Raw genomic sequence first — 115,343 nt, 5'->3', positions numbered from 1 at the left:
GATCACCAGCTGTTGATCGACGGGGCTCAGCTCGCGGAAGTGCCGCACGGCGCCAAGGTTGCCGTCCTTGACGATATTTCCGAAGTACAGGTCGGACTCTGCGCGCCCGAATTCATCGGGGCTGACATGCACGCTCATGCACAGACCGTAGTGGTCAGAACAGCTGCGGCAGCGCCAATGCGGAATCCACGGCGAGTGCACAGAACACCACGGCCAGGTAGTTGTTGGACTGCAGGAACAGCCGCAGCGGTTTCACCGGCTCCCCACGCTTCACCCCCGCATACAGCTGATGCGCCATCACCAGGAACCAGACACCGGCCAGCAATGCGACCGCCGCATACAGCCAGCCGGTGGCCAGCGCGAGGCTCAACGTGGTGAGCACCGTCAGCCAGGTGTAGATCAGGATCTGGCGGGTGACCTGGCGTTCGGTGGCGACCACGGGCAGCATCGGCACCCCGGCGGCTTTGTAGTCTTCCTTGTACCGCATGGCCAGTGCCCAGGTGTGCGGCGGCGTCCAGAAGAAGATGATCAGGAACATCACCAGCGCCGGCCACTGGATCGTGCCGGTCACCGCCGACCAGCCGATCATCACCGGCATACACCCGGCTGCACCGCCCCACACCACGTTCTGCGAGGTCCGGCGCTTGAGCAGCAGGGTGTAGATGAACACATAGAAGGCGATCGTCGCCAGCGCCAGCACCCCGGAGAGCAGGTTGGTGCGCCACCACAGCCACGCGAAGGATCCCGCTGTCAGCACCAGCCCGAAGATCAGTGCATGCCGCGTCGGCACCGACGCCTTGGCCAGCGGCCGCAGCGCGGTGCGTTTCATCACCTTGTCGATATCGGCGTCGGCCACACAGTTCAGCGTGTTGGCACCAGCTGCGGCCATCATGCCGCCGATCAGGGTGTTCAGGATGAGCAGCGGGTCAACGGTGCCGCGATCGGCCAGCAACATGGCCGGGATCGTCGTCACCAGAAGCAGCTCGATCACGCGCGGCTTCGTCAACGCAAGGTACGAAAGGACCGTGGTTCGTATCCGATTCGGTGCGCCACTGACCGGCCGGCGCTCGCGAATGCTCACGCAAATAACTCCTCGGGCGACGGTCACGCGGGCTTCTACTACAGACGATGGTAGACCGCACCGCGGTCGGCCCCGCACCGCAGGGTGCGTTCTCCAGTTTGGTCTGCGTTAACAGACACCAAACCTGCCCCAACCGGTCTGCGGTGGATGACTCCGCCGCACTAGGGTGTTTGAGGTAGCGAAGTCCGCAGCGCAGAGAAAATTTAGGAGTGAAGGTAGTGACCACCGCCGAAGAGATAACTGCCCTCACGCAACCGAACCACCCCGACGACTGGTCCGACCTCGACACGGTCGCGGTGGACACCGTGCGCGTGCTGGCCGCCGACGCGGTCCAGAAGGTCGGCAACGGCCACCCCGGTACCGCGATGAGCCTTGCCCCGCTGGCCTACACGCTGTTCCAGCGTCAGCTGCGCCACGACCCCAGCGACGTGCACTGGTTGGGCCGCGACCGCTTCGTGCTGTCGTGTGGGCACTCCAGCCTCACCATCTACCTGCAGCTGTTCCTGGGTGGTTTCGGTCTGGAGATCGAAGACATCGAGGCACTGCGTACCTGGAAGTCCAAGACCCCGGGCCACCCCGAGTTCCGGCACACCAAGGGCGTCGAGATCACCACCGGCCCGCTGGGCCAGGGACTGGCCTCGGCCGTCGGTATGGCCATGGCCTCCCGCTACGAGCGCGGCCTGTTCGATCCCGAGGCCCCGGCCGGTGAGAGCCCGTTCGACCACTACATCTACGTCATCGCCTCCGACGGCGACATCGAAGAGGGCGTCACCAGCGAGGCCTCCTCGCTGGCCGGCACCCAGCAGCTGGGCAACCTGATCGTCTTCTACGACAAGAACCACATCTCCATCGAGCACGACACCGACATCGCGTTGAGCGAGAACGTCGCCGACCGCTACCGCGCCTACGGCTGGCACGTCCAGGAGATCGTCGGCGGCGAGAATGTGGTCGCCATCGAGGAGGCCATCGCCGAGGCCAAGAAGGTGACCGACAAGCCGTCGTTCATCTCGGTCCGCACCATTATCGGCTACCCCGCCCCGACCAAGATGAACACCGGTGGCGTGCACGGCTCGGCGCTCGGTGACGACGAGGTGGCCGCCACCAAGAAGATCCTCGGATTCGACCCGGACAAGAAATTCGAGGTCCGCCCCGAGGTGATCGAGCACACCCGCAAGCTCGTCGAGCGCGGCAAAGAGGCACATGAGAAGTGGCAGACCGGCTTCGACGCCTGGGCCGAGCGTGAGCCCGACCGCAAGAAGCTGCTGGACCGCCTGGTCGCCGAGGAACTGCCCGAGGGCTGGGACGCCGACATCACCTACTGGGAACCCGGCTCCAAGGCGGTCGCCACCCGTGCCGCATTCGGTCAGGTCCTCAACGACGTCGCCCCGAAGCTTCCCGAATTGTGGGGTGGCTCAGCCGATCTCGCGGGCAGCAATAACACAACCATCAAGGGCGTGAAGTCTTTCGGCCCGCCGAGCATCTCGACCGAGGACTTCAGCGCCGACTGGTACGGCCGGGTGCTGCACTTCGGTATCCGCGAGCACGCGATGGGCTCGATCCTGTCCGGCATCGTGCTGCATGGGCCGACGCGAGCCTTCGGCGGAACGTTCCTGCAGTTCTCCGATTACATGCGCCCCGCGGTGCGACTGGCCTCGCTGATGGTCATCGACACCATCTACATCTGGACCCATGACTCGATCGGCCTCGGCGAGGACGGCCCTACTCACCAGCCGATCGAGCACCTCTCCGCGTTGCGCGCCATCCCCAACCTGTCCGTCGTCCGTCCGGGTGACCCGAACGAGACGGCGTACGCTTGGAAGAGCATCATCGGCCGCGGCAACAAGGCCGGCCCGGTCGGTTTCATCCTGACCCGCCAGGGAATTCCGGTCCTGGAGGGCACCGATGCCGACGGTGTGGCCAAGGGCGGATATGTGCTCGGCGGTGACAACGCGGCCGATGCAGAGGTGATCATCATCGCCACCGGGTCCGAGCTCCAGCTCGCCGTCGAGGCCAAGAAGCTGCTGGCCGACAAGGACATCGTGGCCGCCGTGGTGTCCATGCCGTGTGTCGAATGGTTTGAGTCCCAGCCCAAGGAGTACCGCGATTCGGTGCTGCCGCCCGACGTGTCGGCCCGCGTGGCGGTCGAGGCCGGTATCGCGCAGTCCTGGCACAAGCTCGTCGGCGACACCGGCGAGATCATCTCGATCGAGCACTACGGCGAATCCGCCGACGACAAGACGTTGTTCCGTGAGTTCGGCTTCACCGCAGAAGCCGTCGTGGCAGCCGCAGAACGCACTCTCGACAACTAGTACAGACAGAAAAGGGCGAAATCATGTCTCAGAACCCGAATCTCGCAGCACTGTCGGCCGCAGGCGTCTCCGTCTGGCTCGACGACCTGTCCCGCGAGCGCCTGCAGACCGGCAACCTGGCCGAGCTGATCGCGACCAAGAGCGTCGTCGGCGTCACCACCAACCCGTCGATCTTCCAGGCTGCCCTGTCCAAGGGCGACGCCTACGACGAGCAGGTCAACGAACTGGCCGCGACCGGCTCGGATGTGGACGCCACGATTCTGGCCGTCACCACCGACGATGTCCGCAATGCCTGCGATCTGTTCACCAAGCAGTACGAGGACTCAGACGGTGTCGACGGCCGGGTGTCCATCGAGGTCGACCCGCGCCTGGCCCACGACACCGAAAAGACCGTCGAACAGGCCAAAGAGCTGTGGAAGATCGTCGATCGGCCCAACCTGCTCATCAAGATCCCCGCGACCCTGGCCGGCCTGCCCGCCATCACCGCGGTGATCGCCGAGGGCATCTCGGTGAACGTGACGCTGATTTTCTCGGTGGAGCGGCACCGTGCGGTCATCGACGCTTACCTGAGCGGGCTGGAGAAGGCCAAGGATGCCGGCCACGATCTGTCCAAGATCCATTCCGTCGCTTCGTTCTTCGTGTCCCGGGTGGACAGCGAGATCGACAGCCGGCTGGAGAAGATCGGCACCCAGGCGGCACTGGATCTGCGCGGTCAGGCCGGTGTGGCCAATGCCCGCCTCGCCTACGCCGCCTACGAAGAAGAGTTCGGCGGGGAGCGCTTCGGCGCGCTGAAGGGTGCGGGCGCCCGGGCCCAGCGCCCGCTGTGGGCGTCCACCGGCGTCAAGAACCCCGACTACTCGGACACCCTGTACGTCACCGAGCTGGTGGCGCCGAACACGGTGAACACCATGCCGGAAAAGACGCTCGACGCCGTCGCCGACCACGGTGTGGTCACCGGTGACACCGTCAGCGGGACCGCTGATGCCGCACAGGGCGTGTTCGATGGACTGGCCGAGGTCGGTGTCGATCTCGACGACGTGTTCAAGGTCCTCGAAGAGGAGGGCGTCGAGAAGTTCGAGAAGTCCTGGGGCGAGTTGCTCGAGGCCACCCAGGGACAGCTGGACGCCGCCAAGAAGTAGGCGCGAAACTAGAGCAGAGGCACACTCGATGAGCACGACCGACGCTCCTGTCTGGCGAAACCCGCTGCGGGACAAACGCGACAAACGCATGCCCCGGATCGCGGGACCGTGTGCGGTGGTGATCTTCGGGGTCACCGGCGACCTGGCCCGCAAGAAGTTGATGCCGGCGATCTACGACCTGGCCAACCGCGGCCTGCTGCCACCCAGTTTTGCGCTGGTCGGGTTCGCCCGGCGCGACTGGGCGGACGAGGACTTCTCCAAGGTCGTCTATGACGCCGTCAAGCAGCACGCGCGCACCCCGTTCCGGCAGGAGGTGTGGGACCGGCTTGCGGAGGGATTCCGGTTCGTCCAGGGCGCTTTCGACGATGACGAGGCCTTCGGCCGGCTCGCCGAGACCCTGCACACCCTGGACACCGAACGCGGCACCGGGGGCAATCACGCGTTCTACCTGTCGATCCCGCCGAAGGCGTTCCCGCAGGTGCTCGAGCAGCTGTCCAAGTCGGGCCTGGCCGAGAAACCGGGCGACACCTGGAGCCGCGTCGTCATCGAGAAACCGTTCGGGCATGACCTGTCCACCGCCGAAGAGCTCAACGCGCTGGTGAACAGCGTCTTCCCGGAGTCCTCGGTGTTCCGCATCGACCATTACCTCGGCAAGGAGACGGTGCAGAACATCCTGGCGCTGCGCTTCGCCAACGAGATGTTCGAACCGATCTGGAACGCGCACTACGTCGATCACGTCCAGATCACCATGGCCGAGGACATCGGCCTCGGCGGACGCGGTGGTTACTACGACGGTGTCGGCGCCGCGCGCGATGTCATCCAGAACCACCTGATCCAGCTGCTCGCGCTCACCGCGATGGAGGAGCCGGTCAACTTCTCCCCCGCCGAGCTGCAGGCCGAGAAGATCAAGGTGCTCGGCGCCAGCCGGCTCGCCGAACCACTCGACGAGACCACCTCCCGAGGTCAGTACGCCGCGGGCTGGCAGGGCGGTGAGAAGGTGGTCGGGCTGCTCGACGAGGAGGGATTCTCGAAGACCTCCATCACCGAGACGTTCGCGGCCATCACGGTGGATGTCGACACCCGCCGGTGGGCGGGGGTCCCGTTCTATCTGCGCACCGGAAAACGCTTGGGCCGCAGAGTCACCGAGATCGCACTGGTCTTCAAGCGGGCACCGCATCTGCCGTTCGACGCCACCATGACCGAGGAACTCGGCAAGAACGCGCTGGTGATCCGGGTGCAGCCCGATGAGGGCATCACCCTGCGGTTCGGGTCCAAGGTGCCCGGCAATGCCATGGAGGTCCGCGATGTCAGCATGGACTTCTCCTACGGCTCGGCGTTCGCCGAGGAGTCACCCGAGGCCTACGAGCGGCTGATCCTCGACGTGCTGCTGGGTGAGCCCTCGCTGTTCCCTGTCAACGCCGAAGTCGAACTGTCGTGGAAGATCCTGGATCCCGCGCTGGATTACTGGGCGTCACACGGCACCCCGGACACCTACGAGTCGGGTACCTGGGGGCCGGAATCGGCCTTCGAGATGCTGCGCCGGACCGGACGCGAATGGAGGCGACCGTGATGAGCGCTCGCGCGAAGAACCGAGGATCCCGATGATCATCGATCTGCCGGACACCAATACCGGTGCCATCAACAAGAAGATTGTCGCCCTGCGTGAAGAGGGCGGCGCGATCACCCTCGGCAGGGTGCTGACGCTGGTGATCGCCCCGGATACCGAAGCGGTCCTTGAGGACTCGATCGAGGCGGCCAACGCCGCCAGCCGCGAGCACCCCTGCCGGGTCATCGTGGTGATCCCCGGGGACCGGCTGAGTCTGGAGGCCCGACTCGACGCCCAGCTGCGGGTCGGCAGCGACGCCGGCGCCAACGAGGTCGTGGTGTTGCGGCTGTCCGGGCCGCTGGCCAACCACGCCAGCAGCGTCGTCACCCCGTTCCTGCTGCCCGACACCCCGGTGGTGACCTGGTGGCCGGATCTCGCACCCGAGGTGCCCGCACAGGATCCGCTGGGCCGCTTGGCGATCCGCCGCATCACCGATGCCACCAACGGTGAGAACCCGTTGGCGTGCATCAAGAGCAGGCTCGCCGGATACACCGCCGGTGACACCGACCTGGCCTGGAGCCGGATCACCTACTGGCGCGCACTGCTGACCGCCGCGGTGGATCAGGCGCCGCACGAACCGATCACCGAGGTGGTGGTGTCCGGGCTCAAGGAAGAACCTGCCCTCGACATCCTGGCCGGCTGGCTTGTCGGCCGGCTGGACTGCCCTGTCACCCGTGCGGTCGGCGAGCTGAAGATCGAGCTGACCCGGCCCAGCGAGACGATCGTGTTGAGCCGGCCCCAGGAGGGGGTGACCGCGACGCTCACCCGCACCGGCAAGCCGGATGCCCAGATTCCGTTGGCCCGCAGAGAAACCCGCGACTGCCTGGCGGAGGACATGCGGCGCCTGGATGCCGATGAGATCTATTTGGAAGCGTTGCGAGGAATCGACAAGGTGACTTATGTCTGAACAGGTGATCGAGACCTACGTCGACGCCGGTGAACTGGCCGCCGCCGCCGGCGCCCGCCTGGTCGGCGCCATCACGTCGGCGGTCGGCAACCGCGGGCAGGCGGTCATCGTGCTCACCGGTGGCACCGTCGGGATCGCCTTGCTGCGCCATGTCGCCGCCTACGCACCCGATGTCGACTGGTCCAAGGTGCAGCTGTTCTGGGGTGATGAACGCTTCGTGCCCGCCGAGGACGCGGACCGCAACTACCGGCAGGCGCGCGAAGCGCTGCTGGAGACCATCTCCATCCCGTCGGCGAACGTGCACGAAATGGCCGCCAGCGATGGTGAGTTCGGCGACGATATCGAGGCGGCGGCCCTGGCCTACGAGAAGCTGTTGCCCGAGGAGTTCGATGTGCATCTGCTCGGGATGGGCGGGGAGGGCCACATCAACTCGCTGTTCCCCGACACCGACGCCGTGCGCGAGGACTCGAGGCTGGTCATCGCGGTCACGGCATCACCCAAGCCGCCGCCGCGTCGCATCACGCTGACGCTGCCGGCGGTGCGGCGGGCCCGGGAGGTGTGGCTGGTGGTCGCGGGGGCCGAGAAGGCCGAGGCCGCAGCGGCCGCCATCAACGGTGCCGCAGCGGTCGATGTCCCCGCTGCGGGCGCGATCGGCCGGGAGGCCACCGTGTGGCTGCTGGACAAGGCCGCCGCGAGCAAGCTGCCGGGCTGACCCTAGACATTCCTGCCCCTGGCGACCAGCTCCCACCGGTCGACCACGTGGCCGTCGTCGACGACGACATATTCGTCGAACAGGTTGACGGCCGTGCAGATGTGATTCGGCAGCACGGAGACCATGTCTCCGACGGCGACGGCGGAGCTGTCCACGCCGTCGAGAATCCCGTGGTGCTCGGAGATCCGGGTGATCACCGCATTGCCCAGCTCAGCAACGGTTCCGAAGCCGTCCAGCCAGTGCGGCCGCTCACCGGTGAGTGCTTTGGATCCGGCATCGATGACCACCCGCCCGTCGCGAGAACTGACCACGGTGGCGGCGATCCACGCGGCGCAGTCCTCGTGCTGCTGGGATCCGAGCGCAAGCTGTTGACGGTCACCGAAGACATAGGTCCCCGGACGCTCTTCGGTGACGGCAGTCGGGCGGGGCGCCCGCCAGGTCGGTGTCGACCCGGCACTGACCACCGAGACAGTGAAACCGGCGTCCCGCAACGCGCTCGCCGCGAGCTCCAGCTGATCTCCTTCGTCGATCCCGGCTCGTCGAGGGGCACCGGGATCCGAGTACGCGTGGCCGCCGTGAGTGAACACGCCGTCGACGGTCAAACCCATGCGCCGGCACTCGGTCGCGAGCGCAGCCGCGTCCGATGCCTGCACCCCGGTTCGGTGCTGCCCGCTGTCGATCTCGATCACCACCGAGACCTCCCCGCCGTCGGATGCCGCCGCGACGGCCCGCGCGCCCGCTGAGCTCTCCACGCCGACGCGCAGCGCGACGCGGTCGACGAGGTCTCTGAATCGTCTCGCCTTGGCGCCGACCGGCAGGACCGGGTAGGCGATGAAGATATCGTCGATCCCCTGTGCGGCGAAGGCCTCGGCTTCCGAAACCGTCGCGACGGTGATGCCGACCGCGCCCGCCTCGACCTGGAGATCGGCGATCTGGATGCTCTTGTGTGTCTTGGCATGCGGGCGTAGATCGACCGCCTTGCTGCGTGCACTCACCGACATCGCCGTGATGTTCGACGTCAACCGCGCGAGATCAACGATCAAGGCCGGTGTTTCGACGTCAAACGGTCCGGTCGCCACCATCGCCATTCAAGCAGAGCCCTCACTCGTCGGACTGCAGTTCTGGGCGTTGGTCGGCCAGCGCCTCGCCGTAACCGGCAAGATAGTCGGCGACCGCCCGGGCCGAACCGGCGTCGGGACGTAGCCGCGGGCTTCCGTAACAGAAGTTCGCCATACAAGATCAGACGCACCTTGGCCCGTTTTGGTTCCCTGGGCCGCCATACTGACTTCCATGGCAGACAAAGGCGACGGCCGCACCCGTCCGGCGACGCGGCGTATCAAGACGCTGACGCAGGCGGCGCTGAACGCCGACGCCACCGTCGTCCAGGTCGAGACCCTGCTCACCGACCTCGATCGCACCGTGGTCACGCTGAACAACTCGATCGGTGACCTCGACGTCACCCTGGACCGGTTCAACAAGACCATCACCAGCATCGACGAACTGGCACCCCGCCTGATCCTCATGGTGGACCGCCTCGAGCAGATCGTGTCCCGTGTCGAGGCCATCGTCGAGATCGGCGAGGCGGTTGCGTCACCGCTGGCCACCGTGGAGAGCGCGATCCGCGGCGCCGTCGCGCAGGTGCGCCGGGTGGCCCGGCTCTAACCGGAGTTACGCAGCGCGCTGGCCAGCCCGCTCATGGTGAGCAGGATGCCCCGCTGCACCAGTTCGTCCTCGTCGCCGGACCGGAACCGGCGCAACAGTTCGACCTGCAGGTGGTTCAGCGGCTCCAGGTACGGGAACCGGTTGAACACCGACCGGGCCAGCGCGGGGTTGTCGGCGAGCAGATCGTCCTGCCCGGTGATCAGCCCGTGGATCCGCACGGTGCGCTCGTGTTCGGCGACGATCTTGTCGAAGACCCGGGCCCGCAGGTCCTCGTCGGCCACCAGCTCGGAGTACCGGGCGGCCAGGCCCAGATCGGATTTGGCCAGCACCTGAGCCATGTTCGACAGCACCGTCCGGAAGAACGGCCAGCGCTGGTAGAGATCGCGCAGGGTGTCGAGCCTGGCGTCGTCGCCGGCGATGTACTCCTCGAACGCGGTCCCGGTGCCGTACCAGCCGGGCAGCATCACCCGCGACTGGCTCCAGGCCAGTACCCAGGGGATCGCCCGCAGATCCGAGATGGCGGTGGTCGGTTTCCGCGAGGTCGGACGGCTGCCGATATTGAGCGCCCCGATCTCACTCACCGGCGTGGACTCCTTGAAGTACTCCACGAATCCCGGTGTCTCATGGACCAATTCGGAGTAGGCACGTTGCGCGCGGGCGGCCAGATCGTCGAGCACCGAGTAGGCGCTTTCGGCGAACTCCCCCAGCCCCTCGGTGTCGAGCAGGGTAGATTCCAGCGTCGCCGCCAACAGTGTCTCCAGGTTGCGGTGCGCGATCCTCGGCTCGGCGTACTTCGCGGCGATCACCTCGCCCTGCTCGGTGATCCGCAGCGACCCCTTCACCGCGCCGGGCGGTTGAGCCAGGATGGCGTCATAGCTGGGGCCGCCACCACGGCCGACTGTCCCCCCGCGACCGTGGAACAGCCGCAACCGGATTCCGGTCTTGCGCGCCGATTCGACGAGGTCCAGTTCGGCCCGGTACAGCGCCCAGTTCGCCGCCAGGTAGCCGCCGTCCTTGTTGGAATCGGAATAGCCCAGCATCACCTCCTGGTGACCGTTGCGCGCGGCGACCGCGGCCGCGTAGACCGGTACGTCCAGGGCGGATTCCAGGATCGAGGAGCCGCGCTGCAGATCGTCGATGGTCTCGAACAGCGGCACGATGCCCACGGGCGCATAGGCCTGGTCGCCGGAGACGTCCAGCAGGCCGGCCTCCTTGAGCAGCACCGCCGCCTCCAGCATGTCCGAGACCGACTGGCACATCGAGATGATGTAGTTCGGCACCGCCTCGGCTCCGAACACCTGCACCGCACGGGCCGCCGCGCCGACGATGCCGAGTTCCTTGGCGGCCAGCTCGGACAGGTCGGCGCCCGGTCCGATCAGCGGACGGCGGGTGCCGATCTCGGCAGCCAGCAACGTCACCCGCTCATCCTCGGACAGTGCGGCGTAGTCGGGGTGCACGCCGGCCCAGGCCAGCAGTTCAGCGACGACCTGCTCGTGCACCTCGGAGTTCTGCCGCATGTCGAGCCCGGAAAGATGAAAACCGAAGACCCGCACCGCTTCCCGCAGCCGGCCCAATCGATCATCGGCGAGCACCGCAGAACCGTTGGCGCGTAGCGATTCGTCGACGGCGTCGAGGTCGTCGAGCAGCTGGCCGGGCGAGTCGTAGGCGGGCAGCCCCAGATCGAGTCCGCGCTCGGGGCGACGGTCCAGGATCTGCCCCGCGGTGGCGGTGAGCCGGGCGTGGATGACCCGCAGCGCACGGCGGTAGGGCTCATCGCTGCGGGCGGGCTCGGCGCAGGCATCGGCCAGCGCTTCCAGAGCCGGGCTGACCTGCACCAGCCGCGCCGACATCGACAGTTCCTCCTCCAGCGTGGTGATCTCGCTGAAGTAGTGGGTGAACGCGGTGAACGCGGCCCGCCCGGTGGCCAGCCGCACCACGTCGGCGTCGACGTTCGGGTTGCCGTCCCGGTCACCACCGATCCAGGATCCGGGCCGCAGGATCGGCGTCGCCAGCAGCTCCGTTCCCGGGAACCGTTCCTGCAGGGCGGTGCGCACCTCGGCGTTGACCCGTGGGATGACGTCGAGGAAGGCGGCCGGGTAATACCGCAGCCCGGTCTCGATCTCGTCGGAGATCTTCAGCCGCGACAGCCGCACCAGCGCGGTCTGCCACAACGTGAGGATGTGCCTGCGCAATTCGGTTTCGATATCGCGGCCGGTGTCGGTGCGGGTGTGCCCGTGCAGGCGCAGCCGCATCAGTTCGGTGATGTGGTGCTGGGTGTCGAACACCGTGCGGCGACGGGTCTCGGTCGGGTGCGCGGTGATCACCGGTGACACCAGTGCACCGGTCAGTGCGTCGGCGACCGCGGCCGCGTCGAGCTGGGCGTCATCGAGTTTGAGGTAGGTGGCGGCCAGGCTGCTGTCCTGCGGTGGTTCGCCGGCGGCCTCGTGTACCGCCCGGCGCCGTTCCCGGTGAATGTCCTCGGCCACGTTGGCCAGCAAGGCGAAATGGGTGAACGCGCGGATCACCGGGATGGCCTGGTGGACGTCGATATCGCGGAACAGCCCGGCCAGCTCGGCGCGGTCGATCTCGGAGCGCCGCACCCGGAAGGATTCCACCCGGGCCCGTTCCACCAGATCGAAGACGGTGTCGCCGTTCTGGTCGCGGACGGTGTCGCCGAGAATCGCACCGAGAAGTCGAATGTCCTCGCGCATGGGCTCGGTCGCCTCGCGACCACCAGTGGTGCGTTGCACCGAGCCGATCGGTTCCAGTGCGGTGTCGGTGCGGTCTGCCATCACTCAAGTATCGACGTGCGGGAACGGTACTGCAGAACGAGACGGTTCTACGCGTTGTACTTGATGCGCAAGGCCATACCGACGATCGACACCAGCCAGATGCCGATGACGAAGAGCGTCAGGCGGTCCAGGTTCTTCTCCACGACGGTCGAACCGGACAGGCTCGACTGCACGCCACCACCGAAGAGCGTCGAGAGACCGCCGCCCTTGGCCCGGTGCAGCAGGACGAGCAGCACCACCAGGAGACTGGTGATGATCAGCACGATCTGCAGAGCGAGTTCCATGGCGGAGAGTTTACCGGGTGGGGTCAGCTGTTACGGGAGTGGCCCACCGGCGGCGATCGCGGACAGGGTGGCGAACTGCTCCCCGTCCAGCGAGGCGCCACCGACCAGCGCACCGTCCACGTCGGTCTGGCCCACGATCTCGCCCACGTTCTTGGCGTTGACCGATCCGCCGTAGAGCACCCGCACGCCGGCGGCGATCTCCTTGGACGACAGCGCGGCGAGTTCCGTGCGGATGGCCGCACACACTTCCTGCGCGTCCGCGGCGCTGGCCACCCGGCCGGTGCCGATCGCCCACACCGGCTCGTAGGCGATCACCACCTGGTTGATCTGCTCGGCGGACAGCCCGGCCAGCGAGCCACGCAACGAGTTGACGTTGAACTCCACGTGATCGCCGGCCTCGCGCACCTCGAGCTGCTCACCGATGCACACGATCGGGGTGAGACCGTGCTTGAGCGCGGCGAGCGCCTTGGCGGCCACCACCGCGTCATCCTCGTGGTGGTAGGTGCGCCGCTCGGAGTGCCCGACGACGGCGAAGGTGACACCCAGCTTGGCCAGGAACGAGCCACTGATCTCACCGGTGTAGGCGCCGGAATCGTGCTGGGACACATCCTGCGCGCCGTAGGTCAGTCGCAGCTTGTCCCCGTCCACCAGGGTCTGCACGCTGCGCAGATCGGTGAACGGCGGGATGACGGTGACGTCGACCTTGTCGAAGTACTTGTCCGGCAAGGCGAATGCGATCTTCTGCACCAGCGCGATGGCCTCGAAATGATTGAGGTTCATCTTCCAGTTGCCGGCGATGAGCGGCTTACGTGCCATATTTCTGCGACTCCAGTACGTCTATTTCAGGACATCGATGCCGGGCAGGGTTTTGCCCTCGAGGTATTCCAGCGACGCGCCGCCGCCGGTCGAGATGTGCGAGAAGCCGTCGTCGGGCAGCCCGAGCTGGCGCACCGCAGCCGCCGAGTCGCCGCCGCCGACCACGCTGAACGCGCCCTTGCCGGTGGCACCGATGATCGCCTCGGCGACGCCCTTGGTGCCGGCGGCGAAGTCCGGGAACTCGAACACGCCCATCGGGCCGTTCCAGAACACCGTCTTGGCGTTGGACAGCAGCGCGGCGAAACGCTTGACCGACTCCGGGCCGATGTCCAGGCCCATCCTGCCGTCCGGGATCTTGTCGGCAGCCACCGTCTCGTGCGGTGAATCGGCGGCGAATCCGTCGGCCACCTCGATGTCCACCGGCAGGTGGATCACGTCGCCGTAGGTCTCCAGCAGCTTCTTGCAGGTGTCGATCATCTCGACCTGGCACAGCGAATCGCCCACCGAAAGTCCTTGCGCGGCAAGGAAGGTGTAGCACATGCCGCCACCGATGACGATGCTGTCGGCCTTGGTCGCGAGGTTCTCGATGACCGCGAGCTTGTCGGACACCTTGGAGCCGCCGAGCACCACCGCGTAGGGCCGCTCGGTCGAGCTGGTCAGCTGCTCGAGCACCTTGACCTCGGTGGCCACCAGCGTGCCCGCGTAGTGCGGCAGCAGGGTGGCGACGTCGTACACCGAGGCCTGCTTGCGGTGCACCACGCCGAAACCGTCGGACACGAAGGCCCCCGGCGTTCCGTCGGCACCCTCGACGAGCCCGGCCAGCGCCTTGGCCAGCGCCAGGCGTTCGGCGTCGTCCTTGCTGGTCTCCCGGGCGTCGAACCGGATGTTCTCCAGCAGCAGCACGTCACCGTCGGTGAGGCCCTCGGCGCGCGCCAGTGCGTCGGTGCCCACCACGTCGCCGGCGAGCTGGACGTGGCGTCCCAGCTGCTCCCCCAGCGCCGCGGCCACCGGGGCCAGCGAGAACTTGGGGTCCGGCTCGCCCTTGGGGCGGCCGAGGTGCGCGGTCACGACGACCTTGGCGCCGGCCTCGGCGAGCGCCTTCAGCGTCGGCACCGAGGCGATGATGCGGCCGGGGTCGGTGATGGCGCCGTCGTCGTCGAGGGGGACGTTCAGGTCGGAGCGCACGAGGACGCCCCGACCCCTGACCCCGTCGGGACCCTCGTTCAATAGATCGTCGAGAGTGGCGACCATGACTACAGCGACTTACCGACCAGCGCAACCAGATCCACGAGGCGGTTGGAGTAGCCCCACTCGTTGTCGTACCAGGAGACGACCTTGGCCTGGTTGTCGATGACCTTGGTCAGACCCGAGTCGAACAGCGAGCTGTGCGGGTCGGTGACGATGTCGCTGGAGACGATCGGCGCGTCGTAGTACTTCAGGATGCCCTTGAGCTTGCCCTCGGCAGCGGCCTTCATGGCGGCGTTGATCTCGTCGGCGGTGGCCGACTTCCTCAGCTCGGCGGTGAGGTCGGTGACCGAACCGGTGGGGATCGGCACCCGCAGCGCGTAGCCGTCCAGCTTTCCCTTCAGCTCGGGCAGCACCAGGCCGATGGCCTTGGCCGCACCGGTGGAGGTGGGCACGATGTTGATGGCGGCGGCACGGGCGCGACGCAGGTCGCTGTGCGGGCCGTCCTGCAGGTTCTGATCCTGGGTGTAGGCGTGGATCGTGGTCATCAGGCCCTTGACGATGCCGAACTCGTCGTTGAGCACCTTGGCCAGCGGGCCGAGGCAGTTCGTGGTGCACGAGGCGTTGGAGATGATGTTCTGGCTGCCATCGTACTTGTCGTCGTTGACGCCGAGCACGATGGTGATGTCCTCATCGCTGGCGGGCGCGGAGATGATGACCTTCTTCGCGCCGGCGTCCAGGTGACCCTGCGCCTTGTCGCGCTTGGTGAAGATGCCGGTGGACTCCACGACGATGTCGACGCCCAGGTCGCCCCAGGGCAGCGCCGCCGGGCCTTCCTTGACCTCAAGAGCCTTGATCTTGGTGTCGCCGACGACGATGGTGTCCTCACCCTCAAGGGAGACGTCGTAGGGCAGCCGGCCCAGGATCGAGTCGAACTTCAGCAGATGCGCCAGGGTGGCGTTGGAGGTCAGGTCGTTGACCGCGATGATCTCGATGTCGGTGTTCTTGCCCGCGGTCTTCTGCGCGTCGAGGGCGCGGAAGAAGTTGCGTCCGATGCGGCCGAAGCCGTTGACGCCTACCCGAATGGTCACAGTGTCTCTCCTAGATCGTCGAGGGAAATCGCGGTGAACTGCTCGCAGGCCAGCCTAGTAGTGCCGGTTCCTGCGCGTGCACGCTGGTCAGACGTACCGGTCACAGCGCGTTCAGTCCTCCGCCTCGTGCAGGGCGAGTTGGTCGACATCACGTGGGTCGCGGCCGGTGAGATCGGCGATCAGCCCGGCATCGGAGAGGTCCATGGCCTCGGAGTGTTTCCAGTCATGATGGGCGACCTCGTTCAGCCGGGTGGTGATCTGGTGGTCGGTGACCTGGATGGCCAGCTCGCGGCGGTGGTCGAAGCTGCCCGGTGAGAAGTTGATCGAGCCGACGACGGCCCGCTCGTGATCGGCGAGAATCATCTTGGCGTGCAGCTTCATGTGCTTGAGGCGGTGGATCTTGATACCGACGTCGTCGAGGATGCGCATACCGCTGACACCTTCGACCAGCTTGCCGTCCTTGAGGTGGTGCGCCGCCCGGGCCATCACGTGCACCTTCACCCCGCGACGTTTCGCCCGGACCAGGCGTTCGATGATCACCGGGTCCTGGTAGCGCTCGTTCTGCAGGAACAGCGTGTGCTGGGCGCTGTCGATGAAATCGGCGATGCGATGCCTGCCGTTGGTCGGGCACCAGATCAGGTGCGCCCCGGCACCCGGGTCGAAATCCTCACGGGCCCAGTCCGCTTCGAAGCAGTCGATGATCTCGCTCACTTCGTAGGCGCTGGGTGTGACCACCGCGTAGTCGCGGGTGCGGGTGACATTGTCATCGGTCCAGTTCAGCGATTCGACGAAGGCATGCTCGTCGTCGATCACCATCGACTTCTCGTGGGTGATGTCGAAGGCCGGGTTGCTGGTGCGGACATCGATGCCGAAACCCTGCAACATCTCGCGGGCGGCGTCGTTGTCGGCCTCCCCGTCGCGGCGTTCGGGGTTCAGCATCACCTTCACATTCACGCCCCGCCGGTGCGCGGCGACCACCGCGTCCAGCAGGGCCCGGTGACTGAAGGCGAACATCTTGACGCGCACCGACCGGGTGGCGCCGTGGATCGCGTCGAGCACCGGCTTCGCCGAATCGTCGGGAAGAATGATCAGCGAACGTGTCACGGAGTGTCGTCCTCGTATTGGATGCGGTGCAGGTCGGCATACCTGCCACCCGCCGTCAGCAGCTGATTGTGCGTGCCCTCCTCGACCACACGCCCCTCCTCCAGCACGACGATCTTGTCGGAATCGCGAATCGTGCTGAGCCGGTGGGCAATCGTGATCACCGTACGGTCCCGCATCAATCGCTGCAGCGCGGACATGACCAGGTGCTCGGACTCCGCGTCCAGGGCCGCGGTCGGCTCGTCGAGAATCAGGATCGGACTGTCCCGGATGAGGGCACGGGCGATCCCGATGCGTTGACGCTGACCACCGGACAGGGTGAGACCGCGATCGCCGACCGCGCTGTCATAGCCCTGCGGCATCTCGGAGATGAACTCGTGTGCGTTGGCCAGCTTGGCCATCTCGACGATCTCGTCGTGATCGGCCTCGGGCCTGCCGAAGGCGATGTTGTCCCGGATGGTGCCGCGGAACAGCACCGTGTCCTGCAGCACGTAGGCGATCTGGCGGCGCAATTCATGGAGTTTGTAGTCGCGCACGTCGACCCCGTCGATGCGCACCGTGCCCACACTGGGGTCGTAGAACCGGGGAATCAGGCTGACCAGACTGGACTTTCCGCTGCCGGTGTGGCCCACCACGCCGACCAGCTGCCCCGGCTGCACCTCGAAACTGACGTCCCGCAACACCGGCGTCGCGCCGTCGTAGCTGAACGCCACCCGCTCGAAACCGATCGCGCCCCGGACATCGACGGGGTCCACCGCGTCGGGCTTCTCCTCGATGCCGGTCTCGGCGGTGAGCAGTGCGTTGACCCGGTCCACCCCGACCGAGGCCATCGCGATGGTGTTGGTGAGTTTGGCCAGATCCTGGACGGGTTTGAAGAACGAGGCCAGATAGGAGATGAAGACGGTGAGCGTGCCTGCGGTCATGGTGCCCGCGATGACGAGCGCCGATCCCCGCCACAACACCACCGCCGTGCACGCGGCGACGACCACGGCCACGATGGGCGATACGACCGATTTCACCCGCCGCGCGTTGAGAGCCGCGTCGACCGCCTGCTGTCCCGCGATCGCGAGTTGACGCTCCTGCAGATCTTCCCGGTCGAACGCCTTGACCACGCGGATGGACTGCAGGCCCTCCTCCGCGACCGCCACGATGTCGGATTCCCGTCTGCGTACTTCATGGGTGGCCGCCTTGACCGTCTTACGGATCCGCGACACGAACAGCAGCAGCAGTGGCGCCACCGCGAGGGCGATGAGGGTGAAGTCCCACTGCAGCCACAGCATCAGTGACATCATTCCCACGATGGTCAGCAGATCGGTGGCGATACCCAGCGTCGAGGCCGACGCGAAATCCTGGATGGTGTCGACATCGTCGGTGAGTGTGCTCAGGATGGGCCCGACGCGGTGGGTGTCGAAATAGTTCAACGACAGCTGCTGCAGATGGTGGTACGCCCGGGTGCGCAGGTCGTTGCCGATGCGCTGGCCGACGGTCTCGGTCAGATAGGTCGCCACGTAGGTCGCCACCGCGGCGATGACGGCGATGATGAGGACCATGATCGCCGCCAGACCGGCGATGTGCATCCGGCCCTCACCGCCCAGCAGCGGCAGCAGGCGATGCAACCACTCGGGCAACGGGTGGTGGCCGATGACGCTGTCCAGCACGATTTTGAGCGGCCAGGGCGCGGCAAGGCCCATCGCGATCTGGACCAGGAGCACCGCGAAGATGCCGGCGACCAGCCACCGGTAGGGGCGGATCAGTTCAAGGATCAGTCTCATCGTGACCGTCGCCTCGTCTCGATCGGCTCCTAGGCGTCTTCGAGCAGGTCCGGGGTGACCGCCGACTCGGTGTCGGGGATACCGTCCTGCTTGGCCTTGCGGTCGGCCATCGACAGCAGTCGCCGAATGCGTCCTGCCACGGCATCTTTGGTCATCGGCGGCTCGGCCAGCCGGCCCAGCTCCTCCAGTGAGGCCTGCCGGTGCTCGACCCGCAACCGGCCGGCCTGCGCCAGATGGTCGGGGACGGTGTCGCCGAGAATGTTGAGGGCGCGTTCCACCCGGGCCGCAGCGGCCACCGCGGCGCGCGCCGAGCGCCGCAGGTTGGCGTCGTCGAAGTTGGCCAGCCGGTTGGCGGTCGCCCGGACCTCGCGCCGCATCCGGCGTTCCTCCCAGGTGAGCCGGGTGTCCTGCGCACCCATCCGGGTCAGCAGTGCCCCGATCGCCTCGCCGTCGCGCACCACCACCCGGTCGCTGCCGCGCACCTCGCGGGCCTTGGCGCTGATCCCGAGCCGGCGGGCGGCACCGACCAGGGCCAGCGCGGCCTCCGGACCCGGGCAGCTGACCTCCAGTGCCGAGGAACGGCCGGGCTCGGTGAGCGAGCCGTGCGCCAAAAACGCGCCACGCCAAGCCGCTTCGGCGTCGTTGACACTGCCGCCGACCACCTGGGCGGGCAACCCGCGAACCGGGCGGCCCCGCAGGTCGAGCAGCCCGGTTTGCCGCGCCAGGGCTTCACCGTCTTTGGCGACCCGCACCACGTAGCGGGTGCTCTTGCGGATGCCACTGGCCGACAGCACGTGCACCACGGCGTTGTAGCCGTAGAGGTCGTGGATGTCCTTGCGCAGCCGGCGCGCGATGATGCCGAGGTCGACCTCGGCTTCGACCACCACCCGGCCGGCGACGATGTGCAGGCCGCCGGCGAACCGGAGCAGCGCGGACACCTCCGCGCGCCGCGCACTGACCGAGTTCACGACCAGACGGCTCAGCTCGTCCTTGACCTCGGCCGTCATCGCCACGACTCGTCCCCCCTTGGTCCGTTCATTGTCTGTTGTCCGTCCTGGTCCTGCTCACCGGGTGGGCCGGGCTCCCGGCCACGCACCCGTACCCCTTCCAGCGCTGCAGCCAGCATCGACGGGTCGTGTAACTGTGTACCAGGTCGGGATACCGCGGCAAACTCCACATTCGCGCCGAGCAGCGTGGCCGTGCGTGCCAGTTGTTCGCGCTCCCTGTCACTGGGCACCCGCGACGCGTCGATGATGATGTCGTCCACCTGGAAGCCGGGAGCATGCTGGGCCAGAACGTGAATGTGACGTTCGGCGGAGAAACCAGCGGTCTCCCCCGGCTCGGCCGCCAGATTGAGCACCAGTGCCCGTCGCGCGCCGGTCGCATTCAGTGCCGAGGCCAATCCGGGAACCAGCACATGCGGGATCACGCTGGTGAACCACGACCCGGGGCCCAGCACCACCAGATCGGCGGCCATGATCGCGTCGACGGCCTGCCGCGTCGCGGGCGGATCGCCCGGCAGCAGCCGTACCCGGCGGACCTGACCGACCGTGGTCGCCACCGCGACCTGACCGCGGATCACCCGGAACATCCGCGGATCGGATTCCAGCCCGGCCACGTCGGCTTCGATCTGCAGCGCCAGCGGGCACATCGGCAGCACCCGGCCCTTGAGGTCGAGGATGCGGCCCAGTTCGTCGAGCGCGGCGACCGGATCGGCGAGCACCTCGCTGAGACCGGCGAGCAGCAGATTGCCGATCGGGTGACCCGCCAGCGCGCCGCTGCCGCCGAAACGGTGCTGGATGATCGTCGCCCACAGACGGCCGTGCGGTGAGTCAGAGGCCAATGCGGCCAAGGCCATTCGCAGATCGCCGGGCGGCACGATGTCGAGTTCGCTGCGCAGCCGCCCGGAGGAACCACCATCGTCGGCGACGGTCACCACGGCGGTGACATGCGGGGTGAGCCGACGGGCCGCCGACAGCGTCGCGTACAGACCGTGGCCGCCGCCGAGCGCGACGACGCGCGTTGGACCCGCCGTCATTCGCGACCCAGATCCCGGTGCAGTGCCCGCACCGTCAGGTGGTCATCGGCCTCCAGCCGGCCGGCCAGCGCCTCGGCGATGGCGACGCTGCGGTGTTTGCCTCCGGTGCAGCCGATGGCCACCGTCATGTAGCGCTTGCCTTCCCGGCGGTATCCCTCGATCACCACCCCCAGCAGCCGATGATAGGTATCGAGGAACTCCGCGGCGCCGTCCTGACCGAGCACGTAGTCGCGCACGGCCGGATGCTGACCGGTGTGCGGGCGCAGCTCGTCGACCCAGTGCGGGTTGGGCAGGAACCGGACATCCATGACGGTGTCGGCGTCCATCGGCAGTCCGTATTTGTAGCCGAAGGATTCCACTGTCACGTTGGTGTGCGCGACCGCCTCGCTGCCGAAGGCGCGTTCGATGCTCTCCCGCAGCGCGGGCACCGCCAGTGTCGTCGTGTCGATGACCAGGTCGGCCACCGCGCGCACCGGGGCCAGCATGGCTCGTTCGGCGGTAATCCCTTCGGCCAGAGTTTGATTGCCCTGCAACGGATGGCTGCGGCGGTTCTGCTCGTACCGGCGCACCAGGATCTCGTCGGCGGCTTCCATGAACAGCACCCGTGGCCGGATACCGCGGGTGGCCAGTTCGTTGCGCACCGAATCCAGGTCGCCGGTGAATCCGCGGGACCGGACGTCCATCACCAGCGCCAGCTGGGTGATGCGGGAACCCGCGGCCAGACCGAGATCCACCATCCGCGCGATCAGCTCGGGCGGCAGGTTGTCGGCGACGTACCAGCCGAGGTCTTCGAGCACTTTGGCGGCGGTGCCGCGGCCGGCGCCCGACAATCCGGTGACCAGGACGACTTCGATCCCTGATTCCTCGCTCATTCGCTGGTCTGCCACTCCGATATCTGTTCTGAGTTCTGGTCGGCTTGTCGTTCGGTCTGTTCGTCTTCGGGTGGACCGTGTTGGGGTCGATCGTCTTCGGGTCGATCATTGTGCAAAAGCGGCTCGGGCGTGTCGGAATCGATGGGCGTGTCCATCTCATCACCCGCCGGGCCGGGCGTCGCCACCCCCAACGCTTCCAGCACCGCCTTCGCCGTCGCGACGCCGATTCCGGGCACCGTGGTGATCTCCTCGACGCTGGCTGCGCGCAAACGCGATACCGAACCGAAGTGCGTCACCAGCGCCTTGCGCCGGTGCTCCCCCAATCCTCGCACCGAATCCAGCGCCGAGGCGGTCATGCGCTTGGAGCGCTTGCTGCGGTGGAACGTGATGGCGAAGCGGTGAGCCTCGTCACGGATGCGCTGCAACAGGTAGAGCCCCTCGCTGGTGCGCGGGAAGATCACCGGGTCCGCCGACGGGCCGGGCACCCAGACCTCTTCCAGACGTTTGGCCAATCCGATCACCGCGACATCGGTGACCCCGAGGTCGCGCAGCACCGCGGCCGCGGCGTTCACCTGCGGTGCGCCGCCGTCGACGACGTAGAGGTTGGGTGGGTAGGCGAACCGGCGTGATTTGCCTTCGGCCACCATCGGCTGTTCGGCATCGGCGACGTGCCGGGCGAACCGGCGCCGGGTGACCTCGGCGATGGACGCCACATCATCGGACCGGCCTTCCCCGGCGGCCTCCCGGATGGCGTAGTGCCGGTAGTCCGATTTCCGCGGCAGACCGTCCTCGAAGACCACCAGCGAGGCCACCACATCGGTGCCCTGAACGTGGCTGATGTCGACACACTCGATCCGGAGCGGCGCATCGGCGAGCTCGAGCGTTGTCTGGATGCTCTGCAGCGCTTCGGATCTGGCGTTGAAGTCACCGGCCCGCTTGAGTTTGTGCTGCGCCAGCGCATCCTGGGCATTTCGCTGCACCGTCTCGGCCAGCGTCCGCTTGTCACCGCGTACCGGCACCCGCAGGTCCACCCGCGATCCCCGCAGTCCGCTCAGCCAGTCGGTGAGTTCCTCGGCGTTCTCCGGAAGCACCGGCACCAGGACCTGCTTGGGCACCGGGTTGGTGGCCTCGTCCTGTGGACCGCCGACGGCCCCGAGTTCGGCCTGATCGCCGTAGAACTGGGTGAGGAACTGCTCCACCAGGCGCGCCTCGCCCGAATCCCCCGGTTCTCCTGTCTTTTCGACCACCCAGCCGCGCTGCCCGCGTACCCGCCCGCCGCGCACGTGGAACACCTGGACCGCCGCCTCCAGGTCGTCGTCGGCGAAGGCCACCACATCGGCATCGGTGCCGTCACCGAACACCACGGTCTGCTTCTCCAGGGCACGTTTGAGCGCGCCGATGTCGTCGCGCAGCCGGGCCGCCCGCTCGAAGTCGAGTTCCTCGGCGGCGGCGTTCATCTGCCGCTCCATGTCGCGGACCAGCCGGTCGGTCTTGCCCGCCAGGAAGTCGCAGAAGTCCAGCACGATCTGCCGGTGCTGTTCGGCACTGACCCGTCCGATACAGGGCGCCGAGCACTTGTCGATGTACCCGAGCAGGCACGGCCGATCGATCTGCTTGTGCCGCTTGAAGACTCCGGCCGAGCAGGTGCGCGCCGGGAACACCCGGGTCAGCAGATCCAGGGTCTCCCGGATGGCCCACGCATGCGAGTAGGGCCCGAAGTAGCGCACCCCTTTGCGCCGCGGCCCGCGATAGACGAACAGCCGCGGGTATTCCTCGTTCAGCGTCACCGCCAGCACCGGGTAGGACTTGTCGTCGCGGTACCGGATGTTGAACCGCGGGTCGAACTCCTTGATCCAGTTGTATTCCAGCTGCAGGGCCTCGACCTCGGTGGACACCACGGTCCACTCGACGCTGCCCGCCGTCATCACCATCTGCCGGGTCCGCGGCGCCAGGCCGGAGATGTCGGCGAAATAGGAGTTGAGGCGGCTGCGCAGGCTCTTGGCCTTGCCGACGTAGATCACCCGGCCGTGCGGATCACGGAACCGGTAGACACCGGGTTCGACGGGAATCGAACCCGGCGCGGGCCGGTAGGTCGCTGGATCGGGCACGGGTCCAGGTTAGAGCGTGTCTACGACGTCGATATACCCGCAGTACACGGCGCCTTTTTCTTCGAAGTTCCGGAAAAGGTCATAACTTGCCGCCCCCGGGGACAGCAGCACCACGTCGACGCCGGGGACCGCTGCGGCCACCCGGACGGCGTCCTGCAGGCTGTCCACCGGATGGGTGCGGTCGGGGTGCGCGGCGGCGAAGCCGGTGCCGATGCGGGCGCCATTGGTCGGACCCTGGATGAGGGTGACCCGGCGCTGCCCGCTGCACAGGTAGGTGTCGAGTTGCCGGTAGTCCAGTGCCCGGTCCATGCCGCCCACGATCAGTGCGATCTCCTCATCGGATCGCATGGCGGTCAGCGCGGCCACCACGGCCTCCCCGGTGGTCGCCAGCGTGTCGTCGATCCAGCGGATACCCCCGGTGCGCCGCACGGTCTGCAGCCGATGTGGCAGACCGCTGAACGAGGCGGCCGCGGCATCCACCTCGGCCGCGGTCACCGCGCGCCCCAGCACCTGCTCGGCCGCCAGCGCCGCCAGTGCGGCATTGACGGTGTTGTGCGCGTAGGACAGCACCGACTCCCCCGCCGGTGTTCTGACCGTGGCCGGGTCCAGTTCGCGCAGCGGGGGAAACTCCGAGATCCCAATCCGCCGAAGCGATTCGACGACACCGGGTGTCGTGACGAGGCAGCGCGTTGCGGCACCGAACACGTGGGATTTGGCCTCGTAGTAGGACGCGATGTCGCCGTGGAAGTCGAGGTGATCCTGGAACAGGTTGGTGATCACCGCCACTGCGGGCGGCGTGTGCAACAACGCGCACTGCTGACTCGACAATTCGGCCACCACCCATTCGTCCCCGGCCGGGTCCAGATCCGACAGCGGAGTGCCGATATTGCCCGCGGCCACCGCGGGCACGCCCAGCCCGGCCAGCAGATGCGCGAGGAAGGCTGCGGTGGTGCTCTTGCCCTTGGTGCCGGTGATCCCCACGGTATGGGCGCCGTGGCGGGCCATGAACCAGTCGGCGGCGTTGGACACCGCGTGGCCGGCGTCACGCATCTGCGCGAACACCGGATGCCGCCAGGGCACACCGGGACTGACGAAGACGATATCGGTGTCGCGCAACTGTTCGGGGGCGTCGGGTCCATGACTGACCGTCAGATTGGGCAGGTCGGGGGCGTCGGTGGTGGCGCGATCATCGACCGCGATGATGCGGGCGGCCCCCTGCGCGGCGGCGGTGCGGGCCATCGAGAGCCCCTCCTTGCCGAGCCCCCAGATACCGACGACCCGGCCCGCCAGCTCAGTCATCGAGCAGGCTCGCATAGCGTTCGGGCACATGGTGTTCGGCCGGTGAGGGGTCCGGATTGACCGCCACCACCGCCAATTGCGCACGCTGCCCGGAGAATTCGTCGACCAACTCCAGCCCCTGCCACTGCGGGTCGTCGAGTACCGCGAGCATGGACTCGGCGGCCTCGTAGTACTCCCCCACGCATTCGAACGGCTTGTGCACACCGACGCCGAGGATGTCGGCGATACCGTCGCGGTTCCCGGTGTCGGCGAACAGGTTGCGGCCGAAGATCTTTTCCAGCGTGGGCCGGCCCAGTCGCGGCGCCAGCAGCACGAAGACGAACTGGCATTTCGGGCAGTGCCCACACCACGAGCTGGCGCGCCGGCTGGGATCGAGCGCGAACAGCCGGTTACAACTGGTGAACACACCGAAGTACTCGGGGCTGGTGGCGAACCGGTCGGCGATCTGCGATTCCGACAGCCCGCGCAGCAGCGAGAAGTAGCGGTCCGGGTTGAAGCCGTGGCGCGCCAGGGTGTCCCGTAGCAGCGTCTCGTAGGCCAGACTCTTGGACCACTGGTGGTTGATGTCGCGGCCGAGCCACTCGACGTTGCCGACGTTGGAGGACCGCTCATTGGACAGCACCACCGGCCCGAACCCGTTGGCGTCGGCAACGATCAACCCGATCACGCTGTTGATCGCGGTCACCGGCACATGCCCGTTGTAGGCGCCCTCGGCGTTGGCCTGGATGAGGCGGCGGTCGATGCTGCGCCGGACGTGCACACTGTTCAGGCCGCTGACCTCGATGCACCGGTCGATGGGGTCATACCGGTTGACGCTGAACAACATCGGCGCAACACCGTGCCGCCGGAACGCCTCGATGCTGACCACCGAATCCTTGCCGCCGCCGACGGGGACCAGCGGGGTCGCCGCCGGATCCCAGTCGTCACCGGGTCGAGGCCCGTCGGTCGCGGCCGGGCCGTCGATCTCGGGTGTCAGCGCACCGGGCAACTGGTTGGTGTATGCGAACTCACCGAGCCCGCCCTCGATGAGCGCGTTCAGGTAGCGTTTCTCGAAATCGTGTGTGGGGAAAGCGATCTCGATCCGGGGCGGGGCGGCCGCCTTGTAGTAGCTCAGCGAGCAGGTGAGCGTCAGCAGCCGGGACAGCAACGGGTCCGGCGCCGCGCCGGCCAGGCTGTCACCGAAATCGATCACCTCGGTGAAGCCGACCGGATCCGGCCCGCGCAGCGTGTAGTGCAGTTCGAGCCGGCCGTCGACCCAGTCGTGGCCGTCGATCACCAAGGCGTCGAAGGATTCCGGACGGAAGGACTCACTCATGTCGGTGCCACCTCGAGACGACGGGCGCCGATGGCGCTGACGGGATGGGTCTCGAAACGCGGTGACACCCACCATGCGTGCGTGGTGCCGGACATCGGGACGGGCTCATCGGAGTACCGCACGCCGTCCAGCAGACCGGCGGCCCGCAACAAATCCAGTCTGTCGGCACCGATGCCGACGGCACGTTCGGCCGTGCCCAGGATCAACGCGCCCAGCCGCGGACGGTGCACCAGCTCCCCGTCGGTGCCAACCTCGTCGGCGTAACCGCCGGCAGCCAGCTCGCGTTCGGCGAGGTCGGACTCGGCCCGGCTGGCGGTGCGCGCGGCCATCCGACGCCAGTGTGGCACCGGCCCGGCCTCCCGGTTCGAGGTGACGGTCAGCGCCACCGGCGCGGACCGTACCGGGTCGATCACCGACGCCGACACCACGAAGCGGGCCCGCCCGTCGAGGTCGACGACCATCACCCGCGCTGCCAGGGTTACCTGGCCGTGCCGGACGGTGGCCTCGTCGAGGAAGCCCGCCACGGTGTCGCGCAGTGCGGTGGCCGGTGGGATGTCGTGGCCGAAGAAGCGGGCCGCCTCGTCCAGGCGCGCCCAGATGAGGTCGCTATCGGGTGTGCGGCCGCTGACCAGCGGCACCGTGAGCGCCGGATGGGTGCCCAGAGCCGCAACCAGGGCGGGTGCTGAGACGAGTGGCGCGTCGCTTTCGGCGATGCCGCCGGCCGACGTCGACACGAATTCCAAGGTACTCATCGACTTGCCGATCCTACCGCAGCCAGCAGCGGCGATACTGGTGCGATGGGGATGGCGCAGGCGCGGATCGCGCGGCTGACCGAGACGGACTGGCGGGCCTTCGCGGGAGTCCGGCTGCGTGCCCTCACCGATTCGCTGGGCGCCGAGGACCCGCAGTACCGGCACGAGTCGACCTTCACCGCCGCGCAGTGGCGCCGCAGGCTGCGCGCGCACGCCCAGTTCGCCGCCGTCGTGGACAACCGGCCGGTGGGCCTGATCGGCGCCCAACGCCAGAGCCCGGAGTCGGTGTATCTGTACTCGCTGTGGCTGGATCCCGCGGCGCGCGGGCGCGGGCTGGGCCGCACGCTGGTCGCCGAGGCGGTGGACTGGGCCCGCAGCCAGCGGGTGCAGTGGGTGACGCTGCGCGTGCACGCCGCCAACGAGGCGGCGCGCGCCATCTATGACGGCCTGGGTTTCACCGTCAGCGCGGCCGACACTGCCGGCACCGCCGGTGAAATCACGATGATGCTGAATGTGAATTGAGGTCGGGGCGGTAGTGATCCATCAGCGATCGCAGCCGGTCCATCGCCTGTACCGCGCGATCCTTGTCGACCGCCTGGATCGCCATGATCGCGGTGTACTCGTCATCGGGCAGGTCGACTCTGGCCCACCGCGCGCCCACCGGGAAGGACACGTCGACCACGTCGGACCACGGGATCAGCTTGTAGGCCAGCGCATTCCGCACCGCGATACCCGCGGCGCCGGCACGCAGCCGGGGCCTGGCGAGCAACAGTGTCACGCTGGCGATGGTGATCCCGACGAGGGCGATGCCGACCTGGTCCGCGGTGCGGAAGATCACGCCGCTGGAACCGACCTTCAGCAGGAACCCGACACCGATGTGGGCGGCCGCGATCAGGAAGGCCGCCGCGTAGACGAAGTACGGGGTCAGGTGCGGCCGGACCTCCAGCTCCCATTCGACATTCCGCGGGTCGCTCTGCTCCCGCCCGCCGGCGTCTCGGCTCATGACGCCAGGTCGCGCAGGACCAATGCCGTGGACAGTGCCGCGGCAGCTGCCTGAGCGCCCTTGTCCTCACTGGAGTTCGGCAGTCCCGCCCTGGCCAGCGCCTGCTGCTCGGTATTGGTGGTCAGCACGCCGTTGGCCACCGGCGTCGCGAGATCCAGCGACACCCGGGTCAGCCCCTGGGTGACGGCGTCACACACGTAGTCGAAATGCGGTGTCTCACCGCGGATCACCACACCGAGTGCCACCACCGCGTCGTACTTGCGCGCCAGCGCCTGCGCGACGACCGGGATCTCGATGGCGCCGTGCACACGCACCACCGCGGGATCGGTCACGCCCAGCTGTTTGGCGGCGCGCAGCGCACCGTCGAGCAGGGCATCGCAGATGCGGGCATGCCAGGTGCTCACCACGATCCCCAGCGACACCGAGGAGGCGTCGATATCCGGCAGATCCGGGATCGCTCCGTCGTGGCCGCTCACAGCGCGCCCCCCACTTCACCGGACGGCGAGACCTCGTCGTAGTCCTCCAGGCCCACCAGGTCGTGGCCCATCCGGTCACGCTTGGTCATCAGGTAGCGGATGTTCTCGGCGTTGGCACGCACCGGCAGCGGAACCCGCTCGGTGATGTGCAGGCCGTAGCCGTCCAGCCCGACCCGCTTGGCGGGGTTGTTGGTCAGCAGCCGCATGGATCGCACACCGAGGTCGACCAGGATCTGCGCCCCGATGCCGTAGTCGCGCGAATCCGCGGGCAGGCCCAGTTCCAGGTTGGCGTCCACGGTGTCCGCGCCCGCATCCTGCAGCTGGTAGGCCTGCAGTTTGTGCAGCAGGCCGATCCCCCGGCCCTCGTGGCCGCGCATGTACAGCACGATGCCGCGGCCCTCCTGGGCCACCATGGCCATCGCGGCGTCCAGCTGTGGACCGCAGTCGCAGCGGCGTGAGCCGAACACATCGCCGGTCAGGCATTCGGAGTGCACCCGCACCAGCACGTCGTGGCCGTCGAACTCCGGGCCGGAGATGTCGCCGCGCACCAGCGCGACGTGCTCGACGTCCTCGTAGATCGAGGTGTAGCCGACCGCCCGGAACTCGCCGTGCCGGGTCGGGATGCGGGCCTCGGCGATGCGCTCGATGTGCTTCTCGTGCTTGCGGCGCCACTCGATGAGATCGGCGATGGAGATGAGCGCCAGATTGTGGTCGTCGGCGAAGACCCGCAGCTCATCGGTCTGCGCCATGGCGCCTTCGTCCTTCTGGCTGACGATCTCGCAGATGGCGCCGGCCGGCTGCAGTCCGGCCAGCCGGGCCAGGTCGACCGCGGCTTCTGTGTGTCCGGGGCGGCGGAGCACGCCGCCGTCCTTGGCGCGCAGCGGGACCACATGGCCGGGCTTGGTGAAGTCCTCGGCGACGGCCGCCGGGTCGGCGAGCGCACGCATGGTGGTGGCGCGGTCCGAGGCCGAGATGCCGGTGCCGACGCCCTTCTTGGCGTCGACGGTCACCGTATAGGCGGTGCCGTGTTTGTCCTGGTTCACCGCGTACATCGGCAGCAGGCCGAGCCGGTCGCAGACGGCCCCGTCCAGCGGCACGCACAGATAACCCGAGGTGTAGCGGACCATGAAGGCGACCAGCTCAGGGGTGGCCTTCTCGGCCGCGAAGATCAGATCGCCCTCGTTCTCGCGGTCCTCGTCGTCGATGACCACGACTGCCTTGCCCGCCGCGATGTCGGCCACCGCCCGTTCGACGGAATCCAGCCTTGTCATCTTGTGCCACCTTCATCAGATTCGTGAGCGTCGACCTGTGCGCACGCGCGGGTAGGCCGGTTACATCAGTATGAACCACGGGCCCTCAACAGTTATTGCCCGCCGGTCCCGGAGGGGACCAGCGGGCAATCAGCCGGGTATTCGGTGCGACCTAGAACACGTATTCCGCGGTCACCGAGGCGGGAGTCCCGTCCGACTTCAGGTGACCGTCATAGAAGGTGATGGTGAACGCCTCGGCGGGATACCAGGTGCCCGCCCGCGGCGACGTCGATTCGTAGTGCACGGTGAACGCGCCCACCCGGTTGCGGCCCACCGACACCACACCGGTGGGGTTGCGCTGGGTGATGCTGAAGGTGATGTCGTCACCGTCGACGTCGACGACGCTGGTGGTCCAGTCGCCGGTCCCCAGGCCCCGGACGCGACCACTGCCCCCGACCGTGCCCTGCGTCGGGGTGTTGTTGTACGGGTGCAGCGGCACTGCCACCAGCACCGGGGTGCGCCGGCCGTCGGGGTGCTCGGCGAGCACGGAGAAGGTGTCCACCTTGTCTGCGGCCAGCGCGTCGACCGCGGCGGCGGCGTGGCCCACCCCGAGGTTCTGCGCGCTGGAGTAGGTGAAGGTGCCGTCCTCGGCGATCTTGGCAGAACTGCCCTTGATCGACAGCACGGTGCCGCTGGTGAAGCGCGCGGCACCGGTTGCGGTGATCCTGCCCCTGGTCGTCTGATTGCCCAGCCCGTCGATCGCGGACTCGCTGATCTGGACCGTGGCGGTCACCGGTGCGGTGCTCGCCAACGGCGGGGACACCGTGACGGTGGCCACCGTCACCGACCGGCCGTAGTCATCGGTGCCGGTGATCGTGAAGCTGTCGGCAGCGGTGATGCCATGTCCCAGGCCGGGGGTGCGGGTGTAGACGTAATTGCCGTTGCGGTCCACCTGGACGGTGCCCTTGCGGGGGCCGCTGCCCACGCCGAACGACAACGGACCGTCCTCGCTGACTGCCAGCCTGCCGCATTGGACATCGGGGGCGATGCTGACGGTTTCCACGCCGATGGTCAAGTGCGCCAATGGATTCACGGTGACATCGGCGGACCCGCCGAGGGTGTTGGTCACCGTCACCGTGAATGTGTCGGTGTCCAGACCCGGGATCTCGGCTCGCGAGAGCGTCGGGACGAAGACGAATCGGCCGGTCGTCGGATCCAGTTGGACCAGCCCGCCCTTGCGCGAATATGCCGATTCCTCGGTGGAGCCGACCGGATTGGCGGCGTTCGCCAGGCTGTAGACGAGCGTGCCGCCGTCGCGGGCAGAACCCTGAATATGCCCGCAGACAACACCATTGGCGTCCGGCAATTGCAGGATGGGAGCACCGACCGGCGGCATGTCGGCGGCCAGGATCTCCGCCGTCACCGGCACCGCGGTCGACCCGCCGTACAGGTCGGTGACGGTGACCGTGAAGGTGTCCACCCTGTCGTCCAGATCGGCACTCGAGGCGGCCAGCATCCGCGCCTGATCCGACGGCGTGTAGCTGAACCGACCGGACAACGCGCCGACCGAGACCAGACCACCCTTGGCCGTGGTGAACAGCACCGGTCCGTAGCTCAACGCCCCGGTGTTGCGGCTGATCACCGCGCCGGCCACCGTACCGGTCGGCCGACTGGGGTCACCGACCTCCGCGAAGGCCGTCGGCGGGGTGTCCGCGTGCACCACCATATCCACCACGTGTGCAGTGGTGGAAAACGCTGTGGGTGCCTCGACGTGGCTACCGGTCTCGGGTCCGAGGTTCACCGCCATCGACGAGCCGAAGCTGCCGCGGTGAATATCATCGATGGTGATGGCGCAGATCTCCTTCTATCAGCTGAATTCGGCTCAGTAGGTGTAGGTCTGGTCGGCGTGGAACCCGTGCGCGTCCGTCACCCGCAACACCACGCTGCCGGCCGGGCCCTTGGTGAAATAACTGCCGTCGGAAGACGTGAACGTCAGGGTGTGGCCACCGGCCGGTCCGACGCTGAGTACGGAGGTGCCACCCGATGTCGACACGATGTCCAGGGATCCGCTGCCGATGGTGATCGATTCCCACTGCACCTCTTTGGCACCGAGGATGGTGTTGGTCTTCACACCAACACTCGGCTTCACCGCACCGAGGACGTTCTCGGCCAGGATGTCGACCACGACGTGCGCCTCGGCCCGGGTGCCGTAGGCGTCGACGACGTCGACGGTGAACGTATCGACCGTGTCCCCGTAATTCGTACTTGTGCGGGAGACTTCCCGGGCCGACACCGACGGGCTGTAGGTGAAGTGCCCGGTCCGGGGGTGCACCGTGACGAGGCCACCCTTGGCGGTGGTGGACCGCTCCGGCCCGAAGCGCAGCGCCCGGTCGCCCTGCTCGACGATCTGAACCGAGCCGTGCACCAGACCGGTCTGCCGGTCCGGACCGGCGAGATCGACCCAAGGCTCCACCGGGGGTGCGCTGCGCGACAGACCGTCGATCGTCATGATGCGAATCTCTCTGGGTGAGTGCGAGTCTCGGGCGCTCGGCCTACCAGGTCTTCGTCACGGTGGACGGCGTGCCGGTGACGACGCCGTTGACCGTCACGTAGTAGCCGTCGGAGACGGTGAGCCGGCTGCCGCCCCACAGCGTGCTGGTGGCCAGGCCCCGTCCGCCGAAGGTGAAGCTCGACCCGTTGTGGCTGAACGTCAGGCTGTCGCCGTCATTGTCATCGACGTTGATGAAGGTGACGTTGATAATCTTGGTGCCACCGGAGATGGTCGGGGTGCTGTTGATCGCGTAGATCGCCACCGACACCGAGTAGCTGGTGCTACCGCCGAACCCGTCCACCGCCGTGGCCGAGAAGGAATCGGCGACCGCACTGCCCGTCGCGCCGATCTTGGCCGCCCCGTGGTAGTACGAGAAGCCCTCGTCGATCGTGTAGGTGAAGGTGCCGTTGGCGTTGATCACCACGGTGCCGCCGTTGGCCGTGGCGAACGAGCCCGACACGAAGGTCACGGTGTCTGTGTCGGCGTCGGTGGCCTTGAGTGTGCCGGTGGTGGTCTGCTTCAGGGTGCCGATGCCCAGGACCCTGTTGTCATCGATCGACGAGCCGGTGAAGACCGTCGCGCCGGCCACCGGGGCGGCGTTGCTCACCGTCGGGGTGACGTTCACCGTCGCGATGATCACCGAGTTGCCGTCGGCGTCGGTGGCCCGGATCGTGAACGTGTCAGCGGGCGTCTGGGCGTGACCGGACACGGTCCGGGTGTAGGTGAAGGCACCGGAGGCAGTCACCGTCACCGTGCCCTTGCTCCCCTGACCGCCCACGCTGTAGGTCAGTCCGGTATTGCCGGCCGTATTCAACTGTCCGGTCACCACATTGACCGTCGAGGTGTTCACATTGGTGGTCGGCGACGGCGTGCTGAGCCCGGTCAGGCTGATGGTGGCCGTCGAGACGCCGCCGTGGCCGTCGATGACCTGTACCTGGAACGAATCCGTGGCCTTGCCCGCGGTCGGGATGTAGGTGAACGAGGTGCCGCTGAACCGGATGATGCCGCCGTTGGAGGTGGCTGCGGTGCCGTTGGTCCCGCCGACCAGGGTGTAGGTCAGCGCGTCGTCGTCACCGTCGGAGCCGCTGAGAGTGCCTCGCACCACACCGAGGGCGTCGGTGGTCTTGCCGCCCACCGACACGCTCGAGGACGGGGTGGAGTTCAGCTTCTCGACCGGAACCGACACCACGATCGTCGAGCTGGCGCCGAGGGAATCCGTCACCGTGATGGTGAACGTGTCGGCCACCGCCAACCCGGTTGCGCCGTTGGCGGCCGCGGCATGGAAGTAACTGCTCGACTTGGTGATGGTGTAGGTGAAGGTGCCGTCCGAGTAGAACGACACCGATCCGCCGTTGGCCGTCCCGTAGAGCGCCGGAATGATCGACCCGCCCGGGTAGCTGATCGCGTCACCGTCGGCATCGAACGCGGTGACCTTGCCCTTGCCGCTCTGGGTCCGGATCCCGAGGAACTCGCCACCCAACGAGGATTCCGTCATCGTGGTGGTGCCTGCGGTGGGCGCCACGTTGCTGAGCGTCGGGTTCACGGTCACGGAAGCAACGACGATGCTGACGCCACCGACACTGCCGACGATCTGGAACGTATCGGTAGGTCCGCCGGTATGGCCGGACGCGGTGCGGGTGTAGGTGTAGGTGCCGTCGGGGTTGATGGTCACCGTGCCCTTGGTCGGACCGGTTCCCACGCTGTAGGTCAGCACGCCCTGTTCGCTGGAGGTCAACTGCACACCGCCGGTGGTGACACCATGACCGCCATTTGTGGTGGTGACGGGCAGATCCAGGTCATGTGTGCTGACGGTCACCAGAGTGCTTGTCTGACCGCCCTTTCCGTCGCTGACGTACACCGTGAACGAGGAGCCGACGATGGCGCCGAGGATGCCGCTGTTCTGGCCCGGCACATAGGACCACTTGCCGTTGGCGTCCACGGTGACGATGGACCCGTTCGACAGGATCCGGCTGGAGCCGCCGCCGTATCCGGTGACGCTGTAATGCAGCGTGTCGTTGTCGTCATCGTTGGCGGCGACGTTGCCGCTCGCGATGCCCGACCCGCCGACGATCACCGCGCCGTCCAGGCCCTTCGAATTCGGAGCGGAGTTCACCTTCGGCACCACCGACACATTGGCGACGGTGATCTCGACACCGTTGACCACACCGACGATGCTGAACGAATCGGTCTCGTTCCAGCCCGCCGTGGTGGCCGTGTAGGTGTAGGTGCCGTTGGCGTTGATCGTGACGGTGCCCTTGCCCGGGCCGGTGCCGACCTTGTAGGTCATCACGCCCTGGTCGCTCGGCGCCAGCGTCAGACCACCGGTGACGGTGCCGTTGCTGCCCGTCTTGGTCACCGGGATGTCGAGGTCATGGGTGTTGACGGTGACCAGCGTGCTGGTCTCCCCGCCCTTGCCGTCGGAAATGTAGACCGTGAACGAGGACGCGAGGATCACGCCCAGCACCCCACTGTTGAGGCCCGGGATGTAGGTCCACTTGCCATTGGCGTCGACGGTGACGATTGCGCCATTGGCCAGGGTCTTCGTGGACAGGCCGCCGTGCCCGGTGACGCTGTAGTGCAACGTGTCGCCGTTGGGATCGGAGGCGCCGATGGTGCCGGTTGCGATGCCGGAACCACCGATGACGGTGGCACCGTCGAGCAGCGGGGAGGTCGGCGCGGCATTCGATTTCGGCACCACGGAGACCTCGGCCACCGTGATGTGCTGGCCGTTGATGGTGCCGACGATGGTGAACGAATCGGTCTCGTTCCAGCCCGCCGAGGTGGCCGTGTAGGTGTAGGTGCCGTCGGCATTGACCGTGATGGTGCCCTTGGTCGGGCCGGTGCCGACGCTGTAGGTCATCAGGCCCTGCTCACCGGCCGTGAGGCCGAGACCGCCGGTGACGGTGCCGTTGTTGACGACCTTGGTGATCGGGAGATCGAGCTCGTGGGTGGTGACGATCACGGGCGTGCTGGTCTGCCCGCCCTTGCCATCGGTGACGTACACGGTGAACGACGATCCGGTGATGATCGGCGAAAGTCCGCCCAGGTCACCGCTGTTCAAGCCGGGGATGTAGGTCCACTTGCCGGTGGCGTCCACGGTCACGATGGAACCGTTGGACAGCGTGATGGTGGATCCGCCGCCGTAACCGGTGACGCTGTAGTGCAGGGTGTCGCCGTTCTCGTCGTGCGCGTTGACGTTGCCCGTGGCGATGCCCGAGCCGACACCGATCGGGATGACCGCGCCACCAACAAGATCCGAGGTCGGTGCGACGTTCGGCTTGGGTACCAGGCTGACGGTGGCGACGGTGATCGACAGGCCGTTGACGGTGCCGATGATGGTGAACGAATCGGTCTCGTTCCAGCCCGCCGTGGTGGCGGTGTAGGTGTAGGTACCGTCGGCGTTGACCGTGACGGTGCCCTTGTTCGGACCGGTGCCGACGCTGTACGTCAGCAGGCCGACGTTGTCGTTGTCATCGATGTCCAGCCCACCCTTGATGACACCACCGGCATTGCTGGTGACCTTGGGGTCCAGCTTGAGATCGGCGAACACGGTTACCGTGGTGGTGGCGAAACCACCGTTGCCGTCCGACAGTTCGACCTCGAACGAGTCCATTGTGAGGCCCGGCAGCACATCGGTCGACGGCTTGGGGATGAAGGTGAAGGTGCCGTCGGAGTTCAGCAGGACGATGCCGCCCTTTTCGCTGCGTCCCGAGGACAGTCCGCCGCTGAGGGTGTAGGTGATGGTGTCACCGTTGAGGTCGGTTGCGGAAACCTGGCCGCGCACGACGCCGTCGGAATCCGGTGTGGCGACGGTGATCCCACCGACCGGGCCGAGGTTGAACTTCGCGATGGTGACGGTGATCGAGACCTCGACGGTGCCGCCGTGCCCGTCATCGGCGGTCACGGTGAAGGTGTCCGTGCCGCCCTGCGAACGGGCCTGGATCGACGGCAGGTACGTGTAGCCCAGGCCGGTCACCGTGACGATGCCCCCGCGGCTGGTGGTCAGCGCCAAGGGTGAGAAGGTGACCAGATCGTTGTCGTTGTCATCGATGTCGAACCCGCCGGCGATCAGACCGGTCAGCGGATCCGAGATGGCCGGTGGCTTCACGGTGACCGTGGGCGCGTTGTTCGCGCCGACGATGTCGACGGTCACGGTGGTCGGTAGCAGCGTGATGCCGCCGCGACCGTCACTGGCATAGATGGTGACGAGGTCCTTGTTCAGTCCGAGGGCCGCGGCGAGATCGCTCGCCGCGGCGTGCCGGGCCGCCGCATTCGGGGTGTAGGTGAACGTGCCGTCCTCGTTGCGGGTAACGGTGCCGAAGAGCGATGAGGCCGTGTAGGTCAGCGGGTCGCCGTCGGCATCGGTGGCCTGCGCGACGATGGTGACCTTGCTGGTGTTTCCGTCGGTGCCGACCACCGTGGCCTTACCGGGCGGGTTGAAAACGGGCAGGTTGTTGATGCCCAGGCCCGGGTACCGGAACGACACGGTGTAGAACGCGTCGTTGCCTTCCGGGTTGATGGGGTGCTCCAGCATGCCCAGGCTGTCGTTGACCCGGACGGTGAACGTGACGTCGGTGCCGTCGTTCAGGTCGGTCAGCGAGCTGGGTATGAAGCTGAAGCTGCCGTCCGGGCTCATGGTGATCAGGCCGTTGGCGGGCTGGCCGTTCAGATCGACCGAATAGACCAGCAGGTCGCCATCCGGGTCGATGCTCTTGAGCTTCCAGGTCAGCGGCAGCGGGCCGGCGGAGACCGTGGGGACACCCGGCAGGTGGTTGGTGGCGAGGCGCTCGTAGCGCGCGTATGCGGCCGTGACGAGCACGAGGGCGCCGAAGGTGAACGGCGTGGGCTGGCCCTGCCAGTAGGACGACTGCAACCCGGCCAGCAGCGTCATCACATAACCGGCGGCGACCTGGGTGGGACTGAGCAGCGGATCGGCGGCATAGGGCGGGAAGACCTTGTCGACCCAGCTGGCGAGGCCGTTGATGATGCCCATCAGGGGCGCGAAGGCCGGAATCACCGGCGGCTTGGGCACGATGTCGAGATTGATGTCGAGCAGGGCCGAGGCGAGTGCGGTGGGTGTCGGCGACGGGTCGGAACCCTTGAGCGAGAGCGACGAGGCCGAGTGATCGGAGGACGGAATCTCGATCACGTCCACGACCGGGGTCGTTTCCGGGGTTGCTGGGGTCTCGATGACCTCGGGCTCGACGGTCGCGGGATCCGTCACCGGAGGCTCGAGGGTTTCGGGGTCGGCCGGGGGCTCGACGATCTCGGTGCCGGTGGTGCCGGGGCCGGTTTCGACGACCGGCGGCGCTTCTTCTCCGGCGCCGGCGCCATCGCCATCGCCTTCGTCGGTCGTGGTGTCGGTGACGGGACCGGTCTCGGTGCCCTCACCCTCGGTGTCCTCGCCGGCGCCCTCACCGCCGAGGACGGCTTCGTCTTCGTCTTCTTCGACAGCCGCGTCTTCTTCGACAGCCGCCGCCTGGGTACGCAGCGGAGTCCCGTTACCGGCGCTGGTCTTTCCGACCTTCGCGGTCTTGGGTCCGGTCTTCACCCCGCTGGTGTCGGACGTGCTGCTCTTGTCCGTCGAGGGGCCGGTCGACGGACCATCGGAGGTGTCAGCGGTCGCGATGGCCGGTGCGGCGGTGACCGCCAGGCCGAGGAATGCGGCAACGGCGAATTCACCGGTGCGGATCCGCTTCTTCGCTGACTTCTTCCGATGGGTCGCCATTTCACTCCTCAGCGTTCAACCGCCCCGCCGTGGCATCCGTTGCCGTGACCGAGCGCACAGTCCTATTGACTGCGCCGTAAGTTAACACGACCGTCAATAACTAGAAAGCACAAACTGAGGAAATCCTGAGGTGATTTCACCGGGTGTCCGCCGATTAGCTGACACCAGATCACCAGGCGTTACCGGCGCCGGTACGCAAGCAGACCGCGCACGTGCGACCAAGCGCGTCCGCCAGCAACGATGCAGTACCGCAAACACCACGGTCACAGCAGTCCCACGACATTTCCGTCGATCATCGAGGTCGATGCGGCGATGCCGTTATGGCAAATTCGCCACCGCCGTCACCTGCATCGATGGCGGCGCCCGCGAGGACCGCAGCGCCACCGACGCGACGACAGACCCTTAGCGGAACCCGGTTCCGATGACGGAGTTCCACCGCGGGCGCGAAACACGCAAATACTTCCGCAATCAAGTGACTGCGACCGACATTTCCGTCGGACCGAGCTCACCGGATGCTGCGCGCCGACGCTGCCCGAAGGGCGGAATCGACCGGGCCGGCGGGGCGACACGCCGAGGACCCCACCCGTTGCTGACTGCCCGGGGAGCAAAGATCAAATGATCGACCGGCTCAGCGATCGCGGTCGGCCATCAACCGCTCGACATATTTCGCGATGACATCCACCTCGAGGTTCACCGGGGTGCCGAGCGGGGCACCGCCCAGAGTCGTCAGTGACAGCGTGGTCGGGATCAAGGAGACCTCGAACCAGTCCTCCCCCAGTCCGGAGACCGTAAGGGAGATGCCGTCGACGGTGATCGAGCCCTTTTCCACCACATAACGGGCCAGTTCGCCGGGCAGCGAGATACGGACCACTTCCCAGTTCTCCGACGGGGTTCGGGCGACCACCTCGCCGGTGCCGTCCACGTGGCCCTGCACGATGTGGCCGCCGAGACGGCTGTTGATCGCCGCGGCGCGCTCCAGATTGACCTGGCTGCCGACATTCACCGCGCGCAGGCTGGACCTGTTCAGGGTCTCGGCCATCACATCGGCGGTGAACGCACCGTCCGGGCGCACCTCCACCACCGTCAGACAGACACCGTTGACCGCAATCGAGTCGCCGTGACCTGCATCGGAGGTGACCACCGGCCCGCGGATCACAAAACGCGCAGCATCCGGGAGGTCCTCTTTACCGACGATTTCTCCGAGCTCTTCCACGATTCCGGTGAACATGTCTCAAGATTAGTGATGCGGTCGCCCCGTCCACGTAGCTCGGGGGCCACTCGGGGCGACCCACTACGATGCAGATCATGCAGACGCGCCCCCGTGCAGTCCGGATCCTCCTCCCCCTCTTCGCCATCCTGATGGCGGCAGCAGCGCTCGTCGGCTGCGGGTCGAAGACCAATGACGCCCCGCTCCCCGAAGCGGCCACGCTGATCACCGAATCCGCCGAGACCACCCGCAGCCAGCAGAGCGTGCACCTCGAACTGACCGTCGGCGGTGAGATCAAGGAACTGCCCATCGCCAGCCTCAGCGGCGATCTGACCAACGCCCCCGTGGTGGCGGCCCAGGGCGACGCCGACATCATCTTCCTCGGCCAGAAGCTGACCGATGTCGCCTTCGTCGTCGCCGACGGCGATCTGTACGGCGCCATCACCAAGGGCGGCAACATGCAGAACTTCGGCCCGGCCGCCGATATCTATGACATCTCGGCCATCCTGAACCCGGACACCGGCCTGGCCAACATCCTGGCGAGCTTCTCCGACCCCAAGGCCGAGGGCCGCGAGGCCATCAGCGGTTCGGACGCGGTGAAGATCACCGGCACCGTCAGCGCCGACGCGGTCAACAAGATCGCCCCGCAGCTCAAGCAGGCCGCTCCGGCCCCGGCCACCGCATGGATTCGCGAGGACGGCGACCACCAGCTGGCTCAGGTGCAGATCGCGCCGTCGGCGGGCAACACCATCACGATGACCCTCACCGACTGGGGCAAGGCCGTCACCGTCACGAAGCCCGGTAGCTGATGACGGCGGCCAACAGCCACCGGGCGGCCGGCTCGGCGGGCACCAACCGCCGCCTCGCAATCAGTGCGGGTGGCCTGGCGGTCACCCTTGGTGCTCTCGACACCTATGTCGTGATCACCATCATGACCGACATCATGCGAGACGTCGGCATCCCGATCAACCAGATCCAGCAGGTCACGCCCATCGTGACCAGCTATCTGCTCGGCTACATCGCGGCCATGCCGCTGCTGGGCAAGGCGTCAGACCGGTTCGGCCGCAAGGCGATTCTGCAGATCGGACTGCTCGGCTTCATGGCCGGATCGGTGGTCACCGCCCTGGCCGGCGACCTGACCACGCTGGTCATCGGTCGCACCATCCTGGGCATCGCCAGTGGCGCCCTGCTGCCCGTCACCCTGGCACTGGCGGCCGACCTCTGGTCGGCACGCGGCCGAGCCACCGTGCTCGGCGGCATCGGTGCGGCCCAGGAACTCGGCAGCGTGCTGGGGCCGCTCTACGGCATCGCCGTCGTGTGGGCGCTGAGCACCTGGCGCGACATCTTCTGGATCAACATCCCGATGGCCGCGGTCGCGATGGTCATGATCCATTTCAGCGTGCCGTCCCGGGATCGCGATCAACCGCAGCAGAAGGTGGACGTCGTCGGCGGCCTGCTGCTGGCCATCGCCCTCGGCGCCGCTGTCGTGGGCCTGTACAACCCGGCGCCGGACGGCAAGAATCTGCTGCCCAGCTACGGGATCCCGCTGCTGATCGTGGCGGTGGTCACCATGGTCGGCTTCTTCGTCTGGGAAAAGAAGGCCACCACCCGGCTCCTGGAACCTGCCGGAGTGAAGTTCCGCCCCTTCCTGGCCGCGTTGGCCGCGTCGCTGACCGCGGGTGCCGCACTGATGGTGACGCTGGTCAACGTCGAACTGTTCGGGCAGGGCGTGCTCGGCATGGACAAGAACGAAGCTGTCGTGCTGCTGCTGCGCTTCCTCATCGCGCTGCCCATCGGTGCGCTGCTCGGCGGCTGGCTGGCCACCCGGATCGGTGATCGGCCCATTGCAGTGATCGGCCTGCTGATCGCCGCGTTCGGCTACTGGCTGATCTCGCACTGGGATGTCAACGTGCTCTCCGCGCGTCACGATCTAGGGCTTTTCACGCTGCCGACCTTCGACACCGACCTGGCCCTGGCCGGCTTCGGACTCGGGCTGGTGATCGGTCCGCTGACCTCCGCGGCGCTGCGGGTCGTGCCGTCCGCCGAACACGGAATCGCCTCGGCCTCGGTGGTCGTCTCCCGGATGATCGGCATGCTCATCGGTATGGCTGCCTTGTCGGCCTGGGGTCTGTACCGCTTCAACCAGATTCTGCAGTCGTTGCCCGTCGTCGACACCGGCAATCTGCTGGACGCGGGCAGGCAACTGATGGAGAACACCCGGATCGCCTACACCATGCAATACGGCGAGATATTCGCCATCACCGCGGTGGTGTGTGTCGTCGGCGCCCTGTCGTCGCTGCTGATCAGCGACCGTAACCACCACGACGAGCAGGACGACGAGATCATCCCGGCCGCGGAAGACCAAGACAGTTCGGCGTTTCCGGCGCCGCCGTCGTCCTGACCACACTGGGGTGACCCCGTGACCGGGCGCGTCCGGGTGGCGACCCTCGACACGGTGCACAGCCGGCGGCGGTCGGCCGTCGTGGTGGGGCCGCTGAGGATTCCGTCGCATCACCAGCTGACCTCGCGTCTGGACGCGATGACCGCTGCGGGCCCCGTCGCCCGGCTGTGCCTGGAACCATCGGCGGCAAATTCCCGCTGGAGCCGCGTGACCGAGGGCCGCGCCCCCCGGGTGTATGCGGTTGCTCCGCCGGCTGATCCGGCCCCGCCCCTGGGGCTGTTGCAGACCGTCCGGGCACTCGATGACCGCGGTGTCACGGTGGCCGCCGCGGGCGACTGGCTGGCGATCGACTTCAGCCACGGACTCGGCGAGATCCCGCTCATCCACACGCTGCTCGACGTGCTGTTCGGTATCACCGATGCTCGCGATCCCGAGACCTGGCGACGGTATGCGCGCACCCGTTCACCCCTGGGCGTCGCGGCGGCGGCGACGTTCGGCGCCAACCCGGTGCGACTGGCGAAACTGCTGGCAGCCCAACGAGACCGGAGCGCTCCGGCCGGGCACGGCCCCGTGTCGTCGGGACCCGGCACGCCGTTCACCCCTTCCCCGGCCACCCGGGTGATCGGGCTGGGCGCCGATGAGGTCGCCGAGTTGCGCGCCCGCCGGGACCGCCAACTGCCCGGGGTGAGCATGGTGGCGTTGTTCACCTGTGCGCTGTGGTCGTCGTTCGAGCGGGCCGGTATCGCGGTGGACGACGCGGTGAAGGTCCCGTTCGACGTGCGGCGCTACCTTCCCGGCGGCCGGGACACGCTGGCATCCTTCTCGGCCGGCCTCGATTTCGTCATCGACCGCGCCGGCGGCCCGGCGCGCCTGCAGCACGAGATGACCCGCGCCGCACGGACCGGCCGGCCGGTGGCGAATCTGTTGGTGGGCACCGCGAAGGCTCGCGGTGCCGGCCGGATCGATCCCCTGACGACCGGTGTCCCGGCCGCACCGAGATTGCACCTGCTGCATTCGAACCTGGGCTCCCCGCAATGGAACGGCCCCTGGCCGTTCACCTCTGCCGAGCACGCCTGCATGCTGGTGGCCAACGACCCCGCGGCCGCCACCGGGGTGACGGTGACCTCGGTGGCGGTGGCAGAGAACCTGTGGTTCACCGCCGAATTCCACCGCTCGGTGTTCGATCCGGAGGCAATCAGCGCAGCACTGGGACTGCTCCCCCAGACCGTGGCCGACCTGCTGTCCTCCGGTTAGCCCGCCCGCCCCATCGGCGACGAACGGCGGCCCTGCCGGCGTCCCTGCCACAGCGCCCACGGCCCGCCCAGCACGGACAGCACCTCGGTGCGTCCGACCGACCTGGGGATGCTCTCGCCGAGATCGGCCGGAGGCACCATGACCGCGCCGTACCCGGCGCCCGCCCGCAACGAGGACCGGAACTGCTTGCGCGCCACCCGGAAGGCCAGCCGCCGGTGGTGGCGATCGAGCGTCACCTTGGTCAGCCAGGCACCGAGACCCAGTCCGTAACCGCGGGCCTGGATGAGCAGCGCCGCGCCGTCGCTGCGGTGGCGGTGCCACACGATCGCGGCCGGCTCGTTGACCAGGGTGTGCCCGGCCGCCACCAAGCGGAAGAACATGTCGATGTCCTCACCCCCCTTGGTGGAGGTGCCGGCGCCCAGCGCCTCATCGAACCCACCCATGGCGGTGGCGGCGTTGCGTTTGATCGCGAAATTCGCACCGGTGCCGTAGATGCCCACCTGAAAAGGAAACAGCGGCAGATCCGTCGGCGGGTCGGCCAGCGAGTAGGTACGCGGCGCCAGCGTGGAAGCCCACGACACCCGCTGGTCGAAGTAGGCCTGCGCCGCTGTGCGCAGTTCGCCGCTGGGCACCATCCCGCAGACACACGACACATCGTCGGCACGATCGAATCCGCGGGCCAGCCCGTGCAGCCAGTGCGGGTCGACCACGACGTCGTCATCGGTGAAGGCCACGATGTCGTGGCGGGCGGCCCTCAGTCCGGCATTACGCGCATTCGACAGTCCGGCAACCGGTTCCACGACCCGCCTGATCCGTGGGTCGGCCGCGGCGGCGACCACGCGTTCGGTGGCATCGGTGGTGGGGGCATTGTCGACTACCACGATCTCGAAGTCCGGGTAGTCGACGGTGCGCAGCGAGGCGAGCGCACCGGTCAGGTCATCGGGGCGTTCCCGGGTGCACAGCACGACCGAGATCGGCGGCAGCGGGCTCTCCCGGGGTGCACCCGGGCGCCCGAACTGTTCCGGAATGGTCAGCGTGACCGCGCCGTCGACGATATCGGCTTCGACGAAATCGATGGGACCCGATCCGTTACGCAAAAGTATGCGCGCCCTGCGGTATTCGTCCGGACGGGTGATCGTGACGGTCACCTGGCCATCGTGGTCGCCGACCGTGTCGATGTCGAGGTGCCCGATCCAGCGTGCGTGCCCACCGTCGGGGCTGCCGACGGATGTCATTGCGGGGTCGATCGTCAGCTTGGCGGTCATAGTTCGGTGACCCTCACCCAGTCGACGAGCATGGTGGACGGATACGGGGTGGACTCGTCGGCAGGTCCGGGCCAGTTCCCGCCGACCGCCAGGTTGAGCAGGAGCTGGAACGGTGCGTCGAAAACCCACGTCGCGCCCTCCGCCAGGTTCAGCGGTGTGACGGTGAGCAGGGTGACATCGTCGACACCGGTCACGATGCGGCCCGGTGTGCGTTCGACCCAGTAGGTGCGGAACACACCGGCCAGCGGGAACGGCACCGGTCCCGCCGCCGACATCTGTTGGCCGCGTTCGGTTCCGGCTTGCGGAGCGTGCACGGCCGAATGCCATTCCGTGGCGTGGTTGAGGGTCTCGATCACGTCGATCTCGCCGGCGGCCGGCCACCCGACCTCATCGAGGTTGGCGCCGAGCAGCCAGAAAGCCGGGTGCAGACCGGTTCCGGCCGGCAGCGAGATGCGGGCCTCGGCACGGCCGTAGGTGAAGGCGAAGGTGTTGTCGGTGCTGATCCGCGACGAGGTGATCTGGCCGTTGGCATCTCGTCGCGCGGTGAGGGCCAGGTGGCCGTTGCCGTCCAAGCCGACGTTGTCGGGATGGTCGGAGTAGACCTGCGATTCGTTGTTGCCCCAGCCCCCGCCGCCGGTGGCCACCTGCCAGATACCGTCGGGCGGGCTGCCTGCGGGCCCGTCGAACTCGGCGTCCAACAGCACCCGGGGTTGTCCGGAGGCCGTTCCGGTCAGCGCACAGGAGCAGACCAGCATGCCGACAAGGAGCAGCACCCCCAGCCGCAGGGCTCTCACACCGTCACCTCATCGTCGGCAGCGATGGGCGCGGGCACGCTCGGACGCGCCCAACCCAGCACGAGAACCGACACCAGCACCGGGTAGATCGCCAGCATGCCGGTCGCGACCGTGTCCATCGCGGATGCGTGTCCGCTCACCGAGACCAGGTAGCCGACGAGCGCGGTCAGGCCGGCGCCGGTGAGCAGCAATCGCAGCGGCGCAGGCAATTTCGTGCCGGTACCGATCAGGAAGATACCCGCGGCGCCGAGCAGCTTGAACGCCGAATCGAGGCTGGTGCGTGTCACGTGGTCGGCGACGATGCCGGTGAGTGCCAGGGCGACGCCGGCCGCCGCGAGCAGCGTTGCGGGCGGGCCGGCGATCAGCCGCTGGGCACTCAGCGCCGCCGCGGTCACCGCGACGGCCAACCCGGTCAGCACGACCGCCACCGGCATGATCGGTGGGAGCAGCCACTCGGCGATGAAGTAGATCAGGATGACCCCAGCGGCCGCGCCGGCGATCCGGGGGTGGAGCAGTGCGTTCATCGATGGCGTTCCTGACGTGCGGTGAGCACCATACCGGTCGCGAATCCGGTTGCGGTGTAGAGGAACCCCGCGACCAGTGCGATGAGCCTGCGCGGATTACGGCGGGCCTGCCAGGCACCCGAGGTAAGTATCCGGGTGGTGTAACTACGTTCGCTGGACAGCGCGGCCTGCCGGCCGGAGATCCGGGTCAGCGCGGCCTTGGACCGGCCCTCGTGATAGCAGCGGCTGGTGAAATAGCGCAGGGTGGCCCGAACGGAGGGAACATGATGGGAAACACGGAATGCGGTGTGCCGGACAATCCGCTGTTCGGGGAATTCGGCGCGCAACTGGACGCCCATCAGCGTCTCCTCGCATCCGGAGGGGAGCTCGCCCACCCGGCCGAGCTTCGTGGAGAAGCCGTTGATGTGGTTGAGAGCGGCGCGCCGGACGGCCATGGCCGCGCCGATCGGATTGCGGATCTGATCGCCGCAGGCCGGCAACCCCCGGTAATCGCACCCGACGACCCAGCCGTACTCCTGGGGGAACCAGTCCGGTGCCGACCCGACCTCCCAGTCGGCGTCGACCGCACCGCCGATCGCGACGATCGACGGATCGTCGAACGCCTGCCGCGCGCCGTCGAGTGCACCCGGGGTGAGCACCGCGTCATCGTCGACGAACACCACGACCTCATTGCCCGCACGCCCCACCCCGGTGTTGCGGGCACCGGACAGTCCACGTTCAAAGGTGTTCGGAATGAGGATGATCGACTCCGGTAGTGCGGTCGACAGATCGTCGCGCAGCTCGTCGTTGTGGTCGACGACGACAATGATCTCGTCCCCGTTGCCGGCGACCTGGTTCAGCGCCGATTCGACGACACGCAGCACCTGCGCCCGCCGTGCCGCGGTGTAGCAACACACCACGACCGACAGCCGGGTAGCGGTGACCGGCAGGGTGTCAGCCACCGTCCGACTCTCCTTCGGCCGCGTTCTCGTGGTTGACACTGCGGAACACCAGCGTGGCGCCGTCCTCGTAGAACACCGACCAGTTCGGCGAGCTGCGGAGCGCGTCCTGCAGGATCTCGATCGCCTCGGGACGGTAGTCGCCGTAGTACCGCAGGGCCTTGTTCGACTGCTCGCTGAACATCAGGTACGCCATGTACGCCTCGCGGGTGGCGTTGTCGTTGAGCATGTCGATGTCGTTGTCGGCGGGGAAGTTCTTCTTGCGCTCCGCGAGATTCGGGTCCTGGCCGTCCCACAGGTCGTAGGCGATCGTCTCGTCGAAGTACGGGTTGAAATACACCACGTCGGCGTAGTCGGCGTTCAGCCGGGTGGGCATCCCGCCGAGACGCATCATCACCAGGCGGGTGCGCAGATCCGCGTCGGTGGTGATCGAGTTCATCAGGTCGACCTGGGCGCGGGTTTCCAGCACCATCGGCCACAGCGCGACGTAGCCGTGCAGGCCGGCCAGTGACACCCCGCTCAGTCCGAGCACCGCGATCACCCGGGTGAGGGCGGCGCGCGGGCCGACCCGATTCCGGTCCACGCCGGCCACCACCGCGGGTGCGATCAGGATCGCGCAACCGAGCAGGGCGTACAGATACACCCGGAAGATCGCCTCACCGCCGTAGTTCTGTCCCAGCAGCAGACCGAACGACGAGAACGCCACGATGGACAGGCCGACCATCGGACGCTTGCGCCGCCACAACCAGATCGCGCTGCAGAAGGCCGTCGCCACCACCGTCAGGGACAACGCGCGCACCACTGCCGAGGTGAAATCCTTGGCGGGCATACCGGAACTCACCACGTTGCTGGTGGCGTTGCTCACCACGCTGCTGCCGGAGAACACACCGTAGGGCAACACCGCCTCCAGGTTGAGCAACAGATAGCTGCCGACGATCGTCACCATGACCACCGAGATCCACCAGGGCCGGGCACGCCTGAACACGCACAGCAGGCACGCCACCGCGACCGCCCAGAACGGGGTCAGCTGGTGGGTGGGCACCGTCGCGGCGAACACCACGATGGCCAGCACACCGCTGGCACGGCTGCGTGGTGATGCCAGCAGCAGCACGATCATGCCGAAGGCCAGTGCCAACGACCATGCCTGCGGCGAAAAGTAGTCCTGGCCCACCCAGTTGAACACCTCGGCCAGGAAGGCCGCCGTGATCGCGGTGCGCCGCGAGCGTCCGAGGACCCGCGCCGCGCAGTACACGGCAAGTGCGATGAGCACGTGGATGACCGGAGCGAAGACATGGGCGATGGTCATCGGGGCGATGCCGGTGACGTCACTGAACCAGGCGAACATCACGAAGAAGGCCGACCATTGGGCGTAGATGTCGGTGCCGTCCGGCGCGATGCGGCCGTTCACCAGGATGTAGTCGACCACCGCGAGATGCTTGTAGGTCCAGTCATAGAGTGGAACCTCAGTGGCCACCACGGTGGTGCCCCGGGAGACGATGATCGCCGCCCCGACCGCGACCGCCGCCGGAATCAGCCGGCGGTCACGCACCGCCACCAGCAACGCCCACGCGCACAGCACGATGCACACCGCCAGCAACGGGCCCGTCCCGGAGAACAGCAGGCCGTAGTAGCTGGCCTCCACCCCGGGCAGTCCGGGCACGGCGGCCAGCCAGATCGCCAGGGCCACCACGCTCAGCAGCAGCGAAAGGTGTTTGCGGACAACAGACTCGCCGGCCGGCCCCGCAGCGGCGACCAGCCGCCACCGCACCCGGCGCATGGCAGTCAGCGGCGTATCGCGGTTGCGGTGGTACCAGTAGGCGCTACTGCCGCACACCGCGACGATCTGCACCCACAGGATCTCGGGCGGGCTCCACCGGTATGACCACATCGCGGCCATCGCCACCAACGTGGTGATGGCCGCCCCCAGCAACGGCACCGTGGACAACAGGGCCCGCCGCGGGATACGCACCCAGGTGAGCACCGCCGCACCGGGACCGACGGCGATGAACACCATCAGCCCCAGCGCGCGCACCCCGTCCGGAAGACCGGTCAGCGCGAGCACGCCGGCGAGCGCGCCGACGACCGCGAGATCGGCCTGCCGCAACCGCAGCACCGGCACCCGGTACCGGACGGGCTGAGCCGCGGTCTCGGAAGCGATATCGCCGACGGTCGGCTCGAGCGTCGCGGTCATGGCCGGAACCGCCTGTCGTTCATCGTGTTTGCTCGACGAGCTCACGCATGCCGCCGTCCCGGACCGGTGCCGTCACGAATCCCGCGGTCCCGACGGTGATGACGACGACCAGAATTCCGTAGATGCACAGCCGCTGGGCCCCACCGGGGCCGAAGATGTCCTGCCCACCCGCGTACACGAGGTATCCGAACAGTCCGGTCAGGCCGGCGACCACCGCGATGCCGCGGCGCTCCCCCGACATCTCGGCCGGCGAGGTCACCGCGATCAACAGCGCGCTCACCGATCCCAGCGTCATGAACACCACCGTGGCGGTGATGTTCCAGGCGTAGCTCACGTTCTGGGTGATCACGCCACCGGCGGCCAGGGCCAGTCCCGACACCAGCAGCAGCAGGGCGGTGCCGCGGTCGGTCAGACGTTGTGCGAACAGGCCGGCCGCGACAAAGGCGATGGCCGAACCCGTTGCCACCAAGCCGACATTCATCACCCGGTACAACTCGCTGCACGGCCAGTTGCCCACCGGTCCGCAGAACGCGATTCCCAGCGGCCCGACCAGATCGTCGCGGTAGCCGTAGAGACCGCGCCACGAAGCCGAGACCACCCACTCGGCGGCGAAGTACACCAGCGGTACCAGCGATACCCACCCGGTGAGCCGGGCTGGAACTAACGGACGCACGTATCTCACCATCCTCCGATGCGGAGGCTTTCCCTGATCACCAAGAGACGACTCACAAAACGCGTTGCTCGCCATCCGGGCAACGGAAAAACCGTCAGCGCAACGCAGTTCGACTCGACTGCACCGGAGATTAGCAACACCTGACGCCGTTTGGGCAGCTACCTCTACCAGTATGATGCGCATCACTGATTTGGGTAGGCTAACCAATTCTGCGTCGAGTCAGTATTCTCCTTTTCGGCGGCACTCCCCGCCCTCTCACACCTCCCGCTAGGACCACACCCCCATGCCGACCACTGGCAGCCCCGACGCCCTGCGCACGCAGCAAAAACCCACTCTGGCTGACGAACTGGGGGCGCCGGTCGCCGCGGTGACGGGTTCCGGAGCCGACCCCGTGCTGCCACGGAATCCGGGCCCACACGACAAGGGCGGCGGTCTCGGTATCGACATCGTCGCGGTGATGACATCGAGCGCAGCGACCGGCATCCTCGGGTTCGTCTTCTGGACGGTGGCAGCGCGCGGCTATGACACCGCGGAGGTCGGCCGCGCCTCGGCCATCATCTCCTCGGCGACCCTGATCGCCATCCTCGCGAACTTCAGCCTCGGCAGCCTCTACGAGCGGTTTCTGCCCCTGGCAGGGGCACGCACCCAGCGCCTGGTGCACGAGGGCACCGCGTTCGTCGCCTGCGCCGCGCTGCTGTTCGGAGTCATCTTCCTCGGCGTGGGGCCGCGGACACAGCTCTTCCCGAATTGGGTTGAGATGCTGCTCTTCCCGCTGTTCGTCGCGGTCCTGGCGATCTACGCCCTGCAGGATCAGATCCTGATCGGGTTGAGCCGGGCGCGCACGATCGCGATCAAGAACATCAGTCAGTCCACGGTAAAGCTGATTGTCGTCGCCGCGCTCATCCCGCTGGCGACCGGCGCCGCGATCGTCTGGTCCTGGGTGCTGCCGGCGGCCGCCATCACGGCCGTCATCGCGGTCGTCATCATCCGCCGCGAGACCGGCACCCGGACCGGGACGCCGAACCTGCCGGCCCGCCGCGAGCTGTTCACCTTCTTCGCCAGCTCCTATGCCATCAACGCCATCAACGTGATCGTCCCGCTCCTGGTGCCGCTCATCGTCGTCGCGCAACTGGGCACCGAGATGAACGCCTATTTCTCGATGTGCTGGTTGGTGGTCAACACCCTCGGCGCCCTGATCGTCGCGACGTCGGCCCCGTTCATCGCCGCGGCATCGACGCCCGGAGCCGATGTGCGGGCCTGCACCAAGCGATTCGTCCTGCTGTGTGGCGGATCTGCGGTGGCGGGCTGTGTGACGCTGATGGTGTTGGCGCCGTTCATCCTGGGCATCCTGGGTCCGCGGTACGCGGAGAACGGGACCACGCTGATCAGGATCATGGCGCTGGTGCTGCCCGCCGTCGCGCTGACCACGATCTACACCGCGCTGGCGCGCCTGCAACGCACACTGCGGCTGGCCGTCATCTCGCAGGTGCTGCTGGGTGTGCTGGTGGTCGTCGGCGTCATTCTCACCACGCCGCGCTGGGGTATCAACGCGGTCGGATACACCTACGTCGCCGGCGAGCTGCTCATCACGCTGGTCGTCCTGCTCCCCACCGTGGCGCTGCTGCGCAAGGTTGCGGCGACCCCGCGCGGGCAGACCCTCGACAGTCCGGTGCGGGCCGTCGTCCGGCCCGATCTCTCGCATGTAGCTCCGATCGAATTCGATTCGGTGAGCCAGCGTTTCGAGCAGATCGCCGAGCAGAAGCACAACCAGGTGGCGCTGCGCACCGAGCACGGATCGATCACCTACGGTGCGCTGCGATCGGCCGCCGCGGCGTGGACGTCGGCGCTGCGTGCGCGTGACGAGGCCGGGTCCGCCCTGGCCATGGTGGGCGATCTGAACCCGCACACCACCGCGGTGGTCCTCGGCAGTTTCGCCGCCGGCGCACCGCTGGTCCCGCTGGATCCCGCACTGCCGCAGGACCGGATGACGCACATCTTCGACGCGCTGCGGGAGCAGGGCTACCGACTCGACACCATCGTCATGGACGACGCCGGCAACCCGCTGGGACACGAACTCGGCAAGGACCACACGGTGTGGCCGGCCGCCAGGCCGCCGCAACCGACCGGACCGTCCACAGCCGCGCCTGTCCTCGGCAGGCAGACGGTGACCAGCATCCAGTTCACCTCCGGATCCTCCGGTGAGCCCAAGGCCGTGCTGCATGTGCACGGAACCTGGTTGAGCGACTGGATTCTGCATCGCGACCGGTTCGGCATCGTCGAGGACAGCAAGGTCGCACTGTGCATGCCGGTGAGTTTCGCGGCCGGGCTCAACGTGCTGGTGGGGGCATTGCTGTCGGGTGCCGAGATCATCGCCATCGATCCCCGCAACTGCACCCCCGAAGCCGCGATCGACCGGCTCGCCGACACCGATATCGTGATGTGCACGCCGTCGTTCCTGCAGTCGCTGACCGAGGCCGCCGGCGATCGCGTCCTGCACCGGGTGCAGCGCATCGTCACCACCGGGGAACCCATCTACAGCAACGTGGTCCGCCGGGCCCGCGAGCTCGCGCCCCATGCCGGGCTCACCAACTGGGCGGGCTCGTCGGAGACACTGGGCATCGCGCACTTCGACATCTGGCCGGGCGACGAGATCCCGGCCGGTGTCATCCCGGCCGGCGTCGCGGTACCGCACAAGCAACTCGGCATCGACGATCACGGCCAGTTGACGGTCACCTCGCCGTACCTGGCCGCCGGCTACCTCAAACCCGACAGCGCCTCCACGACCTTCACCGAGAACCCGGACGGCAGCCGCACATTCGTCACCAACGACCGCGCCCGCATCACCGATGACGGCGTGCTCGTGGTGCTCGGGCGGGTGGATGCCGCGGTGAAGATCCGCGGGTACCTGGTCGAACCGGCCGAGGTGGAGGCCGCCCTGCTCGACTGCCCCGGGATCCGGGAGGCGCTGGTGGTCGCCGACCAACTCGCCGAGACACCGGTACTGACCGCGTATGTGGCGCCCGATCCCGAGATCCGCAGCCCCGCGGTGGCCGACGTGCGTGCCCAGTTGCACACCAGGCTGCCCGCCTGGATGGTTCCGACGCATGTCGTGATGCTGGAGGCCCTGCCCCGCAACGAACGCGGAAAGGTCGACCGCAGAGCACTGCCCGCGCCGACCCGCGGGCCGATCGTGCCCGCCGAACCCGGTCTGGAGACCGAGGTCGCCACCGCGTGGTCGGATGTCCTGCGCCTGAGTCAGGTCGGACGCGACGAGAATTTCTATGCGCTGGGCGGGGATTCGCTGAACGTCCAGCAGATGATCAGCCTGGTCGGCGAGCAGCACGGCGTGCGGCTGGCCTCCTCGGACCTGGCGGTCGCACCGACCGTCGCGAAGTTCACCGAGGTCGTGGCGGGACGCCTGGCCGGCGATGCCGTCGGCCGGGACAAGCGGATCGCGCCGACAACGGTGCTGCTGCGCCCCCCGACCGACAGCACCCGAAAGACCTTGTTCTGCTTCGCGGGTGCGGGCGCCTCGGCACTGTCGTTCGTACCGCTGACCGACCGCCTGGACCGGGACACCGCCGTCGTCGCCTTCCAGGCGCAGGGGCTGGAGAACCGGGCGTTCCCCGACTGGACGATCGGTCGCGCAGCCCGGCGCCATCTGCGGGATCTGTTGGCGCTGCAGCCGACAGGGCCCTACACCCTGGCCGGGCACTCCCTGGGCGCTTTCATCGCGATCGACATCGCGAACCGGCTGAGGGCGCTGGGTCACGAGGTGGAACTGGTCACCCTGCTCGATCCCTTCCTGCCGCCTCGTACGGTCCGCGCCGCACGGCGTGAGCTGCCCGATGTCGGATCGACACTGCTGGAGCAGCCGCCGGCGGCCGCGGCCGTGCTGTGGCGTCAGCGGCTGTGGCTGCCGATGGCCGGCATCATCGACGGCACACCCGAGGAGAAGGTCGCCGCGCTACGGGAGGTCGGTGTCCGGGTGGGCCGACTGCACCGGCCGAAGCCGTATCCGGGCCGAACTCTGCTGGTGCTCAGCAGCTTCAACCGCGATGACGACCGGGTGTGGCCGCAGGTGCTCACCGGCGCACTCACGGTTCAGCGGATCAACTGTGACCACGACTCGGTGGTGCGTGAACCGCATGTCGGCCGGGTCGTCGACATGATCACCGCGGAGCAGAACCAGCTCTGACCGCTGAGGACTCCCCCGGGCGCACTGCCCCCGAAACGACGTACGGCCCCCTCCGGAGAGGGGGCCGTACTGCGATCAGCGGAGACTAGTCGCTGCTGCTGCTTCCGGAGTTGCCCGAGGAGCTGCTGCTGGACTTGCTGTCCGAGCTGGTGCTGCTCGACGCGCTGTCGGCCTTCTTGTCCGACTTGGCGTCAGCCTTGTCGGCCTTGTCAGCCTTGGCGTCGGCCTTGTCCGCCTTGTCAGCCTTGGCGTCGGCCTTGTCCGCCTTCGCATCGGGCGTGCTGTCCCAAGCGGCGTCATCCTTGGCATCCGCCTTGGTGTCCGTCTTGGCGTCGGTCTTGGCGTCCGGGGTCTCCGTGGCGGCCTCGTCGGCTGCTGCCTCGGGGGCCGTCTCGGTGACGACCGGATCGACCGCGGTCTCGGCCGGGGCCTCGCCGACCGTCTCGACCTCGTCCTCGGTGACGACGTCCTCGGTGACGACGTCCTCGGAAACCGCGGTCTCCTCGGTGGTTTCGGCCGATTCCTCGGTCTCGGTACTCACTGCCACCGACTCGACCGGGGTGGCCCCGCCGGCGGCCGTCTCGACGCTCAGCGTCACCAGATCGGAATCGGCGACCGTGTCGGTCGACGACACCTTGGCCAGTGCCGCGGTGGGCTCCTGGACCGTCTGAGTGGTCGTCTTCGGGATGAGCCCAAGCGCCTTGGCGATCAGCGTCGGGTACTGCACGAAGAACGAGTCGATCGGCCCGCCGGGGGTCAGGAACCCGGGGAAGACCGACCACTCCGGCGCAATGCTCGGGGTGTATCCATTGAGGAACGCGCCCAACACCTTCACCGGCAGGTTGATCATGTGACTGAGAGCGGTCACCACGTCACCGGCCTGGGTCGCCACCTGGATCTCGTCGAGGCTGTCGGTGAACCGGAAGATTGCGCTGACGAACGGAACCAGGATGGCGTGCGGGTAGCCGGCCAGCGTGGTGTCACCGACGAGCATGGCGTCCAGGATGGCGCCGATGGCCGGGCCGCCGACGTCACGGGCGACCTGGCCCGGGACCGCGAAGCTCGGGTACAGCGGCCAGCCGGCCGCGCCCAGACCGAAGATGAACCAGTCGTTGATATGAGCGAACGCCTCGGTGAAATGTCCGGCCAGCAGTTCGGCCTGCGCACGCTCCATCACCCCGGGGAGCAGCTCGGTATGCGCCGCCCAACCCGCCTGCGACTGCTCATAACCCAGCCGCAGGGTCTCCTGATGCTCCGCCAACCGGTCCTGCAGCTGTTGCGCCACGGTCTCCGGCCGGAACAGGATGACCGAGAGTTCGCGCTGCAGTTCCTTGTTACCCAGGATCGCCGACAGGTTGGGGATCAGGGTGGCGTTGATCTCGCCACCGCGGGCACTGAGGTTCTTGAACGTGTTCGAGACCGTGCCGGCCAGCACCGCGAACGGGTTCTCGAAGGCAACGAGATCGACAGCGCGCTGCTGGGCGATTTCCAGTGCCGGCAGGTTGGATGCCACGGGCGAAACGGCGATGACCGACGCCCCCGTCATCGCCACCGAGGCGAGTAGCAACCTCTTCTTGAGAGGTGCGGATGACGAAGGTGCAGACCAGAAGTCGCGCCCCGAGTCCGCGTGAACAGCGAGTGACACGGTTCTCCTAAATTAACTTGAGGGGTGATTAGCCATATGTGGCTGTCGCGAATGTTATTGCAGCGCAGAGCAGGTGACAATACCTACCCCTGCGCACGCGTCACTTTGCTGAAAGTTCCTTCAGGAACCGTCATTACGCACGCCGAAGACACGCTTCGTGGTGGTTCCGAACGGACGTGCTTCTACCCGGCGGCGGCCGCTATGGCCAATTAACGCTGCAACGCAGCGTGTTTCGCACAATGTCCGGCAAACTCCGGACAGTGTCAGTGAGTGATCGTCACCGCACTGAACTGTTCCAGCACGGCACAGTCGAAGAGCATCAGGGTTTCGTCCCGGATGAGGGTGTCCATCTTCTTACCCGCGACCGCTTCATAGAGCGGGGCAAGGCCGCCTGATCCCGGCAGCATCCAGTCGTGGGGCTCGATCATGATGCACGCGAAGGACGCCACGGCCCCCGGGGAGGCCTGGCAGACCTCGGATTCCGCGCCCTCGATGTCGAGCTTCACGATGAAAGGCGCGGCGTCCGGGATCTCGGCGATCAGCGTCTCGAGCGTCACCGAGGGCGTCGTCCCGATATCGGTCACCCGGTTGGCCCAGGAGCCCTCGTCCCGCGTTGTCAGGTCGACGCCGTTCTCGTGGCTCCACACCGCCGCATGAACGGGCCTGATCCTGGGGTTGCCTGCACAGTTGCGTTCGATGAGATCGACGCAGTGGCGGTCCGGCTCCACCGCGAGGATGACGGCGTCCGGGAAGTGTTCGGCCAGATACAGCGCGGAGTAGCCGACATTCGCGCCGGCATCGATGATCAGCGGGACCTGTCCGGCCTGCCGCAACTGTGCCGCCACGGCGTTCAGCCGCTCCATCCAGAACGGGCGTGCGTCATACTCACGCTCGGTGAAGATCTGGGCGAGCACGAACGGGTCACTGTCCAGCGGGCGAACCGTCAGCCGATGCGCACCGCAGGTGACCGCAACGGGTTTGGCCATGCCGAGTGAGCGTCGCGCCACGAGATTCAGCGCGGACAGGGTGCCGATGCTCTGCGCGAGCGACAGCGTGTGCCCCAGCTTTTCACGGAATTTCGTCATCGCGATGTCGCCGGCGCTTTTGCCGGCGCGGTGGCAGAACGATGCAGTCGACGTTCGCGACCTATCGTGCGCAGCACCCGCAGACCGTCGGTCACCGCATTGAGGTTGCTGCGCCCGTAGATGCGCTTTCCCTCGAAACTGCTGACCTCTTTGATCTTCAGTCCGTTGCGGGCGACGCGGACGTTGATGACGGTCTCGATCTCGAACCCGTCACCCCATTGCGCTTCCTGGACATCCGTGCGGGGCAGATCGAGCACCGTGAGGTGCTCGCGCCAGAAAGCGTTGTACCCGTAGCAAAGATCGGTGAATTTCGTGGCAAACAGCTGGTTCACCAGCCAGTTGAGACCCTTGTTCCCGAGCCGCCGCAGCTGGGTGATGTCATCGCTGCCACCGGAGCTCGTGAAGCGGCTGCCTTTCGCGAAGTCGGCGCCCGACACCAGTGCCGCAACGAAATCCGGGATCTCGGCCGGGTCGGTGGACCCGTCGGCATCGATCATCACCACGATGTCGCACGTGCTCACCTCGAAGGCGCATGCCAGTGCATTGCCCTTGCCGCGTCGGGACTGGTTGATGATCAGCGCATCCGGCCACAATTGGCGGGCAACCTCGATCGTATTGTCGACCGATGAACCGTCGACGACGATGATCTGGTCGACCGGGGGCATCCGTTTTGCGACATAGGGCAGGTTCCGCGCCTCGTTGCGGGTCGGGATCACGACGGTCACGGTCGGCCGAGCCGTACCCTCCACCGCGCTACCGATATCCGCTTCGCGCACACAATCACAGTTCTCGCGATGATCATTCTGTTTGCTGGCAATAGCGCCGACCACGATGTCGATGGCCTTCGCCATTCGCTCTACACCCGTACCCTCCACGGTATCTGTCAAGGGAGTCATTACCTTTCATGGCTGGAAGGCACCGGGTATGCGATCGCGGACATGCGTCCACGTGCGGCCTGCCGCTGGTGAATTTGGTTGCGAGAATTACATTAGCGAGAATTCACAGATAATTGTCAGCTACATCGAAGGATATGACGCAGCCCACACCTCAGGGGCCTCGATCTGGGAATGAAATCCCATGCGCAGCAAAGGATCAGATGAATTCAAAACCAGATCAGTTTGAATTCATCTCTGGGATAGCAAGATTGCCGATGACACCGAGGTGGTCGGACCCGGGCAAATCGAACCGCTCGAATGAGACCGGCACCGGTCCGCGAGCCAGTATTCGGTCGATGGCCAGCAACGGCGGAACGATGCTATCGGCGGGAAAGGTGGGAACCACTCCGGCACCGACATATTCGGCGGCGTCGACCAACCGTGCGGTGCCGGCCGGCGTCGAGTTCTCCAGCAGCTCGCGGTATTGCCGGTGGTCGTACGTCGAGTTGAAATCGGCACCGACGATCATCGGGTGACGTTCCGCCTCGAAGATCGGCCGCAGCCGCTTCAACTCGTACACCCACTTCCACGCCGGTTCGGGATACGGCGGTAGCGGATGCAGCGCATACACCGCGGTCGGTGCGGAAGCCGGGATCGCAGCGACGGCCCGCAGATTGTTCAGCACGAACCCGTCCAGCTGTGCGCACTCGTGCAGCGGGTAGCGCGAGTAGATTCCGGCACCGCCGCCACCGGCGCGAGGACGTCCGCACGTGTAGGGCAGCACTTCGCCGATTCCGGTGGCAGCCATTCCATCCACCGCGGACTCGGTCAGCTCGATCACGGTCAGCAGATCGATGTCGCGGTCGCGCACCGAGCGCACCAGCGCATCGAGGTCCGCCTCACCCAGCCGGATGTTGGCCTGCATGATCCGCACCGACCGGGCCGCGGACTCGTCCCCCGCGCCACCGCGGTAGAGCGGGGCCTGCGTCAACACACCGACGGTCACCACGACGGTAGCGATGACGGCGGGCCATCGACGACGGCCCAGCAGCAAGAGCACCAGCGCAACCGCCGAGACAATGATCGCCAACGGGGTGAACGAGGCGATCCAGGCCACCGCGGTGCTGGTCAGCCCGACGAAGTGCGCGCCGATGCCCGCCGAGCCGATCGCAAGGAACAGGCCACCGACCGCGCCGATCACCGCACGAGAACCAGGCACCGTCGACAGCGTGTCAGGCAGTACGGACGAGCGGTGACCATGTCGTGTCGTCGGCCAGCTTGAGCACCTCGCGTGCCGCGCGCGCGGCAGCCGTGGCCCGGACCACCGCCGGGGCATCGCTCTGCAGCGGAGCCTCCACACTGATCGGGATTCCCGCGGGCAGCGCGCGCAACATCGAGACCAAATCGATACCTCCCGCACCGGGAAGCAACCGCGCACTGCGGCCCTGATACATCATTTCTTCCACCGTGCCGGGCCGTTCGGCAGGCGCGTCACAGATCTGCGCATAGCGAATCCAGTCCCGCGGCAGGGCCGCCAGTTCGGCGGGCGAGTTCATGGCACGGTCATAGTGGATGGCGTCCACCAGCAGACCGACGTTCAGCTGGCACGCCGACAGAATGGTGATGCCCTGGTGCAGATCCTTGACATCGGTCCACGGCATGGGCTCGAGGTTGGGGGTCAGCCCGAATTCGGCTGCCAGCAAAGCCAACTCGGCGAGGTTGTCGGCGGTCCGGCAGTGGTCGGGGTCATTGCCCGTCACCAGGACCTCGGTGGCGCCGAGAAACGCACCGGTCTCCAGGAACGCCTCGAAATCTGCGCGCACCCGGGTCTCTGGACGCAACCGCAGCACCTCGATATCCACCAAACGCAATCCCGAATCATCAAGGCGGCGCTTGGTTTCCAGGATCAACGGGGTCCGGCCGACGGTGGGCCGCAGCGGCTCTTGTTCGGTCGCGCGGATCAGCCGTAGCCCGACGGCGTCGTACCCGGCCTCGGCAGCGCAAGCCACGAGCCCGGCCGGGTCGAGTTCGAGCACAGTCAGCGGTGCCAGCGAAAGAATCCGTCCTTCGCCGAGACCCTGCGACTCTGCCGCCGTGCCCATCACCATCTCCTCGCCGCCCGCCGGATTTGCGGAAAAACCGCTCCGTGGAACATCATCGCCGATCGATGCGAGATTTTGGGGGCTACGTTGCCCAGGCCAGCCGGCCAGGTCGGGTGGTTGCGCTACCTGGATGGCAATTTCAGCAAATCAGCACCGCTCGAGACCGCGCTGCATGATCTTGGGGGCGCGCGGATAGTGCGCCTGCTGAGGTCCCATCCGCAGTACACCGAACACCAGTGACCTGAAGTTCTGCGGGTTGACCGGCCCGCTGTTGAGCCAGTCCTGCAAGGCAGTCATGCTCGTCGTCCTTTGTTAGTGCAATCCCCGAGCGACTCGTCGGTGAAGGCGCTTTGATCCGAGTCTACCGGCGCACCGATCCCGGCACCCGGTTACAACACCCGGCAAAGGCCACGCGGGCAACAGGATTGAACGTCACACCGGCGGCGGAACTGTGGCTGCGGTCACAGCTCAGTTCGGCACCAGACTGAGCCGCACATCCGGGCCGATGGCCTCGATTCCGTCGAAGCGCCAGCGTTGCGCGCCGGCCATGCTGAGCACCCCGACATCGTCGACCGCCGTGATCGGACCGCCGAGCAACATCGGCGCCACGTAGGCGAGAATCCGGTCGATCACCCCGGCACGCAGAAACGCGCCGGCCAGGGTCGGCCCACCCTCGAGCAGCACCGCCGTCCGGTCGGAAAGGGCACGCATCACCTCATGCGGATCGCGGGTCCGGATCACCATGGTGCGCGAGTCGTCGTTGAGCACGTTGGAATCCGGCGAGATCTCCCGCTGCCCGACCACCACCCGCAACGGCTGACGGCCGGCGAGGCTGCCGTCGGGCAGTCGCGCGGTCAGCGTCGGGTCGTCGAAGAGCACCGTGCCGGTGCCGACCACGATGGCCTCCGCCACGCCGCGGCGGCGGTGCACGTCGGCGCGGGCGGCCTCACTGGTGATCCACTGGCTGCTGCCGTCGGCGGCGGCGCTGCGCCCGTCCACGCTGGTGGCAAATTTCCACGTGACATGCGGAAGCCCGGTGCGCTGCTTGTGCAGCCATTCGCGCAACGGACCGCCGGCGACCTCGGTGCCGAGCACCCCGGCCCTGACCTCGACACCGGCCTCACCCAGACGCGACGCCCCACCCGCGGCCACCGGGTTGGGATCCGAGACGGCGTACACCACCCGCGAAACCCCGGCTGCCAAAAGGCCGTCCACGCACGGGGGTGTTCGTCCATGGTGGTTGCACGGTTCCAGGGTCACCACCGCGGTACCCCCGCGTGCCAGCTCACCCGCGCGGCGCAGCGCCACCACCTCGGCGTGCGCTCCCCCGGTCGGCTCGGTCGCACCGACGCCGACCACCTCGCCGGCGGCGTCCAGGATCACCGCGCCCACGGGCGGATTCGGATAGGTGGCGCCCTTCACCCGATCGGCCTGCTCGACGGCGAGCCGCATCGCGGCTTCCGGGCTGACCGGCCGCTTGGCTGCCTCGGAGGTCATAGCGTCAGGTGTGGTGACACCGCGGCGGCCTGCCTGCGCAGCCGTCGCACCGCCTCGGCCGGATCCTCGGCGCTGTACACCGCGGATCCTGCGACGAAACAGTCCACCCCGGCCTCCGCGGCGGCCTCGATGGTGTCGGCGTTGATGCCACCGTCGATCTCCACCACGATCGTCAGCTCCCCGGCATCCACCAGGCGGCGCACGGTGGACACCTTGGCGAGAACCTCGGGGATGAACTTCTGGCCACCGAAGCCGGGCTCCACCGACATCACCAGCAGGGTGTCGAACTCCCGCAGGATCTCCAGGTAGGGCTCCAGCGGGGTGCCCGGCTTCACCGAGAGTCCCGCCTTGGCCCCGGCGGCGCGGATATCGCGCGCGACACCGACCGGGTTGTCGGTCGCCTCGGCGTGGAAGGTGACGTTGTAGGCGCCGGCCTCCGCATACGGCGGTGCCCACCGTTCCGGGTCGTCGATCATCAGATGACAGTCCATCGGGATGTCGGTGACCTTGAGCAGGCTCTCCACCACCGGCAGCCCCAGCGTGAGGTTCGGCACGAAGTGGTTGTCCATCACGTCGACGTGTAACCAGTCCGCGCCTGCGACGGCCGCGACTTCGTCGGACAGCCTGGCGAAGTCGGCGGCGAGAATCGACGGCGCAATGAGTGGGGCCGGGGCGAGCCGAGGGACGGGAGATTGACCAGCCATGCCGGTCAGCCTACTTTCAGGGCGGCGGCGAACATCGCATCGGTGCCGTGCAGGTGCGGCCACAACTGCACGTAGGGTCCGTCGCCGAGCTGATCGACACCGGGGAAGAACTCCCGGGTGTCCAGCGCCGTCACCGGTTGCCTGCGCAGCGCGTCGGCCACCACCCCGACGGTCTCGGCCAGATGCGGCGAACACGTGGCGTAGAGCACCACACCACCGGGCCTGGTCAGTCCGATCGCCGAGGCCAGCAGCTCACGCTGCAACTTGGCCAGCGTGGGCACGTCGCCGGGTTGGCGCCGCCAGCGCGCCTCGGGCCTGCGGCGCAGTGCGCCCAGCCCGGTGCACGGCGCGTCGACCAGCACGCGGTCGAAGCTTGCCGGTTCCAGACCGGACTCCCGCCCGTCCACCCGCAACACGTCGACGGGCAGTCCGGCGGTGTTCCGTTCCACGAAATCGGCCCGGTGCTCGGCGGGCTCCACCGCGGTGACACGGGCATCCCCGGCCAGCGCCGCGATCAGCGCGGTCTTGCCGCCCGGTCCCGAACACAGGTCCAGCCACCGCCCGTTGTCGGGGCCGTCCACGGTCGCCAGGGTGAGTGCCCGGGCGACCAGCTGCGATCCCTCGTCCTGCACCAGTGCGGCACCTTCGCGCACGGCGGCCAGGTCACCCGGGTCACCGCCGGACAGATAGACCGCATACGGCGAGAACCGGCCGACGGTGCCGTCGACCTGGGCGGCCAGGTCCGTGGCGGTCAGCACACCGGGTCGGGCCGCCAGGTGCACGACCGGGCGCTCGTCGTCGCTGGCGAGCAGCGCGCCGAGTTGGCCGGCGCCGGCGCCGAGGGCGTCGACGAAGGCCTGGGCCACCCACCGCGGGTGCGCGTTGACGAAGGCGGCGTGCCCGATGGGATCGGTGGCCTGCGGGGGTGCCAGTTCGGCAACCCAGGCCTGCTCATCCTGGCCGGCGATCTTTCGCAGCACACCATTGACGAAACCTGCGCGTACCGAATCGAATTCGATGCCGGCCTGATCGACGGTGGTGTCGAGGGCGGCGTGCGCGTCCACCCTGGTGCGCAGCAATTGGTAGCTGCCCAGCCGCAGCAGGTCCAGCAGGACCGAGTCGATCTGGTCCACGGGCCGGTCGGCCGCGGAGCTGATCACGGCGTCGAGCAGACCCCGGGTGCGACAGGTGCCGTAGGCCAGTTCGGTGGCGAAGGCGGCGTCGAGGCCTTTGATCCCCCGTTCGCGCAGTAACGCCGGCAGGGTGAGGTTGGCGTAGGCGTCGCGTTCGCTGACCGCGCGCAACACGTCGAACGCCGCGCGCCGGGCCGGGTCCAGCGGCTTGCGCGGCGGACCCTTGCGCTGCGGTGCGTTGTTGGAGTGGTGGCGCGACGGGCGCCCACCACGCCCCGGTGACGAGGGCCGGCTCACAGCGCGCGCACCGATGCGTCCGGACGTGCGCCGCGTGCCCAGTCGGCGGCGTTCATCGGCTTCTTCCCGGGCGGCTGCACCCAGCTCAGGGTGACCGCATGCGAACCGGTGCCGACCCACACGTCACGCCTGCCGACCTCGATCTCACCGACTGCGAGCGCCTTGGTGTCATCGGGACGCACCGGTCCCACCTTGACGCGGACGTCGCCGATCATCGTCCAGGCGCCGGGATTCGGGGTGACCGCACGGACCCGGCGATCGACCGCGTGCGCGGGCAGTTCCCAGCGCACCCGCGCCTCCTCGACGGTGATCTTGGGCGCGACGGTGACCCCGTCGGCGGGCTGGGGTACCGGGTTCAACGAACCGTCGGCGATACCGTCCATGGTGGCCTCCAATAATCCTGCACCCGAAACAGACAGCCGCTCAAGCAGATCCCCGGCGGTGTCGGTCGGGCGGATGGTTTCGGTGACGACGCCGTAGACGGGTCCGGAGTCCAGGTCCAGTTCGATCTGGAAGGTGGTGGCCCCGGTCACCTCGTCTCCTGCGGCGATCGCGGCCTGCACCGGGGCGGCGCCGCGCCAGGCCGGCAGCAGCGAGAAGTGCAGATTCACCCAGCCGTGCTCGGGTACCGCCAGCAGATCCGCACGCAGCAGCGCTCCGTAGGCGACCACCGCGCAGGCGTCGGGTGCCAGGGCGGTCAGTTCGGCAACGAACTCCGCGGTGTTGGGCCGCTCGGGTTTGAGCACCGGGATGCCGTGCTCGGCGGCCAGCTGGGCCACCGGGGACGGCGCCGGTTTTCCGCGCCGGCCCGCCGCGGCATCGGGCCGGGTCAGCACCGCGACGACGTCATGGTTTTCGGATTCGATGAGTCGACGCAGCGAGGGCAGCGCAGGCTCCGGTGTTCCGGCAAAGACGAGTCGCACCGAGACAGTCTAGGGAAGGCGCGCGGTGAGGTAGCCCCCGCCCGACCCGTCCTCCGGCAGCGACCGCCGATAGTACGCCGCGGCATCGGCTTGCGACTGCACCTCGACCTGCCAGCCCCGTTCGGACAGCCAGTCCGCGAGGTCCGGGCCGAACCCGGTCGCCGGCCGTTGTGCCGCCTTCGATGCACCGGTGATCGCTGCGATCCCGGAACCGGTCGCGCCGGTCACCTGGGCCGGCAGCACGCAGGCATAGCGGCTGCCCGGTGCGGCTGCCGCGACGATTCGGTTCAGGACGGCGTGCACTCGGCGGCGGGGAAGGTAGTCGAGGACGCCTCCGTCGAGCCAGGCGGTGGATTCCCGGTCGTCGAATCCGGCGGCGGTCAGCCGTTCCCACCAGTCCGCCTCGATGTCGGCGGGGACCACCCGCCGGTCGGCGGACGCGGTATGGGAGGCCAGCACCTGCTCCTTGAAACCGAACATCTGCGGCAGGTCGATCTCGAAGTAGCGGCACGGCTCTGCCCACGGCAGCCGAAACGCGTAGGTGTCCAGACCTGCACCCAGTTCGACGATCTGTGTGCACCCGGCGCTGACCGCCCCGAGCAGGTAATCCTGCAGGCGGCGCACCGACACCGCGCGGGCGGTCATGGCCGGGGCGAGCCGTTGCAGCGTCTCCCATGTCGCGCGGGCTTGCGGTGACGCATCAGGGCCGGTGAACTCGGGTTCGGCGGCGCGGACGAACAACTCGGCATAGGGATCGTCGAACAGCCGATCCGGTCGCTGCGTTTCGCCGGCGCGGATGAGCGCCACGCCCAGCGCGGTGACCGGTACTCCGGCCAATGATTCGGGAAGCATCAACGGCCGGATCAGCGCGGGGTTTGATAGAACTCGCGTTCCTGCACACCGGCGATCGGCGCCACGAACATCCACGGCATCGTGGTGATCAACCGGTTCACCCCGGCCACCGCATCGTTGTAGTACTGGCGGGCGAAGGCCAGCTTGTTCTCGGTGTCGGCGAGGTTCTCCTGCAGGTTCAGGAAGTTGTTCGACGAATTGAGCTGCGGGTAGCTCTGCCCGAGTGCCAGCACCCGGCCGAGCGCGGTGTCCAGTTCGCCCTCCGCGGCGCTGCGCCGGGCCACCGATTCACCGCCGGTGGCCGCGTTGAGTGCGGCCCGGGCGTCGGTGACGTGATCGAGGATCGCCTTCTCGTGGGTGGCGAACGTTCCCACCGCGTGCACCAGGCTGGGGATCAGCGCCGCCCGCCGGGTCAGTTCGACATCGATCCCGGACAGTGCCTCGGACACCCGCACGTCGGCGGTTTTGAGCTTGTTGTAACCGGCCACCAGCCCGATCAGCACCAGCACCGCGATCGCGAGCACCAGAATCAGCAAGAACCTCACCATGATCCGCCTCCACCTCCTCCGCCACCGCCACCGCCGCCGCCCCCACCGCTGCTACTGCTGCCGCCGCTCGAGGAGGAGGCCTGCGACGCGGTGTAGGCGCCGATCGATGACGACAGCGCCGATTCGAAACTGTCGAACCCCGCCACGTCGGAGCCTCCGGCCAGGCCCCAGGATGTCGTGGACGAGGAGTAGTACCACTCCGGTTGCGGCGCAACGGCGCCGGTGGCGTCGCGATACTTCTGCGCCCACAGGGCCGCGCTGCCCGCAGCCACCGCGAACGGGACGTAGGCCGCGTAGAGATCCTTGCGGGCCCCGAAATCGAAGCGGCTCTCCGCCGAGTCGGTGGACAGCAGCCGGTGGAATCCGCCTGCCCGTGACCACAGTTCGCGACCGGCCTCGGTGCGCCGGGTACCGACACCGTCACGCCAGGACACGGTGGAGAACAGGAAGAAGGCCGCGAACGGCAACGCCCACAGGGTGATCGGGAAACCCCAGCGGAAGAAGCCGCACACCATCAGGATCGCCGCGACGGCATTGGCCGCGCGCAACCACAGTTCCTTGCGGCGCTTGACCATCAGGCCCTCGTCGATGGCCCATTTCTGCACCGCGGCGGTCATGTCGGTCTTGGCCGCGCTGAGCTTCTCCCCCGCCTTGGCGGACTTCCTGGCCTTGAACTCGGCGCCGGGGCCGATGACCTTCAGCGCCGAACCGACGGCGACACCCACCGGGTCGATATCGGCCCAGGCGCCCGGCTGGGCGGTCCCGGTGACGTTCCAGTCGTCCTTGCTGATCTGGCGCAGCTCGACCAGTTTGCGTTCGGCCAGGTGGAACAGTGTGGCGGTGAGGCCGTTCTTCGGGACCGCCTCGGTGCGGATGTACTCGGTCTGCACCGGTCCCAGCCCGGGCGGCGGGGCGTACTGGATCGGGAAACCCGGGGGACGTTCGAAGGTGCTGCGCGCCCACAGGATGGCCACGGCGGCGCCGAGCAGGGTCAGCGCCAGCAGCACCACCACCCGGGTCGTCGACTGCCCCAGCACCCGGTCCCAGTGGTAGGTCCACGGCAGCTCTGCGCGCGGCGGCGTCGGCATGTCCACGCCCGCCCGCAGGGTGACCGGGGTGTGTGGCGCCAATCCCTGCGCGCCCAGTCGCACGGTGTTGCCGTCGACGGTGAGGTCGCTGCAGGCGGTGCCGCGACCGAATCCGACCGAACACTGGGCGCCGAGCACCGGTTCGGGCAGCGTCACCGTGATGTCGACGTTCTCGATCTCGTTGTTCCAGGCGGGTGCGATGACGTTCCAGAAGAACACCGTGGGCGCGTTCGCGTCGCCCGTCGATTCGCCGAATTGTTTACCGGCGCCGGTGGTTCCGGGATCGAGCACACCGGGGATGGTGTACCGGATCTCGAACACGTGCGGCCCAGGGGCCAGGGTGCTGTCCGGGCTGCCGATCTTGGCCACCCGGAACCGTTCCCGGCCCTCCCAGAGCAACTGGTAGGGCGCCGGCTCGCCGTCCCACAGGATCGACCGGAGTTCGGGCACCTGCCGGACCTTGGGACTGTTCTGGTTCGTCACATCCCAGTGCCGGAAGATGCCGTGCCGTCCGACGGGGAACTCACCGGTGATGGTCTCGACCGCATCCAGATCACCGTCGGCGTTCACCGTGTAGTGGGCGGTGTAGTCGCTGATGACCACCGGATCCGCGGCGGCGTCGCCACCACCGGTGGGGGTGGCGCTGAACACCAGCGGCCACAGCACGCCAAACGCGATGAGCACCAACGGGATCAACAGCTTGAACAGCCGCCCCATACCCACCTCCGCACCGGTTACGTTGCTTACCCTATGTGCAAGGGATCCATTTGCACACGAACCGGCTGCTGGTCGTGACGGGCGCTCATCGAGTTCACCGCGCGCCGCAGGGCCGCAGCCAGGTCCAGGCCACCGGTGCGGGGCACCCGCACCAGCATCCGGCTCACCACGCTGTCGACCGCGACACCGGGAGGTCTGCGCGCCCCGGGCGGCAGGTCCACCGGCCCCAGCGGTTCGGCCTCGGGTGGCAACTCGGCGGCCTCCAGCAGCGCGGTGACCGCCTCGGGCACCCCGTCGAGCACCGCGAGATGCACCGCCGGGGGCAGCGCCACCTCGTCGCGGCCGTTCAGTTCGGATTCGGCATGGCCGACCGGGTCCCAGCGGATCAGCGATTGCACGGTCGGAATCGCCGACTCGGCGATCACCGCCACCGAGCCACCGTCGGCGCGGCTGCGGACCAGAGCCGCCGCGGCCATCCAGCGCCGCAACGTGTCCTCGGCCGCCCGCAGATCCTGACGGCCCAGCAGCGCCCAGCTGTCGAGCAGCAGCGCGGCACCATAGCCGCCCTCGGCCACCGGCTCGGCGCCGGGGGTCGCGACCACCACCGCCGGTTTCGGACCCACCGTGGACAGCACCGACTCACCGCCCGAGGTGATGACGGTGGCGCCCGGCAGCGCCCGCCCGAGCTCCTCGGCGGTCCGTCGCGCACCGACCACCACCGCGCGCACCGCATCAGATCCGCAGCTCACGCATCGCAACGTCAGTTCGGCGCGGGCGCACCAGCGGCACACCGCGCCGTGCGTGTCACGGTCCGGCAGCGACAGCGGCCCGGTGCAGTGCCTGCACCGGGCCACGGTGCGGCAGCGGGCACAGGCCAGGGCCGGGACGTATCCGCGCCGCGGCACCTGCACGAGTACCGGGTGCCCGGCCTCCAGCGCGGCGCGCGCGGCGCGCAGTGCCATCGACGGCAGCCGCGCCGTATGTGCCGCCGGGTCGCGTTCCTGGTCGAAGGCGTTGTCGTCCAATGCCACCACCCGCGGCGCGTGGTTACGCACCACCGGCCGGGCCGCGACGAGATCATGGGCCCACCGGCTGCGCACCAGTGCGTGCGCCTCGGCGGTCCTGGCATACCCGCCGATGATTGCGGCACAACGCGATTGGTGTGCCCGCAGCATGGCCACCTCTCGGGCATGCGGGTACGGCGCCCGGGGTTCGGCGAGGTTGTCGTCACCGTCGTCCCAGACGATGACCAGACCGAGGTCGGCGATGGGCGCGAACACGGCACTGCGGGTGCCGATCACCAGCCGGGCCTGACCGCGCAGCACCGCCAGCCAGCGCCGGTAGCGCTGCGAGGGCCCCAGCCCGGCCGACAGCGCCACCACCCGGGATTCGTCCACACAGCTCACCGCGGCCGCATGCACGGCGTCGACGTCCCCTTGGTCGGGCACCACGATCAGCGCACCGCGCCCGGCATGCACGGTGGCCGCCGCGGCCTCGGCGAGCCGCAACGCCCAGTGCTCGCCGGGCAGTGCCTGCCACACCGCCCGCGCCGCCCGGCCCTCCCGGATCGCGGCCAGGAACTGTTCGCCGCGCCCGTATTGCGCCCATCCCGACTCGTCGACCGGCTGGTGCGCCAGCCGCGGCAGCTCGGCCTGCGGCTTCTTCTCCACACCCGCGTGCCGCGGCGGTATCGCCAGCCGCAGCACGTCGGGTCGGGTGCCGACGTAGCGGGCCGCGACCGCGTCCGTCAGCCTGCGGATCTCGGGGGTCAGCACCGGCTCGGCGGACACCACCCGGTCCAGCCAGCCGAGTTTGCCCGAATGATCGGTGTCCGAACGCCTTTCCAGGATGAAGGCGTCCACCAGCCTGCCGTGGAAACGCACCCGGACCCGCACCCCGGGCTGGGCGTCGTCGGATTGTTCGGCCGAGACGAGGTAGTCGAACTCGCGGTCCAGGTGCGGCACGGACAGCATCGGCAGCACACGCGCTATCGGCTCGTGCTCGGCGGCGCGACGGGTCTGCGTCACCCCTGCTGCCACCGGACGCCGGTCGTGCGCTGCCGCCCGAAGAAGAAGCCGGCGGTGATCAGGAACAGCGATGCCGCATACGCCCACCAGATAGGTACCGCCAACGCCTCCGACCCGAGCACGAACTTGCTGATGCCGATCATCGAATCCGAGACCGCGAAACACACCGCACCCAGGGCAGTCCACGGCGTCGGCAGCTCGGCGAGCAGTGCCGCACACACCATCGCGCCGAGTACGGCCATGTACACGGTGACCGGCAGCGCCATGCCCTGCTCGAGCAGGGCCGGCCAGAACCACATCAGCATTGCCACGCAGGCCAGAACCACGACCGCGGCCGCAACCAGCCGCGCGGTGCGCCGGGCCACCAATGGGACCAGGGCGGCAAGGAAGCACAGGTGGGCGATCAGGAACGAGGCCAGGCCCAGCACGAAGGACGGCTCCCACCACGGCATGGCGAGCAGATAGTCACCGGCGGCGGACCCGATCAGCGCCGCGATGAGCCAGCGTCGTTCCCGGGCGACCGGGTGACGCAGCGCGGCGACCGCCAGCAGCACCGCGGCGGCGGCCTTCAGGGCGGGCTGCAGGGCGAACTGCCCGGTGAGTTCGGCGCCGGAGGGCACCCGCAGCGCGACGGTGATCAGAAAGATGCCGTAGCCGGCGCCGACGGCCACCGCGAGTGCCCAGAACAGCACGGTCCAGCGCGCTGCGTACGGTGAACCCATGCCTGAATCCGGTACCGACAGACCCGCCTTGGACGCCATCCTGGAGAAGGTACTGGAAGCGGTGCCGTTCCAATTGACGATGGAGGGTGGTCCCGACGCCGCGCGGGAGCGTTTCCGCGCACTGCCGCGCCGCGAGGTGCACCCGGAACTGCGCGTCGAGGACCGCACCGTCGGCGGCGTGCCGGTGCGGATCTACTGGCCGTCGGAACCTGCGGAGAAGCCGCCGGTGCTGCTGTTCTTCCACGGCGGCGGCTGGGTCGTCGGCGATCTGGACACCTATGACGGCACCGCCCGCGAGCATGCGGTCGGCGTGGGTGCGGTGGTGGTGTCGGTGGACTACCGGCTGGCCCCCGAACATCCCTATCCGGCGGCGGTCGAGGACGTCTGGGCCGTGACCCGGTGGGTCGCCGCCCACGCCGATGAACTGGGCGCGGACCCCGCCCGCATCGCGGTGGCCGGGGACTCTGCCGGCGGCAACCTGGCCGCGGTGGTGGCCCAGCTGGCCCGTGACGCCGGGCTGGGCCTGCGCGCCCAGCTGCTCTGGTACCCGGCAACCACGTGGGACACCAGGCTGCCGTCGTTCACCGAGAACGCCGACGCACCGATCCTGGACCGCGGTTCGGTCGCCGGGTTCTCCAAGCTGTACGCCGGTGACACCGATCTGAGCGATCCGCCGGCCACCCTGGTGCCTGCCCGCGCCGCATCGCTGGCCGACGTTGCCCCGGCCTATATCGCGGTGGCCGGATACGACCCGCTGCGCGACGACGGCATCCGCTATGCGGAACTGCTGGCCGCCGCCGGTGTGCCCGCGCAGGTCCACAACGCAGACACGCTGGTCCACGGCTATCTGGGTTATCACGGCGTCGTGCCGGCGGCCACCGAGGCGGCCGATCTCGCCTTTGCCGCACTGCGGGGCGCGTTAGCCTGACGTCATGGCTCACCCCTCGCCCTCTTCTCCCACGACCAGGCCGGATGTCGACCCCAACCTCAAGGCCCTGTTGGACGCCGTACCACTGGAATTCACCGCCGAGGACGGTGTCGATGTGGCCCGCGAGAAGTTCCGTGCGCTCAGGCCGCCGCCGGAGATGCTCCCGCAGCTGCGGGTCGAGGAGCGCACCATCGGGTACGGCGACCTCACCGACATCCCGGCGCGGATCTACTGGCCGCCGGTCGAACAGCACGACAATCTGCCGGTGCTCGTCTACTACCACGGTGGTGGCTGGGCGATCGGCGATCTGGACACCCATGACCACGTGGCCCGCGCACATGCGGTGGGCGCCGAGGCCATCGTGGTGTCGGTGGACTACCGGCTCGCCCCCGAGCATCCCTTCCCCGCCGGCGTCGAGGACGCATGGGCGGCGCTGCGCTGGGTGGGCGAGCATGCCGCCGAACTGGGTGGTGACCCGACACGGATTGCGGTGGCCGGGGATTCGGCGGGCGGCAACCTCTCGGCGGTGATGGCCTTGCGCGCCCGTGACGCCGGCGGGCCGCCACTGGTGTTCCAGTTGTTGTGGTACCCGGTGGCCGTCGGCGACATCAAGGCGCCATCGTTCATCGAGAACGCCGACGCCTACATCCTCAACCGGGACGTCACCAACGCCTTCCTGACTTGGTACCTGCCCGGTGTCGATCTCGACGATCCCGGCTCGCTGCCCACCGATGTCGCACCAGCGAATGCCGACTCGCTGAGCGGGCTGCCGCCGGCCTTCATCGGCACCGCCGAACACGACCCGCTGCGCGACGACGGCGGCAAGTACGCCCAACTGCTCACCGCGGCCGGAGTTGCGGTGCAGCACAGCAACGAACCGACGATGGTGCACGGCTACGTCAGTCTCGCGCTGGCCTCCCCCGCGGCCACCGAGGCCACCGAACGCGGCATCGCTGCCCTTCGCGCCGCACTGCACCCCTGAGGATCCGCTCATGACGCCGGAATTCCACACCGTCATCATCGGCGCCGGGTTCTCCGGCATCGGTGCGGCGATCGCGCTGGACAAGGCCGGCCTGAGCGACTACCTCATCGTGGAGGCGGGCGCGGAGGCCGGCGGCACCTGGTACTGGAACACCTATCCCGGTATCGCCGTGGACATCCCGTCGTTCTCCTACCAGTTCTCGTTCGAGCAGAGCCCGGACTGGTCACGCACCTACGCCCCGGGTCACGAACTGAAGGCCTATGCCGATCACTGCGTGGCCAAGTACGGGATCGCCTCCCGGATCCGGTTCGGCACCGAGGTCATCGGGGCCCATTTCGACGCGGACGCCGACCTGTGGCGGCTGAGCACCAAGGATTCGACCATCACCGCGCGGCATCTGATCAATGCCGCGGGTGTGCTCAATGTGCCGAAGCTGCCCGACATCCCGGGCGTGGACACCTTCGCGAGCACCACCCTGCACACCGCGCGCTGGGATCACGGCGCCGACCTCACCGGGAAGCGGGTCGCAGTGATCGGCACCGGGGCCTCGGCGGTGCAACTCATCCCGGAGATCGCCCCAAAGGTGGCACACCTCAGCGTGTTCCAACGCACCCCCATCTGGTGTTTCCCCAAACTCGATGTGCCACTGCCCGCCCCGGCCCGGTGGGCGATGCGCCTACCGTTCGGCAGCACCGCGCAGCGGCTGCTCAGTCAGGCCTATGTGGAGGTGACCTTCCCGCTGTCCGCGCAGTATCACAGCGTGCTGCCCCTCAGTGGGGGCGCCGAGCGGATGGCCAGGAACTATCTGCGGCGCGAGGTCAAGGATCCGGCGTTGCGGGACAAGCTGACTCCGCGCTACGCGGTCGGCTGTAAACGCCCGGCCTTCCACAACAGCTACCTGGACACCTTCAACCGGGACAACGTCAGCCTGGTCACCGAGGCAATCGAGCGGATCACCCCGGCCGGCGTGGTCACCGCGGACGGCGTCGCCCACGATGTCGACGTGCTGGTGCTGGCCACGGGTTTCAAGGTGATGGACGTCGATTCGGGGACCTTCCCGCTGATCGGCCCCGGCGGCCAGTCGCTGGCCGATTTCTGGACCCGCAACCGGATGCAGGCCTATGAGGGGGTCAGCGTGCCCGGCTTCCCGAACTTCTTCAACATCTGCGGGCCCTACGGGTACGTGGGCTCATCGTATTTCGCATTGATCGAGACGCAGACCCGCCATATCGTGCGCTGCCTGCAGCAGGCGGACCGTACGGGCGCGGCCCGCGTCGAGATACGCCAGGAGGCCAACGCCCGCTACTTCGACGAGATGATGCGCAAACGGCACCGTCAGATCTTCTGGCAGGACAGTTGCGCGTCGGCCAACAGTTACTACTTCGACAAGAACGGTGACGTGCCGCTGCGACCGGCCAGCACGCCCGAGGCGTACTGGCGCAGCCGCAGCTTCCCGCTCAGTGACTACGAATTCACCCCATAACGCGCGAGCAGACACAAATGGCCCCGATTCCATCCGGAATCGGGGCCATTTGCGACTGCTCGCGCAGTGAAAAGCTAGACGGACGCCTTCAGGTCGTCGACCTTGTTCGTCTGTTCCCACGGCAGCTCGATGTCGGTGCGGCCGAAGTGACCGTAGGCCGCGGTCTGCGCGTAGATCGGGCGCAGCAGGTCCAGGTCGCGCACGATCGCACCCGGACGCAGATCGAACACGCTGCTGATGGCCTTCTCGATGCGGGCCGGGTCGACGGTCTCGGTGCCGAACGTCTCGACGAACAGCCCGACCGGGGCGGCCTTGCCGATGGCGTAGGCGACCTGCACCTCGACACGCTCCGCGAGCCCGGCGGCGACCACGTTCTTGGCCACCCAACGCATCGCGTAGGCCGCCGAGCGGTCCACCTTTGACGGATCCTTGCCCGAGAACGCACCGCCACCATGGCGGGCCCAGCCACCGTAGGTGTCGACGATGATCTTGCGACCGGTCAAGCCGGCGTCACCCATCGGGCCACCGAGCACGAACTTGCCGGTCGGGTTGACCAGCAGGCGGTAGTCGGAGGTGTCCAGGGTCTCGTGGCCGAGATCCTCCAGGACGGTGTTGACGACCTTCTCGCGGATGTCGGGGGTCAGCAGGCTTTCCAGGTCGATATCGGCGGCGTGCTGGGTCGAGAGCACCACGGTGTCGAGGCGCACCGGCGTCGTGCCGTCGTACTGGATGGTGACCTGGGTCTTGCCGTCCGGTCGCAGGTAGGGCAGCACGCCGTTCTTGCGGACCTCGGTGAGGCGGCGGGCCAGCCGGTGCGCCAGCGCGATCGGCAGCGGCATGAGTTCGGGGGTGTCGCCGATGGCGTAGCCGAACATCAGGCCCTGATCACCGGCACCCTGGGAGTCCAGCGGATCACCCGCACCCTCGACCCGCGCCTCGTGCGCCTTGTCGACGCCCTGGGCGATGTCCGGGGACTGCGCGCCGATGGCGACGTTCACGCCGCAGGACGCACCGTCGAAGCCCTTGGTCGACGAGTCGTAGCCGATCTCCAAGATGCGCTCGCGCACGATCTTGGGGATATCGGCGTAGGCCGATGTGGTGACCTCGCCGGCGACATGCACCTGGCCGGTGGTGACCAACGTCTCCACCGCGACCCGCGATGCGGGATCCTGCTCCAGCAGCGCGTCGAGCACCGAGTCGCTGATCGCATCACAGATCTTGTCGGGGTGACCTTCGGTGACCGACTCACTGGTAAACAGCCGACCTGCGCTCACGTGGCATCCTCCATTAGTTAGGTAGACGAATTATTGTTGTGCTCACTGGCAGCCAACCGTGTAAACGCCCATGACGCAACAGTTACCTGCACGCGGTTTCACCCCTGCAGGAGTGCCCCGATCGCGTCCACGATACGGCTGGCCATCAAAGTCTTCGAACCGTGCTCCAGCGCGGTCTCGGTGCCGTCGGCGGCCAGCATCCAACCGTCGTTGTGATCGACCTCGAATGCCCGGCCCTCACCGACCGCATTGACCACCAGCATCTCGCAGCCCTTGCGCTTGAGCTTGGCCCTGGCGTGGAACAACACATCGCCATTGGCATCGCCGGTCTCGGCGGCGAATCCGACGATCGCGCGCATATTGGGCAGCTGACCGTCGGCACGGGCGCGGACAGCTCCGGCGAGCACATCGTCATTGCGGACGAGTTCGACCGACGGCGCGTCTTTCTCGTCGGCACTCTTCTTGATCTTCGCGGTGGCCACGTGGGCGGGCCGGAAATCGGCGACGGCGGCAGCCATCACCAGGACGTTGGCATCGGGCGCGTGTTTGGACACCGCGTCTCCGAGCTGGGCGGCCGAGCCGATGTGCACGACGTTGACCCCGGCCGGATCGATCAGGCCGGCGGTGTTCCCGGCGACCAGGGTGACCTCGGCGCCGCGCTGGGCCATCACCCGCGCGACCGCATATCCCTGCTTGCCCGAACTCCGGTTGCCGATGAAGCGCACCGGGTCCAGCGGCTCCCGGGTGCCGCCCGCGGTGACCAGGACTTTCACCCCGGCCATGTCGTAGGGCAGGGCGTCGCCGCGTTCCAGCAGCAACCCGGCCAGGGTGGTGATCTCCTCGGCCTCGGGCAGCCGTCCCGGACCGGTGTCGGCGCCGGTGAGGCGCCCGGATGCGGGCTCCAGCACGATGGCACCGCGGCGCCGCAGCGTCGCGACGTTCTCGACGGTGGCCGGGTGGAACCACATCTCCGTGTGCATGGCGGGGGCGAACAGCACCGGACAGCGGGCGGTCAGCAGCGTCGCGGTCAGCAGATCATCGGCGCGGCCGGCGACGGCGCGCGCCAGCAGGTCGGCGGTCGCGGGCGCCACCACCACCAGATCGGCCTGCTGGCCGATCCGGACATGGGGAACCTCGGGAACGGATTCGAAGACACCGGTGTGCACCGGCTGTCCGGACAGCGCCTCGAAAGTCGCGGCGCCGACGAACTTCAGTGCCGACTCGGTGGGCACCACCCGGACCTCGTGGCCCGCCTCGGTGAGCTGACGGACGACGGTGCATGCCTTGTAGGCGGCGATGCCACCGGCGACGCCGACGATGATGCGCTTTTTGTCGGTCATATCCGCCCTTCGGCCGGGAGCCTCACAGGTCAGCTTGAGTGTTGCTCGCCCTCGGTGTGCTCAAGCAGATCGGCGTGGATCTCGCGCATCGCGATCGACAGCGGCTTCTCCTGCAGGCCCGGCTCGACCAGCGGACCGACGTATTCCAGGATGCCGTCACCGAGCTGGTTGTAGTAGTCGTTGATCTGGCGCGCGCGCTTGGCGGCGTAGATGACCAGCGCATACTTGCTCGACGCGCGGTCGAGCAGCTCGTCGATGGGCGGGTTGGTGATGCCCAGCGGGGTGTCGTAGGCGTTGGCGGCGTCAAGATTCTCGACAGGCGTGCTCACTGAAATTCTCCCAAGGTGTTACGAACTACGTGGTTATCAGGCAAGTGTTAAAGACGTTGCTGTTGGTGAGGTTGAGGCAGCTGTCGGATCGAACCGGCTAACGGGCCACCAGCAAGGATACCAATTCTGCGCACGCCGACTCCAATTGAGTGTTGACCACCACGACATCGAAGTCGCCCTGGGCGGCCATCTCCTCGCGCGCGGTGCTCAGTCGCCGGGCCTGTACCTCCGGGCTTTCGGTCCCGCGGCCGACCAGTCGCTCCTCCAGCACCGCCCAACTGGGCGGGGCGAGGAAGACCGTCGTCACCTCGGGCATCGCGGCCTTCACGGCGCGGGCACCGGCCAGATCGACCTCGATGAGTACCGGGACGCCCTGGCTGGTCGCGGAGCGCACCGGTGCTGCCGGGGTTCCCGAGCGGTGCAGGCCGCCGTGGATATCGGCCCATTCGAGGAGTTCGCCCTCGTCGATCAGCCGCTGGAACTGCTCGGCGGAGACGAAGCTGTAGTCCACGCCGTCGACCTCACCGGGTCGCGGCGCACGTGTCGTCACCGACACGCTGAAATGCAGGTCGGGGATCCGGTCGCGCAGACAGCGCACCACTGTGGACTTCCCGACGGCGGACGGGCCGGACAGGACCACCACTGCAGCCTTGTCCGGCCCACCACCAGTCTTCACTTGTATGTACTGCGTTTTAGTCGGCGGTGAAGTCGAACTTCTCCAGGAGTGCCTTGCGCTGACGATCACCGAGGCCGCGCAAGCGGCGGGTCGGAGCGATCTCCAGCTCGGTCATGATCTCCTGCGCCTTGACCTTGCCGACCTTGGGCAGTGCCTCCAGCAATGCGGAGACCTTCATCTTGCCGAGGACCTCATCGGACTCTGCGTCCTTGAGGACCTGCTTGAGGTTGGTGCCGCCACGCTTGAGCCGATCTTTGAGCTCGGCACGCGCTCGACGTGCGGCAGCAGCCTTCTCCAACGCTGCCGCGCGCTGTTCGTCGGTCAACTGGGGAAGGGCCACGGGGTTCCTCCGTCTCTCGCCATCTGTTGTTTCATCACGGCTGGATCACGTAACCAGCCAGCGACGACGACCGTACCCACGCATCCTGACGAAAGCTAACCCCACCCCCGGGTTATGCCGTCAAAAGGCCAGCGTGTACGGCATGTGTGCGCAATGCCGGTTTCCCGCGTGTCGGCACCGTTTGCGCGACCTGGATTTCTGATCTCCCTGCATATCAAGGGTTTTCGGCGCTCGGGCAGGTCGGCGGGGGTTTCCGTCGGCCTGCCGCAAGTTCGCTGAATCGCGAATCCTGGCGGTCGAATGAGAAATTTTCGCTGGTCATGGCGTGTCGGGCGTGTCGTCGGCCGCCCGGACACCCGTCTCGCGAGCGGCGCCGGCAGATACCTGACCGACTTGAACAACTGGGCGCCCGCACGGCGTATGATCTGCGCCTTTCCCGAGCTGCGGCCGGTACGGTCGACCGATGCGTCGTGCGTACCGGCCGGTCTGCGCCGTCCTCGTGCTGCTGTTCGCCGGACTGCTGACCAACGTCGCCGCACCGGCGTGGGCGTGCGGTTGCGGGGCGTACATCCCCGACCGGGCCGGCGCGACCGTCGTCGACGAGCGGGCCCTCATTGCCTGGGACGGCAGCACCGAGGACATCCTGATGTCCTTCGGGGTCACCGGCAGCTCCGAGCGGGCCGCCTGGGTGATGCCGGCGCCGTCGGCGGCCCGGGTGACCCTCGGTGACCACGCGGTGTTCGACGACCTCGCCACGCTGACCGCGCCACGCATCGAATACCGCGACAGCTGGTGGCCGACCTTCAGCTGGCTGACGCAGAGCTCCAGCGGCCCACAGGAGGGGGTGGGCGCCCTCCCGCCGGGCGGGGTCAGCGTGCTGGACACCCAGCGCATCGGTCCGTTCGAGGTGACCCGGCTGGCCGGTGACAACTCGGCCGCACTGGCCGCCTGGCTGGGCGACAACGGGTTTCCCCGGCCCACCACCCTCGACGACAACCTCGCGCCCTACGTGGAGCAGGGCTGGGAGATCGTCGCCATCCAGCTCGCGCCGGACGGCACCGGCTCGTTGACCGGTGCGCTGCAGCCGTTGCGGCTGTCCTTCGCCACCGACACCGTGGTCTATCCGATGCGGTTGTCGCGGGCGGCCACCGTGCCGCAGTCGGTGGAGCTGTCGGTGCTCGCCGAGCATCGGATGGACCCGAGCACCGTGCCGGTCGACGGTGCCGAACCGACCTTGCGGTACGCCGGGCACCTCGATGAGCAGACGGCACCCGAGGCGCTGGCGCCCTATCTGGAGTCCGGTGCCTTCCTGACGAGTTGGACCGACTTCATCGGAGAACCGGCGCAGATCGAGCACGACTATGTCTTCACCCGCGCCGGTGCGGACACCACGTATCAACAGGTCGTCCACCGCACCCGCGATCGCGGTGATCTCACCGGCGCGGTGCTGATCCTGGCCGTCGTGGCGGGGCTGCTCACCACGATGTTCCTGGTGCTGCGACGGGCCCGTCAGGCCAGATAGGCGACCTGGTCGCGCAGCGTGGCCGCGGCGGCCCGCAGCGCACCGATATCGGGTCCGGCGCGCAGGATCTCGCGGGACACCGCGGGCAGCACCCTGGCGCCGAGCCTGCCGAGATCCCCGGCGCGCCCGCCCTGGGCGCCCACACCGGGCGCCAGCACCGGACCGTCGAGCGCCGCGAGGTCCGGTAACTCTTGCAGCGTCGCGCCGATCACCACCCCGACCGAACCCGATGCGGTGGAACGGTTTTCGGCACCGGCCGCGTCGACGATCGACTGCGCGACGGTGCGCCCGTCCGCAGTGGCCCGCTGCACGCTCGCGCCCTCGGGGTTCGATGTGGCCGCCAGCACGAACACGCCGCGCCCGTGCTCCGCGGCGACATCCAGCAGTGGTCGCAGCGATTCGAAGCCCAGGTACGGCGAGGCGGTGACCGCGTCGGCGGCCAGCGGTGACTCCCCCGCCCAGGCCTGCGCGTAGGCAGCCATGGTGGAGCCGATATCGCCACGTTTGGCGTCGGCGAGCACCAGCACGCCGGCCGCTTTCAGTCCCGCGATGGTCTGCTCCAGGACCGCGAATCCGGCGGAGCCGTAGGCCTCGAAGAAGGCCACCTGCGGCTTGACGATGGCGAACTCTGCGAAGGCCTCCACACAGATCTCACTGAACGCGCGCAGCCCCGCGACGTCCGCGGGCAGACCCCATGACGACAGCAGTTCGGGGTGCGGGTCGATGCCGGGGCACAGCGGCCCCCTGGCGGCAACGGCGTCGGCCAGGCGCGCCCCGAAGCCCGTCACGGCCGGCCGTTCCCCAATTGGCTGTGCAACTCCTGCAGGGACCGCACGCCGATATCACCGCGGATACCGGCCTCGATGCCCTGCACCGCGGCCGAGGCGCCCTGCACCGTCGTCACACACGGGATGTTCACCGACACCGCCGCCGAACGGATCTCGTAGCCGTCGATACGCGGCCCGGAGTTGCCGTACGGGGTGTTGATCACCATGTCGACCTCACCGGAGCGGATGGCGTCCACGGCAGACCTGGCGGGCCTGCCCTCGCCCGGCTCCTCGAAGTTCTTGCGCACGACCTCGCAAGGAATCCCGTTGCGGCGCAGCATCTCCGCGGTGCCCTCGGTGGCCAGCACCTTGAACCCGAGATCGGCGAGCCGCTTGACCGGGAACACCAGGGAGCGCTTGTCCCGGTTGGCCACCGAGACGAACACCGTGCCCGAGGCGGGCAGCGAACCGTAGGCCGCGGTCTGGCTCTTGGCGAAGGCGGTGCCGAAATCGCGGTCGATGCCCATCACCTCGCCGGTGGATTTCATCTCCGGCCCGAGCAGCGAATCCACCTGCGAGCCGTCGGCCTTGCGGAACCGGTGGAAAGGCAGCACGGCTTCCTTCACCGCGATCGGGGCATCCGGGGAGACCGTCGCGCCGTCCCCCTCGGCGGCCAGCACGCCCTCCTCACGGAGCTGGGCGATGGTGGCGCCGAGCATGACCCGCGCGCACGCCTTGGCCAGCGGGATCGCAGTGGCCTTGGAGACGAACGGCACGGTGCGACTGGCCCGCGGATTGGCCTCCAGGACGTAGAGCACATCGTCCTTGAGCGCGTACTGCACGTTGAGCAGACCCACGACGCCGATACCGTGTGCCAACGCCTCGGTGGCCTCACGGACCTTCTCGATATCGGTGCGGCCCAGCGTGACCGGCGGCAGCGCGCACGCGGAGTCACCGGAGTGGATACCGGCCTCCTCGATGTGTTCCATCACGCCGCCGATGTAGACCTCGGCGCCATCGCAGAGCGCGTCGACATCGATCTCGATGGCGTCCTCCAGGAACCGGTCCACCAGCACCGGGTGCTCCGGGGACAGCTCGGTGGCCCGGGTGATGTAGCCCTGCAGGGTCTCCTCGTCGTAGACGATCTCCATACCGCGTCCGCCGAGCACGTAGGACGGGCGCACCAGCACCGGGTAGCCGATGTCGGCGGCGATCCTGCGCGCCTGATCGAAACTGGTGGCGGTGCCGAATCGGGGCGCGGGCAGCCCGGCCCGGCGCAGCACCTCACCGAACTCGCCGCGGTCCTCGGCCAGATCGATGGCCTCGGGCTTGGTGCCCACGATCGGCACACCGGCCTTCTCCAGCCGCGCGGCCAGCCCCAGCGGGGTCTGCCCGCCCAGCTGGACGATGACGCCCACCACACCGGGACCGCCTGCGCCGGAAGCCTGTTCGGCGTGATACACCTCCAGCACATCCTCGAAGGTCAGCGGTTCGAAGTACAGCCGGTCGGCGGTGTCGTAGTCGGTGGACACCGTCTCGGGGTTGCAGTTGACCATGATGGTCTCGAATCCGGCCTGGCTCAACGTCGTCGCCGCATGCACGCAGCTGTAGTCGAATTCGATGCCCTGGCCGATCCGGTTGGGTCCCGACCCCAAGATGAGCACCTTGGGCCGCTCGGTCTGCGGGGCGACCTCGGTCTCCGCGGAGGGGTCCAGCTCGTAGCTGCTGTAGTGGTAGGGCGTGCGGGCCTCGAACTCCGCGGCGCAGGTGTCGACGGTCTTGTACACCGGGTGGATGCCGAGCCGCTCGCGCAACGCCCGCACCCCGGTCTCACCGGCCAGTTCCGGCCGCAGTGCCGCGATCTGACCGTCGGACAGCCCGCTGTGCTTGGCGTGCCGCAGCAGCGTCTCGTCCAGCACCGGCGCATCCACGAGCTCGGCGCGCAACGTCACCAGGCCGGCGATCTGGTCGACGAACCAGGGATCGACCCCGGAGGCCTCGGCGACCTGCTCGACCGTCCCACCCAGGCGCAGCGCCTGCTCGATGACGTAGATCCGGCCATCGGTGGCGATGCGCAGATCGGCCAGCAGTTCCTCGAGGGTGGCCTCGCGGTCGGGTTGGGTCCAGAAGCCGGCGTGCTTGGTCTCCAGTGAGCGCATCACCTTGCCGAGGGCCTCGATGAAGTTGCGGCCCAGCGACATCGCCTCGCCCACCGACTTCATGGTGGTGGTCAGCGTGGGGTCGGCGCCGGGGAACTTCTCGAACGCGAACCGGGGCGCCTTGACCACGACATAGTCCAGGGTCGGCTCGAAACAGGCCGGCGTCTCCTTGGTGATGTCGTTGACGATCTCGTCCAGGGTGTAGCCGATGGCCAGCTTGGCGGCGATCTTGGCGATCGGGAAACCGGTTGCCTTGGACGCCAGCGCCGATGAGCGCGAGACCCGCGGGTTCATCTCGATGACGATGAGACGGCCGTCTGTCGGGTTGATGGCGAACTGGATGTTGCAGCCCCCGGTGTCCACGCCGACCTCGCGCAGGATGGCGATACCGAGGTCGCGCATGATCTGGTACTCGCGGTCGGTCAGCGTCATCGCCGGGGCGACGGTCACCGAGTCACCGGTGTGCACACCCATCGGGTCGAAGTTCTCGATCGAGCACACCACCACCACGTTGTCGTGGTGATCGCGCATCAGCTCGAGTTCGAATTCCTTCCAGCCGTAGATGGATTCCTCGATGAGCACGTTGGCGGTGGGTGAGGCGGACAGCCCGTCACCGGCCATCCGTTCGACATCCTCGGTCGAGTACGCCATGCCGGAACCCAGTCCGCCCATGGTGAACGACGGCCGCACCACGACCGGCAGGCCCAGGTCGGCGACGGTGTCGCGGACCTCGTCCATGGTGTAGCAGACCCGCGACTTCGCCGACTCTCCGCCGACCTTGGCGACGATGTCCTTGAACTTCTGCCGGTCCTCGCCGCGCTGGATGGCGTCGAAGTCGGCGCCGATCATCTCGACGCCGTACTTCTCCAGGATGCCCTGATCGTGCAGGGCCACCGCGGTGTTGAGTGCGGTCTGCCCGCCCAGGGTGGCCAGCACCGCGTCGATCTTGTTGCCGCGCTCGGCCTGCTGGGCGAAGATCTTCTCCACGAATGCCGCGGTGATCGGCTCGACGTAGGTGTGATCGGCGTACTCCGGGTCGGTCATGATGGTCGCCGGGTTCGAGTTGATCAGGCTGACCTGCAGCCCCTCGGCACGCAGTACGCGGCAGGCCTGGGTGCCCGAGTAGTCGAATTCACAGGCCTGGCCGATGACGATCGGTCCGGACCCGATCACCAGTATGTGGTTGAGATCGCTGCGACGTGGCATTACTTGCTCTCCCCGGACAGAAGGTCGATGAACTGGTCGAACAGGTACTCGGCATCATGCGGGCCGGCGGCGGCCTCGGGGTGGTACTGCACCGAGAAGGCGCGCCCGTCAACGAGTTTGATGCCCTCCACGACGCCGTCGTTGGCGCAGGTGTGGCTGACGATCCCGCGCCCGAACGGGGTGTCGAACTCCTCGCCGGCCTCGCCTTCGAGGGCGAACCCGTGGTTCTGCGCGGTGACGGCGACCCGGCCGGTGACGTGGTCCATCACCGGGATGTTGATACCGCGGTGCCCGAAGGTCATCTTGTAGGTGGACCGGCCGAGCGCCCGGCCCAGGATCTGGTTGCCGAAGCAGATGCCGAACAACGGAATACCGGCGCTAAGCACAGCCCGGGTGACCTCCACGATGTGGTCGGCGGTGGCCGGGTCGCCGGGCCCGTTGGAGAGAAACACCCCGTCGGGCTTGAGCTCGGTGATCTCGTCGAAGGTGGTCGCCGAGGGCAACACGTGGCTGCGCACCCCGCGGCGGGCGAAGTTGCGTGGCGTGTTGGTCTTGATGCCGAGGTCGATGGCGGCGACCGTGAAGCGCGGCTCGCCCTCGGGATCCACCACATAGCGCGCCTGCGTGCTGACCTGGCCGGCCAGATCGGCGCCGAGCATCGAGGGCTGGCTGCGCACCCGGTCCACCAGCGTGGCGGTGTCGGCGAGGGCGTCACCGGAGAACACGCCGGCCTTCATCGAACCGGCCGTGCGCAGATGCCGCACCACCGCGCGGGTGTCGATGCCCGCGATACCGACGATGCCCTGGCGTACCAACTCGTCGTCGAGGGTTCCGGTGGCACGCCAGTTCGAGGCGCGCGGCGAGGGGTCGCGCACCGCGTATCCGGCCACCCAGATCTTGTCGCCCCGGCTCTCGCCGTCCTCACCGTTCCACCCGGTGTTGCCGATCTGCGGCGCCGTCGCCACCACGATCTGGCCGTGATAGCTCGGATCGGTCAATGTCTCTTGGTAGCCGGACATCCCGGTGGAGAACACCGCCTCACCGAGTGTCTGACCGGTCGCGCCGAACGGCGTACCGGTGAAGGTCCGGCCGTCCTCCAGAACCAGGACTGCCTTCTCGCTGGCCATCACACGTCCTCCTCATTGACCCATTTACTGATTTCACCGCGGTCATCGGCGCGGAAGCCGGTGTCGATCTCGGTGCTCGACGGCAGTTTCCAACGGATCGCGACGATGCCGTCGAAGGTCAGTGCCTTGCCGGCGATGGCGCGTTCGCTGCGTATCGCCACGATCGACTCGTCGGGGATCCAGATCGGTCCGATACCGGTGCGCTGCAACATGATCCCCTCGGGGTACCGGGTCAGCACCGCCTTCGCGCGGAATCCCAGTGCCGCCGCGGCGACCTTGTCGTTCCAGTGCGGGGCGATGGTGCTGCCGACATAGAGGCCCTTGGTGGGGCCGGTCAGCACCGGCCCGACGGAGTCGGGCAGCGCCGGCAGGTTGCCGATCAGTTCGGCCTGCCGGGCCATCCGGTGGCGCCAGCCGGTGAGCAGCCGGCGGATGAAGAACCCGATCAGCAGCGCGATCACCGCGGCCACCACCAGCGATCCGATCAACGTCTGGTCGTTCACTGTGCAGACACTCCGTTGCGCGCGGTGACCTTGCCCCGCAGCAGGGTCAGCGTCACCGTCGCCGGCAGTTCCATCGACTCGAACGGGGTGTTGTCCGATCGGCTGGCCAGCTTCGATCCGGTCACCGTCCAGGTGGTTTCGGGATCGACGACGGTGAGGTTGGCCGGCTCCCCCACCTCCAGCGGGCGACCCTGATCCGGCAGACCGACGATCGCCGCCGGCGCCTCGCTCATCACCCTGGCGACATCGCGCCAGGTCAGCAGGCCGGTCTTCACCATGGTGGCGACGACCACCGACAGGGCGGTCTCCAGCCCCAGCATGCCGGGACGTGCGTTGGCGAATTCGCAGCACTTCTCCTGCTCGGCGTGCGGCGCGTGATCGGTGGCGACACAGTCGATGACGCCGTCGGCGAGGGCGCGCCGCAGCGCCTCCACATCGCTGGCTTCGCGCAGCGGCGGGTTGACCCGGTTGCGGCCGTCGTAGCTGCTCAGCCTGCCGTCGTCGAGCAGCAGGTGGTGCGGGGTGACCTCGGCGGTGATCGAAATACCTTGCCCCTTGGCCCATTTCAGCAGCTCGACGGTGCCGGCCGTGGAGGCGTGGCAAATGTGGACCCGGGCACCGGCATCGCGGGCCAGGATCGCGTCGCGCGCGACGATGGACTCCTCGGCCGACCGCGGCCAACCGGCCAACCCGAGCTTGGCCGCGTTGGGGCCCTCGTGTGCGACGGCGCCGACGGTGAGCCGCGGCTCTTCGGCGTGCTGGGCGATGAGCACACCGAGTCCGCTCGCGTACTCCAGCGCGCGGCGCATGATGAGCGGATCGTGCACGCAGATGCCGTCATCGGAGAACATCCGGACCTGACCCACACCGGCGGCCATCAGGCCCATCTCGGTCAGCTGCTTGCCTTCCAGACCCACGGTGACCGCACCGACCGGGTGCACATCGACCAGGCCGACCTGTTGGCCACGGTGCCAGACGTGATCGGTGACCACCGGGCTGTCCGCGACCGGGTCGGTGTTGGCCATGGCGAAGACCGCGGTGTAGCCACCGAGAGCTGCTGCCGCCGAGCCGGTTTCGATGTCCTCCGCGTACTCGCGGCCCGGCTCGCGCAGGTGGGTGTGCAAATCGACGAAACCGGGCAGCAGAATCTGACCGGCCGCGTCGATGACCTCGGCGACCTCGGCCTCGATACCGGAGCCGATCTCGGCGATCTGACCGTCGACCACGCGCACATCGACGGGATCGCCTTCACCGTAGAGCCGCACGCCCCTGATCAGCACACTCACACCGTCACCTCTGTCCCGGCGCCGACCAGCAGGTGGAACAGCACCGCCATCCGTACATGAACTCCGTTGGAAACCTGTTGCAGCACCGCCGATTGCGATGAATCCGCCACCGAGTAGGCGATCTCCATACCGCGCAGCATCGGGCCGGGGTGCAGCACCACGGCGTGCTCGGCGAGCTTGGTCTGCCGCTTCTCGGAGAGGCCGTAGAGCACCGAGTACTCCCGCGCCGAGGGAAAGAAACCGCCGTTCATCCGTTCGGCCTGCACCCGCAGCATCAGCACCGCGTCGGCGGCGGGCAGTTCTGCGTCCAGATCGTGGGACACCGTCACCGGCCACCCGGACACCCCGACCGGCAGCAGGGTGGGCGGGGCCACCAGCACCACCTCGGCTCCCAGGGTGGCGAGCAACTCGACATTGGAGCGCGCCACCCGGCTGTGCAGCACGTCACCGACGATCACCACCCGCCTGCCCTCGATGGAGCCGAGGCGCTGGCGCAGCGTCAGCGCGTCGAGCAACGCCTGGGTGGGGTGTTCGTGGGTGCCGTCGCCGGCATTGATCACCGCGGGACCGGAGCCGTCCGGCTCCACGGTCCACTCGGAGAGTTGTTGAGCCGCACCGGAAGCCGGGTGCCGGATGATCAGCGCGTCGGCGCCGGCGGCCCGCAGGGTCAGCGCGGTGTCGCGCAGCGATTCGCCCTTGGCCATCGAGGATCCCGAGGCGCTGACGTTGATGACGTCGGCACTCATCCACTTGCCCGCGACCTCGAATGACACCCGGGTCCGGGTGGAGTTCTCGTAGAACATGGTGATGATGGTGCGCCCGCGCAGGGTGGGCAATTTCTTGACCTCGCGGCCGAGCAGCGCCTCCCGGAACCGGTCGGCGTCGTCGAGCAGCGCGACCGCCTCATCGCGCGACAGGTCCGCGGCGGTGAGTAGATGCTTCATCGTGACTGATCCCTCTTCGCGCAAGCGCTCATCGGCGAGGTCCTCCGTACGGTGCGATCCTCACGCTGTCCTCCCCATCGGGCTCCTGCAGCCGTACCTTGACGTTCTCCGACCGCGACGTGGGCACGTTCTTGCCGACGTAGTCGGCGCGGACCGGCAGCTCGCGGTGGCCGCGGTCGACGAGCACCGCCAGCTGCACGATGCGGGGCCGCCCGATATCACGGAGCGCATCCAGCGCCGAGCGCACCGAACGACCGGAATAAAGCACGTCGTCGACCAGGATCACCAGCGCGCCGTCGATACCGCCGGCCGGGATGGAGGTCGACTCCAGCGGCCGCGGGGGTTTGGAGTTCAGGTCGTCGCGGTAGAGCGTGATGTCCAGCGCGCCATACGGCAGCGTGACATCGGCGAACTCCTTGACCTTCTCCGCGAGCCTGGCCGCCAGCGTCACCCCGCGGGTGGGGATGCCCAGCAGCACGACGCGCGGGGCGTCCGGCGCGTCGAGCGCGGTCTTTTCGATGATCTGGTGCGCGATGCGCGAGATCGTCCGGCTCACATCGGCGGCGGACATCAATTCCCGGTCGGGACTGGCAGGGTTTGCGGCAGCCACGAGTAAACCCGGACCTCCTTCTCCGCCTCTCGGGACGGATCGTTAAAGGACGTCGAACTGCCGGTCAGCCTATCAGGCCGGCGAGGCGACCCCGTCGCGCAGCGATGTGCCCTTCGTCTCGGGCAGCGCCCAGGTGGACAGCACGCTGACCGCGACAAACACCGCCATCATCAGGCCCACCGCCCAGCCGCCGACGTCGTCGACCAGCAGCCCGGCGACCAGCGGCGGCAGCGCCCCGCCGACGATCCCGGCCAGGTTGAACGCCAGCCCCGCACCGGTGTAGCGGTAGCGGGTGGCGAAGGTCTCCGGAAGGAACGAGGCGATCGGTCCGTAGGAGATCCCGAAGACGCAGAACGTGCCACCGATCGCGACCGCGAACAGCACCGGGGATCCGGTGTCGATCATCGGCATCACCAGGAACGACCATGGCAGGGCGACGCCAAACCCGGTGAGGATGATCCGGCGCCGTCCGTACCGGTCGGACAGGACGGCCGAGATCGCGGTGGTGGTCATCAGCGCCACGCCGGCCAGCACCCCGACGGCGAGGATGAGGCCGCGCGGATGCCCGATCTGGGTGCTGGCGTAACTCAACAGGTAGGTACCGCCCAGGAAGCTCATGGTGAAGATGCCCACCATGCAGCCCGCGGCCAGCAGTACCTGCCGCAGCTGGGTGCGCAGCAGTTCGGCCAGCGGCGCCCGGGGTGTGGCGTCGCGGTCGCGCTCCTCCCGGAACACCGGGGTTTCCTCGATGGTCAGCCGGATGTAGAGCGCCACGATCACCAGCAGCCCGCTGAACAGGAACGGCACCCGCCAGCCCCAGTTCAGGAACACCTCGCTCTTCTCCCCGATCGTGACGTTGGCGATGAGGAAGACCAGGTTGCTGACCGCCAGCCCGGCGCCCGCACCGAGTTGGGTGAACATGCCGTAGCGGCCGCGCTGCGCGGCGGGCGCGTACTCGGCCGACAGCAGCGCCGAACCGGCCCACTCCCCGCCGACGGCGAACCCCTGGCACAGCCGAAGGCACAACAGCAGGATCGGCGCCGCGACCCCGATGGACGCGGCGCTGGGCACCAGGCCCACCCCGACCGTCGAGACGCCCATGATCAGCAGGGTGGCGACCAGGGTCTTCTTGCGGCCCAGTCGATCTCCGAAATGCCCGAACACCGCCGCGCCGACGGGGCGGGAGAAGAAGGCCGCGGCGAAGGTGGCCAGCGACGACACGGTGGCCAGGGCCGGGCTCATGTTCGGGAAGAACACGTGCGGGAAGATCAGCGCCGCGGCGGTCCCGTAGATGTAGAAGTCGTAGAACTCGATGGCGGTGCCCACGAAGCTCGCGAAAGCCACCTTCCGCATCTGCATGTCGCACACGTTAACGTCAGCCGGGTGAATCTCGACAACAACCGCGCGTCCATCTCCGAGGCCATCGACGGAGGCCTGCTCGCCGGTGCCGTCACCCTGGTCTGGCATGCCGGGCAGGTGGTGCAGGTCAATGAGTTGGGTCACCGCGATATCGCGGCCGGCCTGCCGATGCAGCGCGACACCATCTTCCGAATCGCCTCGATGACCAAGCCGGTGACGGTGGCGGCCGCGATGACCCTGGCCGAAGAAGGGCTGTTCGCGCTCGACGATCCGGTGGCCCGGTGGCTGCCCGAGATCGCCGGGCTGCGGGTGCTGATCGAACCGCGCAGCGCGCTGGACGACACCACTGCCCTGCGCCGGCCCATCACCTTCGACGATCTGATGACCCACCGCGCCGGCTTCGCCTACCCGTTCTCCATCACCGGGCCGCTGGCCAAGGCCTATGGCCGGCTCTCGTTCCGGCAGAACGAGGAGCGCTGGCTCACCGAACTGGCCCAGTTGCCGCTGGCGCATCAGCCCGGGGCCCGGATCACCTACAGCCACGGCACCGATGTGCTGGGCATCGCGATCTCGCGGATGGCGGGCAAGCCGCTGCACGAACTGCTGGCCGAGCGCATCTTCGGACCACTGGGCATGTCCGACACCGGTTTTGCGGTCAGCCTGCAACAGCGCCGCCGGATGGCCACCATGTACGGACTCGGGGAAAACGAAGAATTACGCGACGATGTGATGGGTCCCCCGGCGCTGACGCCGCCCGAATTCTGCGCCGGCGGTGCGGGTTTGATGTCGACCGCCGACGACTACCTGGCGTTCGCCCGGATGCTGCTGGGTGAGGGCACGGTCGACGGGGTGCGCGTGCTCTCCCCGGAATCGGTGCGGTTGATGCGCACCGACCGACTGACCGCCGACCAGAAGGAACAGAACTTCCTGGGGGTGCCGTTCTGGATCGGCCGCGGGTTCGGCCTGAGCATGTCGGTGGTCACCGATCCCGCCCAGTCCGAGCGGTTCTTCGGCCCCGGCGGGCTCGGCACGTTCGGCTGGCCCGGCGCCTTCGGCACCTGGTGGCAGGCCGACCCTGCCAATGACGTCATCGTGCTCTACCTGATCCAGAATTATCCGGATCTGACCGCCGACGTCGCGCAGGTCGCCGGTAACACCTCGATGGCCAAATTGCGGATGGCGCAACCGAAATTCGTCCGGCGCACCTATCAGGGACTGGGACTCTAGGCCGGTTCCAGGGCGCGGCGCGCGTAGGCCCGGACGTCGGCGTCGGCGTCCTTGAGCGCCAGGCCCAGCGCATCCCGGGCCGCCGCCTCCGACTCCGCCCAACGGGTCAGGCTCAGCACCGCCGCCTTGCGCACGTCGAGGTGGGCGTCGGCCAGCGCCCGCGACAGCGGCGGCACCGCCACCGCAGCCGACGCCCCGGACAATGCCCTGGCCGCGCCGACCCGCACCTGCCAGGCCGGTTCGACGAGCGCGCGTTCGATCGCGGTCACGTCGCCGTCGGCATCGCCCAGTGATCCCAGCGCCGCCAGCGCGGCGGCCCGCACCAGTGGGTCCCGGTCGGCGAGCAGGGTGCGCACCGTCGTGGCGCCGGCGCGCAGGGTCCCCAGCGCATTGGCCACCGCGATGCGCACCTCACGGCTGTCGTCGCCGGCCGCCGCCGCGACACCGTCGGCATCGTCGACCGACACCAGTGCCCGCACCGCCTCGATGCGCACCCGCTGATCGGCGTCGGTCAGCGCCTGCCGATAGTCGGCTGCCGCCCCGGCCCGCCGCGAACTGAGCACGTACACCGTCGCGGCACGGACCACCGGGTCAACCGAATCCAGATGTTCTGCAATGGCTTCCGGACCGGGAAGAACCTCGACGAGTTCACGCACCGATTCGGCGGCCTGCAGGCGCACCTCCCGGTCGGCGTCACCCAGCGCGTGCAGCAGCGCGGCCGGGTATCCGTCGGGCAGGTTCTCCACCAGGGTGGCCACCGCGGTGCGGCGGACGCCGGGATCCTCATCGGCGAGGTAGTCGGTGAGCACGTCCAGCGCGGGTTCTTCCAGGGCCAGCACTGCAGCGATACGCGGGGACGGGGGTTGGGCGGGCGGGGTGGCCACCCGCGAGACGACGCTCGCCGGCGCCCGGCCACCGAACAGCGGCGGTTGCTCGACATCGACCACCGCGGCATCGGAGGGCACATGGTCCAGACCGGGTACCGGCACCAGATAGGGCGCGACGGGCCGCTTCAGGAAGTGCATGCTGCCGTCGGCCGCCTTGCGCAGGTTCAGGTGGAAACCCCACTCCGTGTCGTCGCGCAGCGGCACATCGGCCCGTTCGTGGTAGAGCCCCCAGCGGGATTCGGTCCGCGTCAACGAGGACCGCGCCGCCATCTCCGCGCAGTCCCGGATGAATGACACCTCCACGGCCCGCATCAACTCGTGCGGGGTGCGCGCCCCGATACCCTCCACCTCATCGCGCATCCGGTCGAAGGTCTGCACCGCGATGGACAGCTTGGCGGCCGTCTTGGGTGGCGCCACATAGTCGTTGACGAAGCGCCGCAACTTGTATTCCACCTGTGGCTGCGGTGGCCCGTCGGGCTGGCGCAGCGGCCGGTAGACGAGTTCGTGCGCCTCGGCCAGCTGATCGGCCGGAAGATCCACCGGCGCAGCGGTTTCGGACAGCGTACCGGCCGCGTGTTCGCCCGCGAGGTCACCGTAGACGAAGGCGCCGATCATGTAGTTGTGCGGGACACACGCCAGGTCACCGGCGGCGTACAGCCCGGGCACAGTGGTCCGGGCATGCTCGTCGACCCAGACCCCCGATGCCGAATGGCCACTGCACAGGCCGATCTCGGAGATGTGCATCTCGATATCGTGGGTCCGGTAATCGTGGCCGCGGTTGGCGTGGAACGTGCCCCGGGTGGGCCGCTCGGTGGTGTGCAGGATGTTCTCCAGCGCGGTGAGCGTCTCATCGGGTAGGTGGGACACCTTTAGGTAGATCGGGCCGCGCGCGGATTCGATCTCGCTGTGCACCTCCGACATCATCTGACCGGACCAGTAATCGGAGTCCACGAAGCGCTCGCCGTGCGCGTTGACCTGATACCCGCCGAACGGATTGGCCACGTACGCGCAGGCGGGCCCGTTGTAGTCCTTGATCAGCGGATTGACCTGGAAGCACTCGATTCCGGAGAGTTCGGCGCCGGCGTGATACGCCATCGAATAGCCGTCGCCGGCGTTCGTCGGGTTCTCGTAGGTGCCGTACAGGTAGCCCGAGGCGGGCAGGCCGAGGCGCCCGCACGGGCCGGTGGCCAGGATGACGGCCTTGGCCGCGACGGCCACGAACTCACCGGTGCGGGTGTTCAGTGCGGCCGCGCCGACCGCTCGACCATCCTCGTCGACGAGCACCCGGACCGGCATCAGCCGGTTCTCGATCTGGATCTTCTCGCGCATCGAGCGCTGCCGCATGACCCGGTACAGCGCCTTCTTGACGTCCTTGCCCTCGGGCATCGGCAGCACGTAGGACCCGGACCGGTGCACCCGGCGCACCGCGTACTCGCCGTGCTCGTCCTTCTCGAACTTGACGCCGTAGCGTTCCAGTCGCTGCACCATGGCGAAGCCGCGGGTGGCGGTCTGATAGATGGTGCGCTGATTGACGATTCCGTCGTTGGCGCGGGTGATCTCGGCGACGTAGTCCTCCGGTTCGGCCTTGCCAGGGATGACCGCGTTGTTCACGCCGTCCATGCCCATGGCCAGTGCGCCGGAGTGACGGACATGCGCCTTCTCCAGCAGCAGCACCTGCGCGCCGTTCTCGGCGGCGGTCAGCGCGGCCATGGTGCCCGCGGTGCCGCCGCCGATCACCAGGACATCGCATTCCATCCGGATGGTGTCGGAAAGGTCGGGGATTTCAGTCATGTGTTATCCAGTGCTGCAAGGATTTCGGCGCGCAACGCGGCGCGCCCGGGCTGGGTGGATTCGCTGCGGGGCTGCGGCACCTCGACGAGAACGCGCAGCGAGGGCTCAGGGGCGAGCGTAGCGACGGGAGATGGCTGGGAGCGGCCGAGAACGGCCACCCGGTCGCCGAGGGTCAGTGCCTCGTCGACGTCGTGGGTGACAAAGACGATGGTGGTGGGATGGGCGCGCCAGGTGTCGATGAGCAGACGCTGCATCGCCGCGCGGGTCTGGGCATCCAGCGCGCCGAACGGTTCGTCCATCATCACCGCGCGCGGCGCCCCGGCCAGACCGCGGGCCAGCTGCACGCGCTGGCGCATGCCGCCGGACAGGCTCTTGGGCAGGTAGTCGGCGTAACCGGTGAGGTTGACCTCCTCGATCCAGCGTTCCGCCCGGGCACGGCGCCCGGCCCGCGGTTCACCCCGGAGCTTCAGCGCCAGTTCGATGTTCGAGCGCACGCTGCGCCAGGGCAGCAGCGCGCTGTCCTGGAACACCATGCCGCGGTCCCGCGAGGTGGTGGTCACCGGATCGCCGTCGGCCAGCACCCGGCCGGCATCGGGGGCCAGCAGCCCGGCCAGCGCCCGCAGCACGGTGGACTTGCCGCAGCCGGACGGTCCGGTCAGCACCAGGATCTCGCCGGGCTGCACCGTCAGGCTCAGCCCGTCCACCACCGGGGTGCCGGTGTAGGACAGCGTGACCTCGTCGAGTTCGAGTTTCATGCCGGTCGCGATGGCGGTGCTCATCGGATGTTCTCCTCACCGCGGGGCAGCCAGCGGGTGGCCCGCCGGCCGATCAGTTCGATGGCTGCCGCGGTGGCGAATCCGAGTACGCCGATGGTGATGATGCCGACGAATACACCGGGATAGTCGAGCACCGTGTAGGCCTGCCAGGTGCGGTAGCCGACGCCCAGCCGGCCCGAGATCATCTCCGCGGAGATGACACAGATCCAGGCCACCCCCATGCCCACCGACAGTCCGCCGAACAGTCCGGGCAGGATGCCGGGCAGCACCACCTGGCGCAGCACGTCGAGGCGACCGCCACCGAGCGTGCGCACCGAGTCCTCCCAGATGGTCGGCAGCGCGCGCACCGCGTGCCGGGTGCTGACCATGATCGGGAAGTACGCGGCCAGGAAGGTGATGGAGACGATGCCCGCCTCATCGGACGGGAACAGCAGGATCGCGACCGGGACGACGGCGATCGCCGGGATGGGTCGCACCAGCTCGGTCAGCGGGCCGACGACGTCGGCGAACAGCCGCGACCGGCCCAGCAGGATGCCGGTGATGACGCCGATGAGCGCCGCCAGGCCGAACCCGGTCAGGATGCGGATCAACGACTGCCCCAGATCCAGCCAGTACTCACCGGTGCCGACGCGGGCGGCCAGCGCCGCGGCGATCTCGGTGACGGTCGGCAGCGTGTCGAAGCGCAACCACAACCGAACACCGTTGGCAGTCAACACTTCCCACAGGCCGATGGCTGCCAGCACCGAGGCCACCCGCAGCAGCCGGTGCCGCCACGTGCCCGGCTTGCGGGCCGGACGCGCTGTCGGTGTCGTGGTCTGCGGCGGATCGAGCAGGGCGGTCATACGGCACCGACCAGTGCCTGGCGGTAGTCCACGATCTCGGTGCCCGGGTGCGCGGCGACGTGCCGCTGCGCACCGGCCGAGGTGCCGAACGGCAGGTACTGCGCACCGTCACGGACCCACACAGCTTTATCGGCGAACCAGCGGGTGCCGAGTTCGGTGTCGGGCACGTAGGCCGCGCGCACGGTGGCTCCCCCGGCTTCGGCTTCGCGGACCGCTCGCAGCAACTCGTTCGGGGTGGCCGCCGGTGTGGTGCTATCGGAGCCCTGCAACCAGAGTTCTCCAGCGGCCGGTGCGCTGGTGGCCGCCAACGCGGTGTCATAGTCCTGGCCTCGTTCCTGGAAGGCCTTCCGAAGCGGACCGTCGTCGACGAAGCCGGCGACGTCGAGATCGGCGAGATCGCCGATCGACTTCAGGTAGGGCACATCACCTTTGAGCGCCTCGACCAGCGAGGGCTTCAGCGTCGTGTCGAACGAGGTGCCACCGGGACCGTTGTAGAGGTAGACGACTTCCTGCGGCAGGCCGCTGCCCTCGGCGACGATGCGGGCGGCCTCCAGCGGTTCGGTGTTCAGGAACTCGGTGGCATCGAGTTGTGCCTGCAGGAAGGCGTCGAGCACCTCGGGGTGCTGCGCGGAGTAGGCCTGGCGCACCACCACCCCGTGCAGCGTCGGGTAGTCCAGTTCGGCCCCGTCGTAGAGCAGCCGGGCCTTGTCCTGGAAGACCAGCAGCCCCGGCCATGCCACGAACTGCGAAAGGCCCTGCACCTGTCCGGATTCCAGTGCCGACGCACCGACCTGCGGTTGCTGGTTGAGGACCTCGACACCGGTCTTGGGGTCGAGGCCGGCCCGTTCCAGCGCGCGCACCAGGGTGCCGTGTCCGGCCGACCCGACGCTCGCCGACACCTTCTGACCGGCCAGGTCGGGCAGCGTCTGGGCCGGCGAGTCCGGGTCCACCACGACCATGTTGAGCGCACCCTTGGGGTGGTAGCCGGTGACGGAGACGATATCGGTGCGGGCGCGGTCGTTGGACTGGGTCTTGGAGCCGTTGATCAGCATCGGGTAGTCACCCATGGAGCCGATGTCGATTTTCTCGGCGACCATCTGCGCGGTGATCGGTGCGCCCGTGTCGTAGTCCTGCCAGGTCACGTTGTATTCGGTGCCGGTGTCGGTGGTGATGTCGGCGAGTCGCTGCTCCAGGAATCCCTTGGCGCGCAGCAGTGTTCCCGCGGTGACGGTGTTGATGGTCTTGGACTGGTAGCCGATGACGACGTTGACGACGTCATCGGACCCGGCTGCCGAATCCAGTGAGCAGGCGGTGACCGACGCGGTGAGGGCAGCAAGCAGCGCAACGAGCGTTTTCTTCACGGGAGTGCCTTAGAGGTCAGCGGATCAGGAAGGGCATGTTGACGGTGACGGCGCCGGTGGGACAGCGCGCGGCGCACGGTCCGCAGTACCAACATTCGTCGACGTGCATGAACGCCTTGCCGTTCTCGGGGTTGATCGCCAGCGAGTCCAGTGGGCAGATCTCCACGCACAGCGTGCAGCCCTCGATACACAGCGACTCATCAATGGTCACCGGTACGTCGACGCGGTTGTTAACCAGTGTCATGTCAGCTCCTGACGGGTCAGTTTCGGAAAAGGTTGCCGCGCATGGTGATCCGGTCACCACGCATGCGGATGTATTCGAGGTCGACGGGGCGCCCGTCGCCGAGGCTGGTCAGTCGTTCCAGCATCAGCAGGGCGGCGCCGTCGGGCACCTGCAGGGTGGCCGCGGAGTGCGGGTCCGCCGCGATGGCCTCCAGCGCGAGGGTGGCCGATCCCAGCCGCTGGCCGCTGACCTGCTCGATGAGCGCGAACACGTCGTTGGTTTCCAGTGGGTGCGCGATCACCTGTTCGCCGATGTCGGGGGCCAGGTAGGTGAGATCCAGGGACAGCGGCAGATCACCGAGGTAGCGCAACCGTTCGATGTAGACCACCTGGGTGCCGGGATCGAGTTCGAGCTTGCGGGCGACCGCGGGCGGGGCGGCCATCTGCAGCACCGCCCGGACCTCGTTGCGCACCTCGCCGTAGTCCTTGAACGTCTCCTTGAGACCGGTGAGCGCATCGAGACCGTGGTCGTATTTGCGGACCGCGACGTGGGTGCCGACCCGGGTGCCGCGGTCAATCAGCCCCTCGGTCTTGAGGACGGCCAGCGCTTCCCGGATGGTGTTGCGCGATACCGTGAACTCCTCGATCAGGTCGGCCTCGCTGGGCAGCCCGTCCGGGTATCCGCCGGCGTGGATCTGGTGCCGCAACAGGTCCGCGACCTGGCGCGCCTGGTCCGCGCGGGGCCGTCGGATGGGGGTTGGATCGGGGGCTGGCACCTGATCACCGTAAAACCGTTGCCGGGTGCCCTCCGGCTTCTGCGCAGGCCCGGTGTGCCGCGATGGTCGATTGCGCCGCTGCCCCAACCGAGGGACCAGCCAAAAAGCCGGGGCATTGTGGTATTACGCCACTACCTCAGAGCAGGCAGATATTCCAATCGCGGTGAGTCAAAAGCTCAGTCATCCTCGTCGGGATCGGGTGGGAGGAGCTCTTCGCCGGTGGTAGTGGTGGTTGAGGGTGTCCCCACCGGTGTCCATGAGTGGTGGTGGGTGCCAGTGCACGCGGCCGGTGGCGGGGTCGATGGTGTTGGTCCAGCCCAGTTCGGCGAGCCGGTTGTCCGGTCCGCAGCCGAGTGCGAGGTCCGGGGCGTCGGTGTACCCGCCGTGATGCCAGCTGGGGTGGGCGTGATGGGCCTGGCAGTGACAGGCACCTTGGGTGCAGCCGGGGCGGGTGCAGCCACGGTCGCGGTTGTAGAGCAGTAGGCGTTGAGCCTTGGTGGCCAGGCGTTTCGAACGCCCCAGGTAGAGCGGTTCGGCGGTGTGGTGGCGGTAGACGATCAGATAGTGATGTGCGTGTTCGGCGAGGCGGATCAGATCGCGCATGGGCATGCGGGTTCCGGAGCCGGTGACCGCGATCCCGGCCCCGGCTTCGAGTTCGGCCAGCGTGGTGGAGACCACGACGGTGACGGGTAGCCCGTTGTGTTGGCCGAGGCGGTGGGACATCAGGGTGTCGCGCAGCACCGCTTTGATGGCGTCGTGGTTGCGTTGGGCTTGGGTGCGGTGATCGCCGGCGGGCGGTTCCAGGTCACGCCTGATCGGTGGGGGCAAGGTGTCAGCGAGATCAGCCAGCTCGCCGAAGTCGCGTAGAAGTGGGCGCTCCTCGACAGGCCCAGGTTCGTCCCCCACCTCGGGCCCGGGTGCCACCGGGGATTCTTCTTCGAGCGGGTTGGGCACCGGATTGTGTTGCGGTGCGGCGTCGTCGGGGTTGTTGATCCCAGGCCGCGCCCACACGTCCAGGATCGTGCGCAGGTAGGCCGCGAACTCCGAATCCACCCGCCCCGACACCTTGGCCAGCCCATCGACATCGGGCTTGCCGATCGTCAAGCCCACCTTGTGCCGCGTCAGGTCCGGGCTGTCCCCGTTCTGGTTGAGCACGTACACCATCTGTTCGGCGAGCTCGGCCAGCGTCTCGGGAGTATTGGCCTCGGCGACCGCGACCAGGGTGGCCTCCATCTGGGCCCGCTCGCCGGCATCGAGATACGCCGAGGCCTGCTTGAGCGCGGACCGGATCACCGTGATGTGGGCGGTGTTGATGGACCCGGCTGCCAACGCGTGAGCGCATGCGGGTAGCAGTGGCTCCAACACCTCACCATTGAGCGCATGCCGCGGTCCGAGGTCGCGGGCCTGCGCGATGCGGCGCCCGGCCTCGCGATCCATCAGGGCGGCCAGGATGCGGTGATCGACCGCGGTATCGGCGCGGGCGTAGTGCTCCCGCTCGGACAACAGCCCGAGCAACTCCGCGGTGTCGAAGACGGTGAAATCGGCGTCCAGCAGTGCCTTGACCGACGCGGCGCGATCGGAGAGTGCATGCTGCACCGCTTCCCGACCATCCACCACGTCGCTGCTCATGCTTCGAACATACGTGCGATCACCGACAAAACCGCCCAGAAAGTGACGGCCGTGATCAATGAGTCCAAAGAAATTCCTGGGACCCAACGTTCGCCCGGATGTCGCTGAGAGGTAGGTACTTTCGCACCCGACAGTCCGCTACATCGAGCGCGACAGCACCCGCCCGAACTGCAGCAGCCGCTCCATCTGAGCCAGGCCGCCGTTGTCCACCGACTTGGTGTATCGGAACGACTCGCAGTACAGGTCGCTGTCGGTCGCCGAGGTACGTCGGGCTCGGGTCACCAGCTGGGTATACATCCGCAGCCGGACCTCGGAGAGTCTGCGGGTGCCGTCGCCGAGGACCTCGAACTGGGTGCTGAGGATGTGATCGCTGATGGTGGACAACAGGATGGTGCGCACCGAGGAGTTCAATTGCCGACGGTCGTCGGCGAATTCGTCATCGGCGCGCCACATGATGAGGCGCAGGCCATCGGTGGCCACCACTTCCTGCCATACCGCGGTGCCCTCGATCTCCTCGGTCTCACCGCGGGACATGATGAACGCGGCGATGCCGGGGAACTCGATGACCGACCGCAGCTGTTCGAGCGCCAGCTCGGGGTCACGCAGATAAACCGTCGCCGCATCCTGCACGCTCGTGTAGGGCGCCCAGTCCTGCGGCACGCTCACTCCCCGGCGTCGGAGGGGCGCAACGCCGCGGCGGCCGCTCGGATCTGCGGGGTCACCAGCATCACCTGACCGAGCACGCCGTTGACGAAGCCCGGCGACTCGTCGGTGGACAGTTCCTTGGCCAGCTCGACGGCCTCGTCGACGGCCACGGGCTCCGGCACATCCTCGGCGTGCAGCAGTTCCCACACCGCCACCCGCAGGATGGCGCGGTCCACGGCGGGCAGCCGCTCCAGCGTCCAGCCCTGCAGGTGCGAGGAGATGAGGTCGTCGACGTGCGCGGCCTGCTCGGTGACACCATGAGCCACCGTCACGGTGTACGGGTTCAGCGCGTTGATATCGGCCTGGGTGTGGGACAGCGCGTTGCGACCGTCGGCGGCCTCGGCGGCGGTGATCCCGCGCGCCTCGGCTTCGAACAGCAGGTCGACGGCACGCTTACGCGCCTGGTGCCGACCACGGTCACCACGACGGTCAGCCATTGACCCTTCCCAAGTAGCTGCCGTCACGGGAATCAACCTTCAGCTTGTCACCGGTGTTGATGAACAGCGGCACCTGGAGTTCGGCGCCGGTCTCCACGGTGGCGGGCTTGGTGCCCGCGCTGGAGCGATCGCCCTGTAGGCCCGGCTCCGTGTGGGTGACGACGAGTTCGACGGTGACCGGGAGCTCTAGGTACAGCGGCGCGCCCTCGTGGAAGGCGATCTGCACGCCGATCCCCTCGAGCAGGAAGTCGGCCAGCCGGCCCACCAGCGCCTCGGACAGCGGATGCTGCTCGAAGTCCTCGGAGTCCATGAAGACGAAGTCGCTGCCGTCGCGGTACAGGTAGGTGGCGTCACGCCGGTCGACGGTGGCGGTCTCCACCTTGACCCCGGCGTTGAACGTCTTGTCGACGACCTTGCCGGTCAGCACGTTCTTGAGCTTGGTGCGCACGAAGGCCGGGCCCTTACCGGGCTTGACGTGCTGGAACTCGGTGATCTGCCACAGCTGGTTTTCGATCTGCAGAACGAGCCCATTCTTGAAGTCGGCGGTTGATGCCACGGTCTGTACAGCTCCTAGATCAGGTGATAACAGCCAGTTCCTTGGGGAACCGGGTGAGTAACTCGGGTGTAGGTGCGCTCTCGCTGCCGACAACCAGGGTGTCCTCGATGCGGACACCGCCCCGGCCGGGCAGATAGACGCCGGGCTCCACGGTGACCGCAGCGCCAGCAAGCAGTGTACCGACGGCTGACGCGCTGATACCCGGCGCTTCGTGGATCTGTAGTCCGACCCCGTGCCCGAGGCCGTGCCCGAAGTTCTCGGCGAATCCGGCGTCGGCGATCACCTGCCGCGAGGCGCCGTCGACATCCTTCAGGATCGCCCCCTCCACCAGGGCCTTCCGGCCGGCCGCCTGGCTGGTCGCCACGAGTTCGTACAGGTCCAGCTGCCACTGCGCGGCGTGTCCCAGCACGAAGGTGCGCGTCATGTCCGAGTGATAGCCCGCCACCAGGGCGCCGAAGTCGATCTTCACGAAATCGCCGTCGGCCAGCACGGCGTCGGTGGGCCGGTGATGCGGGATCGCCGAGTTCGCGCCGGCGGCCACGATGGTTTCGAAGGACACCCCGTCGGCGCCGTGGTCGAGCATCAGCGATTCCAGCTCGCGACCGACCTCTTTCTCGGTGCGTCCGGGGCGCAACCCACCGCGGGCCACCAGATCATGCAGCGCCGCGTCGGCCGCCTCGCAGGCCAGCCGCAGAATCGCGATCTCACCGACGTCCTTGACCTCGCGCAGCCGTTCCACCATGCCGGCGGCGCGGACGAACTCCAGACCCTCTCCCGCACGCTCCAGCAGACCGAAACCGTCCACCGTCACCACGTGGCTCTCGAATCCGAGCCGGCGCACGCCGTCGGCGGCCGCACGGCCCGCCAGGTGGGGCGCCACCGCCCGTTCGATGACCAGTTCGGCGTCGGGCGACTGCGCCGCGGCCTGCGTTACATAACGTCCGTCCGTTGCCAACACCGGCGTGTCCTGGTCGGCACGCACCAAAAGGGCGGCGTTGGAACCGGTGAATCCGGACAGATATCGGACGTTGACCAGGTCAGTTACCAACATGGCGTCCAGTTCGGCGGCCGCCAGCCGGCGCCGTAACCGGTCCCGGCGCTGAGAAATCGTCACAGGCGCTGACGGTACTCGCTACGCTGTCCCCTCATGAGCAAGTGGTTGCTGCGCGGACTCGTGTTCGCGGCGGTCGTGGTTGTCCTCCGGTTGATCCAGGGAGTGCTGGTCGACTCCTTCCCGACGCAGGCCGGATGGATCAGTCCCACACTGGGTCTGTTCCTCGCGATCCCCGCGATCCTGTGGGCCTATTTCGACGGCCGCGCCGACGCCAATGCGCAGTCCGACCCGGACCGCCGTCAGGATCTCGCGATGGTCTGGCTGATCGCCGGCCTGATCGCCGGCCTGCTCGGCGACCTGGTGTGCTGGTTCATCGGGCTGTTCTACCCGGTGCTCTACACCGGCGGCCTGATCAGCGAGCTGACCTCGTTCGCGGCGTTCACCGCGCTGCTGATCTTCCTGGCCGGTGTCATCGCGGTGACCATCGGCCGCTGGAGCGTCGACCGCAAGGCCCCGCCGTACGTCCGTCGCCGCGAGGGCGATGAGGAGCGGGCCGACACCGATGTGTTCGCAGCGGTGCAGCCCAGCGCCGACGAAGAAGCCAAGCAGTCTTAGCGGGTACCCACCACGGAGTAGGCCGCGGCCAGCAGCGTCGGGTCCGGCCCTTCGAGGCGGCCGGGCTTGGCCAGTCCGTCGAGCACCACGAAACGCAGCACCCCGGAACGGTTCTTCTTGTCCCCGGCCATGTATTCGAGCAGCTGCGGCAGCGCGTCGGCGTCATAGCTGACCGGTAGCCCCAGCGCTTCGAGCACCCGGATGTGCCGGTCGGCGGTGTCGTCGTCCAGACGGCCGGCCAGCCGGCCCAGCTCCGCGGCGAACACCAGACCCACCGATACGGCGGCCCCGTGGCGCCATTTGTAGCGCTCGCGGCGCTCGATGGCATGGGCCAAAGTGTGTCCGTAGTTGAGGATTTCGCGCAGCGCCGACTCCTTCTCGTCGGCGGCCACCACCTCTGCCTTGACGGCGATGGCACGGCGGATCAGTTCGGGCAGCACGGTGCCCGACGGGTCCAGCGCGGCCTCCGGGTCGGCCTCGATGAGGTCCAGGATCACCGGGTCTGCGATGAAACCGGCCTTCACGATCTCGGCCATCCCGGCCACGATCTCGTTGCGCGGCAACGTCTGCAGAGTCGCCAGGTCGACCAGTACCGCCAGCGGCTGATGGAACGCGCCGACCAGGTTCTTGCCGGCGTCGGTGTTGATCCCGGTCTTGCCGCCGACGGCGGCGTCCACCATGCCCAGCAGTGTGGTGGGCACGTGCACGATGTCGACGCCGCGCAGCCAGGTGGCCGCGGCGAACCCGGCGACGTCGGTGGCCGCACCGCCGCCGAGGCTGACGACGGCATCCTTGCGGCCGATGCCGATCCGGCCCAGCACCTCCCAGATGAAGCCGACGACCGGCAGTTCCTTGCCAGATTCGGCATCCGGGATCTCGATGCGGTGTGCGTCGATCCCGTTGCCCGCCAGGTGTTCCCGGATGACCTCGGCGGTCTGCGCCAAGGTGGGCTGGTGCAGGATCGCCACTTTGTGGCGCCCGGCCAGCGTGCGGCCGAGGTCCTCCAGCAGGCCGGTGCCGATGATCACCGGGTACGGCCGGTCGACGAGTACGTCGACAGTCACGGGTTCACTCATTGCGTGCCTCTGCTCGTCGGGCCAGCGCCGCCGGGGTGGGCGGGGCCTCGGTGGTGGGTGCGGGGTTCAGGACTGTGGGACCGCGCCGCCAGGCCGGTCTGCGCCGCCGCCGCGGCCGGGCGGGCCCGCATCCGGACAGCCGGGTGACGATATGGCGCACCACCGCACCGGGATTGCGCCGATTGGTGTTCACCCGCATGGTGGCCACCTCACGGAACAACGGCACCCGCTGCTCCATCAGGGAACGGTATTTCGCTGCCGGATCATCGCCGGCCAGCAACGGACGCGCGCTGCCGGTGGTACGCCGAATACCTTCTGCAGCACTGATTTCCAGGTAGATCACGGTGTGACCCTTGAGTGCCTCGCGCACCTCCGGGGTGGTCACCGCGCCGCCACCGAGAGACACCACACCCTCGTGCTCGTCGAGCGCGGCGCGCACCACGTCGGCTTCGATCTGACGGAACTGCGTCTCGCCTTCCACGAAGATCTCGGCGATGCTGCGCCCGGCGGTCTCCACGATCTTGACGTCGGTGTCCAGTAACGGCACGCCCAGCGCCTTGGCCAACCGCCGGCCGATGGTGGACTTGCCGGAACCCGGCATGCCCACCAGCACCACTTTGGGACCCATCGGCTATCCCGAGGCCGGAACCGACGGGGTGGACGGCTCGTGCTCGGCGACCGAAGCCAGGTAGCTCTCGACGTTCCTGCGGGTCTCGGCCAGCGAGTCGCCGCCGAACTTGAGCAGCGCGGCGCGCGCCAGCACCAGCGCGACCATCGTCTCGACGACGACGCCGGCGGCCGGCACCGCGCATACATCGGAACGCTGATGGATCGCGACGGCCTCGTCGCCGGTCGACATGTCCACGGTGGCCAGCGCGCGGGGCACCGTGGAGATCGGCTTCATCGCGGCGCGCACCCGTAGCGGCTGCCCGTTGGTCATGCCGCCCTCCAGACCGCCGGCGCGGTTGGTCGACCGGGTGATGCCGTCCGGGCCCGGGTACATCTCGTCGTGGGCGACGCTGCCGCGGCGGCGCGCCGTCTCGAACCCGTCGCCGATCTCGACGCCCTTGATGGCCTGGATGCCCATCACCGCCGCGGCCAGCTGGCTGTCGAGGCGGTTGTCACCACTGGTGAAGGAGCCCAGTCCGATGGGCAGCCCGGTGACCACAACCTCGACGATGCCGCCGAGGGTGTCACCGTCCTTCTTGGCGGCTTCGATCTCGTCGATCATCAGCTGCTCGGCGTCCTTGTCGAAGGCACGCACCGGGCTGTCGTCGATGGCGGCCAGATCCTGCTGCTGCGGCGACGGGCCGTCGTAGGGCTTCGAGGCACCGATGGACACGACGTGGGAGATCACCTCGACGCCGAGCGCCTGCTGCAGGAAGGCGCGGGCCACGGTGCCGGCGGCGACGCGGGCCGCGGTCTCGCGGGCGCTGGCACGCTCCAGCACCGGACGGGCGTCGTCGAAGCCGTATTTGAGCATGCCCGCGTAGTCGGCGTGGCCGGGGCGGGGACGGGTCAGTGGGGCGTTGCGGGCGGCGTCGCTGTCGAGTTGCTCGGCGGGCACCGGGTCCGAGGCCATCACGGTCTCCCACTTGGGCCATTCGGTGTTGCCGATCTCGATGGCGATCGGTCCGCCCAGGGTGAGGCCGTGGCGTACGCCGCCCAGCACGGTCACCTGGTCCTTCTCGAACTTCATCCGCGCACCGCGGCCGTAACCGAGCCGGCGGCGCTGCAACTGGACCGCGATGTCGTCGGAGGTGACGGACAAACCCGCAACCATGCCTTCGACCATCGCTACCAGGGCACGGCCGTGGGATTCACCTGCGGTAGTCCATCGCAACACGGATGACATTCTCCCATGCGGTCATCTGTGCGACCGAATCCGTCACCGGGTCGCTGGCCCGGGTTGCCGGGGTGCACTCCATTGCAGCAGCACGGTGTCGATCCAACGGTCGTGTTTGTAGCCGACCCGGACCAGCCGTCCGGCCTCCCGAAATCCCAACCGACGGTGCAGGCCGGTCGAGGCCGGATCCCCGGAGTCGGCGATCACCGCGATGACCTCGCGCACCCCGATCGACCGGCACCGCTCCAACAACGCGGTGAGCAGTTCGGTTCCGCAGCCCGCGCCCAGCGCCCACGGCGCGACGTACACCGAGTCCTCCACGGTGGCCCGGTAGGCGGGGCGTTCCTTCCACGGCGTGCAATAGGCGTATCCGGCCACGGCGCCGTCGCGCTCGGCGACCAGGAACGGCAGATCGCGTTCGGTGATGGTGGCGAAACGCCGCGCCCACTCGTCCACGTCGGGTGCGTCGATCTCGAAGGTCGCCACCGAACTGGCGACGTAGTGGGCGTAGATGGCCGCGATGACCGGCAGGTCATCGGTGGTGGCGGGCCGCACGGTCATGGCTCAGCGTAGGACTACCACCACGCCAGGGCGACCGCTGCCGCGCTGGCGGCACACATCGATGGGCCGTGCGGCACGGTCGATCCGCCCCGCGACAGCACGACGATGATCCCGGCGAGCGCGGTCAGCAGCACCGCACCGAAGGCACCGAGCAGCCACACCTCCACCCCGAACGCCCCGGTGAGTGCGCCGAGGCCGATCGCGAGTTTCACGTCCCCGGCACCGAGCGCGGCCGGGTCGATCAGGTGGACCATCAGATAGAGCAGGCTCAGGGCTAGCGCACCCAGCGCAGCGGGCGTTCCCCGGCCCGCCAGCACGGCCACCCCGAGGATGAGTACCGCGCCGGGCAGGGTCAGCGCGTTCGGCAGGCGGCGGCGGCGCAGGTCATGGATGCTCAGCGCGATCAGCCAGCCACCGATCACCAGCACACCCACAGTCCAAGGCTAGGACCCCGGCAGGGCCCGCCTCATCACCTCTTTGGGCGCAGGCAAGCCGGTGAACTGTTCGACCTGCGCGACGGCCTGATGCAGCAGCATCTGCAGCCCGCTGATCACCCGGCCGCCGCCGGCCTGCACCGCGGAGGCCAACGGGGTGGGCCAGGGGTCGTAGATCGCGTCCAGCAGCACCGGCACGGTTTCGATGGTGTGGACGTAGCCGGCCGCGATGTCGGCGGGCAGGGTGTTGACCGCGACGTCCACCTCGACCGGGGTGCCGAGTTCGACCCACCGGATGGCGACACCGAGCGGTTCGGCCAGGGCGACCAACGGTTGCGCCCGCTCCGGGTTGCGGGCGAGCACCGCGATCTCGGTGACACCGAGAGTGGCCAGGCCCACCACCGCGGCCGGGGCGGTACCGCCCGAGCCGAGCACCGCGGCGCGGGGTCCGCACGCGTTCGTCAGCGCACCGATGACCCCGTCGATATCGGTGTTGTCGGCCCGCCAGCCCGTCGGTGTGCGCACCAGGGTGTTCGCCGAGCCCACCAGGGTGGCGCGGGCCGTCCGCTCGGAGGCGACCGCCAGGGCGGCGAACTTGTTCGGCATGGTGACCGAGAGCCCGACCCACTCCGGTCCCAGCCCGGCCACCAGTGCCGGCAACTGCTGGGCCGTGCACTCGATGCGGTCATAGGTCCACGACGTCAGGCCCAGTTCCCGGTAGGCGGCCAGGTGGATGTCCGGCGAACGGGAATGCGAGATCGGTGACCCCAGGACGCCGGCTCGCCTGACGGGCTCCGCGGCGGGACGCCGCCTATCGGGCACTGTCCAGCACACCGTTTCGTCTGGCCAGTTCGATGCTGGCCAGGTGCTGTTCGTAATCACGGGTGAAGAGCGTGGTGCCCTCCAGGTCGATGGTGACGAAGTACAGCCAGTCCCCTGGTTCCGGATTCTCCGCCGCAGCCAGCGCGGGCTGCCCGGGCGAGCAGATCGGGGTCTTCGGAAGGCCAAGGGAGGCATAGGTGTTCCACGGGGTCACCCGGGCGCGGTCGCCGTCGGTGGTGGCCACCTCGGTGCGGTCCAGGGAATAGTTCACCGTGGAGTCGAATTCCAGCTTGCGGTTCTCGGCCAGTCGGTTGAAGATCACCCGCGCCACCTTGGAGAAGTCCTGCGGCTTGGACTCGCGCTGCACCAACGAGGCGACGATCAGGATCTCGTAGGGCGACATCCGGGTGGTCTCGGCGGCGGCGAGCAGGCCGTTGGCCTCGTACTGAGCGGTGCTGGCCCCGATGAGGGCGGCGAGGATCTCCTCGGCCGAGCCGGACGGGTCGACGTTCCAGCTGCCCGGCGCGATGAGGCCCTCGAGCCGGCGGTGATCGCTGCCCATCTCGGTCACCCCGGAGGTCGCCCAGCTGGGCACCGACAGTGCGGCGAGTTCGGCGGTACTGGCGGCCTGCTTCAATTCGTCGGCCGAGACACAGGCCCGGGTGCCGTCGAGGTCGACGCAGGAGGCGTCGGAGATGAGCGACAGGATGCCCTTGGTGACGGCGTTGGTCCTGACGTCGGCGACGTCGTCGAGCTGGCGGCCCTCGGGGATGACCATCTGCCCGACGCGGTTCTCCGGGTCGGCAAGCTTCTCCACGGCGCTGGACACCGGGATCTCGGTGCGCAGCTTGTAGAAACCGGGCTGGATGGCCGCGATCGCCGAATTGGTGGCCGCGGCGTCGACGAATGCCTTCGACGAGGACACCACATTCTGTTCCTGCAGCGTCTGCCCGATCGCCGTGGTCGAGTCTCCGCTGTGCACCTCGACGACGACATCGGCGGTGCCTTCGCCGGCGAAATCGCTGCTGCCACCGAACAGGCCGTGCCACATCTTGGAGCCGACGAACACCACTCCGATGACGACGACGACGAGCGTCACCAGCGCAGCGATGGAGAACACCCGGCGGCGCCGTGCGGTACGTCGTTCCTGCGCCCGGGCGGCGCGGCTCAGCCGGCGGCGCGGTGGACCGACCGCCTGCGGCTCGCTTCGCTCGGGACTCCAATGATCACTCATCAACAACCCTTAATGCGGACCGGCGCTGGTCCAACCAGTTCTGCAGAATGCCCACTGCGGCAACTTGATCGACCATGGCCCGCTGATTCTTGGCGCGTACCCCTGCCTCCCGCAGCGACCGCTGGGCGGTCACCGTGGTCAGCCGCTCATCGGCCAGCCGCACCGGTGTCGGTGCGATCCGGGCCGCCAGGGCATCGGCCAATTCGACGGCGTCTTGTGCTGAGGAACCGGAGCGGTTCGCCAGCGTGCGCGGCAGGCCGACGACGACCTCGACCGCTTCCAACTCTTCGGCGAGCTTCACCAGCCTGCGGAGGTGACGACCCGATTTGTCCCGCTGCACGGTCTCCAGCGGGGTGGCCAGAATGCCGTCGGGGTCGCTTCCCGCGACCCCGATCCGTACGGTGCCCACGTCGACGCCGAGCCGGCGACCCCGTCCCGGATCGTCGGGACCCGGCCTGTCCGGCAGGCGGTCGACCTCAGCACTCACCGCGGCTAGCTCCGGGCGATCTCTGCGTGCAGCGCGGCCAATGCCGCGTCGATACCCGCCGCCCCCTTACCGGAACCCTGGGCCAGATCAGCCTTGCCACCCCCGCGGCCGTTGACGGCCGCGCCCAACGTCTTCACCAGGTCGTTGGCACTGAGGCCGAGATCCTGTGCGGCGGGATTGACCGCGACCACGAACGGCACCGCGTCATCCTCACCTTCGGCGATCAGGGCCACCACGGCCGGATCGGATCCGAGCTTGCCCTTGATGTCACCGACCAGGCTGCGCAGATCCCCCGCGGTGATTCCCCCGGCCATGCGCTGAGCCACAAAACGAACTTTACCTACAAGCTGCGCGCCGGCAGCCGCATTTGCGGCCGCGGCGCGCGCGTTTGCCAGCCGCGCCTTGTCCAGTTCCTTTTCCGCGGCCCGCAGCCGTTCCACCAGGTTGGCCACCCGTGCCGGCACCTCTTCCGAGGGCACCTTCAGCGACGACGCCAGGCCCGCCATCAGCGCGCGTTCCTTGGACAGGTGCCGGAACGATTCCAGCCCGACGTAGGCCTCGACGCGGCGCACACCGGAGCCCACCGAGGACTCGCCCAGCACGGTGACCGGTCCGATCTGCGCCGAGCTGCGCACGTGCGTACCGCCGCACAGCTCCAGGGAGAACGGTCCGCCGATCTCGACCACCCGGACCTCGTCGGGGTAGTTCTCGCCGAACAGCGCCATCGCGCCCATGGCTTTGGCCTGATCCAGTCCGGTGTTGAAGGTGTTCACCGCGAAGTCGGCCTGCACCGCTTCGTTGGCGACCTCTTCGATCTGTGCGCGCTGCTCGTCCGACAGCGAACCCTGCCAGTTGAAGTCGAAGCGCAGGTAGCCCGGCCGGTTCAGCGAGCCTGCCTGAACCGCGTTGGGACCCAGCACTTCCCGCAACGCGGCGTGCACCATGTGGGTACCGGAATGCCCCTGGGTCGCGCCGTGGCGCCACTTGTCGTCGACCGTGGCGGTGATGGTGTCGCCCTCGACGAACTCCCCGGACTCCACCGAGACACGATGCGCCCACACGGTTTTCGCGATCTTCTGGACATCGGTCACCGCGGCCTTGGCGGTCTCCGAGGCACCGGTACCGGTGATGGAACCCTCATCCGCGATCTGGCCGCCGGATTCGGCGTAGAACGGTGTGCGGTCCAGGATCAACTCGACCTGCTGACCCTGGGTGCCCTCATGGGACACAACGGGAACCCGTTTACCGTCGACGAAGATGCCCAGAATGCGTGCCTGCGAACTCAACTCGTCGAAGCCGGTGAACTCGGTGGGTCCGCCGTCGACGAGCTCCCGGTACGCGGACAGATCCGTGTGGGCCTGCTTGCGGGCGGCGGCGTCGGCCTTGGCGCGCTGGCGCTGTTCGGCCATCAGACCGCGGAAGCCCTCTTCGTCGACGGTCAGGCCGGCCTCGGCGGCCATTTCCAGGGTCAGATCGATCGGGAACCCGTAGGTGTCGTGCAGCGTGAACGCGTCATTGCCGGACAGCGTGGACTTTCCGGCGGTGCGGGTCGCGTCGGCAGCATCCTCGAACAGCCGTGAACCCGAGAGCAGAGTGCGGTTGAACGCGGTCTCCTCGGCCACCGCGATGCGGCTGATCCGGTCGAAATCGGTGACCAGTTCCGGGTAGGAAGGCCCCATCTCGTCGCGCACCGTCGTCATCAGCTCGGCCATGATGGGCCGTTCCACGCCGAGCAGGCGGGCCGCGCGGATGATCCGGCGCAGCAACCGGCGCAGCACGTAGCCGCGGCCCTCGTTACCGGGGGTGACCCCGTCGCCGATGATGATCGCCGCGGTGCGGCTGTGATCGCCGATGATGCGGTAGCGCACATCGTCGGTGTGGTTGCCCTGCCCGTAGCCGCGCGGCGCGATCCCGGCGACCAGGTCGATGACCGGGCGCACCAGATCGGTCTCGTAGACGTTGTCCACGTCCTGCAGCAGACAGGCGATGCGCTCGACACCCATGCCGGTGTCGATGTTCTTGCGCGGCAGCGGACCGAGGATCTCGAAGTTGTCCTTCGAGGTGCCTTCCCCGCGCTCGTTCTGCATGAAGACGAGATTCCAGATCTCGATGTAGCGGTCCTCGTTGGCCTCCGGGCCGCCTTCGATGCCGTATTCCGGGCCGCGGTCGTAGTAGATCTCCGAGCACGGACCGCACGGGCCGGGGATGCCCATCGACCAGTAGTTGTCGGCCATCCCGCGGCGCTGGATGCGCTCCAGCGGCAGGCCGGCCACCTCCTGCCACAGCGCGATGGCGTCATCGTCATCGAGATAGACGGTGGCCCATAGCCTTTCCGGATCGAAGCCGTAGCCGCCCTGGTCCTGCGGGTTGGTCAGCAAGGTCCAGGCCAGCTCGATGGCCTGCTTCTTGAAGTAGTCGCCGAAGCTGAAGTTGCCGGCCATCTGGAAGAAGGTGTTGTGCCGGGTGGTGATACCGACTTCTTCGATGTCGGGGGTGCGGATGCACTTCTGCACGCTGACGGCTTTGTCGTAGGGCGGTGTGCGCGCGCCGAGGAAGAAGGGTACGAACTGCACCATGCCGGCGTTGACGAACAGCAGGTTCGGGTCGTCGAGGATCACCGAGGCGCTGGGCACCTCCGTGTGTCCCGCCTTCACGAAATGATCGAGGAAGCGTTTCCTGATCTCGTGTGTCTGCACGTGCTGCTGTCCTTTGGTCAACCTGCGAATACTTTGACCGCACCACAGTACCGTTTGGTTACCGGTCGGAATCTTCAGCCCGACACGAAGCTCAGGCGCACCGATCGTCGGGGGTTGTCCCTGTTCAGGTCCACCAGCACGATGCTCTGCCAGGTGCCCAGCAAGGGCTCTCCGGCGCCGACCGGGACCGTCACCGACGGGGATACCAGCCCCGGCAGCACGTGATCGGCGCCGTGGCCGGGTGAGCCGTGCGCGTGCCGGTACCGGTCGTCGCGCGGCAGCAGTCGCTCCAGCGCGTCCAGCAGGTCGTCATCCGAGCCTGCCCCGGTCTCGATGACGGCGACGCCGGCGGTCGCGTGCGGCACGAAGACATTGCACAGCCCGTCGCCCTTGGCCGCGCAGAATTCGCGCACCTCCGAGGTCAGGTCGACGATCCGGCGGCGCGAGGTGTCCAGTTCGAGCACTTCGGTGTTCACGTTTCCAGCCTACGAGGCCACACCTGAATTGACGTAGGCGTTTATTGAGCGGCGGGCCAGGGTACTTGTGCGGCAACCGAACCCCACACGGAGGAACTCATGACCGTCACCGGCATCTTCACCGCAATCCTGATCGGCATCGTGGTCGGCGTCCTCGGCCGCCTGCTGCTTCCCGGCAAGCAACCGATCGGCATGCTGTTGACCATCCTGGTCGGCATCGTGTCCGCGCTCGTCGGCACCGCCCTGGCCCGTGCCATCGGCATCCCGACGGCAACCGGCGGAATCGACTGGCTCGAACTGCTCGTCCAGGTCCTCGTCGCGGCGGCGGGCGTGGCTCTGCTCGCCGCGCTGATGGGCCGCCGCAAGACCGGTCTGCTCGGCAGCCGCCGGACGTCCGGCATCTTCCGCTGATCCCCCAGTTCCCACCCCGGTGATCCCGGTCGGCCCTCGGCCGGCCGGGATCATCTCTTTGCGCGGGCAAAACCATTGTGCGGCGCGGCCGCCGGGAGGACAGTTGACGTGACCGGTGGCGCCGGCGGGGCGCTGCCCTCTAGCGAAGGAGGTGGACCGTGTTCGCACGATCTACCACAGTGATGGCGCGCCCCGAATCGGTCGACGACGGCATCGCCTATGTCCGCGACGAGGTCATGCCGGCACTTCTGGAACTCGCCGGTTGCATCGGTCTGTCGCTGATGGTCGACCGGCAGACCGGCCGGTGCATCGCCACCAGCGCCTGGGACAACGCGGATGCGATGGCCGAGAGCGCCGATGCGGCCGGCCGGCTGCGCGCGCAGGCCGGTGAGCGATTCGGCGGACCGGCCACCGCGGAGGATTGGGAGATCGCGGTGCTGCACCGCGAGCACAGCTCCGATCCGGGTGCCTGGGTGCGGGCCACCTGGGTGACGGTGCCGCCGGAGCTCACCGAGGCGGGTGTCGAGTATTACCGCAGCGCGGTACTCCCCCAGATCGAGCACCTACCCGGATTCCGCAGCGCCAGCCTCCTCGTCGACACCACGTCCGGGCGGGCGGTGTCCTCGGTGTCGTTCGTCAGCCAGGAAGTGATGGAGCACAACCGCGACTACGCCTCGACGCTGAAGGCCGAGTCGATCCGGGCGGCAGGTGCCAGTGCAGTGGACGAGGGCGAGTTCGAACTCGTCATCGCCCACCTGCGGGCACCGGAGCTGGTCTGACTCAGAGGGTGCTGAGCAGGGCGTCCAGTTTCACGTAGCCCTCGGTCATACCGCCCTCCATGCCGGAGGACAGCAGCGCGTCACGGGCCTCGGTGTTGGGACAGATCGAGCGGCCCCGCAGCCGCGACCGGCCGCCACCGAGGTCCTCGAACCACAGGTACTCGATGTTGACCATGTCCGGGGCACCGTCGAACTCGAAGGTCTGCAGGATGAATTCATTGTCCCGGACGGTGTGGAAGGTACCGTTGAAACCGTAGGTCCCGCTGCCATCGGAGTGTGAATAGCGGTATCCACCATGGTTTTTGAAGTCCCATTCGGTGATCTCCATCTGCAGACCGTGCGGGCCGAGCCACTGCTTGACCAACTCGGGGTCGCTGTGCGCCCGGAACAGGGCGTGCACCGGCGCGTCGAAATCGCGGCTGAACTCCATCGCCAGCGTGTCCACCGGCGCGGTCAGGTCGAGTGCGTTGGTCATGGCGTCTCCTAGCTTTCGGTGGGTGGTTCTTCGGTGAGCGTCGCCAGCAGGCCGTCCAGCCGGCGGTAGGTGCGTTCGGCGTCCAGCCGGTACCTGTCGATCCATTCGGTGAGCCGTTCCAGCGCGGCGGCATCCAGGTGCACCGGCCGACGCTGCGCCTCCCGGCTGCGGGTGACCAGTCCGGCCCGCTCCAGCACCTGAATGTGCTTGGACACCGCCTGTTTGGTGATGTCGAACGGCGCGGCCAGTTCGTTGACCGTGGCCGGTCCCCTGGCCAGTCGCGCCACCATGGCACGCCGGACCGGATCGGCCAGCGCCAGGAACGCGCGGTCCAGGTCGTCGTCCAGCATGCCCATTAGTCAATCTTTCGGTTGTGCAACCAATTAGTTGATTACAACGATAGGCGACGGCGCCAACGGGGTCAAGGGACGTCGTCGTGCCGCGAATGTGGGGGCTATGTACGCACACTCGCGTTCAGATGTACACAGCGCTCACACTCGACCTAGCGCTTGCGCCGGATGATGGCCCGCAACTTCTCCAACCGGCTCGCGATCTCCCGCTCGGCGCCGTAGCTGGTGGGCTGATAGTAGTCGACACCCACCAGCTCATCGGGCGGATACTGTTGGGCGGCAACACCACCCGGCGCGTCATGGGCATATTTGTAGCCGACCGCGTTGCCCAGCTTCTGAGCCCCCGAATAGTGCCCGTCACGCAGGTGCGCAGGCACCAGGCCGGCCTTGCCCGCCCGGATATCCGCCATCGCCGCGCCGAGGGCGGTCGTCACTGCGTTCGACTTCGGCGCGGTCGCCAGATGCACCGTCGCGTGCGCCAGCGTCAGCTGCGCCTCCGGCATCCCGATCAGCGCCACTGTCTGCGCCGCGGCGACCGCGGTCTGCAGCGCCATCGGATCGGCCATCCCGATGTCCTCGCTGGCCAGGATCACCAGCCGGCGGGCCAGGAAGCGCGGATCCTCCCCCGCGGTCAGCATCCGGGCCAGGTAGTGCAGCGCGGCATCCACATCCGAGCCGCGCACCGACTTGATGAAGGCGCTGATGACGTCGTAGTGCTGATCGCCGTCGCGGTCATAGCGCACCGCCGCCTGATCCAGCGACTGCTCCACCACCTCGACGGTGACCGTGCCGCCCGCGCCGCCGGAGGTTTCGGCGGCGACCTCCAGCGCGGTCAGCGCGCGGCGGGCATCCCCGGCCGACAGTTTGACCAGCAGCTCCAGCGCATCGTCGTCGATGGCGACCTTGCCGGCGAGACCACGCTCATCGGCGGCGGCCCGCTGCAGCACGGCGCGGATGTCATCGGCGCCCAACGGCTGCAGCTGCAGGATCAGTGACCGGCTGAGCAGGGGGGCCACCACCGAGAACGACGGGTTCTCCGTGGTCGCCGCGACCAGCAGCACGATCCGGTTCTCCACGGCCGCCAGCAGCGCGTCCTGCTGGGTCTTGGAGAACCGGTGCACCTCGTCGATGAACAGCACGGTCTGCTGGCCCCGGATGGCCGCGTGGCGCGCCGTCTCGATCACCGCCCGGACTTCCTTGACCCCGGCGCTCAGGGCCGACAGCGCCTCGAACCGGCGCCCGGTGGCACCGGAGATCAGCGAGGCCAGTGTGGTCTTACCGGTGCCGGGCGGCCCGTACAGGATGACGCTGGCCGCGCCGGAGCCCTCCACGAGGCGGCGCAGCGGTGAGCCGGGTTTGAGCAGATGCTGCTGGCCGACGACGTCGTCGAGGCTGGCCGGGCGCATGCGCACGGCCAGCGGGCTGGCGCCCGTCGGCATATCGGCAGCGGCCGGCGCATCGCCCGGCATGTCGAACAAACTGTCTGACACGAGTTCTGCTTACCACGCCGAGACGACGGACTCTGTCAGGCCGGTGCCGTAATCGATCAGGCTGGTGCCGTAACGAAGTCGATGAGCTCCTCGACCCGGCCGATCAGCGCGGGCTCCAGGTCGTTCCAGTCCCGCACCCGGCCCCTGATCCGCTGCCAGGCGCCCGCGATGTCGGCCTGGGTGGCGTGCGGCCAGCCCAGCGCCTCGCAGATGCCGTGCTTCCAGTCGATCCCGCGCGGGATCACCGGCCACTGCTTCAATCCCAGCCGCGCCGGTTTGACCGCCTGCCAGATATCGATGTAGGGATGGCCGACCACCAGGGTGTTCTCCCCGCCGGGTCCGCGCCGGACGGCGTCGGCGATCTTGGATTCCTTGGAGCCGGTGACCAGGTGGTCGACCAGCACCCCGAGCCGGCGGCCGGGACCGGGCTGGAACTCGGCCACGATGGCGCTCAGGTCGTCGACCCCGCCCAGGTATTCGACGACGACACCCTCGATGCGCAGATCCGCGCCCCACACCTGTTCGACCAGCTCGGCATCGTGGCGGCCCTCCACGTAGATGCGGCTGGCCAGTGCGACCCTGGCCTTGGCGCCGGACACCGCCACCGAACCCGAGGCCGTGCGGGCCGTCGCGGCCACCACCTTCGGCTTGACCAGGATGACCGGTTTGCCCTCGACCAGGAAGCCGGGCCCCAATGGGAAGGACCGGACCCGGCGGTTGCGGTCTTCCAGGTCCACCCGGCCGCTCTCGATACGCACCACCGCGCCGACGAAACCACTGGACGGGTCCTCGACGACCAGTCCCTTGTCGGCCGGATGTTCGACCGAGCGCACGCGCGTACGCGCGTGCGGGTTCGTGGCCAGGATGTCGGAGCCGTAGCGATCAGTCACGCGGGCGATCCTAGAAACAGCGGCGCCGGAATCGGCGTTGCGACATGCCCCGGCGCGCCATCGTGATCGCCCCGTTGCCCGGCGAGGCTTGACT

General features: G+C 68.0%; 103 protein-coding genes (1 of these 103 only partly in view). 19 read left to right on the top strand and 84 right to left on the bottom strand.

The window, feature by feature from the left end; all coding sequences use genetic code 11:
- Both ASE48_RS00755 and ASE48_RS00750 read right to left on the bottom strand, forming a co-directional pair.
- On the bottom strand, positions 1-138 hold the 5' end (the start) of the coding sequence (locus tag ASE48_RS00755) for a DUF1254 domain-containing protein (RefSeq protein ID WP_057165095.1). Its footprint begins 807 nt before the window's first position; only the first 138 of its 945 coding nucleotides appear in the window; the start codon lies at positions 136-138; its stop codon lies beyond the left edge, outside the window.
- A gap of 16 nt (positions 139-154) precedes the next feature.
- Positions 155-1,081 carry a heme o synthase gene (locus ASE48_RS00750; protein ID WP_057165094.1) on the bottom strand — a complete coding sequence of 309 codons (927 nt, stop codon included), beginning with the start codon at positions 1,079-1,081 and terminating at the stop codon, positions 155-157.
- A 218-nt stretch (positions 1,082-1,299) separates the two neighbouring features.
- Here ASE48_RS00750 and tkt point away from each other — a divergent pair, with 218 nt between their 5' ends.
- Genes tkt through pgl form a run of 5 tightly spaced genes read left to right on the top strand, consistent with a single transcriptional unit; the run spans position 1,300 to position 7,754 of the window.
- Positions 1,300-3,390 (top strand): transketolase, encoded by a 2,091-nt coding sequence (gene tkt / locus ASE48_RS00745; protein WP_057165552.1) that lies wholly within the window; start codon positions 1,300-1,302, stop codon positions 3,388-3,390.
- Positions 3,391-3,410: 20 nt separating this feature from the next.
- Positions 3,411-4,529 carry a transaldolase gene (gene tal / locus ASE48_RS00740; protein ID WP_200962043.1) on the top strand — a complete coding sequence of 373 codons (1,119 nt, stop codon included), beginning with the start codon at positions 3,411-3,413 and terminating at the stop codon, positions 4,527-4,529.
- 28 nt (positions 4,530-4,557) lie between these two features.
- The gene (gene zwf, locus ASE48_RS00735) at positions 4,558-6,099 is read left to right on the top strand and encodes a glucose-6-phosphate dehydrogenase (protein WP_057165092.1); all 1,542 of its coding nucleotides are present in this window, start codon (positions 4,558-4,560) and stop codon (positions 6,097-6,099) included.
- A gap of 31 nt (positions 6,100-6,130) precedes the next feature.
- Entirely contained in the window at positions 6,131-7,042 is a 912-nt protein-coding gene (gene opcA, locus ASE48_RS00730; protein ID WP_057165091.1) for a glucose-6-phosphate dehydrogenase assembly protein OpcA, read from the top strand.
- The gene (gene pgl / locus ASE48_RS00725) at positions 7,035-7,754 is read left to right on the top strand and encodes a 6-phosphogluconolactonase (protein WP_057165090.1); all 720 of its coding nucleotides are present in this window, start codon (positions 7,035-7,037) and stop codon (positions 7,752-7,754) included. Before opcA ends, pgl begins: the two co-directional genes overlap by 8 nt.
- A gap of 2 nt (positions 7,755-7,756) precedes the next feature.
- On the opposite strand, the gene ASE48_RS00720 is transcribed toward pgl, so the two are convergent.
- Both ASE48_RS00720 and ASE48_RS33635 read right to left on the bottom strand, forming a co-directional pair.
- Complete coding sequence (locus tag ASE48_RS00720; RefSeq protein ID WP_082613958.1) at positions 7,757-8,836, bottom strand: alanine racemase; 1,080 nt, start codon at positions 8,834-8,836, stop codon at positions 7,757-7,759.
- Between the two features lie 19 nt (positions 8,837-8,855).
- Positions 8,856-8,987: a hypothetical protein gene (locus tag ASE48_RS33635; protein WP_268766264.1), complete on the bottom strand. Its 132-nt coding sequence runs from the start codon at positions 8,985-8,987 to the stop codon at positions 8,856-8,858.
- 57 nt (positions 8,988-9,044) lie between these two features.
- Here ASE48_RS33635 and ASE48_RS00715 point away from each other — a divergent pair, with 57 nt between their 5' ends.
- A complete protein-coding gene (locus tag ASE48_RS00715; protein ID WP_057165088.1) occupies positions 9,045-9,416 on the top strand; it encodes a hypothetical protein in 372 nt (123 codons plus the stop codon).
- On the opposite strand, the gene ppc is transcribed toward ASE48_RS00715, so the two are convergent.
- The 14 genes from ppc to ASE48_RS00645 all read right to left on the bottom strand — a co-directional run bounded on the left by ppc (position 9,413) and on the right by ASE48_RS00645 (position 26,841).
- Positions 9,413-12,208 (bottom strand): phosphoenolpyruvate carboxylase, encoded by a 2,796-nt coding sequence (gene ppc, locus ASE48_RS00710; RefSeq protein ID WP_057165087.1) that lies wholly within the window; start codon positions 12,206-12,208, stop codon positions 9,413-9,415. The genes ASE48_RS00715 and ppc overlap by 4 nt on opposite strands.
- A 47-nt stretch (positions 12,209-12,255) precedes the next feature.
- Complete coding sequence (gene secG, locus ASE48_RS00705) at positions 12,256-12,492, bottom strand: preprotein translocase subunit SecG (RefSeq protein WP_057165086.1); 237 nt, start codon at positions 12,490-12,492, stop codon at positions 12,256-12,258.
- Between the two features lie 30 nt (positions 12,493-12,522).
- Positions 12,523-13,308 (bottom strand): triose-phosphate isomerase, encoded by a 786-nt coding sequence (gene tpiA / locus ASE48_RS00700; RefSeq protein ID WP_057165085.1) that lies wholly within the window; start codon positions 13,306-13,308, stop codon positions 12,523-12,525.
- Positions 13,309-13,329: 21 nt separating this feature from the next.
- Complete coding sequence (locus ASE48_RS00695) at positions 13,330-14,559, bottom strand: phosphoglycerate kinase (RefSeq protein WP_057165084.1); 1,230 nt, start codon at positions 14,557-14,559, stop codon at positions 13,330-13,332.
- 2 nt (positions 14,560-14,561) lie between these two features.
- The gene (gene gap, locus ASE48_RS00690) at positions 14,562-15,584 is read right to left on the bottom strand and encodes a type I glyceraldehyde-3-phosphate dehydrogenase (RefSeq protein WP_057165083.1); all 1,023 of its coding nucleotides are present in this window, start codon (positions 15,582-15,584) and stop codon (positions 14,562-14,564) included.
- Between the two features lie 111 nt (positions 15,585-15,695).
- Positions 15,696-16,688, bottom strand: a complete 993-nt coding sequence (locus tag ASE48_RS00685) for a phospholipase D-like domain-containing protein (protein WP_057165082.1) — start codon at positions 16,686-16,688, stop codon at positions 15,696-15,698.
- Complete coding sequence (locus tag ASE48_RS00680) at positions 16,685-18,457, bottom strand: ABC transporter ATP-binding protein (protein WP_057165081.1); 1,773 nt, start codon at positions 18,455-18,457, stop codon at positions 16,685-16,687. The genes ASE48_RS00685 and ASE48_RS00680 overlap by 4 nt, the downstream gene beginning before the upstream one ends.
- A gap of 29 nt (positions 18,458-18,486) precedes the next feature.
- Positions 18,487-19,464: a DNA-binding protein WhiA gene (whiA, locus tag ASE48_RS00675; protein WP_082613957.1), complete on the bottom strand. Its 978-nt coding sequence runs from the start codon at positions 19,462-19,464 to the stop codon at positions 18,487-18,489.
- Positions 19,461-20,495 carry a uridine diphosphate-N-acetylglucosamine-binding protein YvcK gene (yvcK, locus tag ASE48_RS00670; protein ID WP_057165079.1) on the bottom strand — a complete coding sequence of 345 codons (1,035 nt, stop codon included), beginning with the start codon at positions 20,493-20,495 and terminating at the stop codon, positions 19,461-19,463. Before yvcK ends, whiA begins: the two co-directional genes overlap by 4 nt.
- Positions 20,492-21,367 (bottom strand): RNase adapter RapZ, encoded by an 876-nt coding sequence (rapZ, locus tag ASE48_RS00665; protein ID WP_057165078.1) that lies wholly within the window; start codon positions 21,365-21,367, stop codon positions 20,492-20,494. The genes yvcK and rapZ overlap by 4 nt, the downstream gene beginning before the upstream one ends.
- A complete protein-coding gene (gene uvrC, locus ASE48_RS00660; RefSeq protein ID WP_057165077.1) occupies positions 21,364-23,475 on the bottom strand; it encodes an excinuclease ABC subunit UvrC in 2,112 nt (703 codons plus the stop codon). Before uvrC ends, rapZ begins: the two co-directional genes overlap by 4 nt.
- Before the next feature lie 9 nt (positions 23,476-23,484).
- Positions 23,485-24,774: a Mur ligase family protein gene (locus ASE48_RS00655; RefSeq protein ID WP_057165076.1), complete on the bottom strand. Its 1,290-nt coding sequence runs from the start codon at positions 24,772-24,774 to the stop codon at positions 23,485-23,487.
- Complete coding sequence (locus ASE48_RS00650; RefSeq protein WP_057165075.1) at positions 24,767-26,089, bottom strand: hypothetical protein; 1,323 nt, start codon at positions 26,087-26,089, stop codon at positions 24,767-24,769. Before ASE48_RS00650 ends, ASE48_RS00655 begins: the two co-directional genes overlap by 8 nt.
- A complete protein-coding gene (locus ASE48_RS00645) occupies positions 26,086-26,841 on the bottom strand; it encodes a hypothetical protein (RefSeq protein ID WP_057165074.1) in 756 nt (251 codons plus the stop codon). Before ASE48_RS00645 ends, ASE48_RS00650 begins: the two co-directional genes overlap by 4 nt.
- A gap of 51 nt (positions 26,842-26,892) precedes the next feature.
- Here ASE48_RS00645 and ASE48_RS00640 point away from each other — a divergent pair, with 51 nt between their 5' ends.
- Positions 26,893-27,363, top strand: a complete 471-nt coding sequence (locus ASE48_RS00640) for a GNAT family N-acetyltransferase (RefSeq protein WP_057165551.1) — start codon at positions 26,893-26,895, stop codon at positions 27,361-27,363.
- On the opposite strand, the gene ASE48_RS00635 is transcribed toward ASE48_RS00640, so the two are convergent.
- From ASE48_RS00635 to ASE48_RS00605, 7 genes are all read right to left on the bottom strand, one after another.
- Positions 27,338-27,844, bottom strand: coding sequence for a PH domain-containing protein (locus ASE48_RS00635; RefSeq protein ID WP_057165073.1), 507 nt, complete (start codon positions 27,842-27,844; stop codon positions 27,338-27,340). The two genes, ASE48_RS00640 and ASE48_RS00635, sit on opposite strands and share 26 nt — an antisense overlap.
- Positions 27,841-28,299, bottom strand: coding sequence for a 6,7-dimethyl-8-ribityllumazine synthase (gene ribH, locus ASE48_RS00630; protein WP_442928659.1), 459 nt, complete (start codon positions 28,297-28,299; stop codon positions 27,841-27,843). The genes ASE48_RS00635 and ribH overlap by 4 nt, the downstream gene beginning before the upstream one ends.
- 17 nt (positions 28,300-28,316) lie before the next feature.
- Positions 28,317-29,591, bottom strand: coding sequence for a bifunctional 3,4-dihydroxy-2-butanone-4-phosphate synthase/GTP cyclohydrolase II (locus tag ASE48_RS00625; protein ID WP_057165071.1), 1,275 nt, complete (start codon positions 29,589-29,591; stop codon positions 28,317-28,319).
- A gap of 151 nt (positions 29,592-29,742) precedes the next feature.
- Entirely contained in the window at positions 29,743-31,377 is a 1,635-nt protein-coding gene (locus ASE48_RS00620; protein WP_057165070.1) for a hypothetical protein, read from the bottom strand.
- Between the two features lie 75 nt (positions 31,378-31,452).
- A complete protein-coding gene (locus ASE48_RS00615; protein ID WP_057165069.1) occupies positions 31,453-32,079 on the bottom strand; it encodes a hypothetical protein in 627 nt (208 codons plus the stop codon).
- A gap of 43 nt (positions 32,080-32,122) precedes the next feature.
- Positions 32,123-37,849, bottom strand: coding sequence for a beta strand repeat-containing protein (locus tag ASE48_RS00610; RefSeq protein WP_057165068.1), 5,727 nt, complete (start codon positions 37,847-37,849; stop codon positions 32,123-32,125).
- A 628-nt stretch (positions 37,850-38,477) separates the two neighbouring features.
- A complete protein-coding gene (locus tag ASE48_RS00605) occupies positions 38,478-39,077 on the bottom strand; it encodes a riboflavin synthase (protein ID WP_057165067.1) in 600 nt (199 codons plus the stop codon).
- 77 nt (positions 39,078-39,154) lie between these two features.
- Between ASE48_RS00605 and ASE48_RS00600 the strand changes: the two genes are divergently transcribed.
- The 3 genes from ASE48_RS00600 to ASE48_RS00590 are packed head-to-tail and all read left to right on the top strand — an operon-like array spanning position 39,155 to position 42,711.
- The gene (locus ASE48_RS00600) at positions 39,155-39,865 is read left to right on the top strand and encodes an LppX_LprAFG lipoprotein (protein ID WP_057165550.1); all 711 of its coding nucleotides are present in this window, start codon (positions 39,155-39,157) and stop codon (positions 39,863-39,865) included.
- Positions 39,865-41,457, top strand: a complete 1,593-nt coding sequence (locus ASE48_RS00595; RefSeq protein WP_057165066.1) for an MFS transporter — start codon at positions 39,865-39,867, stop codon at positions 41,455-41,457. Before ASE48_RS00600 ends, ASE48_RS00595 begins: the two co-directional genes overlap by 1 nt.
- Before the next feature lie 18 nt (positions 41,458-41,475).
- Positions 41,476-42,711, top strand: coding sequence for a hypothetical protein (locus ASE48_RS00590; protein ID WP_057165065.1), 1,236 nt, complete (start codon positions 41,476-41,478; stop codon positions 42,709-42,711).
- Here ASE48_RS00590 and ASE48_RS00585 read toward each other — a convergent pair.
- From ASE48_RS00585 to ASE48_RS00560, 6 genes are read right to left on the bottom strand one after another with little or no spacing between them, the layout of a single operon-like run.
- Positions 42,708-43,976, bottom strand: coding sequence for a glycosyltransferase family 2 protein (locus ASE48_RS00585; protein WP_057165064.1), 1,269 nt, complete (start codon positions 43,974-43,976; stop codon positions 42,708-42,710). The two genes, ASE48_RS00590 and ASE48_RS00585, sit on opposite strands and share 4 nt — an antisense overlap.
- Positions 43,973-44,731 carry a glycoside hydrolase family 16 protein gene (locus ASE48_RS00580; RefSeq protein WP_057165549.1) on the bottom strand — a complete coding sequence of 253 codons (759 nt, stop codon included), beginning with the start codon at positions 44,729-44,731 and terminating at the stop codon, positions 43,973-43,975. The genes ASE48_RS00585 and ASE48_RS00580 overlap by 4 nt, the downstream gene beginning before the upstream one ends.
- A gap of 35 nt (positions 44,732-44,766) precedes the next feature.
- Complete coding sequence (locus tag ASE48_RS00575; protein WP_057165063.1) at positions 44,767-45,294, bottom strand: hypothetical protein; 528 nt, start codon at positions 45,292-45,294, stop codon at positions 44,767-44,769.
- Positions 45,291-46,235, bottom strand: coding sequence for a glycosyltransferase (locus ASE48_RS00570; RefSeq protein ID WP_057165062.1), 945 nt, complete (start codon positions 46,233-46,235; stop codon positions 45,291-45,293). Before ASE48_RS00570 ends, ASE48_RS00575 begins: the two co-directional genes overlap by 4 nt.
- The gene (locus ASE48_RS00565) at positions 46,228-48,423 is read right to left on the bottom strand and encodes a hypothetical protein (RefSeq protein WP_235570578.1); all 2,196 of its coding nucleotides are present in this window, start codon (positions 48,421-48,423) and stop codon (positions 46,228-46,230) included. The genes ASE48_RS00570 and ASE48_RS00565 overlap by 8 nt, the downstream gene beginning before the upstream one ends.
- 19 nt (positions 48,424-48,442) lie before the next feature.
- The gene (locus ASE48_RS00560) at positions 48,443-49,096 is read right to left on the bottom strand and encodes a hypothetical protein (protein WP_235570577.1); all 654 of its coding nucleotides are present in this window, start codon (positions 49,094-49,096) and stop codon (positions 48,443-48,445) included.
- Between the two features lie 283 nt (positions 49,097-49,379).
- On the opposite strand from ASE48_RS00560, the gene ASE48_RS00555 reads away from it, so the two are divergent.
- A complete protein-coding gene (locus ASE48_RS00555; protein WP_082613920.1) occupies positions 49,380-53,294 on the top strand; it encodes an alpha/beta fold hydrolase in 3,915 nt (1,304 codons plus the stop codon).
- A gap of 85 nt (positions 53,295-53,379) precedes the next feature.
- Here the strand turns inward: ASE48_RS00555 and ASE48_RS00550 are convergent, their stop codons facing one another.
- From ASE48_RS00550 to ASE48_RS00485, 15 genes are all read right to left on the bottom strand, one after another.
- Positions 53,380-54,807, bottom strand: a complete 1,428-nt coding sequence (locus tag ASE48_RS00550; protein WP_057165060.1) for a hypothetical protein — start codon at positions 54,805-54,807, stop codon at positions 53,380-53,382.
- Positions 54,808-55,202: 395 nt separating this feature from the next.
- On the bottom strand, positions 55,203-56,024 hold the full coding sequence (locus ASE48_RS00545) for an FkbM family methyltransferase (RefSeq protein WP_057165059.1): 822 nt from the start codon (positions 56,022-56,024) through the stop codon (positions 55,203-55,205).
- Positions 56,021-56,875 (bottom strand): glycosyltransferase family 2 protein, encoded by an 855-nt coding sequence (locus ASE48_RS00540; protein ID WP_057165058.1) that lies wholly within the window; start codon positions 56,873-56,875, stop codon positions 56,021-56,023. The genes ASE48_RS00545 and ASE48_RS00540 overlap by 4 nt, the downstream gene beginning before the upstream one ends.
- A gap of 262 nt (positions 56,876-57,137) precedes the next feature.
- Positions 57,138-58,118: an endonuclease/exonuclease/phosphatase family protein gene (locus ASE48_RS00535; RefSeq protein ID WP_235570576.1), complete on the bottom strand. Its 981-nt coding sequence runs from the start codon at positions 58,116-58,118 to the stop codon at positions 57,138-57,140.
- Positions 58,119-58,131: 13 nt separating this feature from the next.
- Positions 58,132-59,001, bottom strand: coding sequence for a sugar phosphate isomerase/epimerase family protein (locus tag ASE48_RS00530; protein WP_156408988.1), 870 nt, complete (start codon positions 58,999-59,001; stop codon positions 58,132-58,134).
- A 147-nt stretch (positions 59,002-59,148) separates the two neighbouring features.
- Positions 59,149-59,298 (bottom strand): hypothetical protein, encoded by a 150-nt coding sequence (locus ASE48_RS32500; protein WP_156408987.1) that lies wholly within the window; start codon positions 59,296-59,298, stop codon positions 59,149-59,151.
- A 171-nt stretch (positions 59,299-59,469) separates the two neighbouring features.
- On the bottom strand, positions 59,470-60,498 hold the full coding sequence (ribD, locus tag ASE48_RS00525; protein WP_057165055.1) for a bifunctional diaminohydroxyphosphoribosylaminopyrimidine deaminase/5-amino-6-(5-phosphoribosylamino)uracil reductase RibD: 1,029 nt from the start codon (positions 60,496-60,498) through the stop codon (positions 59,470-59,472).
- Positions 60,495-61,202, bottom strand: coding sequence for a ribulose-phosphate 3-epimerase (rpe, locus tag ASE48_RS00520; protein ID WP_057165054.1), 708 nt, complete (start codon positions 61,200-61,202; stop codon positions 60,495-60,497). The genes ribD and rpe overlap by 4 nt, the downstream gene beginning before the upstream one ends.
- A gap of 5 nt (positions 61,203-61,207) precedes the next feature.
- Positions 61,208-62,539, bottom strand: coding sequence for an RsmB/NOP family class I SAM-dependent RNA methyltransferase (locus ASE48_RS00515; protein ID WP_057165546.1), 1,332 nt, complete (start codon positions 62,537-62,539; stop codon positions 61,208-61,210).
- Between the two features lie 89 nt (positions 62,540-62,628).
- The gene (gene fmt / locus ASE48_RS00510; protein WP_057165053.1) at positions 62,629-63,555 is read right to left on the bottom strand and encodes a methionyl-tRNA formyltransferase; all 927 of its coding nucleotides are present in this window, start codon (positions 63,553-63,555) and stop codon (positions 62,629-62,631) included.
- A gap of 9 nt (positions 63,556-63,564) precedes the next feature.
- A complete protein-coding gene (locus ASE48_RS00505; RefSeq protein WP_057165052.1) occupies positions 63,565-64,407 on the bottom strand; it encodes an SAM-dependent methyltransferase in 843 nt (280 codons plus the stop codon).
- Positions 64,408-64,418: 11 nt separating this feature from the next.
- On the bottom strand, positions 64,419-64,955 hold the full coding sequence (locus ASE48_RS00500; RefSeq protein ID WP_057165051.1) for a LemA family protein: 537 nt from the start codon (positions 64,953-64,955) through the stop codon (positions 64,419-64,421).
- Positions 64,949-66,760 (bottom strand): DUF2207 domain-containing protein, encoded by a 1,812-nt coding sequence (locus ASE48_RS00495; RefSeq protein WP_057165050.1) that lies wholly within the window; start codon positions 66,758-66,760, stop codon positions 64,949-64,951. Before ASE48_RS00495 ends, ASE48_RS00500 begins: the two co-directional genes overlap by 7 nt.
- Positions 66,761-66,786: 26 nt before the next feature.
- Positions 66,787-68,733 carry a primosomal protein N' gene (locus tag ASE48_RS00490; RefSeq protein WP_082613954.1) on the bottom strand — a complete coding sequence of 649 codons (1,947 nt, stop codon included), beginning with the start codon at positions 68,731-68,733 and terminating at the stop codon, positions 66,787-66,789.
- A gap of 50 nt (positions 68,734-68,783) precedes the next feature.
- Entirely contained in the window at positions 68,784-69,509 is a 726-nt protein-coding gene (locus ASE48_RS00485) for a lysoplasmalogenase (RefSeq protein ID WP_235570575.1), read from the bottom strand.
- On the opposite strand from ASE48_RS00485, the gene ASE48_RS00480 reads away from it, so the two are divergent.
- Genes ASE48_RS00480 through ASE48_RS00470 form a run of 3 tightly spaced genes read left to right on the top strand, consistent with a single transcriptional unit; the run spans position 69,508 to position 72,902 of the window.
- Positions 69,508-70,437: an alpha/beta hydrolase gene (locus tag ASE48_RS00480; protein WP_057165048.1), complete on the top strand. Its 930-nt coding sequence runs from the start codon at positions 69,508-69,510 to the stop codon at positions 70,435-70,437. The genes ASE48_RS00485 and ASE48_RS00480 overlap by 2 nt on opposite strands.
- A 4-nt stretch (positions 70,438-70,441) precedes the next feature.
- Positions 70,442-71,419, top strand: coding sequence for an alpha/beta hydrolase (locus ASE48_RS00475; RefSeq protein ID WP_057165047.1), 978 nt, complete (start codon positions 70,442-70,444; stop codon positions 71,417-71,419).
- Positions 71,420-71,429: 10 nt separating this feature from the next.
- Entirely contained in the window at positions 71,430-72,902 is a 1,473-nt protein-coding gene (locus ASE48_RS00470) for a flavin-containing monooxygenase (RefSeq protein ID WP_057165046.1), read from the top strand.
- Between the two features lie 74 nt (positions 72,903-72,976).
- Here ASE48_RS00470 and metK read toward each other — a convergent pair whose 3' ends face one another.
- From metK to mihF, 5 genes are all read right to left on the bottom strand, one after another.
- A complete protein-coding gene (gene metK, locus ASE48_RS00465) occupies positions 72,977-74,176 on the bottom strand; it encodes a methionine adenosyltransferase (protein WP_057165045.1) in 1,200 nt (399 codons plus the stop codon).
- A 98-nt stretch (positions 74,177-74,274) separates the two neighbouring features.
- Positions 74,275-75,516 carry a bifunctional phosphopantothenoylcysteine decarboxylase/phosphopantothenate--cysteine ligase CoaBC gene (gene coaBC, locus ASE48_RS00460; protein WP_057165044.1) on the bottom strand — a complete coding sequence of 414 codons (1,242 nt, stop codon included), beginning with the start codon at positions 75,514-75,516 and terminating at the stop codon, positions 74,275-74,277.
- Positions 75,517-75,545: 29 nt separating this feature from the next.
- Positions 75,546-75,845: a DNA-directed RNA polymerase subunit omega gene (rpoZ, locus tag ASE48_RS00455; RefSeq protein ID WP_200962030.1), complete on the bottom strand. Its 300-nt coding sequence runs from the start codon at positions 75,843-75,845 to the stop codon at positions 75,546-75,548.
- 97 nt (positions 75,846-75,942) lie between these two features.
- Entirely contained in the window at positions 75,943-76,521 is a 579-nt protein-coding gene (gene gmk, locus ASE48_RS00450; protein WP_057165042.1) for a guanylate kinase, read from the bottom strand.
- A 16-nt stretch (positions 76,522-76,537) separates the two neighbouring features.
- Positions 76,538-76,861: an integration host factor, actinobacterial type gene (mihF, locus tag ASE48_RS00445; protein ID WP_057165041.1), complete on the bottom strand. Its 324-nt coding sequence runs from the start codon at positions 76,859-76,861 to the stop codon at positions 76,538-76,540.
- Positions 76,862-77,324: 463 nt separating this feature from the next.
- Here mihF and ASE48_RS00440 point away from each other — a divergent pair, with 463 nt between their 5' ends.
- Positions 77,325-78,383: a DUF2330 domain-containing protein gene (locus ASE48_RS00440; RefSeq protein ID WP_057165040.1), complete on the top strand. Its 1,059-nt coding sequence runs from the start codon at positions 77,325-77,327 to the stop codon at positions 78,381-78,383.
- Here the strand turns inward: ASE48_RS00440 and pyrF are convergent.
- The 8 genes from pyrF to ASE48_RS00400 form a co-directional block, all read right to left on the bottom strand.
- Entirely contained in the window at positions 78,371-79,171 is an 801-nt protein-coding gene (gene pyrF, locus ASE48_RS00435; protein WP_057165039.1) for an orotidine-5'-phosphate decarboxylase, read from the bottom strand. The two genes, ASE48_RS00440 and pyrF, sit on opposite strands and share 13 nt — an antisense overlap.
- Positions 79,168-82,515 carry a carbamoyl-phosphate synthase large subunit gene (gene carB / locus ASE48_RS00430; RefSeq protein ID WP_057165038.1) on the bottom strand — a complete coding sequence of 1,116 codons (3,348 nt, stop codon included), beginning with the start codon at positions 82,513-82,515 and terminating at the stop codon, positions 79,168-79,170. The genes pyrF and carB overlap by 4 nt, the downstream gene beginning before the upstream one ends.
- Positions 82,515-83,642: a glutamine-hydrolyzing carbamoyl-phosphate synthase small subunit gene (gene carA, locus ASE48_RS00425; RefSeq protein ID WP_057165037.1), complete on the bottom strand. Its 1,128-nt coding sequence runs from the start codon at positions 83,640-83,642 to the stop codon at positions 82,515-82,517. The genes carB and carA overlap by 1 nt, the downstream gene beginning before the upstream one ends.
- Positions 83,642-84,145 (bottom strand): PH-like domain-containing protein, encoded by a 504-nt coding sequence (locus ASE48_RS00420; protein ID WP_057165036.1) that lies wholly within the window; start codon positions 84,143-84,145, stop codon positions 83,642-83,644. Before ASE48_RS00420 ends, carA begins: the two co-directional genes overlap by 1 nt.
- Positions 84,142-85,431 carry a dihydroorotase gene (locus tag ASE48_RS00415; RefSeq protein WP_057165035.1) on the bottom strand — a complete coding sequence of 430 codons (1,290 nt, stop codon included), beginning with the start codon at positions 85,429-85,431 and terminating at the stop codon, positions 84,142-84,144. Before ASE48_RS00415 ends, ASE48_RS00420 begins: the two co-directional genes overlap by 4 nt.
- Positions 85,428-86,375 (bottom strand): aspartate carbamoyltransferase catalytic subunit, encoded by a 948-nt coding sequence (locus tag ASE48_RS00410; RefSeq protein WP_057165034.1) that lies wholly within the window; start codon positions 86,373-86,375, stop codon positions 85,428-85,430. Before ASE48_RS00410 ends, ASE48_RS00415 begins: the two co-directional genes overlap by 4 nt.
- Positions 86,376-86,403: 28 nt before the next feature.
- Positions 86,404-86,985: a bifunctional pyr operon transcriptional regulator/uracil phosphoribosyltransferase PyrR gene (gene pyrR, locus ASE48_RS00405; RefSeq protein ID WP_082613917.1), complete on the bottom strand. Its 582-nt coding sequence runs from the start codon at positions 86,983-86,985 to the stop codon at positions 86,404-86,406.
- A 72-nt stretch (positions 86,986-87,057) separates the two neighbouring features.
- The gene (locus ASE48_RS00400) at positions 87,058-88,338 is read right to left on the bottom strand and encodes an MFS transporter (RefSeq protein ID WP_057165544.1); all 1,281 of its coding nucleotides are present in this window, start codon (positions 88,336-88,338) and stop codon (positions 87,058-87,060) included.
- A gap of 30 nt (positions 88,339-88,368) precedes the next feature.
- Between ASE48_RS00400 and ASE48_RS00395 the strand changes: the two genes are divergently transcribed.
- Complete coding sequence (locus ASE48_RS00395; RefSeq protein ID WP_057165032.1) at positions 88,369-89,571, top strand: serine hydrolase domain-containing protein; 1,203 nt, start codon at positions 88,369-88,371, stop codon at positions 89,569-89,571.
- Here ASE48_RS00395 and ASE48_RS00390 read toward each other — a convergent pair.
- The 11 genes from ASE48_RS00390 to ASE48_RS00340 all read right to left on the bottom strand — a co-directional run bounded on the left by ASE48_RS00390 (position 89,568) and on the right by ASE48_RS00340 (position 100,667).
- Positions 89,568-92,249 (bottom strand): fumarate reductase/succinate dehydrogenase flavoprotein subunit, encoded by a 2,682-nt coding sequence (locus ASE48_RS00390; RefSeq protein WP_057165031.1) that lies wholly within the window; start codon positions 92,247-92,249, stop codon positions 89,568-89,570. The genes ASE48_RS00395 and ASE48_RS00390 overlap by 4 nt on opposite strands.
- On the bottom strand, positions 92,246-93,028 hold the full coding sequence (locus ASE48_RS00385) for an ABC transporter ATP-binding protein (protein WP_057165030.1): 783 nt from the start codon (positions 93,026-93,028) through the stop codon (positions 92,246-92,248). The genes ASE48_RS00390 and ASE48_RS00385 overlap by 4 nt, the downstream gene beginning before the upstream one ends.
- Positions 93,025-93,867 carry an ABC transporter permease gene (locus tag ASE48_RS00380; RefSeq protein WP_057165029.1) on the bottom strand — a complete coding sequence of 281 codons (843 nt, stop codon included), beginning with the start codon at positions 93,865-93,867 and terminating at the stop codon, positions 93,025-93,027. Before ASE48_RS00380 ends, ASE48_RS00385 begins: the two co-directional genes overlap by 4 nt.
- Positions 93,864-95,228 carry an ABC transporter substrate-binding protein gene (locus ASE48_RS00375; protein WP_057165028.1) on the bottom strand — a complete coding sequence of 455 codons (1,365 nt, stop codon included), beginning with the start codon at positions 95,226-95,228 and terminating at the stop codon, positions 93,864-93,866. The genes ASE48_RS00380 and ASE48_RS00375 overlap by 4 nt, the downstream gene beginning before the upstream one ends.
- Before the next feature lie 16 nt (positions 95,229-95,244).
- Positions 95,245-95,472 carry a 4Fe-4S dicluster domain-containing protein gene (locus ASE48_RS00370; protein WP_019514073.1) on the bottom strand — a complete coding sequence of 76 codons (228 nt, stop codon included), beginning with the start codon at positions 95,470-95,472 and terminating at the stop codon, positions 95,245-95,247.
- 16 nt (positions 95,473-95,488) lie between these two features.
- The gene (locus ASE48_RS00365; RefSeq protein ID WP_057165027.1) at positions 95,489-96,226 is read right to left on the bottom strand and encodes a GntR family transcriptional regulator; all 738 of its coding nucleotides are present in this window, start codon (positions 96,224-96,226) and stop codon (positions 95,489-95,491) included.
- 180 nt (positions 96,227-96,406) lie between these two features.
- Positions 96,407-97,855: an HNH endonuclease signature motif containing protein gene (locus tag ASE48_RS00360; RefSeq protein WP_057165026.1), complete on the bottom strand. Its 1,449-nt coding sequence runs from the start codon at positions 97,853-97,855 to the stop codon at positions 96,407-96,409.
- Positions 97,856-97,993: 138 nt separating this feature from the next.
- A complete protein-coding gene (locus ASE48_RS00355; protein ID WP_057165025.1) occupies positions 97,994-98,521 on the bottom strand; it encodes a hypothetical protein in 528 nt (175 codons plus the stop codon).
- Positions 98,518-98,997, bottom strand: a complete 480-nt coding sequence (nusB, locus tag ASE48_RS00350; protein WP_057165024.1) for a transcription antitermination factor NusB — start codon at positions 98,995-98,997, stop codon at positions 98,518-98,520. The genes ASE48_RS00355 and nusB overlap by 4 nt, the downstream gene beginning before the upstream one ends.
- A complete protein-coding gene (gene efp / locus ASE48_RS00345; protein WP_057165023.1) occupies positions 98,990-99,553 on the bottom strand; it encodes an elongation factor P in 564 nt (187 codons plus the stop codon). Before efp ends, nusB begins: the two co-directional genes overlap by 8 nt.
- Positions 99,554-99,572: 19 nt before the next feature.
- Positions 99,573-100,667 (bottom strand): M24 family metallopeptidase, encoded by a 1,095-nt coding sequence (locus tag ASE48_RS00340; RefSeq protein ID WP_057165022.1) that lies wholly within the window; start codon positions 100,665-100,667, stop codon positions 99,573-99,575.
- Positions 100,668-100,700: 33 nt separating this feature from the next.
- On the opposite strand from ASE48_RS00340, the gene ASE48_RS00335 reads away from it, so the two are divergent.
- On the top strand, positions 100,701-101,222 hold the full coding sequence (locus ASE48_RS00335; RefSeq protein ID WP_057165021.1) for a B-4DMT family transporter: 522 nt from the start codon (positions 100,701-100,703) through the stop codon (positions 101,220-101,222).
- Here the strand turns inward: ASE48_RS00335 and aroB are convergent.
- The 10 genes from aroB to ASE48_RS00285 form a co-directional block, all read right to left on the bottom strand.
- Entirely contained in the window at positions 101,219-102,298 is a 1,080-nt protein-coding gene (gene aroB, locus ASE48_RS00330; protein ID WP_057165020.1) for a 3-dehydroquinate synthase, read from the bottom strand. The two genes, ASE48_RS00335 and aroB, sit on opposite strands and share 4 nt — an antisense overlap.
- Positions 102,291-102,926: a shikimate kinase gene (locus ASE48_RS00325; protein ID WP_057165019.1), complete on the bottom strand. Its 636-nt coding sequence runs from the start codon at positions 102,924-102,926 to the stop codon at positions 102,291-102,293. The genes aroB and ASE48_RS00325 overlap by 8 nt, the downstream gene beginning before the upstream one ends.
- A gap of 3 nt (positions 102,927-102,929) precedes the next feature.
- Positions 102,930-104,144 (bottom strand): chorismate synthase, encoded by a 1,215-nt coding sequence (aroC, locus tag ASE48_RS00320; RefSeq protein ID WP_057165543.1) that lies wholly within the window; start codon positions 104,142-104,144, stop codon positions 102,930-102,932.
- Between the two features lie 42 nt (positions 104,145-104,186).
- Positions 104,187-104,705: a GNAT family N-acetyltransferase gene (locus ASE48_RS00315; RefSeq protein WP_057165018.1), complete on the bottom strand. Its 519-nt coding sequence runs from the start codon at positions 104,703-104,705 to the stop codon at positions 104,187-104,189.
- Positions 104,706-104,719: 14 nt separating this feature from the next.
- Positions 104,720-105,139, bottom strand: coding sequence for a prepilin peptidase (locus ASE48_RS00310; protein WP_442928652.1), 420 nt, complete (start codon positions 105,137-105,139; stop codon positions 104,720-104,722).
- 9 nt (positions 105,140-105,148) lie between these two features.
- Positions 105,149-105,961, bottom strand: coding sequence for a shikimate dehydrogenase (locus ASE48_RS00305; protein ID WP_057165017.1), 813 nt, complete (start codon positions 105,959-105,961; stop codon positions 105,149-105,151).
- Complete coding sequence (gene mltG / locus ASE48_RS33265; RefSeq protein ID WP_057165016.1) at positions 105,951-107,195, bottom strand: endolytic transglycosylase MltG; 1,245 nt, start codon at positions 107,193-107,195, stop codon at positions 105,951-105,953. The genes ASE48_RS00305 and mltG overlap by 11 nt, the downstream gene beginning before the upstream one ends.
- Entirely contained in the window at positions 107,188-107,682 is a 495-nt protein-coding gene (gene ruvX / locus ASE48_RS00295) for a Holliday junction resolvase RuvX (protein ID WP_057165015.1), read from the bottom strand. The genes mltG and ruvX overlap by 8 nt, the downstream gene beginning before the upstream one ends.
- A gap of 5 nt (positions 107,683-107,687) precedes the next feature.
- Positions 107,688-110,378: an alanine--tRNA ligase gene (gene alaS, locus ASE48_RS00290; protein WP_057165014.1), complete on the bottom strand. Its 2,691-nt coding sequence runs from the start codon at positions 110,376-110,378 to the stop codon at positions 107,688-107,690.
- Positions 110,379-110,452: 74 nt separating this feature from the next.
- Positions 110,453-110,842, bottom strand: a complete 390-nt coding sequence (locus ASE48_RS00285) for a secondary thiamine-phosphate synthase enzyme YjbQ (protein WP_162264174.1) — start codon at positions 110,840-110,842, stop codon at positions 110,453-110,455.
- Between the two features lie 111 nt (positions 110,843-110,953).
- Between ASE48_RS00285 and ASE48_RS00280 the strand changes: the two genes are divergently transcribed.
- Together ASE48_RS00280 and ASE48_RS00275 are read left to right on the top strand one after the other, a co-directional pair.
- Complete coding sequence (locus ASE48_RS00280; RefSeq protein ID WP_057165012.1) at positions 110,954-111,265, top strand: GlsB/YeaQ/YmgE family stress response membrane protein; 312 nt, start codon at positions 110,954-110,956, stop codon at positions 111,263-111,265.
- A gap of 158 nt (positions 111,266-111,423) precedes the next feature.
- Positions 111,424-112,044 carry a hypothetical protein gene (locus ASE48_RS00275; protein ID WP_057165011.1) on the top strand — a complete coding sequence of 207 codons (621 nt, stop codon included), beginning with the start codon at positions 111,424-111,426 and terminating at the stop codon, positions 112,042-112,044.
- A gap of 1 nt (position 112,045) precedes the next feature.
- Here ASE48_RS00275 and ASE48_RS00270 read toward each other — a convergent pair whose 3' ends face one another.
- The 4 genes from ASE48_RS00270 to ASE48_RS00255 form a co-directional block, all read right to left on the bottom strand.
- A complete protein-coding gene (locus ASE48_RS00270; RefSeq protein ID WP_057165010.1) occupies positions 112,046-112,519 on the bottom strand; it encodes an SRPBCC family protein in 474 nt (157 codons plus the stop codon).
- An 8-nt stretch (positions 112,520-112,527) separates the two neighbouring features.
- Positions 112,528-112,875, bottom strand: coding sequence for an ArsR/SmtB family transcription factor (locus ASE48_RS00265; protein WP_057165009.1), 348 nt, complete (start codon positions 112,873-112,875; stop codon positions 112,528-112,530).
- A 146-nt stretch (positions 112,876-113,021) separates the two neighbouring features.
- Positions 113,022-114,338 carry a replication-associated recombination protein A gene (locus ASE48_RS00260; protein WP_200962041.1) on the bottom strand — a complete coding sequence of 439 codons (1,317 nt, stop codon included), beginning with the start codon at positions 114,336-114,338 and terminating at the stop codon, positions 113,022-113,024.
- 77 nt (positions 114,339-114,415) lie between these two features.
- Positions 114,416-115,249, bottom strand: a complete 834-nt coding sequence (locus tag ASE48_RS00255) for a DUF3097 domain-containing protein (RefSeq protein WP_057165007.1) — start codon at positions 115,247-115,249, stop codon at positions 114,416-114,418.
- Positions 115,250-115,343: the final 94 nt, after the last annotated feature.

The sequence above is a fragment of the Mycobacterium sp. Root265 genome (assembly GCF_001428895.1).
GTDB lineage: Bacteria > Actinomycetota > Actinomycetes > Mycobacteriales > Mycobacteriaceae > Mycobacterium.
This window is presented reverse-complemented; position numbering and strand designations above follow the sequence as displayed.

Excerpts from the sequence above, each read along its gene's own strand:
- zwf (WP_057165092.1), top strand. The coding sequence starts at position 4,558 with ATGAGCACGACCGACGCTCCTGTCTGGCGAAACCCGCTGCGGGACAAA.
- opcA (WP_057165091.1), top strand. The coding sequence starts at position 6,131 with ATGATCATCGATCTGCCGGACACCAATACCGGTGCCATCAACAAGAAG.
- pgl (WP_057165090.1), top strand. The coding sequence starts at position 7,035 with ATGTCTGAACAGGTGATCGAGACCTACGTCGACGCCGGTGAACTGGCC.
- ASE48_RS00720 (WP_082613958.1), bottom strand. The coding sequence starts at position 8,836 with ATGGTGGCGACCGGACCGTTTGACGTCGAAACACCGGCCTTGATCGTT.
- ASE48_RS33635 (WP_268766264.1), bottom strand. The coding sequence starts at position 8,987 with ATGGCGAACTTCTGTTACGGAAGCCCGCGGCTACGTCCCGACGCCGGT.
- ASE48_RS00715 (WP_057165088.1), top strand. The coding sequence starts at position 9,045 with ATGGCAGACAAAGGCGACGGCCGCACCCGTCCGGCGACGCGGCGTATC.
- ppc (WP_057165087.1), bottom strand. The coding sequence starts at position 12,208 with ATGGCAGACCGCACCGACACCGCACTGGAACCGATCGGCTCGGTGCAA.
- secG (WP_057165086.1), bottom strand. The coding sequence starts at position 12,492 with ATGGAACTCGCTCTGCAGATCGTGCTGATCATCACCAGTCTCCTGGTG.
- tpiA (WP_057165085.1), bottom strand. The coding sequence starts at position 13,308 with ATGGCACGTAAGCCGCTCATCGCCGGCAACTGGAAGATGAACCTCAAT.
- ASE48_RS00695 (WP_057165084.1), bottom strand. The coding sequence starts at position 14,559 with ATGGTCGCCACTCTCGACGATCTATTGAACGAGGGTCCCGACGGGGTC.
- ASE48_RS00680 (WP_057165081.1), bottom strand. The coding sequence starts at position 18,457 with ATGAGACTGATCCTTGAACTGATCCGCCCCTACCGGTGGCTGGTCGCC.
- whiA (WP_082613957.1), bottom strand. The coding sequence starts at position 19,464 with ATGACGGCCGAGGTCAAGGACGAGCTGAGCCGTCTGGTCGTGAACTCG.
- yvcK (WP_057165079.1), bottom strand. The coding sequence starts at position 20,495 with ATGACGGCGGGTCCAACGCGCGTCGTCGCGCTCGGCGGCGGCCACGGT.
- rapZ (WP_057165078.1), bottom strand. The coding sequence starts at position 21,367 with ATGAGCGAGGAATCAGGGATCGAAGTCGTCCTGGTCACCGGATTGTCG.
- ASE48_RS00655 (WP_057165076.1), bottom strand. The coding sequence starts at position 24,774 with ATGACTGAGCTGGCGGGCCGGGTCGTCGGTATCTGGGGGCTCGGCAAG.
- ASE48_RS00650 (WP_057165075.1), bottom strand. The coding sequence starts at position 26,089 with ATGAGTGAGTCCTTCCGTCCGGAATCCTTCGACGCCTTGGTGATCGAC.
- ASE48_RS00645 (WP_057165074.1), bottom strand. The coding sequence starts at position 26,841 with ATGAGTACCTTGGAATTCGTGTCGACGTCGGCCGGCGGCATCGCCGAA.
- ASE48_RS00640 (WP_057165551.1), top strand. The coding sequence starts at position 26,893 with ATGGCGCAGGCGCGGATCGCGCGGCTGACCGAGACGGACTGGCGGGCC.
- ASE48_RS00635 (WP_057165073.1), bottom strand. The coding sequence starts at position 27,844 with ATGAGCCGAGACGCCGGCGGGCGGGAGCAGAGCGACCCGCGGAATGTC.
- ASE48_RS00625 (WP_057165071.1), bottom strand. The coding sequence starts at position 29,591 with ATGACAAGGCTGGATTCCGTCGAACGGGCGGTGGCCGACATCGCGGCG.
- ASE48_RS00620 (WP_057165070.1), bottom strand. The coding sequence starts at position 31,377 with ATGGCGGTGAACCTCGGACCCGAGACCGGTAGCCACGTCGAGGCACCC.
- ASE48_RS00615 (WP_057165069.1), bottom strand. The coding sequence starts at position 32,079 with ATGACGATCGACGGTCTGTCGCGCAGCGCACCCCCGGTGGAGCCTTGG.
- ASE48_RS00610 (WP_057165068.1), bottom strand. The coding sequence starts at position 37,849 with ATGGCGACCCATCGGAAGAAGTCAGCGAAGAAGCGGATCCGCACCGGT.
- ASE48_RS00605 (WP_057165067.1), bottom strand. The coding sequence starts at position 39,077 with ATGTTCACCGGAATCGTGGAAGAGCTCGGAGAAATCGTCGGTAAAGAG.
- ASE48_RS00600 (WP_057165550.1), top strand. The coding sequence starts at position 39,155 with ATGCAGACGCGCCCCCGTGCAGTCCGGATCCTCCTCCCCCTCTTCGCC.
- ASE48_RS00595 (WP_057165066.1), top strand. The coding sequence starts at position 39,865 with ATGACGGCGGCCAACAGCCACCGGGCGGCCGGCTCGGCGGGCACCAAC.
- ASE48_RS00585 (WP_057165064.1), bottom strand. The coding sequence starts at position 43,976 with ATGACCGCCAAGCTGACGATCGACCCCGCAATGACATCCGTCGGCAGC.
- ASE48_RS00580 (WP_057165549.1), bottom strand. The coding sequence starts at position 44,731 with ATGCTGGTCTGCTCCTGTGCGCTGACCGGAACGGCCTCCGGACAACCC.
- ASE48_RS00575 (WP_057165063.1), bottom strand. The coding sequence starts at position 45,294 with ATGAACGCACTGCTCCACCCCCGGATCGCCGGCGCGGCCGCTGGGGTC.
- ASE48_RS00565 (WP_235570578.1), bottom strand. The coding sequence starts at position 48,423 with ATGACCGCGACGCTCGAGCCGACCGTCGGCGATATCGCTTCCGAGACC.
- ASE48_RS00555 (WP_082613920.1), top strand. The coding sequence starts at position 49,380 with ATGCCGACCACTGGCAGCCCCGACGCCCTGCGCACGCAGCAAAAACCC.
- ASE48_RS00545 (WP_057165059.1), bottom strand. The coding sequence starts at position 56,024 with ATGACGAAATTCCGTGAAAAGCTGGGGCACACGCTGTCGCTCGCGCAG.
- ASE48_RS00540 (WP_057165058.1), bottom strand. The coding sequence starts at position 56,875 with ATGGCGAAGGCCATCGACATCGTGGTCGGCGCTATTGCCAGCAAACAG.
- ASE48_RS00530 (WP_156408988.1), bottom strand. The coding sequence starts at position 59,001 with ATGGGCACGGCGGCAGAGTCGCAGGGTCTCGGCGAAGGACGGATTCTT.
- ASE48_RS32500 (WP_156408987.1), bottom strand. The coding sequence starts at position 59,298 with ATGACTGCCTTGCAGGACTGGCTCAACAGCGGGCCGGTCAACCCGCAG.
- ribD (WP_057165055.1), bottom strand. The coding sequence starts at position 60,498 with ATGACCTCCGAGGCAGCCAAGCGGCCGGTCAGCCCGGAAGCCGCGATG.
- rpe (WP_057165054.1), bottom strand. The coding sequence starts at position 61,202 with ATGGCTGGTCAATCTCCCGTCCCTCGGCTCGCCCCGGCCCCACTCATT.
- ASE48_RS00505 (WP_057165052.1), bottom strand. The coding sequence starts at position 64,407 with ATGCTTCCCGAATCATTGGCCGGAGTACCGGTCACCGCGCTGGGCGTG.
- ASE48_RS00500 (WP_057165051.1), bottom strand. The coding sequence starts at position 64,955 with ATGGTGAGGTTCTTGCTGATTCTGGTGCTCGCGATCGCGGTGCTGGTG.
- ASE48_RS00495 (WP_057165050.1), bottom strand. The coding sequence starts at position 66,760 with ATGGGGCGGCTGTTCAAGCTGTTGATCCCGTTGGTGCTCATCGCGTTT.
- ASE48_RS00490 (WP_082613954.1), bottom strand. The coding sequence starts at position 68,733 with ATGCTGTCCGTGCCGCACCTGGACCGCGAGTTCGACTACCTCGTCTCG.
- ASE48_RS00480 (WP_057165048.1), top strand. The coding sequence starts at position 69,508 with ATGCCTGAATCCGGTACCGACAGACCCGCCTTGGACGCCATCCTGGAG.
- ASE48_RS00485 (WP_235570575.1), bottom strand. The coding sequence starts at position 69,509 with ATGGGTTCACCGTACGCAGCGCGCTGGACCGTGCTGTTCTGGGCACTC.
- ASE48_RS00475 (WP_057165047.1), top strand. The coding sequence starts at position 70,442 with ATGGCTCACCCCTCGCCCTCTTCTCCCACGACCAGGCCGGATGTCGAC.
- ASE48_RS00470 (WP_057165046.1), top strand. The coding sequence starts at position 71,430 with ATGACGCCGGAATTCCACACCGTCATCATCGGCGCCGGGTTCTCCGGC.
- coaBC (WP_057165044.1), bottom strand. The coding sequence starts at position 75,516 with ATGACCGACAAAAAGCGCATCATCGTCGGCGTCGCCGGTGGCATCGCC.
- ASE48_RS00440 (WP_057165040.1), top strand. The coding sequence starts at position 77,325 with ATGCGTCGTGCGTACCGGCCGGTCTGCGCCGTCCTCGTGCTGCTGTTC.
- carB (WP_057165038.1), bottom strand. The coding sequence starts at position 82,515 with ATGCCACGTCGCAGCGATCTCAACCACATACTGGTGATCGGGTCCGGA.
- carA (WP_057165037.1), bottom strand. The coding sequence starts at position 83,642 with ATGGCCAGCGAGAAGGCAGTCCTGGTTCTGGAGGACGGCCGGACCTTC.
- ASE48_RS00410 (WP_057165034.1), bottom strand. The coding sequence starts at position 86,375 with ATGAAGCATCTACTCACCGCCGCGGACCTGTCGCGCGATGAGGCGGTC.
- ASE48_RS00400 (WP_057165544.1), bottom strand. The coding sequence starts at position 88,338 with ATGCGGAAGGTGGCTTTCGCGAGCTTCGTGGGCACCGCCATCGAGTTC.
- ASE48_RS00390 (WP_057165031.1), bottom strand. The coding sequence starts at position 92,249 with ATGACTGAAATCCCCGACCTTTCCGACACCATCCGGATGGAATGCGAT.
- ASE48_RS00385 (WP_057165030.1), bottom strand. The coding sequence starts at position 93,028 with ATGAGCACCGCCATCGCGACCGGCATGAAACTCGAACTCGACGAGGTC.
- ASE48_RS00380 (WP_057165029.1), bottom strand. The coding sequence starts at position 93,867 with ATGACCGCCCTGCTCGATCCGCCGCAGACCACGACACCGACAGCGCGT.
- ASE48_RS00370 (WP_019514073.1), bottom strand. The coding sequence starts at position 95,472 with ATGACACTGGTTAACAACCGCGTCGACGTACCGGTGACCATTGATGAG.
- ASE48_RS00360 (WP_057165026.1), bottom strand. The coding sequence starts at position 97,855 with ATGAGCAGCGACGTGGTGGATGGTCGGGAAGCGGTGCAGCATGCACTC.
- nusB (WP_057165024.1), bottom strand. The coding sequence starts at position 98,997 with ATGGCTGACCGTCGTGGTGACCGTGGTCGGCACCAGGCGCGTAAGCGT.
- ASE48_RS00335 (WP_057165021.1), top strand. The coding sequence starts at position 100,701 with ATGAGCAAGTGGTTGCTGCGCGGACTCGTGTTCGCGGCGGTCGTGGTT.
- aroB (WP_057165020.1), bottom strand. The coding sequence starts at position 102,298 with ATGAGTGAACCCGTGACTGTCGACGTACTCGTCGACCGGCCGTACCCG.
- ASE48_RS00325 (WP_057165019.1), bottom strand. The coding sequence starts at position 102,926 with ATGGGTCCCAAAGTGGTGCTGGTGGGCATGCCGGGTTCCGGCAAGTCC.
- ASE48_RS00315 (WP_057165018.1), bottom strand. The coding sequence starts at position 104,705 with ATGACCGTGCGGCCCGCCACCACCGATGACCTGCCGGTCATCGCGGCC.
- mltG (WP_057165016.1), bottom strand. The coding sequence starts at position 107,195 with ATGAGTGATCATTGGAGTCCCGAGCGAAGCGAGCCGCAGGCGGTCGGT.
- ASE48_RS00280 (WP_057165012.1), top strand. The coding sequence starts at position 110,954 with ATGACCGTCACCGGCATCTTCACCGCAATCCTGATCGGCATCGTGGTC.
- ASE48_RS00270 (WP_057165010.1), bottom strand. The coding sequence starts at position 112,519 with ATGACCAACGCACTCGACCTGACCGCGCCGGTGGACACGCTGGCGATG.
- ASE48_RS00265 (WP_057165009.1), bottom strand. The coding sequence starts at position 112,875 with ATGGGCATGCTGGACGACGACCTGGACCGCGCGTTCCTGGCGCTGGCC.
- ASE48_RS00260 (WP_200962041.1), bottom strand. The coding sequence starts at position 114,338 with ATGCCGGGCGATGCGCCGGCCGCTGCCGATATGCCGACGGGCGCCAGC.